This window comes from Tahibacter aquaticus (assembly GCF_004363655.1).
In the GTDB taxonomy this organism is placed as follows: domain Bacteria; phylum Pseudomonadota; class Gammaproteobacteria; order Xanthomonadales; family Rhodanobacteraceae; genus Tahibacter; species Tahibacter aquaticus.
This window is the reverse complement of the sequence record NZ_SNZH01000012.1, coordinates 172,171-254,657: the sequence shown is the minus strand read 5'-3', so window position 1 is coordinate 254,657 and position 82,487 is coordinate 172,171. Positions and strand designations below refer to the sequence as shown.

Below are 82,487 nucleotides of genomic sequence, written 5' to 3'. Positions count from 1 at the left end.
CGCTTCAACGTGACGGCGCCAGAAGGCTTCGGTCTTCGATGCTTGCACGCTTGGCGCTCCGAGAAGGTGAGCGACAAGCATTGCTCTGATGATCGGGTTCGAGAATGTGGCGGCGCCGGACGCTTACGAAATAGCTAGCAACGAGATGCGTACACGCATGAAGCGTTCTCCCTATGCCGACGATGATGTAAGTACTAGGCGGGAACGGGGTTGATTGACTTACACGACAAGTAAACTTAGGTCTTTGCGGCTATTCGAAGACAACCTTTAACTCGTAGCCTTTTCCAGTTGGCCAGTCGATTCTCAGAACTTCAACGGCCGCCGGCCCCACGGACTTAGTAATCATGGTTCCGTCCACGATTGCGCCACCGATCTCCTTCGGTAGCGGCATTCCGGTTGCTTTCGCGCTCAAGAGTTCTGCAGCCTTCAGAAGCTCGCGGTGAGCGAGGGCAGCGGAGTTTGAATCGTTGACATTGAGTACGAGCTTCGCTCGGCGTGCTGTGGTGGGCCCGCCGGCGACGTAGAAGGCAAGATTGTTTGCCAACGGAAAGCCGGTGCCGATTTCCTTGTAGGGAGACGAGCACCCGAACTCATTGTCGTACTGGTGCGTCCAGCCTCTTGTTGCCAGGCCGTGGCTGTTCAACAGGGAACAAGCGTTGGAGGGAGTGGTAACCAGAAGGGCCGCGTCGGCCGCCGCTGAAACCATCAAGATGACGAAAGCTGCAAGGTATGAGCGCACGATCACGACCTCCCGCATGGCTAGTGCCGGATTCGACCACCGCGCGACCGTCTACGTGTCGCTGGAAAACCCGGTTGCAGTTGATCCGAGTGGTTCATCGAAGTAACAGGAGGACTCTGCTTCGAGGAACGCACTCCTCTCACTTGTGCAGTTCGTCAGGGCCGCGGTGGGCTGTTGGCGCGCTTCTGCCCCTGCGCCTGCGGTGCGGGCGGAACGTCGCTAACCCCCCACGGCTTCCCATCCGCATCGAGATACAGCTTCTGCATCTCCTGCAAATTAAACGGCCGCGACCCGATGCGCCCGAAGATCGCAATCTGATTCCCGCTCTCATCCACGCCACGGTCGCGTTCAAGGCCACGCGACAGTGACAACGCCGCCTTGGCCGTCTCGCGCCAAGCAATCAACTGCGGCTTCGGATCCGGGCTGAACCCGTAGAACTTCGGCTGCGATTCCGGGCTGGTCAGCTGGATGACCTTCACGCCGTTCTTGCCGTCCGCCACGTAAGCAAACAGCGATGCGTTGGTGGTACCGACGATCACATCATTGGCGTCGTTGAGCTTGCCGCCGGCGTTGAACATTTCGTACAGCCTGGGCTGTTCGGGCTTGGTGATATCGACGATGGCCAGGCCCTCTGCACCGTTGGCGATGTAGGCGTAGGTGCGGGCGAGGTGCAGCTTTCTCGCGTCGCTCAGGCGCAGGAACGCGCTGGTGATTTCGCGCGCCTCGGCGGGCTTGGTGATGTCGATGACGTGCAGGCCGTCGGCGGCAGTGACGAAGGCGTAGCGGAACTGCACTTGCACGGCGCGGGCGTTGGCCATCGGCACGGTGGTGATGTGTCGCGGCTTGAGCGGGTCGGTCATGTCGAGCACGACGACGCCGGCGTCGGCGGTGACATAGAACGTAGTCCCGGCGATGGCGAGGTGTTTCGCACCGTTGAGTACGCCGCCGTCGTTCCACGTCGCGGCGCGGACGAGGTAGTTGTTGCGGAATTCGCCGTCGGCGAGCGTGTCGATGTCGGTGACGATGAGGCCTTCTTCGCTATCGGTGATGAACGCGTAGCGATAGAGCGGGTGCATCGCCTGTTCCTGGTTCGCGGCGATCTCTCTGGCTTTTTCGTTGCGTGCGAAGGACACGGGTTGCGTGGTGGCGAGCATCACGCAGGTGGCGTTCTTGCTCGCGATGCGGGTGTCCTGTCCGGCGGCGGAGGAGGGCGCGGTGATGATGCGTTGCGAGAAGCCTTTGTTGGCGATGCTGGCCACGTCGTAGACGCGCATGCCGGCCTTGCCTTCGGCGACGTAGAGGTATTCGCCGCGCAGTTGCAGGCAGCTGGCGGTGCCGGCGTTGTGTTCGTAGCTTTCCTGCAGGCGCTGGCCGGCTTTCTGGTGGTTGGCGAACCAGTCGGGGTAGGCGTAGCGCTGGAGATAACTGCCGATGACGGCTTGCGGTTCGTCCCACTCGGTGACGCGCACAGCGGCGATTTCGCCGTCGCCGCCGACCCAGGCGTTGAAGCCGACGAAGTCGACGAAGCGGGTGCCGAGCAATAGCGTCTGCGCGAGGATGGCGTTGTTGTCGTTGTCTTTGGACAGATGGCAGTCGGTGCAGGTCTTGGTTTCGGTCTTGCGCTCGGTATGCGGGTAGTGCGGCGCGAAGGCTTGCGAGGAATAACCCGCGGCGGAGACCGGCGGCTGCTGGATGTAGATGCGTTCGCGGTTGATGTTGGTCGACGACAGGATCAGCGCGGAGGACGAGCGCACCGGTGCCACTTTGTGGTCTTTGATGCCGCCGTGTATGCCGAGGAAGAACATGTCGTCGCGCGCGACCTGCGGGTTGTACGTGGCGAAGTTGCGGGTGAAGCCGCCTTCGTATTTGTGCCGCTCGGTCTGGGCGTTGGCCTGGATGGGCAGGTGGCAGCCGCCGCAGCTGGTCGTCCACGAGGTGTGGCAGGTGTAGCAGAGCATCTTGTCTTCGCCGTGGGCGCGCTGGTCCAGCGGTACGTCGGCGCCGAAGGCCTGCGTGGCGGTGTTGCGCGACATGGTGTGGGCGCGCGTCGCTTTCTCGTTGTAGTTCGGCGACAGCGGGTTGGACACGTCCTTGCCCAGGCTCATGGTCCATTCCAGGCCGGGCGTGACGGCGGAGCGCTGGATCAGGGCATCGCCGACCCATTCGAAGCGCTTCTTGCCGTCGGGGTTGCGGATCAGCAGCAGGTCGCGGCCATTTTTCGGCGCAGCGGGGCCAGAGGTTTTCAGCGTGGGCAGGCGGTCGGAAGTGCCGTGGCAGTCCTGGCACTGGATTTCCACCGCGCCGGCCACTTCGGCTTTGAGATAGCCGTTGCCGTGGTTGTCCTGGCCGAAGTGGCAGTCGACGCATTGCATGCCGACGTCGACGTGGATGGACGACATGTGGACGGCTTTCTTCCACTTCTGCGGATCGGTGTCGTCGATCTTCTGCTGCTTGTCGTCGAGCAGGTTGCCTTTGCGGTCGCGGGCGTAGATGCCGCGGAAGTTCCAGCCGTGGCCGTGGTAGTCGGCGAACTGGGTGTCTTTCAGCTGCGGGTTGAGCAGGGATACATCTTTGAGGAAATCCACATCGCGCCATTTGCCGCGGATGGCCGCTTCTTCCGGGTTGCGGTCGAGGGTCTTGAAGATTTCTTCGTCGTCGGGGTAGTGCTGTTTTTCCGGCCACATGAAGGGCGCGTCGGATTCGTAGTCCCACATGGTGTAGCCGAGCATGGAGTTGATGAACATGTTCGGCTGGTGCATGTGGCAGATCATGCATTGGCTGGTCGGTATCTGCCGGGTGAACTCGTGCTTGATCGGGTGGCCGGATTCGCCCTTGGGAATGGTCGGATCGATCTGCGCGCTCATGCCCATGTTGCCGTACTTGGCATGGATGGCCGAGTGGCGCGGATCGCGGTCGTTGGCGTAGACGACGTGGCAGGCGCTGCAGCCGGACGAGCGGAAATCGCCGGGGTTGTCGTTGGTGCCAAGGAACCAGGTGAACGGGTCGTTGAGGCGGGTCTTGTGGATGTTCAGTACCGGAATCGCCACGCGGCTGCCGGTGCCGGGGCCGCGGTTGGATTGCTTGAGGTCGGGCCGGCCGGGTTCTTCCAGGCGCTGGATGGCGCCGGTTTCGCTGGGTACGCCGATTTCCGGAAACAGGTTGCCGATGTTGCGGCCGCCGCGTTCGAACACGCGGAACACGTCGGCGGGCGGCACGGTTTCCCAGGCTGGCATGGGGCTGATCTTGGGCAGGATGCCGGCGGCGTCCATGGCGGCATCGTTGGGGATGCCGTTGTCGACGGACGAGGGCTTGCCGTCGCGGGTATAGGCTTCGCCGAGTATCGAATGCTTGTAGGGCAATATTCCGTTGTTATACGCGGCCGCGCCCCAGAACATGGCGGCGTTGGCCATCAGGCTTTTTTCGGCCTGCTGGATCAGCGGCAGGTGGCAGGCGCCGCAGGATTCGCGTGCGATGCGCAGGTCGCCGGGGTTGATGAAGCGGGCGAATTCGGGGGCTTCCTGGATCAGGTGCGTGTAGCTGCGCGGCGGGTTGGCGCTGTTGGGCCAGCGGTCCGGGTATTGCGGCAGGATGTGGGCCTTGTCCATCGCGGCGATGTAGCCGGCGCTGTAGTTGCGCGGGGCCGTGCCTGCGCTTTTGCCGCCGCCGGCGCTGGCGGCGTGGCCGATGTCGGCATGCTTGTCGCCGCGGGTTTCGCCGGGGTTGGCCGGTGGTGCGTTGCCGAAGACGGTGGCGTCGCCGCCGTGGCAGTCGGTGCAGCCCAGTACGACGGCTTCGCTGGCGTGCATGGTCTTGCGGTCGCTTGCCGTGTGGCAGGACACGCAGCCGGCGGATTTGGCGTCGGCCTGGGCCCAGGTCTGGAAGGCCGGGGCGGGTGGGGCGGTGGTGTAGGTGCGTTCGACTTTCTTGGCTTCGCCGGAGGCGCTGGCCGGGGTGATGGTGAACAGGCTGGCGACGAAGGCGCAGAGCAGCAGGGCAGCAACGCCGAAATAGACGCTACGGATGGCGGGCCGCGCAAAACCACGTGCTGGGCTTGGCGGAAATGCCTGCCCCCTCACGCAACCTTCTCCCCCACGCGGGGCTTGGGGGAGAGGGCTACGGCGGTCGAGCGCGTCTGGCTCAAAGCCCTCTCCTGCAGCGCAAGCGGGGGGAGAGGGTTGGGTGAGGGGGCGCTGCGCAGGATCGCCACAGGGTTTGCTTGTCGCCGCATCACCGCCCTGCACCTGCCCGCCGGTTGGCACGCTTGCCGCCACATCCACAGATCCCATCGCGCCGAACGGAGCGCCGGTAGCCATATCCACAACGCCTTTTTCAGCGCCTTCTTCACAACCTGTCCCGACCAGTTTCCCCATGACACGCCCCTCAATAGGTCAGGATCAGATTGCCCAGCACGCTGTAATAGGCCGACTTCTGGTCGCCATACAGATCCTTGAAGCCCGCGCCGGGCAGCAAGGCCGCGCCGGACAGGCGCCAGACGATGTTCTGGGTGGCATACGGCCGCCAGATCCACGCTACGGATACATCGGTGCCGATGCCGCGGCCGATGTCGGCCTGGTTGCGCGCGGCTTCTAGAATTTCGGTCTTGTCGAACCAGAGCTGGTTGATGTTGCCGGACAGGCGCGTCTGTGGCGTCAGGTCAAAGTCGGCGCCGATGCCGATCAGGCGCAGGCCGGGGTTGTCGAAGTTCGACTGGCCCTGTTCCTTCGACGGGCGCAGGTCGGGCAGCAGGCCGTTGCGCTGGGAAATGGCCACGCCGCCGCCGCCGATCAGCGGCACGTTCTGGCGTATCCAGTAGCTGGTGTCGGCGCCAGCGAAGATCGGGTTTTCGAACACGGCGTCGTAGCCGGTGGAGCGGTCGTCGAACGGGTCGTCGTCGCCGCTGGCATAGGCGGCTGAAAGGCGCGCGCGGATCCAGTCGAAATCCATCGACGCTTCGGCGGCGAGAAAGCCGGCGCGGATGTCGGTGCCGTCGGCGATGAACACGCCGGCCGACTGCTTGCCGATGGCGTAGTAGCCCGACACGGTCAGGTTGAGCCGGCCGATATGGCCGTCGCCGTTGTAGCCCAGGTAGGTGACGTCGTATTCGCGCGGCGCTTCGCGGCCGATGGCGGCGGGGCGCACGATGAAGCCGTTGGAGTCGTAGAACGAATCGGTCTCGCGGTTGCGGTTATGCAGCACCGTCGCCTGCGAGGTGAAGCCGGTGAAGGGGAAATCCTGCCGGTACAGGTTGGCGACGAAGATGTCGTCCTTGCGCGGGCTTTCGGTGATGTCGTTGAGGCCGGAATTGAGGTCTTTTTCCAGCCGGCGGAACCAGGCGAAGTTGTATTGCCAGCGGTTGGAATCGCGCGTGCCGAAGAAGCGGATGCCGGGCTGGTTGTCCTGGAACAGGAAGCCGCGGAAGTCGCTGGAGAACGGCTGTATGCCGATGCGGAAATCGTCGAAGTCGTAGCGCGGGCGTTCGCTGGAATAGTCCCAGGTGAAGAACAGTTCCTGCACGCCGACGAAGCCGTCGTCGCGGGTTTCGCCGAAGGTGGGGTCGATGGTCAGCGCACGGGTTTCTTCGGTGCGCACGCGGTTGTAGTTGAAGGCGAGCGTGGCCTTGAACTCGTAGGTCGGCGGCTTGAAGGTGGTGTCGCCCTTGTACAGCACGGCGCTGGCGATGAAGGTCTGTGCGGCGATGAGCTGGTCGACGTCGCCCAGGGTGTCGTTGGTGCCCGGCTCGCTCGGCGCCTGCGGCGCGGCGGGTGTGGGCAGGCTGCGCGGCTCGATCAGGGTGTCGGACACGGCCAGCAGGTTGAGGAACCAGTCCTTGCCGATGACGGGCTTGTCGGCCTTGAGCTGGTTCTGGTTGTACGGGTCGTACCAGGGGTGCTTGAAGCCCAGCGATTCCATGATGCGCCAGCGGTCGGGCACGGGCAGGAATTCGCCGACCTGGTCGACCGGTGCCGGATCGATGTTGTCCGGGTTCTGCGGCGGCGACGGCATCCAGCGTTCGTAGGGATGGCCGGGACGGCGGCGCGGGATTTCCGAGGCGAACGGATCGTAGGTCGGCGCCGGCAGCAGCTGGGTGAGTTCCAGCCAGTGCAGGCCGATGGACGAGGTATCCGCATGAACCAGGCCCGGCGCGGTGGCCGCGGCCAGGATCAGCGCGCTGAGCGGACGCAGGCGTGGCTGGCGCATGTCACTTGCCCTCGCAGACGAACTGCTCGGTGGAATTGAGGAACGGCGATTGCGGGCATTGCACGTACGAAAGCCGCGCGCCCGAGGGCACCAGCTTGTCGGCGCGCAGGTTCACGGGCGCGTTGCCGACGCCGGTGTTCAGCGCGACGCCGGCGTTGTGCAGGCCGAGGAAGGCGACCAGGTCGCTCTGGTCGGTGCCGTCGCCCGAGGCGGCGACGCCGCCGACGAGCACGTTGCCGCGGTAGATGGGGAAGCCGCCGCCGAACAGGGTGATGCCGTTGGGCAGGCGCGGGATGCCGGTGCAGTTGCGGCCGACATCGGGCACGGGAATCGGATCGGCCGGCGTCGGCGCGGGTGCGGCGGGTACGCCGTCCAGGGTCAGCGCGAGGCCTTTCTGGTTGAGGTAGAAGGCGACGTGGGCGGCGATCTGGTTGTAGACGAGGTCGAGTTCCAGGCCGTCCTGGAACGGGCTCCAGCGCGCGAACGCCAGGCTGAGCGGACCGGGCGGCGTGCCGGGCACGCCATCGGGATAGAACGGCCGCGACAGGTTGCCGATGGTGCGCAGGGAATAGGCGACCTGGCCGTCGCTCCAGGCCTGGGGCAGGCCGAGGAAGCCGCGCAGCAGCGGCACGTAGGCGGCCGGCGCGCTTTGCGCCACGGTGAACAGGTCGACGCGGCCGGCGCCGAGGTTGAGTGCGGCGCGCAGGTAGCGCGCGGTCGGCGACAGGGCGATGTCGCCGGCGGTATAGGTGCCGGAGAAGAACGCGGCGGTGCGCGCTTTCTGCGTGGTGACGTCGACCGCATCGACCAGCGCATCGCGCGAGCGCGCCAGCGCCAGCACGGCGCCGTTGGTATCGACCACGACGACGGTTTCGCCGGCGCGGGAACCCAGCGGCTTGCGCACCTGGGCGCGGGTGCGCGCGGCGACTTTCAGCGCTTCCTGCACGATGGTGCGCACTTCGGCCGCATTCAGCGCGGCGGCGCCGTCGGTACCGGCACGCGGCGGATAGCGGTTGGTGCCGCTGCCGTCGTCGAGGACGAAGGCGTCGAGGCCGGGGTAGTCGGTGGTATCCGGACGTATGCCCGATTCCACCGTGCCCAGGGCCAGGCCGCGCAGCACCACCGGGTCGGCATAGCCGGGTACGCGCAGCAGGGCGCCGTCGGCGGGCGTGAGGCTGGCGAAGGCCGGCGCGGTGGCCGGGTCGCGCGCCAGTTCGGAAAATTCCACATCGGTAAAACGCAGGGTCAGGCCGCCGGCGGTGATGCGGTCGGCGCGGCGGTCCTGCGGTGCGGCGAAGCCGTAGGTGGCGGCCAGCGCGGCGTATTCGTCGAGGTTGCGGTCGCGGTCGCCGGCGTTGTCGTCGAGGCCGTAGGTATCGTCGACGCCGGCCGCGGCGACGGCGCCGACGGGCACGCCGGCCTTGTACAGCGGAATGCCGCCGGGATCGGGCGACAGGCCGATGGGCGAGCGGTGCGGCCCGGCGCCGGTGCCACTGGTGAAGCGCGCGCTGATATCCGAGCAGGGCAGCTGCGAGAACTGCACGCCGAACAGCGGGCCGGAAGGCGCGGTGCGGTCGCCGGGGTTGAAGTGTTCCTGCGCGATCTGGCCGGCGGTGCGCGAGGTGAAGGCATTGCCTTCGGAAGAGAAGTAGACGGCGGTCAGCGCCTTGGCGATAGCGGCGAATTCGGCGGGTACGTCCAGCCCTTCCAGCCCGCCGACCACGCCGCGGCCGGAGCTGACCTTGACCGTCGGCGGTGCGCCGGCCATGGCATAGGCGGCGAGCACGTTGCCGACGCGGTCGACGACGACGAAGGTGGCCGGACGTCCCTGCGCGCGCGCCTCGGCCACGCCCTGGGCAATGACCTTGCGCACATCGTCTTCGCTGAGGAACGACTGGGCATTGCCGCACGACCCGCTACAGCCGGAGTCGGTAGAACCGGGGGGCGGATTGGTCGGCGGCGCGGTACCTACCGTGCTGCCGGAATTGCTGCCCCCACTACAGGCGGCCAGGGCCAGGCAGAAGCCGGCCAGCAGCCCGTGAAACGGCGATCTCCCCATCGCACCATCCTCCGAGTGGCGGGCGCCGGGGGCGCCTCGCTCAGGTCTCATCAGTGTTTCGTTGGGGGATCTTAGCCCAGGAATTGCGGGGTTTGGCGCGTTTTTCGGGTTTGTTGGCCAGGATGTCTGGTTTTGGCGGTGTTTTGCGTTATTGGGGGTGTAGGGGGATTCCGTGGGTTTTTGGCGGCGGGGCCGCTGGGGATTTTTTCGCGCGCGAAAAGGGCGTTTTTGAACGGAAGGCAAAAGCGGTTTCGTCCGCTTTTCGTTGTGTATCCAAAAGGCCAGGCAAAGGCGGTTTCGCCCGCCTGCGGCGCGCGACCTTCGTTTGTTTAGTGCCAAGGCCAGAGTGGTTTCGCCAGCCTTCGGCGACCTCTCTTTGTTGGGTATCCGAGGTCAAGCGAAGGCGATTTTGCCTGCCTCGGGCGGCTTCTTTTCGTTGGGTATCCGAGGGAAAGCAAAGGCGGTTTCGCCCGCCTGCGGCGCGCGACCTTCTTTCTCTAACGGCGACCGCAGCGACAGCTATGGCCGCAACTTCGTTATCAACCCGCGGATCTCCTGCGACTGGCGGCGGCCTGCTTTGCGCGGCTCTGCGTGGTCCGAGATGTCTTTGCAGACGGCGTGGCTTCTGATGTGGGTCCCTCTCGCCCAAGCTCGCTGGGGGGGGGGCGGTTAGGTGAGGGCGCAGGCGGTCAAGTGGGCCTCAGCGCAAGGTTTGTCGGCGGTAAGCCTGCGCGGCGATAACAGCGAGGCTCTGGCGCCGGGGTAGAGGCCAGGCCGACCAAAGCCCGGCCCAGCGAGCGCCGCAAGAGCGGCTCGCGTCGTGCCATTCCGGCCACGCGAGGCAAGGGTTTGTTGGCGAAGGCCTTGGCCCGCGCCCAGCGGGGGGCTGCGGTGCGGCGCTTTCGCCGTCGTGGCTTGCTGCGGGGAGGCCAGGCATTGGCATTCGACTGCGCCTTGCCGGAAGCTACTCCAGCGCTAGCTCGCGCGCTCCGCCACGAACCGCGCAATCTGCGCCAGTTCATCCACATCCGGCCCGAACGGCGCAATGGCGCCCAGCGCTTCGCCGGTGAGGTCGGCGAGCAGACGGCGTGAAGGTTCCAGGCCGTGGATGGCCGGGTAGGTGGGTTTGTCGTTGGCGACGTCTTTGCCGGCAGTCTTGCCGATGACGTGGCTTTCGCCTTCGATGTCGAGGATGTCGTCGCGGATCTGGAAGGCCAGGCCGATGCAGTGGCCGTAGCGTTCGAGGGCGTCCAGCCGGCCGGTGTCGCTGCAGCCGGCGGCCAGGGCGCCCAGGCGGACCGAGGCGCGGATCAGGGCGCCGGTCTTGTGGCTGTGCATGCGTTCGAGTTCGGCGGGGCTGAGCAGCTTGCCGACGGCGGCGAGGTCGAGTGCCTGGCCGCCGGCCATGCCGTGCGAGCCGCAGGCGGCGCCGAGTACGCGCAGCATTTCCACGCGCACGGCGGGCGTCACGCGCAGGGCGGCGTCGGCGGCGAGCAGTTCGAACGCGAGGGCTTGCAGGGCGTCGCCGGCGAGGATGGCCATGGCTTCGCCGAAGACGATGTGGCAGGTGGGACGGCCGCGGCGCAGGTCGTCGTCGTCCATGGCCGGCAGGTCGTCGTGGGCCAGTGAATATGCATGGATGATTTCAACGGCCGCGGCGGCGGCGTCGAGCTGGTCGAGGCTGGCGCCGAGGGCGCGGCCGGTGGCGTAGACCAGCAGCGGTCGCAGGCGCTTGCCGCCGCCGAGTACGGCGTAATGCATGGCGCGGTGCAGTTCGACCGGGGGCTGGTCTTGCGGTGGCAGCAGGCGTGCCAGGGCGGTTTCGGCGCGCTCGGAATAGGCGAGCAGGCTCGCCGCCAGGGTGGCCGGCGGCGTGGGTACGGCAGCGGAATTCATCAAGGTGTTTCGGGGTGGAACGGAACGGCGCTGTCCGGGTCGGTCGGATCGAGCAGCAGGCGTACGCGCAGTTCGGCCTGTTCCAGCGCGTTCTGGCAGTTGCGGTACAGGGCCACGCCGCGCTCGAACGAGGACAGCGAATCGTCGAGGCTGAGATCGCCGTGTTCCATGCGGGAGACGAGCTGTTCTAGCTCGTCCAGCGACTTTTCGAAGTCGACGATCTGGTTCGGAGTCTGGGTGGCGACATTGGACATGGCACGAAACCTAACGTAGTGATTGTGGGCGGTCAATCGCAACTGCAGACACTTTGGTACGGAAATCCAGTGACGTGGCCGGAAACGAGAGCGTGCTCACGTATCTGCCGGAATAAAGCGCAGTTGACCCGTGCCGAGGATCGCTTCGGCGCTGTCGCTGCGCCACAGGTCGGCTACGGCGATCAGCTCGCCGCCGGCATGGACCAGGGGCAGGCGTCCGCGCAGCCAGGGCGGAATGCCGCCTTGCTGCAGCAGGTCGCGCAGGTCGCGCGTATGCGCATCGCCGGCCGGGCGCAGGCGTTCGCCGCCGCGGCGCAGGCTGACGCTCAGGGCCAGTGCCTGCGGCGGTGGCGGCTGCAGTTGCAGGCAGCTGCCATCGGGCAGCACGGCGGGCGCCAGGCCGTCCCAGTCGGCCTGCCAGTCGGCCGGCAGCGGTGCCAGCGGCGCCAGTGCGTAGATCAGCTCGCGGTAGCGGCGCAGTTCGGCGCCGGGCCAGCCTACGCGGGGGTTGCGGTCGTCCTGGGCCTGGCTCAGCTGCCGCTGCAGTTGGTCAATATGCACATGTTCGGGAGTGGAAAGGTTCAGGCCGCGCAGCCACTGGCGCAGTACCAGCGTGCGCAGGGCGTCGCCCAGTTCCAGCCAGCGCTGCCAGTACAGGGTGGCCGGGTCCAGGCCCTGGCACTGCGCCAGGGCCTGTTGTGCGTCGGTGTCCAGTTGTTCGGCGGCGGCGGCCTGCCAGCGCGCGCTGTGGCCGATGGCGGTATCCAGCTGCGGCCAGCGCGTGCGCAGCAGCGGCAGCACGGCCTGGCGCAGGAAGTTGCGCGCGTGGCGGGTGTCGGCATTGCTCGGGTCGTCGATCCATTCCAGTGCCTGGACCTGGGCGTAGTCCTGCAGGCGGCTGCGCGGCATGGCCAGCAGCGGGCGCCACAGGCGGCCGTTGCCGAAGCGGCGCAGGGCGCGCATGCCGCGCAGGCCTTCGGGGCCGGCGCCGCGCAGCAGTTTCAGCAGCACGGTTTCGCTCTGGTCGTCGGCGTGGTGGGCGAGTACCAGCACGCCGGTGGCCGGCAGGTGCTGGCGGAAGGCGGCCATGCGCGCGGTGCGGGCGGCGGCTTCCAGGCCGTGTGCGCTGTCGCGCGGCACGGCGACGCGCACGATGCGCAGCGGCAGTTGCAATGCGGCGGCGGTGTGCTGGCAATGCAGGGCCCAGTCGCTGCTGTCGGCGTGCAGGCCGTGGTCGACATGGATGGCGCTGAGGCCGCGCGCGCGCGCCGCCGGCAGTTCGGCCAGTGCATGCAGCAGCGACGCTGAGTCGAGCCCGCCGCTGTAGCCGACGCAGAGCGGGCCGGGGGGCAGTTCGGCGAGGGCGGATTGCAGCAGCTGCGGCAGGGTCAGGGCGTTCATGCGGCGGCGTCCCGGGCCTGCATTCCTGGTCAGCCCTTGTAGGCGCCGTACTTGCGCAGACGTTGGTAGCGTTGTTCCAGCAGGGTCGGCGCGTCGAGGCGTTCGAGCAGGTCGAGCTGGCCGATCAGCACGGCCTTGAGTCTCTGCGCCATGCCGGCAGGATCGCGGTGCGCGCCGCCGAGGGGTTCGCTGACGATCTGGTCGATCAGGCCGTTTTCCAGCAGGCGCGGCGCGGTCAGGCCCATCACTTCGGCGGCATCTTTTGCCTTTTCCGCACTTTTCCACAGGATGGACGCGCAGCCTTCCGGCGTGATCACCGAGTAGGTGCTGTATTCGAGCATCAGGGTGCGGTCGCCGACGCCGATGGCCAGCGCGCCGCCGGAGCCGCCTTCGCCAGTCACGGTGCAGATGATGGGCACGCGCAGCTCGGACATTTCCAGCAGGTTGCGTGCAATCGCTTCGGACTGGCCGCGTTCTTCCGCGCCGACGCCGGGATAGGCGCCGGGTGTGTCGATGAAGGTGATGATGGGCAGGCGGAAGCGTTCCGCCAGTTTCATGAGGCGCAAGGCCTTGCGGTAGCCCTCGGGGCGGGGCATGCCGAAGTTGCGCCGGATCTTGGTCTTGGTGTCGCGGCCTTTCTGGTGGCCGATGATCAGCACACTGCGGCCGTCGATGCGGCCGATGCCGCCGACAATGGCGGCGTCGTCGGCATAGGCGCGGTCGCCGGCCAGTTCGACAAACTCTTCGCAGATCGCGCCGATGTAGTCGAGCGTATACGGCCGCGACGGATGCCGCGCCAGCTGCGATACCTGCCACGGCGTGAGGTTCTTGAAGATTTCCGCCGTCTTGATCTTGAGCTTGTCGCGCAGGCGCGCGATTTCCTCGTCGATGTTGAATGCCTGGCCGTGGCTGGCGTGACGCAGCTCCTGGATCTTACCTTCCAGTTCGGCGATAGGCTGTTCGAAGTCGAGGAAATTCGGGTTCATTCGTGCAACGGCGCCGGACAAAGGCGCGCAGTATAGCGGCTAGACCGGTCGCTGCGACGGGTTGGCCGAACAGCAGGCTGTTCCATCTCATTCACCGCCGCTGTTGCTGCTGGGGGCGGGCTTGGCCAGCAGCAGGTTGGCTGTCACCGTGCCGGGCACCTGGCGCAGCGCACGCAGCAGGGCCGGGCTGGCGCGCACGCGCCAGTCGGCGCCCAGGTCGAGCTTGCAGCCGCCCTTGATGCGGCGGTTGCTGTAGTCCAGCCGCACCGGCGTGCTGCCGCCGCGATAGCCCAGCAGTGCCGCCTTGAGCTGGTGTACATAGCCCGGACCGTCGGCGACGACGTCGATGTGCAGCGCGCGGGCGAAGCGCTCGCAGGCCTGCTCCAGCGTGACGACGCTGCGCGCGCGCAGCTGGTTGGCGTTGGAGAATTCGTCGTAGGACAGGCCGCCTTCGACGATCAGGATCGCGTCGCGGGCGAGCAGGTGGCCGTATTCGGTGAATGCGTCGCGGAAGAAGCTGGCTTCGATGCGGCCGCTCCAGTCTTCCAGCGTGACGAAGGCCATGGAGTCGCCTCGCTTGCGCAGCGCCACCACCTGGCCGGCGATGGTCCACGGCGTGTCGGGGCCGCGGCGGAAGCGGTTGTCGCCCTCGTCGCCGTCTTTCTTCTTGAACTTGGGCGGGGTGAACTTGCTGTCGATCTGGCCCAGCTCGCAAGTGCCCAATTGCACAAGTTGTGCTTTCCACGTGTCGGTGGGATGGCCCGACAGGTAGTGTCCCAGGGTTTCGCGTTCGCCGGCCAGCAATTGCTCCAGCGGCCATTCGTCCACTACCGGCAGTTCCAGCTTGGGCGATACCGGGCTGGTTGCGCCGAACATGTCGTTCTGGCCGGCATTGCGGTCGCGCAGCGCCTGTTCGGCGGCCTTGCTCACTTCCGGCAGCTGCGCCATCAGCGAGGCGCGCGTCGGTGCCAGGCCGTCCAGCGCACCGGAATTCACAAGCGCTTCGAGCACGCGCTTGTTGAGTTTTTGCCCATCCACGCGCAGGCAGAAATCGAGCAGGTCGGTATACGCGCCGCCGTTGCGCCGTTCCTGCACGATGCTGTCGCAGGCGCCGTGGCCGACGCCCTTGATGGCGCCCAGGCCGTAGTAGATGGCGCCGTCGTCCTGCGCCTCGAACATGTAGGCCGAGGCGTTCACGCTGGGCGGCAGCACGCGGATCTTCATCGCGCGGGCTTCGTCGAGGAAATTGACGACCTTGTCGGTGTTGTCCATGTCCGAGGACAGCACCGCCGCCATGAACTCGGCCTTGTAGTGCACCTTGAGCCAGGCGGTCTGGTAGGCAACCAGGGCGTAGGCGGCCGAATGCGACTTGTTGAAGCCGTATTCGGCGAATTTCTCCATCAGGTCGAAGATCGAGCTGGCCAGCTGCGGATCGACCTGGTTGTCGGCCGCGCCGGCTTCGAACTTGCTGCGCTCTTTCGCCATCTCCTCGGGCTTTTTCTTGCCCATGGCGCGGCGCAGCAGGTCGGCGCCGCCCAGCGAATAGCCGGCCAGGACCTGGGCGATCTGCATCACCTGTTCCTGGTAGACGATGACGCCGTAGGTCGGCGCCAGCACCGGTTCCAGCGAGGGGTGCGGATAGGTCACGGCGGCGTTGCCGTGCTTGCGGTCGACCCAGTCCTTGTCCATTCCCGAACCCAGCGGGCCGGGGCGGAACAGCGCGGCGAGGGCGATGATGTCTTCGAAGCGGTCGGGCCTGGCGCGCTTGAGCAGCTCGCGCATGCCGCGGGATTCGAACTGGAACACCGCGACCGTGTCGCCGCGCGCAAACAATTTGTACGACTCGACATCGTCCAGCGGCAGCGCGGCGATGTCGATGGGGGCCTCGCCCTTGCGCGCGCGCCGCGCGTTGATGGCTTTCAGCGCCCAGTCGATGATGGTCAGCGTGCGCAGGCCGAGGAAGTCGAACTTGACCAGGCCTACCGACTCGACGTCGTCCTTGTCGAACTGGGTGACCACGCCGGTACCGCCGGCTTCGCAGTACAGCGGCGCGAAATCGGTCAGCTGCGACGGCGCGATGACCACGCCGCCGGCGTGCTTGCCGGCATTGCGGGTGAGGTCTTCCAGCTCCAGCGCGAGGTCGAGCAGGGTCTTGACCTCTTCCTCGGCGTGATAGCGCTGGATCAGTTCGGCCGAGGCGAGCGAGGAATCTTTCTTCGCCGCGGGTGATTCGCCCAGGGCGTCGTCGAGACTGATGCCCAGCGTGTTCGGGATCAGCTTGGCGATGCTGTCGACGAAGCCGTAAGGGTGGCCGAGCACGCGGCCGCAGTCGCGCACGGCAGCCTTCGCCGCCATGGTGCCGTAGGTGATGATCTGGCTGACGTGGTCGCGGCCGTAGGCCTGGGCGACGTAGTCGATCACGCGGTCGCGCCCGTCCATGCAGAAGTCGACGTCGAAGTCGGGCATGGACACGCGTTCGGGATTGAGGAAGCGCTCGAACAGCAGGTCGTAGGGCAGCGGATCCAGATCGGTGATGCCCAGGCTGTAGGCGACCAGCGAACCGGCACCGGAACCGCGCCCCGGGCCTACCGGAATGTCGTTCTGCTTGGCCCAGTTGATGAAGTCGGCCACGATCAGGAAGTAGCCGGGAAAGCCCATCTTGACGATGACGCCGACTTCGATGTCCAGGCGCTCGGTGTAGTCGGCCACCGTGCGGCCGGGCGCCGGGCCGTGCTTGTCCAGGCGCGCGGCCAGGCCGATGCGGGCCTGTTCCAGGATGAAGCTGTCGAGCGTGTGCTGCGGCGGCACCGGGAATGCCGGCAGGTAGTAGGTGCCGAAGGAAAGTTCCAGATTGCAGCGTTTTGCAATTTCCACGCTGTTCTGCAGCGCTTCGGGCAGGTCGGCGAACAGCGCTTCCATCTCGGCCGGCGTCTTCAGGTATTGCTGTTCGGTGTAGTCGCGCGGGCGCTTGGGATCGGCCAGTACGCGGCCCTGGTGGATGCACACGCGCGCTTCGTGCGCCTGGAAATCGCTGCGTTCGAGAAAGCGCACGTCGTTGGTCGCCACGACCGGGCAGTCCAGCGAGGCGGCCAGCAGCAGTGCGGCATCGTTGAAGGTGGCTTCCAGCGGGTGGCCGATGCGGCAGATTTCCAGGTACAGGCGGTCGTCGAACAGGCCCAGCCACTGGCCGCAGCGTGCCGCGGCCTGGCCGGTATTGCCGGCCAGCAGCAGCTGGCCTACGTCGGATTCGCGGCCGAGCAGGGCGATCAGTCCGTCGCTCTGGCCCTGCATCCAGGCCGGCTCGATCTGGGCGAAATCGCCGTGCTGGCCTTCGGTATAGGCGCGGGAAATCAGCCGCGACAGGTTCAGATAGCCGGCCCGGCTCATGCACAGCAGGGTCAGCCGGGTCGGTTTGTTCTTGTCGGCCGCGTTGGCGATCCACAGGTCGGCGCCGGCAATCGGCTTGACGCCGGTTTTTTCCGCTTCCTTGTAGAACTTCACCAGGGCGAACAGGTTGACTTGGTCGGTCAGGGCCAGCGCCGGCACATCGGCTTTTGCGCTGGTGGAAACCAGCGAGCCGATGCGGATGGTGGAGTCGATCAGCGAATACTCGCTGTGGACGTGCAGGTGGACGAAGCGGGCGGTCATCGAGCTCTGGAATGGATTGCTGGCGGACGGCAACGACGGCGATGCGCGCGGATCTTGCGGCCTGCGGCACCGGCGTGTTGCTGCGCCGCGGGACCGGGCAGGTTAGTCGCCTGCGCTGTTGCGAACAAGGCTTGACGAGTGCTGCGGATGGCTGCAGCGAGACGCGGCGCGGCGGCGGCCTGGCTGCGGGCGGTCGCTTTTTCGCGACGACCGGCGCCGCGAAATGGCGGCTTTGCGCAATCGTGCACAGCACCATTCAAACGTTCGTGTTGCAGCGCCGAATGCCCAACCCGGCGCAGGCGTATACGCTCGGGGTTCGCCGCCGCGGCGATCGCGATGCGGCTTGCCAGGGAGAACACCGATCATGCTTCCATCCTCACTGCAGGGCGGCCGTTGCCGCCGTCTTCTTGCCTTGGCCGTCGGCCTGGCCCTGGCCGGCGCGGCCAGTGCCGAACCGATCAAGGTGGCCGAACTGCGCGCCGCCGCCAGCCTGTCGCTGGATGCCGAAGGCATTCCGCTGATCAAGGCGCAGAACGAACTCGACCTGGCCTTCCTGCAGGGTTATGCGCATGCGCGCGACCGTTTCTTCCAGATGGATTTCAGCCGCCGCGGCGCCAGCGGCACCGTTGCCGAGCTGGTCGGCCAGGCTGCGCTGGCCAACGATGTGCAGACGCGCACGCTCGGCCTGCGCCGTGCGGCCTGGGCCACCTGGCAGGCGGCCAGCGACGACACGCGCGGCTGGCTCAAGGCCTATGCCGACGGCGTGAATTACTGGCTGCGCACCACGCCCAGCCTGCCGCCGGAATACCAGGCGCTGGAAATCAGCCAGGTCGAGCCCTGGTCGCCGGTGGACAGCGTGGTGATCGGCAAGGCGCTGGCGTTCCAGCTGTCGTTCGACCTGGATATACAGACCACGCTGGAACTGGGCGGCTACCAGCAGGCCGGCCAGGCCGGCGGCTTCGACGGTGCCGCGCTGTACTTCGGCGATACGCATCGCTTCGCGCCGCCGGACAACCGCATCACCACGGCGCAGACGCCGGCCGCCAGCCTCGATCCCAAGTCGCTGCAGGAGCAGGCCAAGGCAGCCAGCGTGCCGCTGATCGACGCCCAGACCCTGGCCCTGGCCCAGGCTTACCGCGACAAGATTGCCGACCATCCGCTGATCGGTCCGCACCTCAAGCCGCGCGAAGGCCGCGCCGGTTCCAACGAATGGGTCGTCGCCGGCAGCATGACCCAGTCGGGCAAGGCCATCCTGGCGAATGACCCGCACCTGAGCCTGGCCCTGCCATCGACCTTCGTCGAGCAGCATCTGTCGGCGTCGACCACGCCGGCGCTGAACGTCACCGGCGTGACCGTGGCCGGCGCGCCCGGCGTGATCCAGGGCTGCAATGACCGCCTGTGCTGGGGCACCACGACCAATCCGCTCGATGTCACCGACGTATTCCAGGAAACCCTGGTGCTGAACAGCTACGGCCTGCCGTATGCGACCGTGCACGATGGCAAGGAAGAAGCGGTCGAGTGGGTGTTCCAGAATTTCTATGTGAACAAAGTCGGTGACGGCGTGCCGAACAACCTGAGCCGCGACAATTCCATCGGCTATACCAGCGGTGCGGTCACGGTGATCGTGCCGCGGCGCAACCGCGGCCCGATCGTGCAGATCTCGGGCAGTACCGGCCTGTCGGTGGCGTATACGGGCTGGGGTGCGACGTCAGAGCTGGAATCGTTCCGCCGCATCAACCGCGCCACCAACCTGGCTGAGTTCCAGACGGCGCTGAGTTATTTCGACGTGGGCTCGCAGAATTTCGCCTATGCCGATGTCGACGGCAATATCGCCTATTTCACCAGTGCCGAGGCCCCTCTGCGCACCGACCTGCAGGCCGGCGTGCCCGGCGGCGGACGTCCGCCCTGGCTGATCCGCGACGGTTCCGGTGCGCTCAAGCACGACTGGCTGCCGCTGCAGACCCGCCAGCCCAACCAGGCCACGCCGTTCGAGATCCTGCCGGTGGCGGAAATGCCGCAGGTGATCAATCCGGCTTCGGGTTACATCGCCAATGCGAACAACGACCCGGTCGGCACCACGCTGGACAACAACCCGCTGAACCAGGCGCGCCGCGGCGGCGGCATCTACTACCTCAACTTCAATTACTCGGCCTATCGCATGGGCCGCATCGACCGCGCGCTGGATGCCTACCGCCAGTCCGGCCAGAAAGTCACCGCCGCCGACATGCAGAAGCTGCAGGCCAACAACCAGCTGATGGACGCGGAACTGGTCTCGCCCTACCTGACCAATGCACTGGCGCGGGCCAAGGCCGCCGGTGCCTGGGAACCGCTCAAGGCGCTGGCCGCCGACGCCAAGGTCGATGAAGCGGTGACGCGCATCGGTGCCTGGAATTTCAGCACGCCAACCGGCGTGCCCGAAGGCTTCGATCCGGGCGACAACCCGGCAGCGCTGCCGCAGCCCGGCGCGGCGGAAATCGATGCCAGCGTCGCCGCGAGCCTGTTCGCGATCTGGCGCTCGTACGCCATCCGCAACACGGTCGATGCAACGCTGACCAAGGTCGGCCTGGCCGCGGCCCTGCCGGATAGTTCCGACAGCTATACCAGCCTCAAATTCCTGCTCGACAATTTCGCCCAGCTGCGCGGCAAGGGTCTTTCCGGCGTGAATTTCTTCGCCCTGCCCACCGGCGTGCCGGCGGCACCGACGCCGGAAGACGCACGCGACTACCTGCTGCTCAAGAGCATGCAGGACGGCCTGGCGCGGTTTGCCAGCGCCGATTTCGCACCCGCGTTCAACGGTTCCACCACGCTGGCCGACTATCGCTGGGGCAAGCTGCATCGCATCGTCTTCGCTCATCCGCTGGGCGGGCCGTTCAACCTGCCGGGAACGAATCCTTATGGATTTGTGAACTATTCCCCCGCGCTGCCCGGCGTGCCGCGCGCGGGCGGCTTCGATGCGGTGGATGCATCCAGCCACAACACCCGCGCCAATACGGTCAACCAGTTCATGTATTCCAGCGGGCCGGCGCGGCGCTTCGTCGGCGAAATGACACCGACGATTGCGGCGAGCGAAATCATCCCGGGCGGGCAGAGCGCGGTACTGGGCTCGCCGCTGTATGCGAGCCAGCTGGGACGCTGGCTGACCAACAACTACCACGCGCTGCCGGTGGGCGTGGCAGCGGCGACGGCAGCTGCTACCAGCACGCAGGAATTCGTGCCGTAGGAAAAACCGTGTGCAGCCTGTGGCCCAAGGCTCCTGTACTCGGCTGCTTGCCTCCACAACCCCGCCAAACCCCTGCGCAGCAGGGGTTTGGCCGCCCCCTCGACGCAAGGGGGCAGCACAAAGCCGAGCGGGTTCGGGGCAGTCCGGGTTTGCCTGGCGTGCTCAATTCGCACGAAAAATGGTCGGGCGGACACAGAATGTGTCCGCCGGGCAAAGAAAGGGGCGAATTCGCGACGCCCTGCGCTTGTGCCAGCGATTGCCGCGACGATAATGCGCGTTCGGGTCGCCCACATGCGGCCGTAGCAGCAGTCCATTCCGCATGAGTTTGAGTTCCGAACAGTATGCCGTCGCCATGGGGGATTTGCGGCGCGGCATCGCCCAGGGCCAGGTCGGGCCGGCCATACAGCAATTCCTCGGCCGCCTGGAAGTGGGCAAGGCGGGCATCCAGCAATGGATACAGAGCGCCGAAGACCTGCTGCGCAACGGTTCGGCCGTGCCGGCGGGGCTGGTGCTCGAAGCGGGCCTGAACCGCTGGGCGACGGCGACGACGCTGCGCTATCTGTATGGCATCTCGCTGCGTCTGTCGGGCCATGTGCGCGAAGCCGAGCAGATGTTCCGCGAAGTCATTGCGGCCGAACCCAGTCATGCGGATGCGCCGCTGGCGCTGGCCTTCATGCTGCGCGAGCAGGGCCGGCTGGATGCGGCCTGCGAGATCGTGCTGGCCTTGTGGAAGCGGCACCAGCGCACGCGCATGGGCGATATCCGCACCTTGCGTTTTCTGCAGGAATGCCAGCGCTATGCTGTGGCCGAGGAAATTTCCCAGGCCGTACTGGATGCCTATCCGCGCGATGCGGAACTGCTGGCCATGACCGGCGAAATCTCGCTGGTGCTCGGCCGTTTCGGCTCGGCGCGGCGGCGTCTGCGCCTGTCGGTGGAACTCAATCCCGCCATTGCCTCGGCCTGGCTGCGCCTGGCGCATACGCACAAATTCAGCCGCCCCGACGATCCGGACCTGCAATTGCTGCGCGAAGGGCAGCAGCGCACCGACCTGGGCGAGAACGCCCAGCTCTGCGCTGCGTTCGGCCTGGGCAAGGCGCTGGACGACCTGGGCGAGCGCGGCGAAGCGGCCAAGGTATTGCGCGCCGCCAACGCGCAAAGCCGTGCGCGCTTCCCCTGGGACGGGCGTGGCTGGCAGCGTTTCGTCGAGATGCAGATGCGCGCGCGCGTGCCGCTGCCGCTGCCGGTGGACGAACGCACGGTGCCGGTATTCGTGGTCGGCCTGCCGCGCTCGGGCACTACCCTGGTGGCGAGCCAGCTGGGCCGGCATCCCGACGTATGCAACCGCAGCGAGCTGAATTGGATTTCCGCGCTGGCCGCGCAACTGGGGCCGGCGCCGCCGCCCGGTGCGCTGGGCACTGCCGCGCATCTGTACCGCATGCAGCTGCGCCAGGACGACACGCCGGCGCGCTGCTACGTCGACAAGAACCCGCTGAATTTCCGCCATCTGGGCCACATTGCGGCGATGTTCCCCAACGCGCGCATCATCCATTGCCGGCGCGATCTGCGCGATACCGGCCTGTCGCTGTGGAGCCAGCACTTCGCCCACGACGACATGAACTGGGCCTACGACTTCGCCGATATCGCCGCCTACGCCCGTGGCTACCAGGCGCTGATGGAGCATTGGCGCAAGGTGCTGCCGCTGCGCATCCTGGAGCTGGACTACGAAAGCCTGGTCGCCAATACCGCGCCGAGCATGAGCCGCCTGTTCACTTTCCTCGGCCTGCAGGCACCGCCGGCTGTGGCTGCGGCGGAAAAGCCCGCCCGCGAAGCGCGCGACGGCATTGCCACCGCCAGCGTGTGGCAGGCGCGCCAGGGCGTCTATGCCACCTCGGTCGCGCGCTGGAAAGCGTATGCGCCGTTGCTGCCTGAGATTGAACAGCTGGCGCTTTAGCGGGGGCAGGCTGGTGCGGGCTGCGCGACTTGCCCCGCAAGGCCCTGCGACGCAGGTGAACTGGCGCGGCGTGCGGCGCCATTCGCTGTGCTCATCGCGGCCTACGGGGTGATCGTGGTGGCGCGGCGCTTTCGCGGCGAAGCACATTTGTAGGGTGCGATGAGCAACGCGAATTGCACCGTCGCGGTGCTGGCGCCCGCGGCTTGGCCCGGTCTGGTGCGTCAACCGCGCGCATGCCAGCACCAGTGCCACGGCTCGTAGGCGATGCCGTGTGCATTGTCGCGCGGGAACGACAGGCGAAAACCGAACTTTGCGGCGTTGTGAACAAGCCAGCGAAACGCCGGCGACTGCTCGAACTCTTCCTCCAGCGCAGCGAAGCCCGGCGTGGTCAGGTCCAGCGCGCGGCCGGAATGGTGTTCGCTATAGCCCGGCGCGGCGCTGACCCGGAGTATCTGCGTCATGTCCTGGCCGCGCTGCAGTTTGCGTTCGATCAGCCCGACCTGGTATTCGACCGAACGGAACGCCGACACGAGCTGTAATTCCACCTGGCCGGCGGCAGCCGCATGGCGCAAGCGCATCCAGGCCTGCGCCGCACCGCGCGCCAGCCATTGCGGACGCTGGTGAATATCGAATCCGACGAAATGCAGGCGGCGCGGTTCCTGCACTGCACGCAGGCCTCGGCAGCGGCCGTAGTCGGCGGGAATGCCCAGCGCGGCCGCGCGGGCCAGCAGCAGGCGGCGCTGCTCAGGCCCGGCCGTGGCCGGCGCGGCGATGTCGGCGGGCAGGGGCGGCAGCAGGCTTTTCATGCCTCGCCGCCGTCGTCGTCCGGGGCCGTCGCTTTCAGGCGTTTGTTCTTGCGCAATGCTTCGCGCAGCACGTATTCGATCTGCGCATTGAGCGAGCGCAGTTCGTCATCGGCCCAGGCCTGCATGGCCTGCAGAACAGCCGCGTTGATGCGTAGCGGATAGGCTTTTTTCTCGCTCACGACGTTGCCATCAATGGTGCAAGGTGCCGGTATTGACCACGGGCTGGGTACCGCGCTCGCCGCACAGCACGACCAGCAGGTTCGACACCATCGCCGCCTTGCGCTCTTCGTCGAGGTTGACCACGCCGCGCACGCTGAGCTGCTCCAGCGCCATTTCCACCATGCTGACTGCGCCTTCGACGATGCGCGCGCGCGCCGCGATGATGGCGCCGGCCTGCTGCCGCTGCAGCATGGCCTGGGCGATTTCCTGTGCATAGGCGAGGTGGCTGATACGCGATTCGACCACGTCGACGCCGGCCTTGCCCAGGCGCTCCTGAATTTCGTCGCGCAGGTGCTGGTTCACTTCCTTGCCGTGGCTGCGCAGGCTGGGCGCGCCGGTGTCGTGGGAATCGTAGGGATAGCTGGTCGCCATCTGGCGCACCGCGGCTTCGGTCTGGATATGCACGAAGTTCTCGTAGTCGTCCACCTGGAACACCGCTTCGGCCGTGTCGACCACCTGCCAGACCACGACGGCGGCGATTTCGATCGGATTGCCGTCGTTGTCGTTGACCTTGAGCTTGGACGATTCGAAATTGCGCACGCGCAGGGAGACGTTGCGCTTGGCATAGAAGGGGTTGGTCCAGCGCAGGCCGGCATCGCGCACCGTGCCGGAATAGCTGCCGAACAGTTGCATCACCTTGCCCTGGTTGGGCTGTACCTGGAAAAAGCCCTTGCTGAGAAAACCGAGCAGGCCGAACAGCACCATGCCGCCCACTGGCCCCAGCGGATTGCGCGAAGCGGCGCCGTTGAGAAACAGCACGAAGGCCAGTACGAAGGCGACGAAAAACAACAACAAGGTGGGAATTCCCGGCAATGACCAGGCGGTTTTCTCGTTCATGGGGCTTGCTCCTGAAAGTGGTGAAAAGATATCAATTTGATATCAGATTGCAAGTCGCGCCGCGGCAAAGACCGGGCGGTGCTCAGGCATAATCCGCGGCGTTCGCGACGGGAAACAGCGCATGCCGCAGCAAGCCAAGGACGAATCGATCTGGCGCGACGGGCGCAGGCTGGCCTTGCCTGCGCTGGTGGGCGAGGAGCGCGCCGAGGTCTGTGTGATCGGCCTGGGCGGTAGCGGCCTCAGTGCGATCGAGGCCTTGCGCGCGGCGAATGTCGACGTCGTCGGACTGGATGCGGGCGGCGTCGCCGCGGGGGCAGCCGGCGCCAACGGCGGTTTCCTGCTGGCCGGCCTGGCCCAGTTTCACCATCAGGCCGTCGTACGGTTCGGTCACGAGCGCGCGCTGGCGATCTATCGCCTGACTCGCAGCGAACTGGAATGCGTCTTCGCCACGGCAGACGGCAACTGCCGCCGCACCGGTTCGTTGCGAATTGCCGCCGATGCGGACGAACTGGCCGACTGCGCCGTCCAGATCGAGCAGATGCAGCGCGATGGCCTTGCCGCTGAAGCCTACGACGGCGTCGAAGGCCGCGGCGTGCTGATTGCCGACGACGGCGTATTCGACCCGGCGCGGCGCTGGGGCGAGCTGGCCGCGCGGCTGGCCGGCGGCGGCGCGCGTATGTACGGACGTGCATTGGTGCATAGTGCACAAGATGGCGTTGTGCAGACTGCGGCCGGGCGCGTGCGCGCCGAAGCGGTGCTGGTGGCGGTCGACGGCGGCCTGGAAACGCTGCTGCCGGATCTGCGCGCCGAGGTGCGGTCGGCGCGTCTGCAGATGCTGGCGACGGTGCCCGCGGCCGGTACGCGGCTGGCGCGGCCGGTGTATTACCGCGACGGTCATGACTACTGGCAGCAACGCGACGACGGCTGCCTGGTCGTCGGTGGCGGTCGCGATATCGGCGGCGAGGACGAATGGCTGGCGCGCGATGGCGTTTCGTCGCGGGTGCAGCAGCATTTGCAAGCGCTGCTGCGGCAACGACTGGGCAGTACCGCGCCGGTCACTCACCGCTGGTCGGCGCGCGTCGCCTTCACTCGCCGTGGCCTGCCGGTATTCGGCCGCATTGGGCCGCAGCTGTACGCGACCGGCGCGTACAACGGCACCGGCAATATCTTCGGCGCGCTATGCGGCCGCGCCCTGGCCGAGCTGATCCTGGGCCGCGACAACCCGCTGCACTCGCTCCTGCAGGGTGCGATGAGCACAGCAAATGGCGCCGCGCTATCGCCGGCTACCACTCGATACGGATCAACGGTGCCGGCCAGCGTTCCCCGGTGATCAGGCCGCTGCGGCCGTCGCCGGCGATGCTGACGGCTTCGGCCTGGCCGACCAGGCCGATCGGAAAGACGCGCGGCAGCCGTGCCAGTGCCTGGGGCCAGCTTTCGCCGTCATTGCGCTGGAACAGCCAGGCCGAGGCATAGGTCAGGACCAACGCGCTGTGACCATCGGCGGCAATCGCCATGCCGGTGGGCCGGCCCGGCTGCAGGCGGCGGTGGAAGTCGACGCTGGGTGTGTTTTCGTTCGGCACGGCCAGCGTGCCGGCCAGTTCGGCCACCTGTTCGCGGGTATCCGCGGGCTTCAGCGGCAGCGACCAGATCTGCGGCGGCGAGGTGCGCTTGGTCAGCAGCAGCACGCGCCCGGCCTGGGCATCGACGCCGACGGCCTCCACGTCGTGCGGTTCGTCGGCATAGCGAAAGGCGATGCGCCAGGCCGGCTGCGCCTGTAGCGACAGTTCCTGCTTGCCGGCGTCGAAAGCCGGTTCCTCCAGCACGATCAGTTCGCTGCGCCGGCGCACGCCGCCGTTGTCGCCGGTATCGGCAATCAGCAGGTACGCCTTGCCATCCAGGGTGAACGAGGCCAGGTCTTCCCAGTCCACTGGCTTGATGCCGGGCAAGGTCAGGCGCGCCTGCACGCGGCCGCTCGCATCGACGGCGAACAGCTCGGCGCGCGTGCCCGAATCGTTGTGCAGCCACAGGCGTCCGGGCGTGCGCTGGGAGCTGGCCATGCCGCTGACTTCGTCCAGGCGCGTATCGCGCAGCAGGCCGGCGATCTGCGGTACCGGTTCGGCAGCGGCCAGCGCCGCTGGCAGGCCGGCCAGGCACAGGCAGAGCGCCGGCAGCAGGCCGGCCAGAGGCAGGGCAGGGCGCGGGCGCGGCATCACTGCAGCGTAGCTGGCTCGACCTTGTCCAGCTGCAGATTGCCCAGCGTGCCGACGCCGTTGAAGAAGCGCCAGGGATCGCCGTCGCCCACACCCAGGGCGATATGGCCGCTGTCGAAGCGGCCCAGCGCCGCATCGAAACTCTGCCAGCGGCCGCCTACCCAGGCCTGTACCCAGGCATGCGGTACGAACACGCGCTCGGCACCGCCGAAGGATTCGGTAAATGCCAGCCCGGTGGCGACGCGGGTGGGAATGCCGCGGGCGCGGCCCAGCGCGGCCAGCAACAGGGCGTGTTCGGTGCAGTCGCCCTGGCGCGTCTGTGCGGTTTCCAGTGCCGAGGCATAGCCGACGGTCAGGCTCTTTTTGTCGATAAAGTTAAAAACGAACTTTTCCAGATCGCGCATGCGTTCGGCGTCGCTCTTGTCGCCCGGTGATGCCTGCCTGGCCAGGCGCTGGATTTCGCTGCTGCCCGACTGCAGCCAGGCATTCGGCTGGGTATCGGCGGGCAAGGGCTTGTCGCCGGCCCCGGGGCTGGCCTGCGGCTGCACCGTCACCACGACGCTGTCGCCGTCGCGGGCGACTTGTTGTTCGTCGGTGGCGGGAAGATCGAGCTTGCGTTCGCGGTCGCGCGGGCTCAGGCGATAGCGCAAGGGCTTGGCCAGGGCTTCTCGCTGCAGCGTGCGCGGTGCCTGCAGCAGCGCCTGCTGCAGACTGTCGCTGGCCTGGTTCGGTGCCAGCGCGCAGGCCTTGTCGCAGACCAGCAGTTCCAGGTTCAGGCCCAACTGCGCCATCTGCACTTTCTTCGCCTCGAACTTCGCATCGACCCAGTCGGTGCTGGGCAGCGGCAGGCCGGGCAGGTTGAGCACATGTTCCAGCCGCGTGAGCTGGCGGCGGCCGCCGGGCAGGTCGACTTCCTCGGCTGGCTTGACTGTGGTGCTCAGCACATAGGCTTCCAGATTGAGCGGCTGGAACGCCTGCTGCGTATACGTAGTGCCGGGCTTGAGGCCGCGTTTCTGCGCATCCAGGCGCAGGCCTTCGGTGAGCAGCGCGCCGTCGGGCCAGGCTACGGTCTTGCGCTGGCTGATGCCGCCGACGCTGCTGCTGACCTCGATGCTGCCATCGGCGATGCGCCCTTCGGAGGTGGATTCCACACCCGACATCTTCGACGTGGTGCGAAAGGCCAGCGGCTTGCCGTCCAGGCTTTCCTCGTGGGTTTCGCCGACTTCCAGCGCCACGCTGATGCCGGCGCGGTCGATGCTCATGGCCATGTTCTGGCTGTTCACGACGCGATCGCCCTTGACCTCGCGCTGGGTATGTAGATGACCGATCTTGCGGCCTTCCAGGGTCACGCTCATCCAGGTTTCTTCGGGCGCGGCGTGGGCGGCGGCGCTGAGGCAGAGCAGGCAGGCAAGCAAGAGACGGTGCATGGGCGGGGGCAATTCCTGTACGGAGCCGGCGGGCGAGTGCGCTGAGCCGGCGAAGCCATGGATTGTGCCAAAGCCAGTGCGACAAGTTCCCGTACAATCGCGCGTTTTGCGGCGCAGGAGCAGCAGCATGAACGCATTCGGCACCCCGGGAACCCATGGCGCCTTGCGCCTGATGCTGCTGGGCAGCGGCGAGCTCGGCAAGGAAGTCGCGATCGAGGCGCAACGCCTCGCGGTGGAAGTCATCGCCGTGGACCGCTACGCGAATGCGCCGGCGATGCAGGTGGCGCATCGCAGCCACGTGATCAACATGCTCGATGCGGACGAACTGCGCCGGGTGATTGCGCTGGAAAAGCCCGATCTCGTGGTGCCGGAAATCGAGGCGATCCACACGCCGACCCTGGTCGAGCTGGAGCAGCAAGGCCTGCGCGTGGTGCCGACGGCACGGGCGACGCGGCTGACCATGGACCGCGAAGGCATACGCCGGCTCGCGGCGGAAACCCTGGGCCTGCCGACCTCGTCGTACCGCTTCTGCGACAGCGAGGACGAATACCGCGCCGCCGTCGCCGCGCTGGGCATTCCCTGCGTGATCAAGCCGGTGATGAGTTCCTCGGGCAAGGGTCAGAGCGTGATCCGCTCCGAGGCGGACATTGCTGCTGCCTGGGACTACGCGCAAAGCGGCGGGCGCGCCGGCCAGGGCCGCGTCATCGTCGAAGGCTTTGTCGCCTTCGATTACGAAATTACCTTGCTCACCGTGCGTCATCGCGACGGCACGAGTTTCTGTGCGCCGATAGGCCATCTGCAGATCGACGGCGACTACCGCGAGTCGTGGCAGCCGCAGCCCATGCCGGCGCTGGCCTTGCAGCGTGCGCAGCAGATTGCCGCGGCGGTCACGGCCGACCTGGGCGGCTACGGCGTATTCGGCGTGGAACTGTTCGTGCGCGGCGAGGAGGTGATTTTTTCCGAAGTGAGCCCGCGCCCGCACGACACCGGCCTGGTCACGCTGATTGCGCAGGAACTGTCGCAGTTCGCCCTGCACGTGCGCGCGATTCTCGGTTTGCCGATTCCGAATATCCGCCAGCTCGGCGCGTCGGCCTCCTGCGCCGTGCTGGTCGACGGCGATGGTGCCGGCCCGACCTATCACGGCGTGGCCGAGGCCTTGCGCGAGCCGGATACGCAGCTGCGCCTGTTCGGCAAGCCGGAAGTGCGCGGACGCCGGCGCATGGCGGTCACGCTGGCCCGCGCCGACGATGTGGATGCAGCGCGGGCCAAGGCGCGCGCCGCCGCGGCGAACATTTCCGTGCGGCTGGGATAGCATCGCTGGGAGTAGATGGCGGAGCGGACCTATGCAAAGCAATCTGGCAGGCTGGGCGATCGATACCATCGAACTGATGGCGGCGCTGTTCCTGTTCGTCGTCGGTTCGGTGGTGCTGGCGACGCTGGTGTTCTTCGTCGTCGATCGCAACCAGACCCGCAGTGCGGTATTGCGCAACTACCCGGTGATCGGCCGCTTCCGCTACTGGTTCGAGCACCTGGGCGAATTCTTCCGCCAGTATTTCTTCGCCATGGACCGGGAAGAACTGCCGTTCAACCGTGCCCAGCGCACCTGGGTCTATCGCGCCGCCAAGAACATCGACAATACGCGCGCCTTTGGTTCCACCCGCGATCTGCGCCCGGAAGGCACGGTGTTTTTCGTCAACACCGCCTTCCCGACCCTGGACGAAGATGCCGTCGCGCCGCAGCCGCTGCTGCTGGGGCCGTATGCGCGCGAGCCGTATTCGCACGCGGCGTTCTTCAATGTCTCGGCCATGAGCTTCGGTGCGATCTCGGCGCCGGCGGTGCGCGCGCTGACCCGCGGCGCCAAGCAGGCCGGCATCTGGGTGGATACGGGCGAGGGCGGCCTGTCGCCGTATCACCTGGAAGGCAATTGCGCCATCGTGTTCGAGATAGGCACGGCCAAATACGGCGTGCGCGACGACAACGGCCGCCTCGACGACGACAAGCTGCGCGCCATCGCCGCGCATCCACAAGTGAAGATGTTCAATCTGAAACTCGGCCAGGGTGCCAAGCCGGGCAAGGGCGGCGTGCTGCCCGCGGCCAAGGTGACGCCGGAGATCGCCGCGATCCGCGGCATTCCGGTCGGTACCGATTCGATCAGTCCGAACCGTCATCCGGAAGTGAACAGCGTGGCCCAACTGCTCGACATGATCGGGCATATCCGCGAAGTGACCGGCAAGCCCACCGGCTTCAAGGCGCCGCTGGGCGACGTGGCGTGGATTGCCGAACTGTGCGACGAAGTGCACCGGCGTGGTCTGCCCAGCGCACCGGATTTCATCGTCGTCGACGGTTCCGAAGGCGGTACCGGGGCGGCACCGCAGTCGCTGATGGATGGTGTCGGCCTGCCGCTGCGCGAAGCGCTGCCGCTGCTCGTCGATACCCTGACCCGGGCCGGCCTGCGCGAGCGCATCCGTGTGATCTGTTCGGGCAAATGCATCACGCCCTACGAAGTGGCCTGGGCGCTGGCCATGGGCGCGGATTTCGTCAATTCCGCGCGCGGCTTCATGTTCGCCCTGGGCTGCATCCAGGCGCTGCAGTGCAATCGCAACACCTGTCCTACCGGCGTGACCACGCACGATGCACGCCTGCAGCGCGGCCTGGTGATCAGTGACAAATCCGAGCGCGTGGCGCATTACGCCAGCAATCTGATGTACGAAGTCGGCGTGATCGCCCATGCCTGCGGCGTGCGCGAGCCGCGCCAGCTGCGCCGCTGGCATGCGCGCGTGGTCGTCGATGACGGCCTGTCGCGCAGGCTCGACGAGCTTTATCCCTATGCAGAGCCCGAGCGGGCCTGACAGCAGGCTCCTGTACCCGGCTGCATACTTCCACAACCCTGCCAAGGCCTCGCTGCGCAAGGCTTTGGCCGCCCCCTTGACTCAGGGGGGCTCCAGCAGCGGAACGCAAATTTCGATGGCTTCCGCCTTCTCCACATCACTGCCCATGGAGCAAACCCGTGACGGAACGAACATCCTCTTACGCTGTATTCCTGTTTCCCCAGGCGCTGGAAGCGCTGGGCGAGCCGATCAAGCCGTATCTCATCGACGGCGCGGGCGGTGCGCATATCGTCTGCGCCGAAGTCGATACCTCGGGGCCGCTGTTCGGCATGACCCTGCAGGGCAAGGACCAGGAGGGGATGCCCAGCGAACTGGAAATCATGCTGCCGCACGCAATGGTGCGGCTGGTGATGTCGGTGCACAGCGAGCACGGCTTCGGCTTCAAGCCGACGCTCGCCTGACGCGCCCGGCACTTAGGTTTACATCGCCGCGCCGTCGATCCGCTCTGCCAGTACGACGATGCGGCTGTACTGCTGGCTGGTCAGCTCGATGCTGCCGTCGTCGTGGCAGGCCGCGACGATGCCGGACAGGCTCTGGCCGTTGATGAACAAGGTCACGCCGCGACGATTGGCGTGGCTGGCTTCGAGCAGCGCTTTGAACGGACCTTTGCAATTCACGGGAGCATCCTTGGCGGGCGTGGTCTGGGCATGGCCGGCCGAGGCGGCGAACAGCAGCGCGGCGGCACAGAACGGGGCAGCGAATTTGTACATGGCGGTTTCCGATGGGCTTGGCAGTGGGTTGCTGCGATGGAGAACGGCGCGGCACGCGCAAGCCGAACATCCGCTGCGGCGTGGCTGCCAGACTCTGCGGTGCGCGTGGTCGAGACCTGTGGCGCAATTCGCTGGGCTCATCGCGCCCTACATGACGGCGATGGTTCCGGCCCCCTAGGGTGCGACGAGCCCAGCGAATTGCACCGCCGCTGCGATCGAGCCGGCGAACGCACGCGTGTTTGCACTTCCGATCGCCGTTGACGACCCGCAGACATTCTTTACATAGTGGAATTTGTGCGCGCTATTCCGCTACCGTGTCGCCGCGAGGCTGCGCGAACCCCACCCAGCTGCCCTGGCGCAGCAGTTCCAGCGGCTGGAAGCGTCGCTTGTAGTCCATCTTGGGGTGGCCGTCGATCCAGTAGCCCAGGTACAGATGGGCCAGGTTTTCCCGCGCGGCCCAGTCGAGCTGGGCCTGGATAGCGAAGGTGCCCAGGCCGCGCGCGGTCTCGGCCGGGTCGTAGAAGGTATACACGGCCGACAGGCCCTGGCTGCAGACGTCGGTGACGGCCACGCCGAGCAGGCGGCCGTTGCGGCGGATTTCCAGGAACTGGGTCGGGCTCCAGTCGGTATAGAGAAATCGCGAGAAGTCTTCGTGCTGCGGCGAATCCATGCCGCCGCCGCGGTGGCGTCCAGCCAGGTAGCGCTGGTACAGCTCGAAATATTCCTCGCTGTAGCGCGCCGGCACGGCGCGGGTTTCCAGGTCGGCATTGCGCGCGCGGCAGCGGCGCTGGCTGCGGTCGGGACTGAAACCGGCGACCACGACACGGCAGGGCACGCAGGCGCGGCAGCTGCTGCAATGCGGGTGGTAGACGTGGCCGCCGGCGCGGCGGAAGCCGCGGCTGAGCGCGGTGCCGTAGACCGCGGCCAGGTGCGGCGCACTGGGATCGATGACCAGGTTCTGCGCGGTGCGGCCGGGGTAGTAGCCGCATTCGTGGGGCAAGGTCTGGAACAGGCGGACCACGTCGGACTTCATGCGCGCATCCTAGCGTCTGGCTGGTGCAGTTGCCCAACAGCGAAAACCATCAGGTGACCTGCTTCAGCCGTCGCTGCGCTTTTTTACCGAAATGCCGCCGTTGGTCTCCAGCACGGCGAAGGCCACGTCGGCGACGCTGAACACGCCCTGGCGGCGCAGTGCAGCCAGCAGGTCTTCCTGCGAAATCTGGTTGCGCTGGAGGATGTCGTCGAAAATCTTGCCGTTGTGGATCAGTACTTCGGGACGCCCTTCCAGCAGCCGTTCCAGGCGGCGGCTGCGGTTGCTGAGCCAGCCCAGCAGATGGCTCCAGCCGAGCAGTACCAGGGCTACCAGCAGGCCGCCGAGCAGCGAGCTGTCCTGGCCGATCATGGCGTTCTGCACGGCGTTGGAAATGATCAGCAGCAGCAGCAGGTCGAACGGCGTCATCTGCCCGGCCTGGCGCTTTCCGGAAAGGCGAAACAGCACGAACAGCACGAGGTAGACGACGCTGCCGCGTACGACCAGCTGCCACCAGGGTTCGCCCAGCTGCCACATGGCTGCCGGCTCAGTGCGTGGTGATGGGGATGACCTGGCGCTGCGGCGGCTCGGGCTGTTTTGCGCTGTTGCAGCTGCGCAGGGACAACAGCACGGCGGCGACGCCGACCAGGCTCAAGGCAACCATGCGCATGCGGCCGGCCACGGCGCGATGGCGCGACGGGCCGCTCAGCGGTTCGCGCGTGGCCGCGGCCAGCTCATCGGCATACCGCACCGGTGGTTCTATACCCACTTCGCGCAGCAGTTCGCGCGCGCGGGTCTGGTCGTTGGCATTCACCACCCAGACCTGCGGCCAGGTGCTGGCATCCGGGCGGTTGGTATAGCTGAAGCGCTTCCAGTCGCTGCCTTTGTAGTTGCTGCGATTGGTCACGCTGGTCTCGATGCCGTGTTCGTCCATCAGGGCGGTCACGCGTTCGATGTTTTCGATGCGAAGCGAGGTATAGATCTGTCTCATGGGGCCAGTGTAGCGGCGCCAAGCCGGACCTGGACGGGCCGGCGCGGCACGGCGTTATTGAGTCAAGCGGATCAGGCCTTCCTGGGCGGTGCTGGCGACCAGCACGCCCTGGCTGTTGTAGATCATGCCGCGGGCCAGGCCGCGGGCGTTCTGCGCGGTCGGGCTGTCGCAGCTGTACAGCAGCCAGTCGTCGACGCGGAAGGCGCGGTGGAACCACAGCGCATGGTCGAGGCTGGCCATCTGCACCTTGGGATGGAAATACGAAATGCCGTGCGGGAAGGTGGCCGTGCCGATCAGGTGGAAATCCGAGGCATAGGCGAGCAGGGCGCGATGCAGTTCCGGTGCGTCGGGCACACGGTCGACCAGGCGGAACCAGACCTGCTGGTAAGGCGGACGCTTGGGCGGATTGAATTCGTCACGCGGGTAGACGTGGCGGAACTCGAACGGCCCTTTCATGCCCAGCCAGCGTTGCAGCTTGACCGGTACTTTTTCCAGTTGTTCCGGCGGTATCGGCGCGGGCGGCAGCAGGTCGTCGGGCTTGGGCACTTCCGGCATCGACAGCTGGTGCTCCACGCCGCTTTCCTCGATCTGGAAGCTGACCGAACAGGTGAAGATGGGCTGGCCGTGCTGGATGGCGACCACGCGGCGCACGGAGAAGCTGCTGCCGTCGCGGGTGCGTTCCACCGAGTAGACGATGGGCGCGTCGATGTCGCCGGCGCGCAGGAAATACGCGTGCAGCGAATGCGCGTTGCGCGGGTCGTCCACGGTCTTCTGTGCCGCGGACAGGGCCTGGCCCAGCACCTGGCCGCCGAATACGTACTTGGTGCCGATGTCGCGGCTCTGGCCGCGGAACAGGTTGTCTTCCAGGCGTTCCAGCGCCAGCAGGTCGATGAGTTCGTGGACTACATGGGTCATGGGCGTGCAGTTATGAGGCAAAAGGGAAAAGGGGACGATGTGCCTGGCGGCACGTCACGGCGCACGCGCGGGCAGCTTGAGCGAGGGAAACGCCGATTCCGGCGCGACCGCGCCTACCGACAGTATGAAGGCCATGGCCTGGTCGACGCTCCAGTCGGTCGCGATCAGCTGGTCGGTCGGCACGATTTCCAGGTAGCCGCCGGTGGGGTTGGGCGTGGTCGGCACGTAGACCGAGGCGAGCTGGCGACCGTCGGCATCGTCGAACACGCGCGTGACGAAGCCGACCGACTTCAGCCCGGGCGAGGGAAAATCGATCAGCACCACGCGCTGCGTGCCGTTGGGCTTGCTCTGCAGCATGGCCATGAGTTTCTTGGTACCGCCGTAGATCGAGTGCACCAGCGGGATGCGCTCCATCAGCGCGTCGAACGCGGCGAACAGGCGCTGGCCGATGACGCGGTTGGCGATCCAGCCGATCAGATAGAGGATCAGCAGCGTGGCGACGAAGCCGATGATGTTGATCAGCCAGCGTTCGCCCAGCAGCGGCATCAGGCGCGGGAACTCGCTGCCGATCCAGCCGAACACGGTGCCGATCATCGGCGAGCCGAATTCCGCCAGCAGCGAGGCGATGAAGCGGAACACGATGAAGGTGATCCACAGCGGCACCACCGTGAGGATGCCGGTGATCAGATAGCGTTGCAGGTGCAAGGGGCGCATGGCCGTTCCGGTCGGGGCGCTCAATGCGCGGTACTGGCCGTACTGGCAGTGCTGTCGACCTCGCGCAGCAGGCGGAAGCCGACGGTGGTATAGCCCAGGTCGATTTCGCTGGAGCCGCGCCGGCTGGCGGCGTTGTCGTCGGGACCGTCGCGCCAGGAGGTGCCGCGGAAGACCCGTTCCTTGCAGGCATCGGATTGCAGCAGCCGGTCCCAGGCGGTGTTGGCGCTGCAGTTGAGCGTCCATTCGCTGGCATTGCCGACCAGGTCGTACAGGCCCAGCGAACTGGCCCGGTAGCGGCCTACCGGCGAGGTATGCGCGCGGCCGTCGGAACACTTGTGCCGGCTGGCCAGGGTCCAGCGCGACCCCATGCTGGCATCGGCCACATTGCCCTGCTCGCAGATGCCGCTGCGGTCGAGACTGGCGGCCGCATGCTGCCATTCCGCTTCGCTGGGCAGGCGGTAGCGCGCACCGGTCTGCTGGCTGAGCCAGCGCGCATAGGCATAGGCGTCCTGCCAGCTGACGCAGACCACGGGCTCGTCTTCGTCCTGGGGGAAATCCGGATCGCGCCATTGCAGGCTTTTCAGCCGCGACAGCGGCCGCAGCGGCTCGCGGCAGCGCGCCGCCGGGCGGTTGGTGGCGCGCACGAAGCGGGCGTACTCGGCCCGGGTGACCTCGGTGCGGCCCAGCTCGAAGGCGTGGTCGAAGCGGTTCGCGCCGATCTCGGCCGGTACCAGTACCAGGGCGGGTTCGAATTCGCGCGCCTTGCGCCGCTGCTCGGCCTGGACCAGCTGGCGCTCGGCGTCCTGCCATTTGCCCAGCAGGTCGGCCTGGTCCTGCGCCAGCACTTCGGCCGGGCGCTTGAGCGTAGCCAGTTGTGCGCTGGCGGCGGCAGCCACGTCGGCCTGCAGGCGCTGTTCGAACAGGCTGCGGCGCTGCGCCAGGAAATCCTTCCAGGCTGCGCTGTCGCGCAACTGGCCGCGGTCGGCCAGCATGCGTGCCTGCTCGTACTGGCTGGCGAAGGTGGCGTCGTCGCTGCCGACCAGGGCAGCATCGACCTGCCGGCCCAGCGCGGCCAGCACCTGGTTCAGGCCTTCGCGCGCGGCGCTGTTGTTCGGTTCCAGCGCCAGCACGGCGAGATAGCTTTCGGCGGCGTTGTCGCCGGCGGGCGTGACCAGCTTCTGCTCGCTCAGCTGGCCGGCGGCCAGAGCCAGCCTGGCGGCGCTGGCCGTGGTCGCGCCGGCGTCGGTTGCGGCGGTTTCGCCCGCGGGCACGGCGGCCTCGGCGGTTGCGGCCAGCGGCGTGGCCGTGACAAAACGGGTTTCCGGCGATTCGTCGCCCTTGGGCCAGAGCAGCATGGTCAGCAGCAGCAAGGTGCCGGCCACGGCGGTAACGCCGACCCACAGGCTGGCCGGCAGCTCGGCCAGGCGTGCGCGCCAGGCCTGCAGCGGGGGCTTGTCGCGGCGCTGGTCCAGCTCGGCCTCGACGGCATCCAGGCCGCTCAGCAGGTCGGCGGCATCCTGGAAGCGCTGGGCCGGGTCTTTAGCCAGGGCACGGTCCATGAAGCCCTGCCATTGCCGCCGCATCGGCGGCAGGCGCGGCACCGGCTGCTCCACATGGGCCAGGGCGACCGACAAGGCGTCCGGGCCGTGGAACGGCAGGTCGCCGGTCAGCAGCTCGTAGGCCATCACGCCCAGGCTGTACAGGTCGGAGCGGCCGTCCAGCGACAGGCCGCGGGCCTGTTCCGGGCTCATGTAGCCGGTAGAGCCCAGGGTGGCGCCTTCGCGTGTCACGCGCACATCGGAATGGCGCGCCAGGGCAATGCCGAAATCGGCCAGCTGCGGCCGGTCCAGCTTGTCGAACAGCACGTTCTCGGGCTTGACGTCGCGGTGCACGATGCCGTGCTGGTGGGCATAGCCCAGCGCTTCGGCCAGGCAGCGCAGGATGGCCAGCACGCGGCGCTGGTCCTGGCTGTCGTTGCGCGTGGACAGATCGCCGTTGGGCAGATAGGGCAGGGTGTAGTACAGATGCCCGCTGGAGGCCCGGCCCACCTCGTAGATGCTGACGATGTGCGGGTGGTCCAGCTTGGCGATGGTGCGGGCTTCGTTCTCGAAGCGCTTGATCAGGTCTTCGCTGGGGGCGCGGTCGGCGCCCAGCACCTTGACCGCCACTTCCCGGTCCAGGGTTTCCTGGTTGGCCAGATAAACGGTCGCCATGCCGCCCTGGCCCAGCGGGCGGATGATGCGGTAACCGGGAATTTCGAACGGAATGCCCGGATTGGCGGTCATCGGCTGCAACAGGGGAGGCGGGAGCGGCGGCTATTCTATCGGAAGCGATGTATAGGAAGGGTTGTGACAGATGCATAAGTCGTGGTTATGCCGCTATGGCAACCGTGGCAGGCGCGTGGCAGGCTAGCTGCGATGAACACGGCGCCCACTCCTGTCCCCTTGAATCGCCATGGCCCCACGCTCGCGCCACAGCGCCGGGGCAAACCCGTCGTCGTTGCGCTGATGGGGCTGCCCGGGGCCGGCAAAAGCCTGGTCGCCCGCGCCCTGGCCGACCAGCTCGACTATCGCCGGGTCGACCGCGACGCCATACGCCACGCTATGTTCCCGCGCTGCAGTTATAGCTTCGTGGAAAAGCGCGCATCGTTCCGCGGCGTGCTGCTGGCGCTGGAAGTGAACTGCATGCTGGGCGAATCCAGCGTCATCGATGGCTGTACCTTCTCGCGCCGGGCCGACCTGGCGCGAGTCGACCAGGTGGTGCGCCAGTACGGTCATGCGCCGGTCGTGCTGTTCCTGGATTGTCCCTCGGCGCTGGCGCGCGAACGCATCGCCCGCGACGTGGCCGAGAACCGCCATCTGGCCCGCGACCGCCATCCCGACATCGTCGGCGAAGTGCTGGCGCGCATGGAACCGCCGCCACCGGGGGCCTTGAGCATCGACGCGCGCCTGCCGGCCGCGGAAGTCTGCCGGCTCGCGGTCGAGGCGGTGGCGCGGGTGGCTGGCATCGAAAACCTCGCCGCGGCGAATCCCGGCGCATTGAAGCCAAGCACGTGGAAGCCCGGAGCGCTGCCGTTGCCGGCGCGCGCTCCTGCTGCAGTGGTGTTGTTCAGCGCGTGCGTTCCAGCGCGAGCTTTGTAGTGGCAAAAATAGGTTGCACGCGGTAGCTCAGCAGCGTGCTGCTGGCGCGCGGATCGCGCCAGGCCTGCACGTCGCCGCTGACCTCATCGCGTATCCACACATGGCCGAAGCCGAAATCCGCTTCGCTGGCCAGCGCCAGATGCGTGGAGCCCGGCGTCGACAGGTGCTTGCCCGGCAGGATTCTGAGTACCGAGTTACGCGCGCGGCCCGCATCCATCAGCGTGGCGATGACGTAACTGCTGCTGTCGTCGATCCAGATCAGGTCTTCGTAGCCATCGCCGTTGACGTCGGCCGCGGCGCTGAGCACGGCATTGGGCAGGCCCAGGCGCACGCGTTCTATGCCCAGCGGGCGGGCCGTGCCGTTCATCAGCCACAGTTCGATCTCGCCGCTCGACGGATTGCGCCAGGCCAGGTCGGCAAAGCCGTCGCCGTTGAAGTCGCCGCTGAACAGGTAGGTGAACTCGACATTCACGCTGAGCCGCTCGCTGCGCTCGCAGCTGTCGGGCACGAATGCGCAATGCACCAGCCGATAGCGGCCGTTGCTGTCGCGCACGATCGCGTCGGCGCGCACGTCGTCGTCCATCTGCAGCAGGTCCAGCAACGTGGCGCCGGCGTCGATTTCGCGGCTGGCCAGCGGCTGGCGGCGGCCGTTGGCATCAAGCAGGGCATAGGCGCCGCCGCTGTCGCGCAGCAGAACCTGATCGGTGCGTTCGCGGTTGAAGCGGTCGGCATCGACGTAGCTGTCGCTGACATCGGCGTTCAGGCGGCTCCAGCTGTTGCTACGGGCATCGAAGAATTCGCGCTTGTTGCTGCGGATATCGCGCCGTACCGGTGCCGAAAGGCCGATGTCGCGCAGCGCTATGGCGGGGCGGAAGATCACCAGCGTCTGGGTTGCCGCGGCGCTGGGGGCGTGGAACGCATCGCCACTGTATTCCGCGTTCAGCGTATAGCGCCCGCCGTTGACGAAGAAGCCCAGCGGCGGCGCGCGCAGCACGGCAGAGCCGCCGCCATTCACGCGGACGCGGCCGAGTTCGCGCCGGCCACTGGCCGTATCCGCGCTGAACACGACCTCGCCCGTCGGTGTGCGCATGCCGTTGCCGCCGACCCGGGCCTCGATCTTCAGCGTCGTATCCATGGCCGGGCGCGGCGATGACAGCACCGGCCAGTCGGTGCGCGTGGCGACTGGCGCTTCCACGCGTACACAATTGGAGAATTCGGAAGAATTGCCGGCGCTGTCTGTGGCAATTGCGCTGACGACATCGCCGACACGTAGGCCGCCCAGCGGCAGCTGGCTCAGGCGCGTGGCGATGGCCGCGCGGCCGCTGCCGTCGGTGACGACATCCAGCGCGCCGAGCAGGAATTCCGCACCGCCGCCGCCGGACGCATGACAGGCAGCGGCAAGAAAGAACTCGATCCGGTAGTTCGAATCCGGCACGGCATCGAGCACGCCTTCGAGGCCGCCGGCAGCGCTGGCGGCCGTGAGTACAGGCGTGTTCTGCAAGCCGTTGGGGCCGGAATCGGCATCGCCCGGATCATTCGCCAGCGGTGCGAAATGATGCGCCGCATCCAGCCCGACCAGCGGAAAGGCCACTTCGTAGAACAGATTGCCGCTCAGCCGGTTGCCACTGCCGGCCTCGGTCGGCGGCGTTTGCCGCGCATCGCCCAGCAGCACCCCGGCATTCACCCGGGCAACGATGTTGTCGCCGATGCGATTGTCGCTGGCGCCGTTGCTCAGGCGCACGGCAGTGTCCACATGTGCACTGCTGCCCAGCCACAGGTCGCGGCCAAACACATTGCGTTCGATGCGATTGCCCGAAGTGGGATTGTTGGTGCCCAGCAGATGGATCGCCGTGCCGGTCACGCTGCCGAAGCGGTTGTCGGCGATCAGCGCATCGCGCAGGCCGAAATAGCTCTGCTGCACAGCTGGCGGGTAGATGTTCTGCAGCGATGAGGATTGCAGCAGCAGGCCGATGCGCCCGCTGAGCAGGCCGTCGCCGAACACGCTGCTGGACAGCGATGCCGCGCCCATGCCGTCGATGCCGATCCAGTTGTGCTGTACCACATGGCCGCTGCCCGTCAGCAGGATCGCGTTGCCGTCGGCGCCGCCAATGACGTTGCCATCGGCCGGACTGCTGCCGCCGATCACCACGCGGTCGGCGCAGACCGCACCGATCGCCTGGTTCGCATAGCGCTGCAACGTGCCGTCGGCGCGCACGCCGATGAAGCTGGACGACACGCGCACATCGTCGGCCAGCAGCAACAGCGCCGCCGCCGATTTCGGCGCGCTGCCGCCAATGAACGAAAGTCCAGTCACCACGCTGGCCTCGGCGCCGCGCACGAACACCAGCGCACTGGTCGCACCGCCGTCGGTATCGATCTCGATCAGCGGCCGGCCGTTGCCCGTACTGGTCGGCTGCGTCGAACCGGGCTGGCTGTAGCCGCGCAGCAGCACCGGTGCCGTGAATGCCGGCAGGTTCGACGCAAGGCGTATCGTCCACGGGCCTGGCCCGAAGGCAGTGCTGTCGATGGCGAAATCGATGGTGCTGCGATCGGCATTGCCATTGGCGTTGACGACGGCCTCACGCAATGAGCCCGGGCCGCTGTCGGCGGGCGAGGTAACGACAAAGCGGCTTTGCGCCGCGGCTTCGAGACTCAACAACGACAAGGCGGCAAATGCCGCCAACAACAATTTCATGACGCCACTCCAGCGCCGTTTCAGGGGACGGCGACAGAGATGGATACGCGGTAGGGGGCGGTAAACCCGAAGCGGGGTAGCGGATCTCTTTGCGTGCGACGACGCCAAGACACGATGGCGTCGCCGCATCCATGTGGATGACGAGTACAGCTGCACCCGTACCGAGGCGTTCTGCGCGGTAGGTACGACACCGTCTTTTTGTTCCGATCATGCTTGCCATGGTTCAACGATAGAGAGTTGTTGCAGTGCTGCGGTGAGCAATGAATTACCTATTTTCGTTTCAACGGGCCGCCTGATGCCGAAGTAATCAGAAAAAAACGAGTATTTGGTTCGATACAATCTTCCGAACATTGTCGATACTACGCCGCTGCATTAGTTAAGAATGCATTTGTTAATATGTATGAGTTTCATGGTTGGTTAGCTCTCGCTGAATCATCCTCCGGAATCGACGAAGGAAATCTCGAAATGCGCGTGGAAAGGTTGCGCGAAGAGATGCTACGGTGGCTCGGAAATGAACCGATAGGATCGATTGTTCTACACAATGGCCGTTACACGCTTGTTTTGAATGGTTATACCAATCGAAGGCGTTCGGAAGCATCGAGCATAAAGCGGCTGCTTGAGAGAGTCGTGGAATTGCTGCCAGGTTCATACGGGTTGCTCTATGAGCATGATGAAGGAGTTGTATTGCCCACTGGTCGGGGCTTGTTCACCGTCACCACAATAAAAATGGGGCAGATTTTCGCAAACCTAGATCCATTTCTGTCGCCGACGATTCCTGTGATCGAAAGTCTGGAGTAGCGTTAATCTAAAGAGTGTTGCCGAAGAACTCGATCGAACGAAGAGAGAGAAGCGCCTCATCCGGCCTTAACCATCATGACCAATTGCGGCCTTTTCCTCCTTATAATGCGGTTCTCGAACGCCACTCACCTGTTATCGTCAGAAACCGCTTTGGATCAATACGTAAATTTTTATGATTTTTACGATGGGCGGCATCAGGAATATCCCGCGTCATGAGCAAAGCCGATTACCCGCAACTTCGTCAGTTCTTCGGTGCTTACTTTCACCAGGATTGGGACATCGACGCGGAGGATGCAGATGGTGTCGTGGCTCTTTACGTTAGTGACGACAGGCATACCGACGAACAGTTGCGGGCACTAGCGCGGCAGATTGACGAATACCTTAAAAATGAAGGGAGCCAGGAGAATATTTCCCAGGGACTCTTTGAGAAACTCGGATGCGAATACTTGCCAGCTAGTAGTGGATCTAATGCTGGCGAATGGCTAACTCATGTCGCGAATTTGCTTCGCCGGGCGATCGAGAGCCGTCGAAATAATTTGCTGCGTAGCTAGGAAACTCCGAGTAATCCCGAGAAGCATCGCACCAGAAGGCAGTTTCGTCGTGGATGCCATATCAGAAACTCTGAAAGCCACTGGGGTCCAAGCCGAACTGCTTGGCGAAGATCAACGGAATGCATTCGTTGCCAAGTTGCGGTCAGGCTTGGGTGTCGACGTGAGCAGTTGGGCTCCATGGAACGATGCCAATGCGCCTGATGGAATGCAGCGGGGGGACGGGTGGGAATTGATCCCCCAGTTTGTCGGGTCTTCGGCGTGCCTGATGTTCATTGCCGGCGCGCGAACGATCTGGAGGCTCAACAACGGGAGCGACTTGCTGGAAGTCTTGAATGAATGTTCACCGCTGGAGTTCTATGTTTGCGATGACGATGCCAGGTACCTGTTGTGCAGCAACCATCATGATTCTTTGATCGGCTGGGGCGAGACGCTGGATTGGGTGGACGGCCTTGTTCATATGCCAGGAATCTAGAGGAAACTGTCGATCGCGCCAGTCTCCGGGAGCAGTCCCGGGTTGCCGATGGAAACGTCGATAAAAAGGGCCTCGTCGAGTAGCAGGCGCCATTTCGGTTGCGGTTGACCTATTGGACGATGGAGCATTTGGTGAATCAATGCCGCCGATTTATGGCCAGAAATTGCGGGCTGATCGCGCTGCTGACGTTTTCGGCTCTGGCTATGGCAAGAAGTCTGGTTATCGATGGAGAAGCCCGTTTTGCGGATGGCAACCGATGCCGATTGGTACGGTTTATGTGCAGGAACTGCGGCAGCGTGCGGGAGCGATGCCGTCATCTAGAATTCTCAGGCTAGGCACTACAAGCCGGGACGGCAGATTCGAACTCAATGTCGATACCCGAAGGGGATCTGTTCATAGCGCTCATCGGCGACCATTGTAGTTGGCTCGATGCTCATAAGGTCATCAGGCAAAAGGAGCTTGAAAAGTTGAGCGAGGTTCATGTCTTGCTTTCCGCTGAGCGTGACGTTTGCGAGAATTACCCGTAGAGAAACCATGATCGCGACATGCATTTCCCGCATACGGGTTCGCGAAAAAAATCGGCCTGGACGTTCGCTGGTAGGAATTTACGCGTGAGCAGGAAAAATAGGTATTTTTGGTGTTCTTCTTTGCTCTTCCTGCGCGATAGCCGGATGTACCGCAATGGGTAAGTGTGGAAGGCCAATCGAGGCAATGCCGGGGCTTGAAGGTTGTTTCGAGACAGTCGGTGCGTCGAGAATTGAGCGGACCAGATTTGCGAATTGCATTGAGGTCTATGAGCGCGAGGTCCTCTGTGTCGTCGACGGCAAGGAAACGTGTGTGCCGATCAGGGACGAAATCCCAGTCTCATGCGATGTCTCGCCGAGTCGGCAGAAAGGCCAGTAGCTGGCTGCGGCTATGCCAGCGGCGCCGCTGCGTGCGTCAGATAGATCGCCAGCGTCGCGTCCGGAAGCACGGCGTGCGGCCGTCCAGCCGGACTAAAGTAAATGCAACGCCGCGCCTAAAAGCGCCGAGAGCGGTTTCGCGCTCTGCTGTGGTGCTGCACGGCACCGTTGCAGCGACGCGCGCTACCGCTCGCCGTGCTTCACGCAAATTTCCATAAGCAGGCAAACGGACGCCTCAGACGAACTCCGCCTCCTGCGATGCCTCCACCGGCAAGCTATGCGCCGCCGTGGCCAGCTCCGCCAGTGACGCCGCCGCCGTCTGCTGCGCCTGCCTTGCCTGTTCGCATTCGCGCCGCTTGTCCGGGCAGAGCATCTGCATGTAGTCGGCGTCGTAGTCGAAACGCTCGACCAGGAAATCGACGAAGGCACGCACCTTGGGCGATTGCACGCGGCCGCGCGGGAATACGGCGTTGAGTTCGTATTCGGGGCCGGTCCAGGCAGGCAGTACGCGGCGCAGGTAGCCGGCTTCGACGTAGGGCTTGACCATCACGTCGTTGGCCAGCATCAGGCCTTCGCCGCAGACCAGGGCGCCGCGCAGGCCGGCGGGATCGTTGGCGACGAAGACCGGATCGATGCGGTAATCGGCCAGGCCGTTGCCGTCGTCCAGCGGCCAGACGAAGCCGCCGTTGCGGCGCTGCTTGGTCATGGCCAGGGCGCGGTGGTGCTGCAGGTCGTCGGGGTGCAGCGGTTCGCCGTGCTTTTTCAAATATTCCACACTGGCAAAGATCTGCGTGCGCAGGGTGGCCAGCTTGCGCGCCACGAAGTTGGAATCGGGCAGCTGGCCTACGCGCAGGGCGATGTCGATTTCCTTGTCGATGATGTCTAGCGCTTCGTTAGTCAGCAGCATCTCCACCCGCACTTCCGGGTGACGAGCATGGAATTCGCCGAGCAGCGGCGCGATGCGCTCGATGCCGAAGGAATACGGGGCAGTGATGCGCAGCCAGCCGCGCGGGCCGCCCTGCAGCTGGCTGACGGCGCTTTCGGCCTCGGCCAGTTCGCGCGAGATGCGCTGGCAATGTTCGAAGTAGATGTTGCCGGCCTCGGTCAGGCCGAGCTTGCGTGTGGTGCGGTGCAGCAGCTGCGCGCCCAGGCGCGTTTCCAATTCCTGCACTTTGCGGCTGACTGTGGTCTTGGGCAGGCGCAGGGATTTGGAGGCGGAGATAAAGCTGCCGTGCTCGACCACCTTGACGAAGATCAGGGTGTCGTTGAGATCGCTGGACATGGCGGAGATTCCGATCGCTGTTAGGGAAACCCGGGAAGGCGCAACTAGCTGGGTGGTATGCCGCGCGCCCGAATCAAGGAGGCGCTCGGGTTTTCGACGGGTGGACAGGTTGACGGGCCTTGTGCAGCGGAACCCGGTTTCCGGCCGGTTCTAAGCCATTGGCCCGCATCGGGGACAATTATTCCCCGATTTGCCAGCTAATCAAGCGCCGCATACGCCATTAACTTGTCTCGCCACGAAACCAGCGAGACCTGCAATGCCTAGCGCCATTCGCCACCGTGTGTCGTTAGCGGCTTTTCTGCCGCTTCCGGCCGGGCCGTCCCGGGCACCGGCCGGGATTAGCTTTTCTGCCCGCTTTTCCGTGCCTTGGACACGTTTTCTGCACACCGCAGCGGACCTGTCTGGCCCGGTTTCCAGCCGCTTCACGCCGCTGGCCGATGCGGGCGCAACGCTGGCGCGGATACAGGGCATAGTCCCGACCGCGGGAGAAAAAATCCCATGATCGGGACAATGCTGGCGCCAGTCGTCGTGCTCGAAGCGACCAGTGCGGTCGGTGACGGCGTGGTCGCCGCGGCACTGGGCCTGCGCTGGCCGGTCATTGCGGTCGATCCCGACCCCGTCGCCTTGCGCAAGCTGGCGGCACGCCATGCCCATGCTGCGCTGACTGTATTGCCCGGTTCGGCGCGCGACGAAGCCACCGCCGCCGAACTCGCTGCGGCGCTGCGCGGGCTGGGCCGGCCGCTCAGTGGCGTGATCGCCGTGCACGACAGCGGCCTGCTGCGCGGGCGCCTGCTCGACCTGACCGCCGATGCCAGCTGCAGCCAGTTCGATGCGGCGCTGGCGCCCCAGCTTGCTGCAGCGCGGCATCTGCTGCCGCTGCTGGCCGAGGGCGGCCGCGGCGGCGGCTACGTGCTGATCGGCGGTCCCGGCGGCGTACATCCCTGGGCTGGTTATGGCCATTCCTCGGTCACCGAGGCGGCGCTGCGCATGCTGGCGCGGGTACTGCACTGCGAGGCGCGCCAGCTCGGCGTGCGCGTGCAGCTGCTGTCGCTGGATACGCCTGCCTGGGGCGTGCACGCCGGCCAGCCGCGGGCGCATTGGCCCAGTGCGCTGGAAATCGGCCGGCATGCGCTGGAGCTGCTGGTCCCCGGCGCGCCGGCCGATGCGGTCGTCGAGTTCGGCAGCCGGCGCGCGGCACCGGCCGGCAATACCGCCCCCTATTCCAACGGCAGCGCAGCGGGCAGCCCGCTCGCGCCGCCGGATTTCGCTTCGAACACGTCACCTCGCGAGGTTTCACCATGAAAACCGCACATTTCTCCAAATCCAGTAATACGGGCCACACGCCGCTGCAGCAGCTGCTGCTGGCGCTGGCCCTGGCGGCCAGCGCCGCGCTGGCCGGCTGCAGCAGCACGGCCGCGCCGTCGGCACCGCCGCCGCCGGAGGTCAGCGTCGCCACCGTGCTGAGCAAGCCCGTGCGCCAGTGGGACGATTTCACCGGCCGTATCAGCGCGGTGGAAAACGTCGAACTACGCGCCCGCGTCAGCGGTTATGTCGAGCGCGTCGCGTTTGCCGAAGGCCAGGAAGTGCGCAAGGGCGATCTGCTGTTCGTTATCGATCCGCGGCCTTACCGCGCCGCGCTGGACCGCGCCCAGGCCGAGCTGGACACGGCCCGCGCCGAAGCCCGCCTCGCCCAGGCACAGGACCAGCGCGCTCAGTCGCTGATCGAAGCCAAGGCGATCTCGCGCGAAGAGTTCGAGACGCGCCGCGCCGCAACCGCCCGCGGTGGCGCTGGGGTACGTGCCGCCGAGGCAGCCGTGGCCGCGTCCCAGCTCGACCTGCAGTTCACCGAAGTGCGTTCGCCCATCGACGGCCGTGCCGGCCGCGCCGCGATCACCGCCGGCAACCTGGCCCAGGCCGATGTCACCTTGCTGACCACGGTCGTGTCGCAGGACCCGGTGTTCGTCTATTTCGAAAGCGACGAACAGGCTTACCTGCGCTACATGGAACTGGCGCGCAAGGGCGAACGCAGCGGCAGCCGCAATCCGGTGCGCGTCGGCCTGGCCAATGAAACCGGCTATCCGCACGAAGGCACGGTCGATTTCACCGACAACCAGGTCGATGCGGCTACTGGCACCATCCGCGCCCGCGCCGTGCTGCACAACCCCGACCGCCGCTTCACGCCGGGACTGTTTGCCCGCGTGCAGCTGGAAGGCAGCGCCGAATTCCAGGCCCTGCTGATCGACGAAAAGGCCGTGCTGACCGACCAGGACCGCAAATACGTCTACGTGCTGGACGAGCACAACAAGGCCGTGCGCAAGGACGTGGTGCTGGGCCGCAACATCGATGGCCTGCGCGTGGTGCAGTCGGGCCTGGCGGCGCAGGACAAGGTCGTCGTGCACGGCGTGCAGAAGGTGTTCTTTCCGGGCATGCCGGTCACGCCCAGCCTGATCGAAATGGGTGCGCCGGCGCCGGCGCCGCAGATCGTCGCCGCAAAGTAAAAGAACCCGCTCCGCCGCGGCCGCGCCGGTAGTGCGCGGGCCCTGGCGGCAGCCGGCAGCGGTCCGCCTCACTACCAAGAACCATCCTGTCTGCGCGACCGGGCCGAGCCCGGCCGCGCCGATTTCCGGTTTGCAAGGATTCCACTCATGGATTTCTCCCGATTTTTCATCGACCGGCCGATTTTCGCGGCCGTGCTGTCGATCGTGATCTTCGCCGCCGGCCTGATCGCGATTCCGTTGTTGCCGATTGGCGAATACCCGGAAGTGGTGCCTCCATCGGTGATGGTGCGCACCGTCTATCCGGGCGCCAACCCCAAGGTCATTGCCGAAACCGTGGCCACGCCGCTGGAGGAGTCGATCCGCGGCGTCGAGGGCATGATGTACATGCGCTCGGTGGCCAGTTCCGATGGCGTGCTGCAGACCACGGTCACCTTCAAGCCCGAGGTCGATGCCGACGAAGCCGCGGTGCGCGTGCAGAACCGCGTCAACCAGGCGCTGGCACGCCTGCCCGAAGACGTGCGCCGGCAAGGTGTGACCACGCAGAAGCAGTCGCCGGTATTCCTCATGGTGGTGCACCTGGTCTCGCCCAGCGGCAAGTACGACACGCTGTACCTGCGCAACTACATGCGCATGCAGATCCGCGACCAGCTGGCGAGCATTCCCGGCGTCGGCGAAGCGCAGCCGTTCGGTGGCGGCGACTACGCCATGCGTCTGTGGCTTGACCCGGACAAGGTCGCTGCACGTGGACTCACTGCCGGCGACGTGGTGCGTGCCGTGCGCGAACAGAATGTGCAGGTATCCGCCGGCCAGCTCGGCGCTGAACCGATTCCGGGCGGCAGCGAGTTTCTCACCCTGATCAATGCCAAGGGCCGCCTGTCCACGATTGAAGAATTCGGCAATGTGGTGATCAAGGCCGGCGAGGGCGGCGAAATCGTGCGCCTTTCCGATGTGGCGCGGCTGGAGCTGGCGGCAGGCGACTACACCATGCGTGCGCGCCTCGACGGCATGAATGCCGCGGCCATCGGCGTGTTCCAGGCACCTGGGGCGAATGCGCTGGAAATCCGAGACGAAGTGATACGGCGCATGGACGAGGCAGCGAAGAGCTTCCCGCCCGGCGTCGAGTATCGCTCTGTCTACGACACCACTGTGTTCGTGCGCGAGTCGATCAGCGCCGTGGTGACCACCCTGCTCGAAGCGGTTGCGCTGGTGGTGCTTGTGGTGATCCTGTTCCTGCAGACTTGGCGTGCTTCGATCATTCCGCTGCTGGCCGTGCCGGTATCGGTGATCGGCACGTTTGCGGCGCTGTATCTGCTGGGCTTCTCCATCAACACCTTGACCCTGTTCGGCCTGGTGCTGGCCATCGGCATCGTGGTCGACGACGCCATCGTCGTGGTGGAAAACGTCGAGCGGCATATCGAGGAAGGCGCGACACCGTTGGAAGCGGCGCACCTGGCCATGAAAGAAGTGTCCGGCCCCATCATCGCGATTGCGCTGGTGCTGTGCGCCGTATTCGTGCCGATGGCTTTCCTGAGCGGCGTGACCGGCCAGTTCTACAAGCAGTTCGCCGTGACCATCGCCATTTCCACGGTGATTTCCGCAATCAACTCGCTGACCCTGTCGCCGGCGGTTGCTGCGCGCCTGCTCAAGCCGCATGGCGCGGCCAAGGACGCGCCGACGCGGCTGATCGACCGCCTGTTCGGCTGGATCTTCCGTCCGTTCAACCGTTTCTTCGGGACCAATGCCGAGCGCTATCAGCGCGGCGTGTCCAAGGTGCTGAGCCGGCGCGGTGCGGTGTTCGCGGTCTACGCCGGGCTGCTGATCGGTACGGCCGTCATGTTCAACGTAGTGCCGCGCGGCTTCATTCCGGTACAGGACAAGCTGTACCTGATTGCTGGCGTGAAGACGCCGGAAGGCTCGTCGATCGAGCGCACCGACGCGGCGCTGAAGAAGATCGCCGAGATCGCTCTCAATGTCGAAGGCGTGCAGAACGAAGTGGCTTTTCCGGGCCTGAACCCGCTGCTGTTCAGCAATACGCCGAATATCGGCGTGGTCTTCCTCAACCTGAAACCGTTCAACCAGCGCAAACGCAGCGCCGCTGAAATCAACGCCGAAATTTCACAGAAGATCGCCGGCATCCAGGAAGGCTTTGCCTTCTCGCTGCTGCCCCCGCCGATCATCGGCCTGGGCAACGGTTCTGGCTATTCGGCATTCATCGAAGACCGCGGCAGCCTGGGCTACGGCGCGCTGCAGAGCGCCGTCAGCGCCATGCAGGGCGCCATCGCGCAGACGCCGGGCATGGGCTTTCCCAACAGCAGCTACCAGTCCAACGTGCCGCAGCTCGATGCGGAAGTGGACCGGGTCAAGGCCAAGGCCCAGGGCGTGCCGCTGACCGAACTGTTCGATACCTTGCAGACCTACCTGGGCTCGACCTATGTCAACGACTTCAACCTGTTTGGCCGCACCTGGCAGGTGATCGCCCAGGCCGACGGCCAGTTCCGCGACAGCGTCGAGGACATCGCCAACCTGCGCACGCGCAACGTCAACGGCGAGATGGTGCCGATAGGTTCGATGGTGAAGATCAGCCAGACCTACGGCCCCGATCCGGTGGTGCGCTACAACGGCTTTCCGGCGGCCGACCTGCTCGGCGAGGCTGATGCGACCGTGCTGTCCTCGGGCGAGGCGATGGAGAAGATCGAAGAACTCGCCGCCAAGATGCTGCCCAACGGCATGAAGCTGGAATGGTCCGAGCTGAGCTATCAGCAGGCCACCCAGGGCAAGGCCGCGCTACTGATCTTCCCGCTCGCCGTGCTGCTGGCCTTCCTGGTGCTGGCGGCGCTGTACGAAAGCTGGACCCTGCCGCTGGCGGTGATCCTGATCGTGCCGATGTGCATGCTGTCGGCGTTGCTCGGCGTGTGGATGACCGGCGATAACAACGTCTTCGTCCAGGTCGGCCTGGTGGTGCTGATGGGCCTGGCCTGCAAGAACGCGATCCTGATCGTCGAATTCGCCCGCGAGCTGGAAATGCAGGGCAAGGGCATCGTCGAATCGGCACTGGAAGCCTGCCGCCTGCGCCTGCGCCCGATCGTGATGACCTCGCTGGCCTTTATCGCCGGCACGGTGCCGCTGGTGTTCTCCCACGGCGCCGGCGCCGAAGTGCGCTCGGCCACGGGCATCACCGTGTTTGCCGGCATGCTCGGCGTGACCCTGTTCGGCCTGTTCCTGACGCCGGTGTTCTACGTCGCGCTGCGCAAGCTGGCGCGGCGTCCGCTGGTCAATCATCGCAACGACCATCTGGAGGTCGTCCATGCATAAGTTTATTTTGCGACAAAGCCGCTGGCCCGTGCTGAGCCTGCTCGCGCTGGCCCTGAGCGCCTGTGCGGTCGGCCCGGATTTCGTGCGGCCCGATACGCCGGCCGCAGCGGCATTCGCCCGCGCCGAGACCACGGCGAGCGTCGCGGCAAGTTCTGCCGAACTGGCCGAGTTCTGGCGCAGCTTCGGCGATGCGCAGCTGAGCACTCTGGTCGACGAGGCGCTGGCCAACAACCACGATCTGAAGATCGCACTGGCGCGCTACGACCAGGCCAATGCCTTGCTGCGCGCGAGCAGGTTCGATCGCTTCCCCACGGTGACGGCCTCGGCCGACGCGCGCGACAGCCGGGCGAGTGCGGACCAGGCGCCGGGCCTGACGCGGTCCCAGCGCGATGCCGAGAGCTATAGCGCCGGTATCAACGCGAGCTGGGAGCTGGACCTGTTCGGCCGTGTCCGCCGCGGCAACGAATCCAGCCGTGCCGATGCCGCGGCCAGTGCCGCCGATCTGCAGGCCGTGCAGGTCAGCGTGGTCGGCGAGGTAGCCCGTACCTATGTGGAATTGCGCGGCCTGCAGCAGCGCTTGCGCGTGGCGCAGGAAAACGCCGACAACCAGCGCGAGACCTTGCGTCTGGTCGATGCGCGCCTGCACGCCGGCCGCGGCACCGAATTCGACAGCGCGCGAGTGCGCGCGCAACTGGAAGTGACCCAGTCGCGCGTGCCGGCATTGCAGGCCGAAGTGGCGGTGGCGATGCACCGGCTGGCGGTATTGAGCGGACGCACGCCGGATGCCCTGATCGCGGCACTGGAACCGGTGCGTGCGCTGCCGGCCCTGCCGGCGCCGCTGGACCCCGGCACGCCGGGCGACTTGCTGCGGCGGCGTCCCGATGTCGCCGCCGCCGAGCAGCGCCTGCACGCGGCGACGGCGCGCATCGGCGTGGCCGCGGCCGATCTGTTTCCGCGCTTCACCCTGGCCGGCCTGCTCGGTACCCAGGCCATTACCGGCGGCAACCTGTTCCAGCGCGACAGCGAAACCCGTGTCGTCGCGCTGGGCGTGGACTGGTCCTTCCTCGACCTGGGCCGGGTGAACGCCCGCATCGCCGCGGCCGATGCCGCGGCCGAAGGCGAACTGGCGCGCTACCGCCAGACCGTGCTGCTGGCGCTGGAGGAAACCGAGAACGCGCTGGTGCGCTACGGTCATGCGCGCAGCGAAGACGCGCATCTGGACCGCGCCGCTGCCGACAGCACCGAAGCCGCGCGTCTGGCCCGGGTGCGCTTCGATGCAGGCGCGGCCGACCTGCTCGATGTACTCGATGCGGAACGCACCCAGCTGCAGGCTCAGGATGCGTTCGCCGATGCACGCACGCGCAGCATTGTCGGCGCGATCGCGGTGTACAAGGCGCTGGCCGGCGGCTGGTCGGGGCAGTTGCCGCAGCGCGAGCCGGTGGCGGTGCGCTGACCGGCAGTTGCGCTGCGTCGAGCTGCCGTCGTCCCGGGCACTGCCGCCAAGAAGTGGATCAGAAGAAAAGTCCAGAAAGAAACAATGTGGCCGGCCTCGGGTGCCGGCCACATTGAAAAGCCTCGCGGATCAGCGGTCGCGCTTGCGCCGCACGTAGACCTGCTTGCGCACGCGGGCGATCAGTTCGCCCGATGCGGTCTTGATTTCCGTGTCGAACCAGCGCAGGCATTTTTCGCCGCTGGCGGTGGCGGCGCGCAATTCGTCCAGCACGCTTTCCTCGACCACGAATTCCGCATAGACGTCTTCGCGTCCGGGCTTGACGAATTCGATGCTGCCGGCCTGGTCCCAGACCTTGTAGTCGCGGCCCAGGCATTCCAGCAGCAGGATCATCCAGAACGGATCGGTCATGGAAAACAGGTTGCCGCCGAAGTGCGTGCCGACGTAGTTGCGGTTGAACCAGCCCAGCTTCAGGCGCACCCGCGCGCGCCGCCAGTCCGGGCTGATCGATTGCACGCGGATGCCGCTGAACAGGAACGGCAGCCACAGGTTCATGGTGCGGCGCAGGCCGCTGGGGGTGATCTTCACGTCGGCCTGCCTGACGGGGGGGGGTGAGCGGCTGTGCGGGCTGCGCGGATTTCAGAACAGCACGGCAGCCATCTTGCGCCGGTAGGTGCCGACCAGGTCGGCATCGTCCAGTACATGGAAGGCCGCGATCAGGCGCTTCTTGGCCTGGCCGTCCTGCCAGTCACGCTGGGTTTTCAGCACGTGCAGGAACTGATCCAGACCAGCCGCGGCCTCGCCGTCGAGCAGCAGGCGTATGCCGAGCAGGTCGCGCGCGGCATGGTCGGCGGCATCGTGCTCGACACGCTGCAGCAGTTCGGCCTTGGACGGCGCGCCTTCCAGGGCGCGGGCGAAATCCAGCTGGCCGCGCAGGCGTACCGCTTTGGCGTCGGTGGCGAACTTGGCCGGCAACGCGTCGAGTTCTGCCTCGGCGGCAGCGGCGTTGCCGCTTTGCATCAGGGCCAGTGCCAGGTCGAGCTTGAGTTCGGTCTTGTCCGGTTGCGCGGCAATTTCCTGCTGCAGGCGGTTCACGGTCTCGGCTGGGGTTTCGGCCAGATCGATCGTTTCGGCGGGTTCCGGCGCGCCGGGATGGATTGCGTGCTTGGCCAGGAATTCGCGCACGCCGGCTTCGGGCAAGGCGCCCATGAAGCCGTCGATCATCTGGCCGTCCTTGAGCAAGACCACGGTCGGCAGCGAGCGGATGCCGAAGATCGAGGCCAGCTGCATTTCTGCCTCGGTATCGACCTTGGCCAGGCGGAATGCGCCGGCATACTCGTCGGCGAGCTTTTCCAGCACCGGCTTGAGCTGGAGGCACGGGGCGCACCATTCGGCCCAGAAATCGACCAGCACCGGTGTCTGCAGCGAAGCCTTGATGACCTCGTTCTCGAAGTTTTCCTGGGTTGCGTCGAAGAAGTGGGCGGACTCGGCCATGGGGGGGCTCCTTGAAAGATCGTCGCGATGTGGATGCGGGAGGGTAGCGGATCAAGGGCCGCAAACGGTCGGGGACAGAGCCAATGGCTCTGTACGCCGTCTCCTCAACCCCCCAGGCAGCGCCTGGAGGAGAGGGCTAAAGACTTCCCGCCAGTAATGCGACAGCACTGCGCTTGCTTGCTGTCAGGCCCCTCACGGCCCGCGATAGACCACGCCGTCCTTCATCACGAAATTCACCTTCTTCATGACGCCGATGTCCTCCAGCGGATTGCCAGGTACGGCGACCACGTCGGCGAACTTGCCCGCGGCGATGCTGCCCAGGTCGTTGCTCTGGCCCAGCAGTTCGGCGGCATGTGTGGTTGCCGCCTGCAGGGTGAACATGGCCGGCATACCGGCTTCGACCATGAGTTCGAATTCGCGCGCGTTCTGCCCGTGCGGGAATACGCCGGCATCGGTGCCGAAGGCGATCTTGACGCCGGCCTTGTAGGCAGCGCCGGCGGTGCCCTTGATCTTGGGGCCGATGGCCAGGGCTTTCGGCCGCACGATTTCCGGGTAATAGCCCGGCTGGGCGGCTTTCTCGCTGACGAAGGCACCGGCGATGATGGTCGGTACGTACCAGGTGCCGTGCTGTTTCATCAGCGGGAACAGCTCGGCGTCCATCTGCGTGCCGTGCTCGATCGAGCTGACGCCGCCGAGGATGGCCCTGCGCATGCCTTCCTTGCCGTGTGCATGGGCGGCGACGGTAAAGCCGTAGTCCTTGGCCGTGTCGACGATGGCCTTGATCTCTTCCACGGTGAACTGCGGGTTGTCGCTGCTCTTGGCGTAGGACAGCACGCCGCCGGTGGCGGTGATCTTGATCAGGTCGGCGCTGTCCTTGTAGTGCTGGCGCACGGCCTTGCGTGCGTCGTCGACGCTGTTGATCACGCCTTCTTCGGGGCCGGGATCGGGCAGCAGGCCGCGCTTGGCGCCGTTGGTGGGGTCGGCATGGCCGCCGGTGCTGGCGATGGACTTGCCGGCGGTGAAGATGCGCGGGCCTTTGAGCATGCCCTGGTTGACCGCGTTGCGCAGCGATACCGACACGCCGTTGCCGCTCTCGCCCAGGTCGCGCACGGTGGTGAAGCCGGCCAGCAGGGTGCGTTCGGCGAATACGGCGCCCTTGAAGGCGATGTCGGCGTCGTTGAGGCGGAAGCCTTCGGAATAGGAGTCGCGGCTGGTTTCCGAGGTCAGGTGGGTATGCATGTCCATCAGGCCGGGCAGGCAGGTGCTGCCGGCGGGCAGGTCTATCGCCTTGGCGCCGTCGGGAGTGACCAGGCCGGGCCTGACCTCGCGCACGCGGTTGCCCTCGATCAGTACGGTACTGGCACCGAGCAGCTTGCCGGCGGCGGTGTCGACCAGGGCCGGGCAGTGCAGGGCGGTGACGCCGTCGGCGGCAACGGCGGGCAGGGCGGCCAGCAGGGCCAGGCCCAGGGCGCAGTACGGTAAGGCAGCTTTCATCGGTTTCCCCAGGCGGTACGAGAAGGGCTGGACAACAGAGGCAGGACGCGAAAGTCCCGATCATAGCCGCCGCGCCGGGCCTGGCCCGTGTCGTTCGGCAGGGGGCAGGCTTGGCGGGAGTTGCTGCGCTGCGGTAGTCTGCGGCGACTTTCCCTGACCCGGTCCGCACCCTACGGCTGCGCGACCCGCCATTGGCCTCCATGCACGAAACCTACGATCCCGCCGCAGTCGAACCCGCGGCGCAAAAATTCTGGAACGACACGCGCGCCTTCGAAGTGAAGGAAGACGCGGGCAAAGCCAAGTTCTACTGTCTGTCCATGCTGCCGTACCCCTCGGGGGCGCTGCATATGGGCCATGTGCGCAACTACACCATCGGCGACGTGATCAGCCGCTATCAGCGCATGCAGGGCAAGAACGTACTGCAGCCGATGGGCTGGGATGCCTTCGGCCTGCCGGCGGAAAACGCCGCGATCAAGAACAACACCGCGCCGGCGAAGTGGACCTACGCCAACATCGAGCACATGAAGGCGCAGCTCAACCGCATGGGCTTTGCCTATGACTGGTCGCGGGAAGTGGCCACCTGCAAGCCCGAGTACTACCGCTGGGAACAGCAGATGTTCACGCGGCTGTTCAGGCAGGGCCTGGTCTACCGCAAGATGAGCGTGGTCAACTGGGATCCGATCGACCAGACCGTGCTGGCCAACGAGCAAGTCATCGACGGCCGCGGCTGGCGTTCCGGCGCATTGGTGGAAAAGCGCGAAATTCCACAATGGTTCCTCAAGATCACGGCCTATGCTGAGGAACTGCTCAACGAGCTGGACAACCTGCCGGGCTGGCCGGATGCGGTCAAGACCATGCAGCGCAACTGGATCGGCCGCTCCGAGGGGCTGCAGATTCCGTTCGACCTGGAAGGCAGCGACGAAAAACTGTCGGTGTTCACCACGCGCCCGGATACCTTGATGGGCGTGACCTTCGTCTCGGTCGCGGCGGAGCATCCCATCGCGCTGGCGGCGGCACAGAACAATGCCGACCTGGCCGCGTTCATCGAGGAATGCCGCCACGGCGGCACCGCCGAAGCGGATCTGGAAAAGCAGGAAAAGAAGGGCGTCTTCACCGGCGTCTACGCGCTGCACCCGATCAGCGGCGAGCGCGTGCCGGTCTGGGCGGCGAATTTCGTGCTGATGGGCTACGGCACCGGCGCGGTCATGGCCGTGCCCGGGCATGACGAGCGCGACGGCGAATTTGCCCGCGCCTATCACCTGCCGATCAAGGTAGTCGTGGTCAACCAGGAAGTGCGCGACGCGATCCTGGAACTGCAGCACGACGTGGCCGTCGGCGGCGACGCCATGAATACGGCCCTGGGTGGCGGCGCCGCGCGCGACGTGTACGAACCCGGCGCCGCGGTGCAGCTGATCGAGGAATTCCAGCAGCGCGTGCTGCAGGGCGCGTTCACCGAGCGCGGCTACCTGATCAATTCCGGCGAATACGACGGCATGGACTACGACCAGGCCTTCGCCGCCCTGGCCGCCCGCTTCGGTGCCGATGCGCGCAAGGTCAACTACCGCCTGCGCGACTGGGGCGTAAGCCGCCAGCGTTACTGGGGCTGTCCGATTCCGATCATCTACTGCGCCACCTGCGACGCGGTACCGGTGCCGGACGAGCAACTGCCGGTGGTATTGCCCGAGGACGTGGCCTTCAGCGGCGTGCAGTCGCCGATCAAGGCCGATCCGGAATGGCGCAAGTGCATTTGTCCCCAATGCGGCGGGCCGGCCGAGCGCGAGACGGACACCTTCGATACCTTCATGGAATCGAGCTGGTACTACGCGCGCTATACCTCGCCCGGCGCCCAGGCCCAGGTGGACGAGCGCGCCAACTACTGGCTGCCGGTCGACCAGTACATCGGCGGTATCGAGCACGCCATCCTGCACCTGCTGTATTTCCGCTTCTATCACAAGCTGCTGCGTGACGCCGGCCTGTTCACGGCGAACGAGCCGGCAACCAACCTGCTGTGCCAGGGCATGGTCGTGGCCGAGACCTATTTCCGCGAGGAAGAGGGCGGTGCCAAGACCTGGTTCAACCCGGCTTCGGTGCAGATCCACCGCGACGCCAATGCGCGCGTGATCGGTGCGCTGGCCGAGGACGGCCTGCCGGTGTCGATCGGCGGCATCGAGAAGATGGCCAAGTCGAAGAACAACGGCGTCGATCCGCAGTCCATGGTCGATACTTTCGGCGCCGACACGGTGCGGCTGTTCTCCATGTTTGCCTCTCCGCCGGACATGTCGCTGGAATGGAACGAGGCCGGTGTCGAAGGCATGGCGCGTTTCCTGCGCCGCGTATGGAACCAGGTGCAGCGCCATGTGGCTTCCGCGCCAATGGTCGAATTGAAGGCCAATTCAATACTGTTGCGTAGGAGCGAACTGGCGCTGACGCCGGAGCAGAAAACCCTGCGGCGCAAGCTGCACGAGACCATCGCCAAGGTGTCCGACGACATCGGCCGCCGCCACGCCTTCAACACGGCGATTGCCGCGGTGATGGAATTGCTCAACGCGCTGGCCAAGTTCGACGACGATTCCGCCGCCGCGCGCGCCGTCCGCCACGAGGCCTGGGAAGCGATCACCCTGCTGCTCAACCCGATCACGCCGCATGTCTGCCATGCGCTGTGGCAGGCGCTGGGCCATGCGGAAAGCCTGATCGAAGACCTGCGCTGGCCGCAGGCCGACGCCAAGGCGCTGGAGAAGGACGCGCTGGTGCTGGCGGTGCAGGTCAACGGCCGTCTGCGCGGCCAGATCGAAGTGGCGGTCAGTGCGGACAAGGACGAATGCGAGCGCCTGGCCCTGGCCGAACCGGCCGTGGCGCGCTTCCTCGAGGGGCAGACGGTGAAGAAAGTCATCGTGGTGCCAGGCAAGATCGTCAACATCGTGGCGGGCTGATATGCGCATTCTGTTTCGCGTCATTGTTGTGGGTTCGGCGTTGCTGCTCGGCGCCTGCGGCTTTCACCTGCGCGAGCAGGCGCAATTGCCGCCGGGCCTGCAACGTATACACCTGGAAATTGCCGACCAGGGCAGCCTGCTCTACCGCGACCTGCCGGCGGCGCTGGAGCGTTCCGGCGCCACGGTGGAAGAGAACGCCGGCCCCGGCATTGCCAGCCTGCGCATTCCGGTCAGCACGCTGGCGCCGCAGCCGCTGTCGGTCGGTTCGACCGCCCGCGTGCGCGAATACAGCATGCGCTACCACGTCGAGATCGAAGCCGTGGACGCCAGCGGCACGACCGTACTGCCGCGCCAGGCGATCGACCTGAATCGCGAATACACCTTCGACGAAACCCAGGCGCTGGGCGTGGCGGCGCAGGAAGACGAGCTGCGCAAGCAGCTGCAGCGCGACATGGTGCAGGCGATCCTGCGCCGCATCGCTGCGCTGAGCCGTCCGGCCGGCTGAGGCAGCAGCGCCCGCATGAGTTTCAGTCTGTCGCAGCTGCGCCAGCACCTGGCCGGCGACACGATGAAGCCGGTGTATTTCCTTGCCGGTGAAGAACACCTGCTGCTGATCGAGGCGGCCGATGCGCTGCGCGCCCGTGCGCGCGAACTGGGCTACCTCGAACGCGACGTGCTGGATGCGGAGTCGGGCTTCGACTGGGACGACCTGGCCCGCGCGGCCAGCGGCATGTCGCTGTTCGCCACGCGCAAGCTGATCGACCTGCGCGTACCGACCGGCAAGCCGAACAAGGACGGTGCCGCGGCGATCATCGAATACTGCGAACGGCCGCCGCCGGACACGGTACTGCTGATTACTTCTACCCAGTGGAGCAAGCAGCACCACGCCGCCTGGGTCGACGCGATCGAGGCGATCGGCGTGTTCGTGCCGATACAACCGCTGCGGCCGGATGACCTGCCGGCCTGGATAGGCCAGCGCATGGCCAGCCGCGGCATCAAGGCCAATCGCGATGCGATCGACCTGCTGGCCGAGCGCATCGAAGGCAATCTGCTTGCCGCCGCGCAGGAAATCGACAAGCTGGCACTGCTGGCCGGCGACCGCCTGCTCGACGCGCCGACCCTGGAAGACCTGGTCGCCGACAGCGCGCGCTACGACGCCTTCAAGCTGACCGACGCCGCCCTGGGCGGCGACGCTACGCGCGCGCTGCGCATCGCTGCCGGGTTGCGTGCGGAGGGCGAGCAGGTGCCGGGTCTCATGGGCCTGCTGCTGTACCAGCTGCAGATCATGGTGCGGCTGGCGGCGGCGCCGAATCCGGCCCAGGCCTTCCGCGCCGAGCGCATCTATCCCGCCCGCGAGGCGGTCTACCGCAAGGCCTTGCAGCGCGGCAATCTTTCCCATTGGGAACAATGCCTGGCCCAGGGCGCGCGCATCGACCGCATCAGCAAGGGCCGCGGTGCTGGCGATGCCTGGGTCGAGCTGGAGCGCCTGCTCGCTGCCATGGCGCTACCGCGCAGCGCGCACCTGCTGGGCGGCGCGTGAGCACGCCGGCACCGGTGCTGGCCCTGCTGGGCGGCACTTTCGATCCGATCCACTACGGCCATCTGCGTGCAGCCTGGGAAGCCGCCGAGCAACTGGATGCGCAGGTTTGCCTGATGCCGGCCAATGTGCCGCCGCATCGTCCCCAGCCGCGCCTGAGTGCGGAACAACGCGTGCAGCTGCTGGAACTGGCCCTGGCCGGTCAGCAGCGGCTGGCGCTGGATACGCGCGAACTGCGCCGGGACGGTCCTTCGTATACGGTCGATACCTTGCGCGAACTGCGCGAGGAAATCGGCGCGGCGCGGCCGCTGGTGCTGTTGCTCGGCACCGACGCGTTCGCCGGCCTGCCCAGCTGGAGCCGCTGGCTGCAGCTGTTCGAGCTGGCGCATATCGGCGTGATGACCCGGCCCGGTGCTGCGCCGGCACTGTCGCCCGAACTGCACGCGCAGTTCCTGGCACGGGCCTGCGCCGTCGATGGCGATTGGCGTGGGCAGGGCGCTGGCCGCATCCTGTCGCTGGACATCACCGACCTGGATATTTCCGCCACGGGCATCCGCAACCTGCTTGCACGGGGGCAGGAGCCGCGCTTTCTGCTGCCGGAAGCGGTACTGGCGCAGATCCGCCAGCGGGGCTGGTATCGCTAGTGCGCTTTGCCTGCCGCGGCGCGGCAAAGCCGTCGCCGCTGCCGCCTCGCCTTGCCCCGGCCACCCCCTCCCTTATACTGCGCCCACTTATTCCGCTATCCAGAGGTAATGCTCGCTTGGCCACCACCAAAACGCCGAAGTCTTCAACTGCCACCGAAAGCAAGACCCGCTCCAGCGCCGCGCGGCCGGCCGCGAAGAAGGCAGCCATTGCGAAGAAGCCCTCGGCCAAGCCGGCGGCAGCGAAGCGAAGTGTCGCGAAAAGCTTTGCTGTTAAGAGCTTTCCGCCGAAGAAGCCCGTAGCGGAGAGCCCGGCCGAGAGCAGCTCCACCGCAAAGAAAGCGGCAACCAAGAAGACGCCGGCGAAGAAGTCTGCGGCAACGACGGCCAAGGCCCCGGCCGCCAGGCGTGCAAGCGCCAGCAGCGATGCCAAGCCCCAGCGCAAGGGCACGCCGGTTGCCTCGCCGCCGCAGCCCAAGCCGCGCAAACCGGGCAAGAAAGAGAGCATGCCGACGGATATCGTCGAGCGCCTGCGTCTGGAAGTCCGCCGCGCGCTGGAAGAGCTGAAGGCCAAGGATATCGTCGAACTCGACGTGCGCGGCCGCACCTCCATTGCCGACTACATCGTCGTCGCCGCCGGTACCTCGACCCGTCACGTCAAATCCATCGCTGACGAAGTGGTCAGGTACGCCAAGAAGGCGGGCATGATGCCGCTGGGCGTGGAAGGCCAGCGCGAAGCCGAATGGGTGCTGGTCGACCTCGGCGACATCATCGTCCACGTCATGCTGCCGCGCGTGCGCGAGTTCTATGGCCTGGAGCGGATGTGGGCGGTCGGCGGCGACACCGAGTCCGAAGCGGCCTACGCCTGAACCCGGCGCTGTTCCTTGATCAGGTTCCTGCATGCGCGCGCGCCTGATCTCGGTCGGCGAGCGCATGCCGGGCTGGGTCGCCGAGGGCTTTGCCGAGTACCACAAGCGGCTTTCGCGCGAGCTGCCGCTGGAACTGGTCGAGCTGAAGCTGGGCGAGCGCGGCAAGGGCCGCGATCTGCAGCGCGCGCTGGATGACGAGGGCGCGGCCATGCTGGCGGCGATTCCCCGCGGCAGCCAGGTGATTGCGCTGGACGGCCGCGGCAAGACCTGGTCCAGCGAAGAACTGGCTGCGCAGCTGGCGCAGTGGCGCATGGCCGGGCGCGACCTGGCCTTCCTGATTGGCGGGCCAGACGGCCTGGCCGCCAGCGCCCTGGCTCGCGCCGACCAGCGCTTTTCCCTGGGCGCCCTGACCCTGCCGCATATGCTGGTGCGCCTGATCCTGGCCGAGCAGCTCTACCGCGCCACCAGTCTGCTGTCCAACCACCCTTATCACCGCGCCTGACCGGAGCCGCCCATGTTGTATCTCGCCTCGCAGTCGCCGCGCCGGCGCCAGTTGCTGGAGCAACTCGGCCTGAGCTTCGCCGTGCTCGACGTCGACGTGCCCGAGCAGCGCGAACCGGGCGAAGCGGCGGCCGACTACGTCAACCGGGTAGCGCGGGAAAAGGCCGGTGCCGGTCTGTTGCAGGTGGCGGCTGTGCCCGGTGCGGTGGTGCTGGGTGCCGATACCGAAGTGGTGCTGGACGGCGACGTGTTCGGCAAGCCGGCCGATGCGGCGGCCGCGGTACAGATGCTGCAGCGCCTGCAAGGCCGCAGTCATCGCGTGATTTCGACGGTATGGCTGGTCAGTGCCGGGCGCGAAGAGCACGAATCCAGCGAATCCGAGGTGCGTTTCGCACCCATGGACGAGGCCGCCATTGCCGCCTATGTGGCCAGCGGCGAGCCCTACGGCCGCGCCGGTGCCTACGCGATCCAGGGCCTGGCCGCCGCGCATATCGCACATCTGAGCGGCAGCTTCACCGGCGTGATGGGCCTGCCACTGTACGAAACTTCGCAATTGCTGCGCCGCTTTGGCCTGCGCTGAGCGGTCGGAAACCGCGCCCGGCGCCATGATCGGCGAACAGCGAGCCGCTCCGGCAGGGCGGCCAGCAACGGATTTAGCACGCGCTTGAGGCGCAAGCTGTTAGCGTGGCAACGACGCCTGCCGGGCCGATAGCTTGCCTTGACGTGGGGCCGGCGCCCTTGCGGCATGCTGCCGCGAGCGTCAGATAGTCTTCACGAAACCGTAGCAGCGGCCTTTTCCAACAGTCAGTCAGATCGACAAGTTCACATGGCCGCAGCTATAACCCCGTACCCCAAGCACTGTGGCGCGGTTCAGCCGCCCGCTGACAAGGTAGTCCAGTGAGCGAAGAAATCCTGATCAACGTCACTCCGCGCGAAACCCGCGTTGCCGTGGTCGAAAACGGCATGCTGCAGGAAGTGCATATCGAACGCGCCCAGCGGCGCGGCTACGTCGGCAATATCTACAAGGGCAGGATCAGCCGGGTAATGCCCGGCATGCAGGCGGCCTTCGTCGAGATCGGCCTGGACCGCGCGGCGTTTCTGCATGCCTCCGACATCGTCCGTGCCGCGCCCTCGCTGGTCGGCGATGCGACCGAAGGCGCTGCAACCACCGGACCTACGCCGCCCATCCTCGACCTGGTGCGTGAAGGCCACGAACTGGTGGTACAGGTGGTGAAGGATCCGATCGGCAGCAAGGGCGCGCGCCTGACTACGCACCTGTCGATTCCTTCGCGCTACCTGGTGCTGCTGCCGTATTCGCGCATGGTCGGCGTGTCGGTGCGCATCGAGGACGAGGCCGAGCGCGGCCGCCTCAAGGAAAGCCTGCAGCAGCTCGGCCGCGAGGGCAACCTGGGTTTCATCGTGCGCACCAATGCCGAAGGACAGAGCTACGAGGCGCTGGCCGAAGATGTGGACTATCTGGGCCGCCTCTGGCTGGCGGTGCAGGAAGGCATTGCCACGGCCCGCGTCGGCACGCGCATCTATGAAGACCTGCCGCTGTCCCTGCGCGCGCTGCGCGACCTGATGCGGCGCGACATCGAGAAGGTGCGGGTGGATTCGCGCGAAACCTTCGAACGTATCCAGAGCTTCACTCATCAGTTCATGCCCGAACTGGTGGAGCGCATCGAACATTATCCCGGCGAACGGCCGATCTTCGACCTGTACGGCGTCGAAGACGAGATCCAGCGCGCCCTGCGCAAGGAAGTGCCGCTGAAGTCCGGCGGCTATCTGATCGTCGACCAGACCGAGGCGATGACCACGGTCGATGTGAACACCGGCGCGTTCCTCGGTCACCGCAATCTGGAAGAGACGGTCTACCGCACCAATCTGGAAGCGGCCCAGGCTGCCGCGCGCCAGCTGCGCCTGCGCAACCTGGGCGGCATCATCATCATCGACTTCATCGACATGACCGATGACGAGCACAAGCGCCAGGTGCTGCGCACGCTGGAAAAGGCGCTGGTGCGCGACCATGCCAAGACCACGGTCTACGACATGTCGCCGCTGGGCCTGGTGGAGATGACGCGCAAGCGCACCACCGAAAGCCTGGAACGGCAGCTGTGCGAGCCCTGTCCCGAATGCGGCGGCCGCGGCAGCCTGAAGACGGCCGAGACCGTCACCTACGAGATTTTCCGCGAGATCACCCGCGCCGTGCGCCAGTTCGACGCCGAGAAACTGCTGGTGCTGGCGGCGCCCAAGGTGGTCAACCGCATCCTGGAGGAAGAGTCCGCCGCCGTGGCCGAACTGGAAGAGTTCGTGCACAAGACCATTCGCTTCCAGCCCGAAGAGCACTACTCGCAGGAGCAGTTCGATGTGGTCCTGCTCTGAGCGGCATCGTGGTAAATTTCACAAGGTTGCATTGTCCATGACGTGCCGGCGGGCGCGTGCGGGATTGCACTTGTGACACCGTGGCACCGCCGCCTGCGCCGTCTGCGCATTGCGCTGACGGTCTGCGTCGCCTGCCTGATCATCCTGGCCGCGGTCGGCGTCGGCCTGCTGCGGCTGCTGCTGCCCCAGGTCGGGCTGCATTCGCAGCGCGTGGCGCGTTTCCTGTCGGAGCAACTGCAGCGGCCGGTCAGTGTCGACCAGGTCGAAGGTTACTGGAGCGACGGAGGGCCGCTGCTGCGCCTGGAAGGCGTGCACGTGGCCGCGTCCGACCCGGCTGCGCCGCCGCTGGTGATTCCCCAGGCCGAGCTGGCGCTGGACCTGGGCGCCTGGCTCAGCAGCAACCGGCGCTGGAGCGAATTCCGCATCGCCGGACTCGACCTGAGCCTGCAGCACCAGGGCAACGGCGACTGGCAGGTTTCCGGCCTGGTCGGCGGCAATAGCGGCGAAGGCGAAAACCCGCTGCTGATGCTGGGGGCGATTGCCCTGCGCGATACGCGGGTGCGCGTGATCGATGCCGCCAACGGCATCGACGTAGCCGTGCGCTTCAACGAACTGCGCCTGCTCAACGACGGCAGCCATCATCGCGTGCAGGCCTTGCTGCACCGCGACGGGGCCGAGTCGGGCCTGCTGCAGCTGGTGGCCGAATTCGATTCGCAGACGCGCTCGGGTAGCGCCTATCTCGGCGGCGAAGCGCTGGATCTGGCGGCGCTGACCCAGGGCCTGAGCTGGCGCGAGCGTCGCCTGGGCAGCGGCAAGGGACGCGTCCAGCTCTGGGCCGGTGCGCACCAGGGCCAGCTGGTGTCGGCGCATGCCGCGCTGGATCTGCATGGCATCGAGTTGCAACCGCTGCAGCCGGACGCGCCCGATGCGAGCCGCGCCACCGGCTTGGCCCAACTTCAGGGTGTGGCGCGCTGGCGCCGTGGCGAGCGCAGCTGGACCGTCGACGTGGCTGGGCTGCGGGCGGCGCGCGCGGGCACGAATGCGGTCGCGAGCGCATTCGAACTGCGCCACGAAGACGACACGGATGCCTATCTGCTGAGCTCACCGCGGCTGGACCTGGGCAGTGTCGCTGCGCTGTCGGTACTGCTGCCCGGACAGGAGCGCGCCTGGCCGGCGCGGGCTGGCCTGCAGGGCAACTTGCAAAATGTGGATTTGCGCTACGTGTCGCGCACCGATTTCCAGCTCAACGCCAGCGTGCGTGGCCTGGGCTTCATCGCGGTCGACAAGGCACCGGGCCTGTCCGCACTTGACGGTGAAATCAGCGCCGATGCGCAGGCACTGGCGCTGGAACTGCCGATGCAGGCGACGACAGTGAATTACGCGCGCAAATTTCGCCAGCCGCTGCGGTTCAATCATCTGGGCGGGCGCATCGTCGCGTTTCCGCTGGGCGAGGGCGTGGATTCCGGCTGGCGCGTAGAGACCGATGCGCTGGATGTGGACGCGGAAGGCGTTGGGCTGCAGCTGCGCGGCGGCGTGGAGCTGCTGCCCGACGCCGGCAAGCCGCTGCTGGAGCTGTATGCCGTGGTCCTGCCCAGCGAGGTGCCTGCCGCCAAGCAGTTCTGGCCCATCGGCGACATGTCGCCCAAGGCGATGGAATGGCTGGACCGCGCCCTGGTCGCCGGCCGCATCGACAGCGGCCGCGCCGCCATCCATTGCGACCTGGACGACTGGCCCATCACCAACTTTGCCGGCCAGTTCAAGGCCAGGGCCGAGATCAGCGGCCTGACCCTGGACTACAACCCGGCCTGGCCGCGCGCTGAAGGCGTGGCGGTGACGGCGGATTTCATCAATTCCAGCCTGCATGCAGAAACCAGCGGCGGCACGGTGCTGGGCACCAGCCTCAAGCGCGCGGTGGCGGATATTCCCAGCTTCAAGGACGCGGAACTGAACCTCGACGTGGAAGGCAGCGGCAAGGGCGGCGACCTGCTCGCTGTGCTGCGCGCCTCGCCGCTGGGCACGCGCTACCAGAAAGAGCTGACCGGACTGGACATCGGCGGCACGACGACGGTGCGTTTTCGCCTCGACCTGCCGTTCAAGCCCGAGCTGCCCAGCCGGGTCAAGGGCGAGATCGACCTGGCCGATTCCGCCATCGTGGCAAAAAAGTGGGATGTGGATTTTGCCCATTCCAGCGGAAATATCCGTTTCCACGACACGGGTTTTTCCGCCGGACCGCTGGCGATACAGAAAGACGGCTTTCCGGCCAAGTTTTTCCTCGCCATCGGCAGCGATGTGAAGGCGGCCGAAAACGCGGTCGAGGCGCGCCTGGAGGGCAATCTGTCGCTGCAACAGGTGTTTGCCGATGTCACTGCGCTGAAACCCTGGTGGCCGCGTTTCAGCGGCCGCTCCGACTGGATAGTGCAGATGGACGTGCCGCGCGCCGCGGCCGAGCCGACCCGGCTGCAAATGCGCTCGGAACTGCGCGGCACCGCCCTCGACCTGCCGGCGCCGCTGGACAAGCCGGCCGGCGATGCCTTGCCGATACAGCTGTCGCTGCACCTGCCGACGCAGGGCAGTCCGCTGACCGTGGAACTGGCCGATGTGCTGCGAATGCGCGCGCGCCTGCCCGACGGCCAGCGCGAATTCGCGGGTGCTGTGCTTTTGGGCGACCAGATGCCGGAGAGCGTGCCCGCCAGCGGCCTGACCGTCGGCGGCCGTGCCCGGCGCCTGGACATGTCCGGCTGGGCTGGCATCGGCGTGGGTTCCGACGCCGGCCCTGGCCTGCTTGGTGCGGTCGACGTGCGCGCGGACAAGGCCGTCGTCGGCAGCCGCGAATTCTCCGACCTGGGCCTGGTGCTGGCGCGCCAGCCCGACCAGGTCGGCATCAGCTTCAGCGGTGCGCAGCTGCAGGGTACCTTGCAGATTCCCACCAGCGACCTGCTCAAGCGCGGCATCACTGCGCAGTTCGAGCACCTGTACTGGCCCGATTCGCCCAAGCCGGCGCAGGCCGCCGACCCGTCCGCGGCGGACCCGCCCGATCCCTTCGATGGTGTGATTCCTTCCACCATTCCACCTCTGCACGTGTGGATAGGTGATTTCCGCCTCGGCTCGGCCAATTTCGGCGAAACCCGGCTGGAATCCCAGCCCGGCGGCGAGGGCATGCGCATCGAGCAGTTCGATTCCCAGTCCGCCGACATGGAAATGCATGCGCGCGGGCAGTGGAATGGCGACGGAAAAAGCCACCGTTCCGACATCGACATGGACCTCACCTCGGAAAACCTCGGCCGCATGCTGACTGCGCTCGGCGTGGCCGGCGTGTTCGAAGGCGGCCAGACCCTGGCCCATCTCAATGTGCACTGGAACGGCTCGCCGGCGGCGTTCGCGCTGGCGCGGCTGGAAGGACGGCTCAAGCTCAACGTCAACGCCGGGCGAATTCTCGACGTGGAGCCGGGCATGGGGCGCCTGTTCGGCCTGTTTTCGGTGCGCGAGATTCCGCGCCGGCTGGCGCTGGATTTCGGCGACTTCTTCCGCACCGGCATGAGCTTCACCGCGATCAGCGGCGACTTCGATCTGGCCGGCGGCGATGCGCGCACGACCAACCTGCTGATTGCCAGCCCCGCCGCAGACATCCGCATCCACGGCCGCACCGGCCTGAAGGCGCGCGACTACGACCAGCAGATGGTAGTGACGCCGCGTGTCGGCGGCGCCCTGACCATCGTCGGCGCGCTGGCCGGTGGCCCGGCCGGCGCCGCCGCCGGGCTGGCGGTGCAGACCTTGTTCAACAAGGCCATCAACCAGGTCACTACGGCGCGCTACCACGTCACCGGCAGCTGGGACAAACCCGAGATCACCCTGGTGTCGCGCGAAGGCGGCCGCAACCGCGACGAGCGGCGCGGCGAAGAGGCGCGCATCGATACGCCGCCGCCGCTGCCCGCCGAGCCGGCCGACAAGCCGCCGGCGCGCGACCCCGAAGGCAGCGACGGCGAGGCGGCACACAAATCGCGCCAGGATTAGCGCGCCGCTTCCGATTCGTCGGTTGAGCGGCCAGCAGGCTGCCGCGCTTGCCCTGGACTTGCCTTGTAGCCTACCGTTCCCGCCCTTATCTCCCCCGCACTGTCTCAGCTGGAATCCTGATGAATTCGATGATCGCGCAAGCGAGCGAACGCCTGTTGCGCCCGGGCGGTCTTTCCACCAGCGAGCTGGATCGCGTCTTCGCGCGCCTGCTCGGCCCCGGCATCGATGCGGCCGACCTGTATTTCCAGCACTCGCGTTCCGAGCACTGGCTGCTGGAAGACGGCATCGTCAAGGAAGGCAATCACTCCATCGAACAGGGCGTCGGCGTGCGTGCACTGTCGGGCGAGAAGACCGGCTTTGCCTATTCCGACGAAATCGTCTTGCCGCAGCTGCTGGAAGCCGCCGGAGCCGCGCGCGCCGTGGCCAAGGCTGGCAGCAACGGCGTCGGCGTGCCGCTGGCGCTGGGCAGCGGACGTAGCCTGTATCGCCCGGTCGATCCCATCGACAGCCTCGACAGCGCTGGCAAGATCGCCGTGCTGCGTGAGATCGACGCCTATGCGCGCGCGCTGGACCCGCGTGTGAACCAGGTCATCGTGAGCATTTCCGCTGGGCTCGATACCGTGCTGGTGGCCGCGGCCGACGGCACCCTGGCCGCCGATGTGCGGCCGCTCGTGCGCTTCAATGTGCAGGTGATCGCCGAGCAGAACGGCCGCCGCGAAAGCGGCAGTTCCGGCGGCGGCGGGCGCTACGACTACAGCGAACTGCTGTCCGGCGACCGTGCCCACGCCTGGGCGCGCGAAGCGGTGCGCCTGGCGCTGGTCAATCTGGAAGCGGTCGACGCGCCGGCCGGTTCGATGCCGGTGGTGCTGGGCCCGGGCTGGCCCGGCGTGCTGCTGCACGAGGCGGTAGGCCACGGCCTGGAAGGCGATTTCAACCGCAAGGGCACTTCGGCGTTTTCCGGCCGCATCGGCCAGCGCGTGGCTTCGCCGGGTGTCACGGTTGTGGACGATGGTACTTTGCACAATCGGCGCGGTTCGCTCAATGTGGATGATGAAGGTGTGCCGACCGAATGCACCGTGCTGATCGAGGACGGCATCCTGCGCGGCTACATGCAGGACAAGCTCAACGCACGCCTGATGGGCGTAAAGCCAACCGGCAACGGCCGGCGCGAATCCTTCGCCCACCTGCCGATGCCGCGCATGACCAATACCTACATGCGGGCTGGTAGTCACGACCCTGGCGAGATCATCGCCTCGGTCAAGCGCGGCCTGTACGCGGTGAATTTCGGCGGCGGCCAGGTCGACATCACCAACGGCCGCTTCACCTTTTCGGCCAGCGAGGCCTATCTGATCGAGGACGGCAAGATCACGCGCCCGGTCAAGGGCGCCACCCTGATCGGCTCCGGCCCCGAGGTGATGAACCGCATCAGCATGATCGGCAACGACCTGCGCCTGGACGAGGGCGTCGGCGTCTGTGGCAAGGAAGGCCAGAGCGTGCCGGTCGGCGTCGGCCAGCCCAGCCTGCGCATCGACGGCATCACTGTCGGCGGTACCGCGGCGTGATGCCATTGCTGGCGCAGGCCGCCCGCTTCGGCGCGGACTATTCGTCCTCGCCGTCGCCGCCTGGGTTGTCGAACAGTTCGCGCAGCACGCGGAACAGTTCGCGGAAGGCGTGCGGCGGGCGGTTGTCCTGCCGCTCCACCTTGGACTGGCGGGCGAGCTGGCGCAGGTGCTGGCGGTCGGCGGCGGGAAACAGCACGAGCAGCTCGCTGAGTGCTTCGTCGCCCTGTTCGATCAGGCGTTCGCGCCAGTCTTCCAGCCGGTGCAGTTCCGCGGTTTCGCGGCGCGATACCTGGCGGTCGTGCTCCAGTGCGGCGCGCAGCGGCGGCAGCTCGTCTTCGCGCCGGCGCAGCATCTTGGCCAGGAACTGGATCTGCCGCTTGCGCGCAATATGCTGCGGCACGCTGCGCGCTTTCTCCACTTCGTCGCGCAGGTCTTCGGCCAGCGGCAGCTGGTCGAGCTGCGGGTCGCTCAGGCCGACCAGGCGTTCGGCCAGCTCGAATACCGCCAGCGCGTCGCGCCGGCGCTGGCTGCGACTGGGCGAATCTTCGCCATCGACGGCGTCATCATCATCATCCAACGGTTCTTCGTGGCGCTTGCGCATGGCGGGGAGTACGGCTGGCAAAGAAGGAAAGGATAGGCTGTGACTGCACATATCGCCAACACGGATACCAGCCAGGCCGAACTGGACCGCCTCGCCGAGGTGGCCCATGACGTGCTGCGCCGCTGCAAGGCGGCCGGCGCCGACCAGGCCGAAGTGGCCGCCAGCGTCGACGTAGGCCTGAATGTCAGCGTGCGCCTGGGCGAAACCGAGACCATAGAACACACCCGCGACCGCTCGTTCGGCGTGACGGTCTACTTCAACCAGCGCAAGGGCTCGGCCAGTACCGCCGACCTGAACGCCGATTCCATCGCCAAGACGGTGGAACAGGCCTGTGCCATCGCCCGCTATACCGAGGCCGATCCGGCCGCCGGCCTGGGCGATGCGGCGCGCATGGCGACGGCGTTTCCCGAGTTCGATGTGTGGCATCCCTGGGACATCAGCGTCGAAGACGCGATTGTGCTGGGCCTGGAAATCGAGGACGCCGGCCGCGCCGTGGCCGGCATCAGCAATTCCGAAGGCGCTTCGGTACAGGCCGGCCGCGCGCTGGCCGTGTATGCCAATTCGCACGGCTTTACCGGGCGCGAACGCGGCACGCGGCATATGTTGTCGGTATCGCTGCTGGCCGAAGACGAGGCCGGCATGCAGAGCGCCTACTGGTACGACGGCGTGCGGGCTGCTGGCGATTTCATGCCTGCGGCCGAGATCGGCCGCAAGGCGGCCGAACGCGTGCTGTCGCGCCTGGGTGCGCAGGGCCTGTCCACGCGGCAATGTCCGGTGCTGTTCGCGGCGGAAGTCGCGCGCGGCCTGATCGGCCATCTGCTCGGCGCGGTCAGCGGCGGCTCGCTCTATCGCAAGGCCAGTTTTCTGCTCGATGCCAAGGGCAAGCGCGTGCTGCCGGAGTTCGTCGACCTGATCGAAGACCCGCATCTGCCCCGTGGCCATGCCTCGGCGGCGTTCGATGCGGAAGGCATAGCCACGACGCGCAGCGCCCTGGTCGAAGGCGGTGTGCTGCAGCGCTATCTGCTGTCCAGCTATTCGGCGCGCAAGCTCGGCCTGGAATCCACCGGCAATGCCGGCGGCGTGCACAACCTCATCGTGCGCAGCGGCGACGACGATTTCGCCGGCATGCTGAAAAAGCTCGGCACCGGCCTGCTCGTGACCGAGGTGATGGGGCAGGGCGTCAACACCATCACCGGCGACTATTCCCGCGGTGCCGCAGGCTTCTGGGTGGAAAACGGCGTGATCGCCTATCCGGTCGAGGAAATCACCATCGCGGCGAACCTGCGCGACATGTATGCGAACATCGTCGCCATCGGCAAGGACGTGGACCCGCGCTCGCACGTGCTGTGCGGCTCCATCCTGATCGAGCGCATGACCGTTGCCGGCGCCTGAACGGCCGGCCGTTTCCGCCACCGCATTCCTGGAGCCGGCCATGGGCGAACACCACGACCATCCCACGCACAAGCACGGCGAGCATCTGCATCGCCACGACGGCGACGCGTTCGTGCGCACCGTGGCCGACGCCTGCGAGCAGCGCGGCCTGCGCCTGACGCCGCTGCGCCTGCGCGTGCTGGAAATGATCGCCGCCAGCGGCAAGCCGGTGAAGGCCTATGACCTGCTCGACCAGCTGAAGGACGAACGCGCCGGCGCAGCGCCGCCGACGGTCTACCGCGCGCTCGATTTCCTGCTGGAAAATAGCTTTATCCACAAATTGGAATCGATCAACGCCTACGTCTCCTGCCATCACCCGGAAGAGGCGCACCAGGTACCGTTTCTGATCTGCGACAAATGTGCCAGCGCGGTGGAGATCTGCGACGAACGTGTTGCCACCCTGCTCAGCGAGCAGGCGCGCGAGCATGGCTTCCGGCCACGGGCACAGACGCTGGAAGTGCACGGTATCTGCTCGGCCTGCGCCGACGCCTGAGCCTGGCGATCCGCTGTTGTGCGTTCGCCGTTGGCGCGCAGGATCAAACGAAATAGCACCGCGGAAATGATCAGGTGGCGGCAATGAATAGTGGCCGGTGTGTCGGCGTGCACGATGGGGCGGCCGGCGGCGACAGCTGGCGGCGGAGGCTGGACGCTGTCGTATGGAGATAGGTCGATCCTGTGCGCCGTGCGCGGCGCAAGATCCCGGGAGCGCCGTTGCGCTCCCGGGGCCGGAGCCACTCGGAGGGTAGTGGTGCCGGAAAACGGACGAAGTTAAAAAGTTCGGTTGTTGCTATGTTTCAATGTTGCGATACCGTGGCGGTGCGGATCAGAAGAACGCGCGCACGCCGAAGGCGAGGGCGCGGCCCGGCAGCGGCGCCTTGTCCTTGATGTACGAAGTGGCCAGGCGCGCAGTCTGGTTGGTCAGGTTGGTGCCGTCGACGAAGAATTCCCAGCTGGTCGTGTCGCTGGATTCCAGCGTATAGCTGAGGTGTGCGCTGACCAGGGTGAAGCCGTCGGTCGGTGTCTCGAAGGCAGCCGTGCGGTCCTGCTTGAGGTAATGCGCGGCGCCCAGGCTGGCGCGCCAGGCATCGGCCGACCACTTCAGGTCGACACCGGCCCGCGCCGGTGCCATACGTGGCAGGTTGCCGCCGTTGTCGAGCGAGGCGCGCACCGTGTCGCCCCAGAGACGCAGGTCGTAGTGGCCGCCGGGGCCTTCGGACAATTTGAACAAGGCCTCGCCCTCGAAGCCGTGGAAGCGTGCGTCGGCCTGCGACCACTGGCGTACCGGCAGGTCGTCTTCGGTTTCGCCGGTGTCGGCGAGATAGATGTAGTCGTTAAAGCGGTTGGTGTACGCGGCGACCTTGGCATCGACGAAATCGCTGTGGTAATGCAGGCCCAGTTCGAACTGGTTGGAGGTTTCCTTAGTCGCCGTGGGCAGGCCGATCTCGAAGGATTCGGTCGCCACGTGCGGGCCATTGGCGAACAGTTCCTCTTCCGCCGGCGCACGCTGGGCGCGGTCGAGATTGAGGTTCAGGTGCCAGCCCTCGGCCAGCTTGAAACCCATGCCGGCGGAAAAGCTGGTCGGCGAGAAATCGCGCTTGATACCGCCGACCGGATCGCTGGCCTGGCGGTCGACGCGGGCGCCGAGGTCGAGCTTGAGGCGGTCCCATTCGCGCTGCTGCATGGCGAACAGGCCGTAGCCGCGGGTCAGGGTCTGTGGCACGAAGGCTTCCTCGCCGATGGCCTGGAATTCGCGGCGCAGGAACTGCAGGCCGAACGCGCCGCGCCAGCCGCCGATTTCACTTTGCACCAATTCCACTCTGCCCTCGTTGGACTGGCTGAGGAATACCGTGCCGATCTCGTCGCCTTCGAATTCGGTATGCGTGTAGTCGGTATGGCTGAGGTTGAAGCGCACGGCTTCCAGCGCACCGGCGTCGAGGTTGATGCCGCCTTTGAGGTCGTAGCGGGTCTGTGCCAGCTTCAGCGTGACGCCGCCTTCGCCCTCGGCCGGATTGCCCGGTTCGGCCGGGTTGCCGTAATGGTCGAGGAAGCGCGACACGGCCATGCCGACGAAGCCCGAGTCGCCGATCCAGGAACCGCCGAAGGAACCCGACTTGGTGGTCAGGAAGCTGTTGGCGATCTTGCCGTCGGGACCGTCGTAGTCGTTGGTATCGCGGTAGCTGCCGTCGGCGTGCAGGGCGAAATTGCCCGCGCCCAGGTCGATGCGCGCCATTCCGGTGCGTTCGTTGGAGGCGTCGTTGCCGCGCAGTTCCATGCGGCCGGAAAGCGGACGGTCGGGCAGTTTGTCGGGAATCCGTCCGTCGACGACATTGACCACGCCGCCGATGGCGCCGGAACCGTAGAGCAAGGTGGCCGGCCCCTTGAGCACTTCGATCTGGTCGGCCAGGAACGGCTCGATCGAGACAGCGTGATCCTGGCTGACCGTGGAAACGTCGCCGGAGCTGGCGCCGTTGGAGAGCACGCCGACGCGCGGGCCGTCCAGCCCGCGGATCACCGGGCGGCCGACACCCGGGCCGAAATACGTGGTCTGTACACCGGGCTGCTTGGCCACGGTTTCGCCCAGGGTGGCGGCCTTGGCGTCATCCAGCGCCGCACCGGTGAGCACGCTGACCGGGGCGATGACTTCGTCGGCGGTCTGCTTGATCGGCAGCGCGCTGACCTCCACTTCGTCCAGCCGGTGGGCCTGCTCGGGCGAATTGCGCTCAGCGCCGTCGGGCGCGGCCGCAGTGGTATCGGCGGCCTGGGCACCGCTGGCAAACAGGCCGGCAATGGCCAGCACGAGCACGGTTTTTTTCATGGAGAACTCCGGAGACAGAAATGGCCGTAGCGGCGATTCGATATGTTATACTGTATCAAAGTCGTCCGCAGCAACGCCTGTCGGAAGTCATGCTCTACACTTCTTGCCCCGGGGCGCAGTCGATGTTTCATGAGGCCGCACATTTGAGTTCTACCGATACTCCTGGCGCGGCCAGTCCGGCGGGTTCGCGCTTCGGCCGATTTGCGGCGCTGGCCGACCGTTTCGGCGCCACGGCCTCGTTTCTTTGCGCCATCCACTGCGCGCTGCTGCCGTTCGTGATTGCCGTGTTGCCGCTGGTGGGGCTGGGTTTCCTGGCCGACCATGCGATCGAGCGTGGCTTCGTGCTCTTCGCCTGCGTACTGGCGACGACTATGCTGTTGCTGGGCTATCGGCGTCATCGCCGCATCAATGCGCTGGTGCTGCTGCTGCCGGCGATGCTGTTGCTGCTGGCCGGTGTGGTGGTCGACGTCGACCAGGCGTCGGTCGCCCATGCCTGGCTGGTCGCCACCGGCGGCAGCCTGCTGGCGCTGGCGCATCTGGTGAACCTGCGTCTTTCGCATGTGCACGATGCGAATTGCCGCCACGACGGATAGTCGCCACGGCGGAGTGGTCGCAGTGATTGTGTAACCGCGGCCCGCATTCCTAGCATGACGCTCCCCGCCGCGCTGCCGCCGCCCATGACGCATTCGCCTTCTTCCCAGCATCACGATCACGATCACGCGGCAGACCACGGCCACGATCACGCGCATGGGCACGCCGCCGCTGCGCAAACGGGTCACAGTCACGCAGAACTCGACGACGAAGGCCGCAGCCACGTCGGTGGCTATGTCGGCGACAAGAAGCGCACGCGCAAGCTGATGCTCGCGTTCGCGCTGACGACGGTGACCCTGCTCGCCGAAGCGATCGGCGGCTGGCTGTCGGGTTCGCTGGCGCTGCTGGCCGATGCCGGGCATATGCTGGTGGATGCGCTGGCCCTGCTGTTTGCCTGGCTGGGGGCGCATTTCGCCCAGCGCCCGGCGGATGCGCGGCGCAGCTTCGGTTACGCTCGGCTGGAGGTGCTGGTCGGCTATACCAATGCATTGTCTCAATTTGTACTTGTGATATGGATCGTGGTCGAGGCCGTGCAGCGCTTCTTCGCGCCGGGGCCGATCCTGTCGGGCATGATGCTGTTCGTCGCGCTGATCGGCCTGTTGGTCAATCTGCTGGTGCTGAGCAGCCTGCATGGACACGATCACGACGATCTGAATACGGCCGGCGCCCGCCTGCACGTGATCGGCGACCTGCTCGGCTCGGTCGGCGCGGTCGGCGCGGCCTTGCTGGTGCGCTATTTCGACTGGCTCTGGGCCGATCCGGCCATTTCCGTCTTCGTTTCGGTGCTGATTCTCAACAGCGCCTGGCGCCTGTTGCGCCGTTCCGCCCATATCCTGCTGGAAGGCGTGCCCGAAGGCGTGGAAGTGGCGGCGATCGTCAGCGGCGTCGAGGCCGATGTGAGTGCGGTGCGCGAGGTGCACCACGTCCATGTCTGGCAGCTGGCCGGCGGCGTGCGCGTGGCGACATTGCATGCGCGGCTCAACGATGGCATTGCCCCTGACCAGGCCATCCTGGACGTAGGACGCAGCCTGCGCCGCCGCTTCGCCATCGAACATGTGACAGTGCAGCTGGACGGGGTGAACTGCCATGCGCCCGAGTGCGACCGGCCGCCGGCCGGTACGTCCGTGGCGGCGGCCGGCTGCGGTCACGGGCACGCCCACTGAGGCCGCGGTTTGCGCCCGGGCGCGGCGCTGGTAAGCTACGCGGCCATTGCAAGCAAATTTCTGGAGTGATTCGAGATGGGTAAGGGCGACAAGAAGACCCGCAAGGGCAAGACCTATTCGGGCAGCTACGGCAACGTCCGTCCGCACGTCATCAAGACGGATGCCGCGACCAAGACCGTCAGCAAGACTGCCGCCGTGAAGAAGGTTGCCCCGGCGGTGAAGAAGCCGGCAGCGAAGAAGCCGGCCGCCTGATCCGCCGATTCACCTGGCCTCACGGTTGAACAAAAAACCCCTGTTTTGCAGGGGTTTTTTGTTGCTTCACGATTCGCTGGCGCGGCGCTGACAACGGGTTTCAGCGCAGTCGCTTGCCGCCTGCATAGACTTGGCGCGGCCCGGCGCCGCCCAGCCAGTAGCACAGCTCCGCCGGGTGGGCGATGTCCCATACCGCCAGGTCGGCACGCAGGCCGACGGCCAGCCGGCCGCGGTCGCCCAGGCCCAGGGCGCGGGCGGCGTGCAAGGTGGTGCCGCGCAGGGCTTCCTCGGGAGTCAGGCGGAAATGGGTACAGGCCATGGCCATGGCCAGGCGCAGCGACAGCAGGGGCGAGGTGCCCGGGTTGAGGTCGGTGGCGACGGCCATGGCTACGCCGTGGGCGCGCAATTGCTCGATTGGGGGCAGGCGTGTCTCGCGCAACACATGAAACGCGCCGGGCAGCAGGACCGCAACGGTACCGGCCTGGGCCATGGCTTTGACGCCCTGGACGCTGGTGTACTCAATATGGTCGGCGGAAAGGCCGCCGAATTCGGCGACCAGGGCGGCGCCGTGCAGGTCGCTGAGCTGGTCAGCATGCAGTTTCACCGGCAGGCCCAGGGCCTGGGCGGTTTCCAGTACGCGACGGGTTTCGCTGGGGGTGAAGCCGATCTTTTCGCAGAACGCATCGACCGCATCGACCAGGCCGCTGCCGGCCAGCGCTGGCAGCATGTGGATGCAGACCTCGTCGACGTAGTCCGACTGGCGGCCGCTGAATTCCGGCGGCACGGCATGGGCGCCGAGGAAGGTCGTATGCACCGATACATCCAGCTCGCTGCCGATGCGCCGGGCGACTTCAAGCATCTTGCGTTCGCTGGTCAGATCCAGCCCGTAGCCGGATTTGATTTCCAGCGTCGTCACGCCGTCGGCCAGCAGTGCGCGGGCGCGCGGCAGCGACACGGCGAGCAGTTCGTCGGCCGAGGCGGCACGGGTCTGCCGCACGGTGGAGACGATGCCGCCGCCGGCGCGGGCGATGTCTTCGTAGCTCGCGCCGTTGAGACGCTGCTCGAATTCCTGCGCGCGATCGCCGGCGAAGACGAGATGGGTATGGCAATCGATCAGCCCAGGCGTGACCCAGGCGCCGCCCAGCGATTCGACCTGACGTGCCAGCGATTTGGCCGCAGCAGGCAATTCGGCCTGTGGCCCGGCGAAGACGAGGCTGCCGTCCTTCCAGGCCACGGCGGCGGAGTCGATGGTTCCGTACGGCCGGCCGTTGTCGTTGAGGCTGGCAAGGCGGCAATCCAGCAGCAGGCAATCCCAATTCGTATCCATCGGCCGATGGTAGCAGCGCCGTCCGTCGTCATCGTGCCAACGTGCCAATGCGCTGTGACAGTGATGGGACTTGGCGGCGTAACGGCAAAACCGCACCATGCGCGATTGCGCGCGGCCAGGACGGTTCGCGGCTTCAGCGGAGAAGTGCGATGACGACGTACCGGGGCGACGAGATCTGGCTGCCGCAGGGCTGGGAAAGCGAGCAGGTGCTGCAGATACGTGACGGTCATTTCGTCGCCGCGGCGCAGCAGCCCGCGCGGCACCTGGGCCGCTGGGTGTTACCGGGCATGCCGAACCTGCACTCGCACGCGTTCCAGCGCGCCATGGCCGGTCTGGCCGAACGCCAGACCAACCCCGAAGACAGTTTCTGGACCTGGCGCGAAACCATGTACGCCTTCGCCGGACGCATAGGCCCGGACCAGCTCAAGGCCATAGCCGCGCAGCTGTACGTGGAAATGCTCGAAGCCGGCTATACGCAAGTGTGCGAATTCCACTATTTGCATCACCAGCCGGATGCGCAGCCCTATGCCGATGCAGCAGCGATGTCGCTGGCCCTGGTCGAGGCGGCGCGGGAGACCGGCATCGGCCTGACCCTGCTGCCGACGCTGTACCAGACCGGCGGCTTCGACGGACGCCCGCTGGCCGAGCGCCAGCGGCGCTTCGGCCATGCCACCGAGGCCTATCTCGCCTTGGTGCAGCAGTTGCGCAGCCTGGAAGATTCCACCTTGCGTATCGGTGTGGCGCTGCATTCCTTGCGCGCGGTGCCGCAGGCGGCGCTGGCGGCGGTGCTGGATAGCGGCCTGGTGGACGCGGCACCCATCCATATCCACATCGCCGAGCAGATCGGCGAAGTGCAGGACTGCCTGGCCCTGCGCAATGCGCGGCCGGTGGAATGGCTGCTGGCGAATGCGCCGGTGGATGCCCGCTGGACCCTGGTACACGCCACCCACCTCAGCGATGAGGAAACCATCGCGCTGGCACATAGCGGTGCGGTGGCGGGCTTGTGCCCGACCACCGAGGCCAATCTTGGCGACGGCCTGTTTCCGCTCAAGGCCTATCTTGATGCGGGCGGCGTCATCGGCATCGGTTCGGACAGCCATATTTCGGTTTCGCCGATCGAGGAATTGCGCTGGCTGGAATACGGCCAGCGCCTGCTCACGCGGCATCGCAATATCGCCGTGTCGGAATCGTCCAACAGCGTCGGCGAAACGCTCTGGGGCGACTGCCTATTCGGCGGCGCACAGGCCAGCGGCGTGGACATCGGCAGCCTGGACGCCGGCGCTCGCGCCGATCTGGTCGTGCTCGACGACAGCGCGCCGCAACTGGCCGCGCGCGGGCGCGAGCACTTGCTCGACAGCTGGGTGTTCTCGGGCAACCGCAACCTGGTCAAGGACGTGATGGTCGCCGGCCAGTGGTGCGTGCGCGACGGCCAGCACCGCGACGGCGAACGTATTGCCGCACGCTATGCCCAGGTACTGCGCGCTCTCGCTGCCGACTGAGCCGGCCTAGGGTTTGCGCAGCATGCCGCGCATGGTCTGCGCATTGCCGTCGTTGCGCGCGGCGGGAATGCCGAGCAGGTGGGCGAGCAGCGGATACACGTCCACATTGTCGAATTCAGCAACCTTTGCGCCACGGCGGAAGGCCGGGCCGTGGGCGATGAACAGGGCGCGCATTTCCGGCAAGTCGTTGTCGTAGCCGTGCTCGCCCCGTGGCGTCCTGTCGCCGTGCTCGGCCAGCCAGGCGGAACTGCTCACGATCCAGCCCTTGTCGGCCAGGCAGATGATGGGCGGGATGCGCGCATTGCTGCCGTAGTGGAAGCGGGCGGGAATCTGGTCCTTGCGCCAGCACTGCATATGCTCGTGCGGGCGCAGCAGGCTGGTGTCGGCATAGCGCTGCTCGCCGGGCTGCGGTGCGAAGCCGGCCACTACGCCGAGATTCACTGCGCGCACACGCTCCAGGTCGACGATGCGGTCGACTTCGATCATCTGGCTGCGGCTGGCGCCGGTCTGGCCGTGATCGGAAACGACGACGAGATTGGTCGTCTCGTCCAGCCCGCGCGCGGCCAGACCCTGCATCAGGCGGCCCACGGCCGCGTCGACCAGTGGCAGCTGCGCGTCGACCTCAGCCGAGTCGGGGCCGTAGTCGTGTCCGGCGCGATCGGCGTGTTCGAAATACAGGGTGATGAAGCCCGGCCGCTGCGCCGGGGGCAGATCCAGCCAAGCCAGTACCGTGTCTACGCGCGTCTGCGGCGAAAGCTCACGGTTGAAGCTTTTCCAGTAGCTGGGCCGCACGCCAGCGATGGCCGCATTGGAGCCGGGCCAGAACATGGTGGCCGCGCGGATGCCGTGGCGTTCGGCACCGACCCAGATCGGCTCGCCGCCCCACCAGTGTGCGTCGGCGGTGCTTGTGGCGTCCTTGTGCACAAACAGTTCGTCGTTGTGCGGGCCTTCGATGCGGTTGTGCACGATGCCGTGGTGGTCGGGATACAGCCCGGTGACCAAGGTGTAGTGGTTGGGAAAGGTCAGGGTAGGAAAGGACGGCTTGAGCGCGTCGGCCTGTACGCCGTTGGCGGCGAGACGGGCCAGGTTCGGGGTCAGGCCGCGCTGCAGGAAGTCGTTGCGGAAGCCGTCGATGGAAACCAGGATCAACGTAGGCGGCGGTGCGGCCGTCTTTGCCGCAAGACGGCCCGGCGCCGCGGCAGCGAGGACAAGCAGCAGACAGGCAAGGGCGAGGCGGCGCACGACAGGCGCCAGCAGGGAAGGGTGGCTAGGCATGCCCGTCAGTATGCCAGCAGTGCATAAGCCTGGCCTCCTGACGACAGTCGGGCTTGCGCAGTGCCGCGACTGCTGCATCGTGCAGGCTGTACCAGCGCGCTAGCACATGGCCACCCGGTGCAGCGGAAGCGCGGCCTATAATCGCGGCCTCGCCAAACGGAGCCGGCCATGAACGCCCCCACTCGCATCGATACCACGCGCACGATCCGTGCCCCGCGCGGCACCGAGCTGTCCTGCAAGAGCTGGCTGTCCGAAGCGGCGTTCCGCATGCTGCAGAACAATCTGGACCCGGAAGTGGCCGAGAACCCGGCCGAACTGGTGGTCTACGGCGGCATCGGCCGCGCCGCACGCAACTGGGAATGCTTCGACGCGATCCTGCGTTCGCTGCGCGAGCTCAACGACGACGAAACCCTGCTGATCCAGTCGGGCAAGCCGGTCGGCATCTTCCCCACCCATGCCGACGCACCACGCGTACTGCTGGCCAATTCCAACCTGGTGCCGGCCTGGTCGACCTGGGAACACTTCAACGAGCTGGATCGCAAAGGGCTGATGATGTACGGCCAGATGACCGCCGGTTCGTGGATCTATATCGGCAGCCAGGGCATCGTCCAGGGTACTTACGAAACCTTCGTCGAACTGGGCCGGCAGCACTACGGCGGCAGTCTGCGGGGCAAGTGGATACTCACCGCCGGCCTGGGCGGCATGGGCGGCGCGCAGCCGCTGGCGGCGTCGCTGGCCGGCGCCTGCTCGCTGAATATCGAATGCCAGCAGAGCCGCATCGATTTCCGTCTCAAGACGCGTTATGTCGACGAACAGGCGCACGACCTCGACGACGCGCTCGCGCGCATCGCCAAGTACACCGCGGCGGGCGAAGCCAAGTCGATTGCGCTGCTGGGCAACGCAGCCGACGTGCTGCCCGAACTGGTACGCCGCGGCGTGCGCCCGGATGCGGTGACCGACCAGACCAGCGCGCACGATCCGGTCAACGGCTATCTTCCCAGCGGTTGGACGGTAGAGCAGTGGCTGCAGCGGCGCGTGTCCGATGCGCAAGGCACGCGCGATGCGGCCAAGCGTTCGATGAAGGTGCATGTGGAGGCGATGCTGGCGTTCCACGCTCAGGGCATTCCCACCTTCGACTACGGCAACAATATCCGCCAGATGGCCAAGGACGAAGGCTGCAGCAACGCCTTCGATTTCCCCGGTTTCGTGCCGGCTTTCGTACGGCCGCTGTTCTGCCGCGGCATTGGTCCGTTCCGCTGGGTGGCGCTATCGGGCGATCCGGAAGACATCTACAAGACCGACGCCAAGGTCAAGGAACTGATTCCCGACGACGCCCATCTGCACAACTGGCTGGACATGGCGCGCTCGCGCATCAGCTTCCAGGGCCTGCCGGCGCGCATCTGCTGGGTCGGCCTGGGTCTGCGCCACAAGCTTGGCCTGGCCTTCAACGAAATGGTGCGCAACGGCGAGCTGAAGGCGCCGGTGGTGATCGGCCGCGACCATCTGGACTCGGGTTCGGTCGCCAGTCCGAATCGCGAGACCGAAGCCATGCGCGACGGCAGCGACGCGGTGTCCGACTGGCCGCTGCTGAATGCGCTGCTCAACACCGCCGGTGGCGCGACCTGGGTGTCGCTGCACCACGGCGGCGGCGTTGGCATGGGCTACAGCCAGCATTCGGGTGTCGTCATTGTCTGCGATGGCAGCGAAGCCGCCGACCGGCGCCTGGCGCGCGTGCTGTGGAACGACCCTGGCACCGGCGTCATGCGCCACGCGGACGCGGGCTATGAAATTGCCCAGGATTGTGCGCGCGAACAAGGTCTCAAACTGCCGATGCTCTGAGCAATGCGTTGTCCGTAACGCTTCCCGTAGGGCGCGATGAGCGCAATGAAATGCGCCACCAGGAGGTGGCACAT

The 82,487-nt window shown here is 66.4% G+C and carries 63 protein-coding genes; 31 read left to right on the top strand and 32 right to left on the bottom strand.

The window, feature by feature from the left end; all coding sequences use genetic code 11:
- Positions 1–250 precede the first annotated feature (250 nt).
- The 10 genes from DFR29_RS19210 to DFR29_RS29305 all read right to left on the bottom strand — a co-directional run bounded on the left by DFR29_RS19210 (position 251) and on the right by DFR29_RS29305 (position 17,540).
- The gene (locus tag DFR29_RS19210) at positions 251–757 is read right to left on the bottom strand and encodes a hypothetical protein (RefSeq protein WP_133820245.1); all 507 of its coding nucleotides are present in this window, start codon (positions 755–757) and stop codon (positions 251–253) included.
- 137 nt (positions 758–894) lie between these two features.
- Positions 895–4,815, bottom strand: coding sequence for a hypothetical protein (locus tag DFR29_RS19205; RefSeq protein WP_208113653.1), 3,921 nt, complete (start codon positions 4,813–4,815; stop codon positions 895–897).
- A 304-nt stretch (positions 4,816–5,119) separates the two neighbouring features.
- A complete protein-coding gene (locus tag DFR29_RS19200) occupies positions 5,120–6,937 on the bottom strand; it encodes a hypothetical protein (RefSeq protein ID WP_133820244.1) in 1,818 nt (605 codons plus the stop codon).
- A gap of 1 nt (position 6,938) precedes the next feature.
- On the bottom strand, positions 6,939–8,996 hold the full coding sequence (locus DFR29_RS19195; protein WP_133820243.1) for a heme-binding protein: 2,058 nt from the start codon (positions 8,994–8,996) through the stop codon (positions 6,939–6,941).
- A gap of 975 nt (positions 8,997–9,971) precedes the next feature.
- Entirely contained in the window at positions 9,972–10,892 is a 921-nt protein-coding gene (locus tag DFR29_RS19190; RefSeq protein ID WP_133820242.1) for a polyprenyl synthetase family protein, read from the bottom strand.
- On the bottom strand, positions 10,892–11,146 hold the full coding sequence (locus DFR29_RS19185; RefSeq protein WP_133820241.1) for an exodeoxyribonuclease VII small subunit: 255 nt from the start codon (positions 11,144–11,146) through the stop codon (positions 10,892–10,894). Before DFR29_RS19185 ends, DFR29_RS19190 begins: the two co-directional genes overlap by 1 nt.
- 96 nt (positions 11,147–11,242) lie before the next feature.
- Complete coding sequence (gene tilS / locus DFR29_RS19180) at positions 11,243–12,547, bottom strand: tRNA lysidine(34) synthetase TilS (protein ID WP_243746112.1); 1,305 nt, start codon at positions 12,545–12,547, stop codon at positions 11,243–11,245.
- 29 nt (positions 12,548–12,576) lie between these two features.
- The gene (locus DFR29_RS19175) at positions 12,577–13,533 is read right to left on the bottom strand and encodes an acetyl-CoA carboxylase carboxyltransferase subunit alpha (protein ID WP_133820240.1); all 957 of its coding nucleotides are present in this window, start codon (positions 13,531–13,533) and stop codon (positions 12,577–12,579) included.
- A gap of 87 nt (positions 13,534–13,620) precedes the next feature.
- Positions 13,621–17,181, bottom strand: a complete 3,561-nt coding sequence (dnaE, locus tag DFR29_RS19170; RefSeq protein WP_133820239.1) for a DNA polymerase III subunit alpha — start codon at positions 17,179–17,181, stop codon at positions 13,621–13,623.
- Positions 17,178–17,540, bottom strand: coding sequence for a hypothetical protein (locus DFR29_RS29305; protein WP_166654204.1), 363 nt, complete (start codon positions 17,538–17,540; stop codon positions 17,178–17,180). The genes dnaE and DFR29_RS29305 overlap by 4 nt, the downstream gene beginning before the upstream one ends.
- 5 nt (positions 17,541–17,545) lie before the next feature.
- On the opposite strand from DFR29_RS29305, the gene DFR29_RS19165 reads away from it, so the two are divergent.
- A complete protein-coding gene (locus DFR29_RS19165) occupies positions 17,546–20,401 on the top strand; it encodes a penicillin acylase family protein (RefSeq protein ID WP_166654203.1) in 2,856 nt (951 codons plus the stop codon).
- A gap of 319 nt (positions 20,402–20,720) precedes the next feature.
- Entirely contained in the window at positions 20,721–22,352 is a 1,632-nt protein-coding gene (locus DFR29_RS19160; protein WP_133820237.1) for a tetratricopeptide repeat-containing sulfotransferase family protein, read from the top strand.
- 221 nt (positions 22,353–22,573) lie between these two features.
- Here DFR29_RS19160 and DFR29_RS19155 read toward each other — a convergent pair whose 3' ends face one another.
- The 3 genes from DFR29_RS19155 to DFR29_RS19145 are packed head-to-tail and all read right to left on the bottom strand — an operon-like array spanning position 22,574 to position 24,214.
- Complete coding sequence (locus DFR29_RS19155; RefSeq protein WP_133820236.1) at positions 22,574–23,158, bottom strand: M15 family metallopeptidase; 585 nt, start codon at positions 23,156–23,158, stop codon at positions 22,574–22,576.
- Entirely contained in the window at positions 23,155–23,337 is a 183-nt protein-coding gene (locus tag DFR29_RS19150) for a type II toxin-antitoxin system antitoxin (RefSeq protein WP_133820235.1), read from the bottom strand. The genes DFR29_RS19155 and DFR29_RS19150 overlap by 4 nt, the downstream gene beginning before the upstream one ends.
- Positions 23,338–23,347: 10 nt before the next feature.
- Entirely contained in the window at positions 23,348–24,214 is an 867-nt protein-coding gene (locus DFR29_RS19145) for an SPFH domain-containing protein (RefSeq protein ID WP_133820234.1), read from the bottom strand.
- A gap of 121 nt (positions 24,215–24,335) precedes the next feature.
- On the opposite strand from DFR29_RS19145, the gene DFR29_RS19140 reads away from it, so the two are divergent.
- Positions 24,336–25,544 carry an NAD(P)/FAD-dependent oxidoreductase gene (locus tag DFR29_RS19140; RefSeq protein ID WP_208113652.1) on the top strand — a complete coding sequence of 403 codons (1,209 nt, stop codon included), beginning with the start codon at positions 24,336–24,338 and terminating at the stop codon, positions 25,542–25,544.
- On the opposite strand, the gene DFR29_RS19135 is transcribed toward DFR29_RS19140, so the two are convergent.
- Together DFR29_RS19135 and DFR29_RS19130 are read right to left on the bottom strand one after the other, a co-directional pair.
- Positions 25,498–26,424 (bottom strand): SdiA-regulated/phytase-like domain-containing protein, encoded by a 927-nt coding sequence (locus DFR29_RS19135; protein WP_133820233.1) that lies wholly within the window; start codon positions 26,422–26,424, stop codon positions 25,498–25,500. The genes DFR29_RS19140 and DFR29_RS19135 overlap by 47 nt on opposite strands.
- Entirely contained in the window at positions 26,424–27,851 is a 1,428-nt protein-coding gene (locus DFR29_RS19130; RefSeq protein WP_166654202.1) for a transglutaminase-like domain-containing protein, read from the bottom strand. Before DFR29_RS19130 ends, DFR29_RS19135 begins: the two co-directional genes overlap by 1 nt.
- Positions 27,852–27,978: 127 nt before the next feature.
- Here DFR29_RS19130 and purT point away from each other — a divergent pair, with 127 nt between their 5' ends.
- The 3 genes from purT (at position 27,979) to DFR29_RS19115 (ending at position 31,140) form a co-directional block, all read left to right on the top strand.
- Complete coding sequence (gene purT, locus DFR29_RS19125; protein ID WP_133820231.1) at positions 27,979–29,163, top strand: formate-dependent phosphoribosylglycinamide formyltransferase; 1,185 nt, start codon at positions 27,979–27,981, stop codon at positions 29,161–29,163.
- A 31-nt stretch (positions 29,164–29,194) separates the two neighbouring features.
- On the top strand, positions 29,195–30,700 hold the full coding sequence (locus DFR29_RS19120) for an FMN-binding glutamate synthase family protein (protein WP_133820230.1): 1,506 nt from the start codon (positions 29,195–29,197) through the stop codon (positions 30,698–30,700).
- Positions 30,701–30,858: 158 nt separating this feature from the next.
- Positions 30,859–31,140, top strand: a complete 282-nt coding sequence (locus DFR29_RS19115) for a hypothetical protein (RefSeq protein WP_133820229.1) — start codon at positions 30,859–30,861, stop codon at positions 31,138–31,140.
- An 18-nt stretch (positions 31,141–31,158) separates the two neighbouring features.
- Here DFR29_RS19115 and DFR29_RS19110 read toward each other — a convergent pair whose 3' ends face one another.
- The 7 genes from DFR29_RS19110 to DFR29_RS19080 form a co-directional block, all read right to left on the bottom strand.
- Entirely contained in the window at positions 31,159–31,449 is a 291-nt protein-coding gene (locus DFR29_RS19110; RefSeq protein WP_133820228.1) for a hypothetical protein, read from the bottom strand.
- 301 nt (positions 31,450–31,750) lie between these two features.
- A complete protein-coding gene (locus DFR29_RS19105) occupies positions 31,751–32,482 on the bottom strand; it encodes an arginyltransferase (RefSeq protein WP_133820227.1) in 732 nt (243 codons plus the stop codon).
- Positions 32,483–32,545: 63 nt separating this feature from the next.
- Complete coding sequence (locus tag DFR29_RS19100) at positions 32,546–33,016, bottom strand: DUF421 domain-containing protein (protein WP_133820226.1); 471 nt, start codon at positions 33,014–33,016, stop codon at positions 32,546–32,548.
- A 10-nt stretch (positions 33,017–33,026) separates the two neighbouring features.
- The gene (locus DFR29_RS19095) at positions 33,027–33,470 is read right to left on the bottom strand and encodes a DUF2007 domain-containing protein (protein WP_133820225.1); all 444 of its coding nucleotides are present in this window, start codon (positions 33,468–33,470) and stop codon (positions 33,027–33,029) included.
- A 54-nt stretch (positions 33,471–33,524) separates the two neighbouring features.
- A complete protein-coding gene (gene tesB, locus DFR29_RS19090; RefSeq protein WP_133820224.1) occupies positions 33,525–34,385 on the bottom strand; it encodes an acyl-CoA thioesterase II in 861 nt (286 codons plus the stop codon).
- 54 nt (positions 34,386–34,439) lie between these two features.
- Positions 34,440–35,099, bottom strand: a complete 660-nt coding sequence (locus DFR29_RS19085; protein WP_133820223.1) for a DUF502 domain-containing protein — start codon at positions 35,097–35,099, stop codon at positions 34,440–34,442.
- A 20-nt stretch (positions 35,100–35,119) separates the two neighbouring features.
- Positions 35,120–37,384 (bottom strand): bifunctional serine/threonine-protein kinase/formylglycine-generating enzyme family protein, encoded by a 2,265-nt coding sequence (locus tag DFR29_RS19080; protein WP_133820222.1) that lies wholly within the window; start codon positions 37,382–37,384, stop codon positions 35,120–35,122.
- 132 nt (positions 37,385–37,516) lie between these two features.
- On the opposite strand from DFR29_RS19080, the gene DFR29_RS19075 reads away from it, so the two are divergent.
- Positions 37,517–38,239, top strand: a complete 723-nt coding sequence (locus tag DFR29_RS19075; RefSeq protein WP_166654201.1) for a P-loop nucleotide/nucleoside kinase family protein — start codon at positions 37,517–37,519, stop codon at positions 38,237–38,239.
- Here DFR29_RS19075 and DFR29_RS19070 read toward each other — a convergent pair.
- Positions 38,208–40,934, bottom strand: a complete 2,727-nt coding sequence (locus tag DFR29_RS19070) for an Ig-like domain repeat protein (RefSeq protein ID WP_133820220.1) — start codon at positions 40,932–40,934, stop codon at positions 38,208–38,210. The two genes, DFR29_RS19075 and DFR29_RS19070, sit on opposite strands and share 32 nt — an antisense overlap.
- 396 nt (positions 40,935–41,330) lie before the next feature.
- Between DFR29_RS19070 and DFR29_RS19065 the strand changes: the two genes are divergently transcribed.
- The 3 genes from DFR29_RS19065 to DFR29_RS19055 all read left to right on the top strand — a co-directional run bounded on the left by DFR29_RS19065 (position 41,331) and on the right by DFR29_RS19055 (position 42,755).
- Positions 41,331–41,732, top strand: a complete 402-nt coding sequence (locus DFR29_RS19065) for an Imm7 family immunity protein (protein ID WP_133820219.1) — start codon at positions 41,331–41,333, stop codon at positions 41,730–41,732.
- A 212-nt stretch (positions 41,733–41,944) separates the two neighbouring features.
- The gene (locus DFR29_RS19060; RefSeq protein WP_133820218.1) at positions 41,945–42,283 is read left to right on the top strand and encodes a contact-dependent growth inhibition system immunity protein; all 339 of its coding nucleotides are present in this window, start codon (positions 41,945–41,947) and stop codon (positions 42,281–42,283) included.
- Positions 42,284–42,332: 49 nt separating this feature from the next.
- Positions 42,333–42,755: a hypothetical protein gene (locus DFR29_RS19055; RefSeq protein ID WP_133820217.1), complete on the top strand. Its 423-nt coding sequence runs from the start codon at positions 42,333–42,335 to the stop codon at positions 42,753–42,755.
- Here DFR29_RS19055 and DFR29_RS19050 read toward each other — a convergent pair.
- Complete coding sequence (locus DFR29_RS19050; RefSeq protein ID WP_133820216.1) at positions 42,752–43,072, bottom strand: hypothetical protein; 321 nt, start codon at positions 43,070–43,072, stop codon at positions 42,752–42,754. The genes DFR29_RS19055 and DFR29_RS19050 overlap by 4 nt on opposite strands.
- A gap of 820 nt (positions 43,073–43,892) precedes the next feature.
- Entirely contained in the window at positions 43,893–44,939 is a 1,047-nt protein-coding gene (locus DFR29_RS19045) for a LysR family transcriptional regulator (protein ID WP_133820215.1), read from the bottom strand.
- 498 nt (positions 44,940–45,437) lie between these two features.
- Between DFR29_RS19045 and DFR29_RS19040 the strand changes: the two genes are divergently transcribed.
- From DFR29_RS19040 to DFR29_RS19025, 4 genes are all read left to right on the top strand, one after another.
- On the top strand, positions 45,438–46,241 hold the full coding sequence (locus tag DFR29_RS19040; protein ID WP_133820214.1) for an SDR family oxidoreductase: 804 nt from the start codon (positions 45,438–45,440) through the stop codon (positions 46,239–46,241).
- Positions 46,238–47,437 carry an efflux RND transporter periplasmic adaptor subunit gene (locus tag DFR29_RS19035; RefSeq protein ID WP_133820213.1) on the top strand — a complete coding sequence of 400 codons (1,200 nt, stop codon included), beginning with the start codon at positions 46,238–46,240 and terminating at the stop codon, positions 47,435–47,437. Before DFR29_RS19040 ends, DFR29_RS19035 begins: the two co-directional genes overlap by 4 nt.
- Positions 47,438–47,584: 147 nt before the next feature.
- Positions 47,585–50,749 carry an efflux RND transporter permease subunit gene (locus DFR29_RS19030; protein ID WP_133820212.1) on the top strand — a complete coding sequence of 1,055 codons (3,165 nt, stop codon included), beginning with the start codon at positions 47,585–47,587 and terminating at the stop codon, positions 50,747–50,749.
- Positions 50,742–52,202: an efflux transporter outer membrane subunit gene (locus DFR29_RS19025; RefSeq protein ID WP_133820211.1), complete on the top strand. Its 1,461-nt coding sequence runs from the start codon at positions 50,742–50,744 to the stop codon at positions 52,200–52,202. The genes DFR29_RS19030 and DFR29_RS19025 overlap by 8 nt, the downstream gene beginning before the upstream one ends.
- Before the next feature lie 129 nt (positions 52,203–52,331).
- On the opposite strand, the gene DFR29_RS19020 is transcribed toward DFR29_RS19025, so the two are convergent.
- The 3 genes from DFR29_RS19020 to DFR29_RS19010 form a co-directional block, all read right to left on the bottom strand.
- On the bottom strand, positions 52,332–52,781 hold the full coding sequence (locus DFR29_RS19020) for a DUF4442 domain-containing protein (protein WP_425598853.1): 450 nt from the start codon (positions 52,779–52,781) through the stop codon (positions 52,332–52,334).
- Between the two features lie 57 nt (positions 52,782–52,838).
- A complete protein-coding gene (trxA, locus tag DFR29_RS19015) occupies positions 52,839–53,693 on the bottom strand; it encodes a thioredoxin (RefSeq protein ID WP_133820210.1) in 855 nt (284 codons plus the stop codon).
- A 192-nt stretch (positions 53,694–53,885) separates the two neighbouring features.
- Complete coding sequence (locus DFR29_RS19010) at positions 53,886–55,187, bottom strand: metal-dependent hydrolase family protein (RefSeq protein ID WP_133820209.1); 1,302 nt, start codon at positions 55,185–55,187, stop codon at positions 53,886–53,888.
- 200 nt (positions 55,188–55,387) lie between these two features.
- Between DFR29_RS19010 and leuS the strand changes: the two genes are divergently transcribed.
- The 10 genes from leuS (at position 55,388) to tldD (ending at position 69,620) form a co-directional block, all read left to right on the top strand.
- On the top strand, positions 55,388–58,117 hold the full coding sequence (leuS, locus tag DFR29_RS19005) for a leucine--tRNA ligase (protein ID WP_133820208.1): 2,730 nt from the start codon (positions 55,388–55,390) through the stop codon (positions 58,115–58,117).
- 1 nt (position 58,118) lies between these two features.
- Complete coding sequence (locus DFR29_RS19000; RefSeq protein ID WP_133820207.1) at positions 58,119–58,622, top strand: LPS-assembly lipoprotein LptE; 504 nt, start codon at positions 58,119–58,121, stop codon at positions 58,620–58,622.
- 15 nt (positions 58,623–58,637) lie between these two features.
- The gene (gene holA, locus DFR29_RS18995; protein WP_133820206.1) at positions 58,638–59,657 is read left to right on the top strand and encodes a DNA polymerase III subunit delta; all 1,020 of its coding nucleotides are present in this window, start codon (positions 58,638–58,640) and stop codon (positions 59,655–59,657) included.
- Entirely contained in the window at positions 59,654–60,298 is a 645-nt protein-coding gene (gene nadD / locus DFR29_RS18990; RefSeq protein ID WP_166654188.1) for a nicotinate-nucleotide adenylyltransferase, read from the top strand. The genes holA and nadD overlap by 4 nt, the downstream gene beginning before the upstream one ends.
- Positions 60,299–60,801: 503 nt before the next feature.
- A complete protein-coding gene (rsfS, locus tag DFR29_RS18985; protein ID WP_133820258.1) occupies positions 60,802–61,164 on the top strand; it encodes a ribosome silencing factor in 363 nt (120 codons plus the stop codon).
- Between the two features lie 31 nt (positions 61,165–61,195).
- Positions 61,196–61,666, top strand: a complete 471-nt coding sequence (gene rlmH, locus DFR29_RS18980; RefSeq protein ID WP_133820204.1) for a 23S rRNA (pseudouridine(1915)-N(3))-methyltransferase RlmH — start codon at positions 61,196–61,198, stop codon at positions 61,664–61,666.
- Between the two features lie 12 nt (positions 61,667–61,678).
- Positions 61,679–62,245: a Maf family protein gene (locus tag DFR29_RS18975; protein ID WP_133820203.1), complete on the top strand. Its 567-nt coding sequence runs from the start codon at positions 61,679–61,681 to the stop codon at positions 62,243–62,245.
- A gap of 317 nt (positions 62,246–62,562) precedes the next feature.
- Positions 62,563–64,047: a ribonuclease G gene (rng, locus tag DFR29_RS18970; protein ID WP_133820202.1), complete on the top strand. Its 1,485-nt coding sequence runs from the start codon at positions 62,563–62,565 to the stop codon at positions 64,045–64,047.
- A 72-nt stretch (positions 64,048–64,119) separates the two neighbouring features.
- A complete protein-coding gene (locus tag DFR29_RS18965) occupies positions 64,120–68,058 on the top strand; it encodes a YhdP family protein (RefSeq protein WP_166654200.1) in 3,939 nt (1,312 codons plus the stop codon).
- 119 nt (positions 68,059–68,177) lie between these two features.
- Positions 68,178–69,620: a metalloprotease TldD gene (gene tldD, locus DFR29_RS18960; protein WP_133820200.1), complete on the top strand. Its 1,443-nt coding sequence runs from the start codon at positions 68,178–68,180 to the stop codon at positions 69,618–69,620.
- Between the two features lie 37 nt (positions 69,621–69,657).
- Here tldD and yjgA read toward each other — a convergent pair whose 3' ends face one another.
- Entirely contained in the window at positions 69,658–70,197 is a 540-nt protein-coding gene (gene yjgA, locus DFR29_RS18955; protein WP_243746111.1) for a ribosome biogenesis factor YjgA, read from the bottom strand.
- Positions 70,198–70,260: 63 nt separating this feature from the next.
- Between yjgA and pmbA the strand changes: the two genes are divergently transcribed.
- Together pmbA and DFR29_RS18945 are read left to right on the top strand one after the other, a co-directional pair.
- On the top strand, positions 70,261–71,613 hold the full coding sequence (gene pmbA / locus DFR29_RS18950) for a metalloprotease PmbA (RefSeq protein WP_133820198.1): 1,353 nt from the start codon (positions 70,261–70,263) through the stop codon (positions 71,611–71,613).
- Positions 71,614–71,653: 40 nt separating this feature from the next.
- The gene (locus tag DFR29_RS18945; protein ID WP_133820197.1) at positions 71,654–72,145 is read left to right on the top strand and encodes a transcriptional repressor; all 492 of its coding nucleotides are present in this window, start codon (positions 71,654–71,656) and stop codon (positions 72,143–72,145) included.
- Between the two features lie 330 nt (positions 72,146–72,475).
- Here DFR29_RS18945 and DFR29_RS18940 read toward each other — a convergent pair whose 3' ends face one another.
- Positions 72,476–74,467: a TonB-dependent receptor gene (locus DFR29_RS18940; protein ID WP_133820196.1), complete on the bottom strand. Its 1,992-nt coding sequence runs from the start codon at positions 74,465–74,467 to the stop codon at positions 72,476–72,478.
- Between the two features lie 143 nt (positions 74,468–74,610).
- On the opposite strand from DFR29_RS18940, the gene DFR29_RS18935 reads away from it, so the two are divergent.
- From DFR29_RS18935 to DFR29_RS18925, 3 genes are all read left to right on the top strand, one after another.
- Positions 74,611–75,060, top strand: a complete 450-nt coding sequence (locus DFR29_RS18935) for a MerC domain-containing protein (protein ID WP_425598852.1) — start codon at positions 74,611–74,613, stop codon at positions 75,058–75,060.
- A gap of 54 nt (positions 75,061–75,114) precedes the next feature.
- Entirely contained in the window at positions 75,115–76,221 is a 1,107-nt protein-coding gene (locus DFR29_RS18930) for a cation diffusion facilitator family transporter (RefSeq protein WP_243746110.1), read from the top strand.
- 75 nt (positions 76,222–76,296) lie between these two features.
- The gene (locus DFR29_RS18925) at positions 76,297–76,473 is read left to right on the top strand and encodes a 30S ribosomal protein THX (RefSeq protein ID WP_133820194.1); all 177 of its coding nucleotides are present in this window, start codon (positions 76,297–76,299) and stop codon (positions 76,471–76,473) included.
- Between the two features lie 100 nt (positions 76,474–76,573).
- Here the strand turns inward: DFR29_RS18925 and hutI are convergent, their stop codons facing one another.
- Positions 76,574–77,800 (bottom strand): imidazolonepropionase, encoded by a 1,227-nt coding sequence (hutI, locus tag DFR29_RS18920; protein WP_133820193.1) that lies wholly within the window; start codon positions 77,798–77,800, stop codon positions 76,574–76,576.
- A gap of 149 nt (positions 77,801–77,949) precedes the next feature.
- On the opposite strand from hutI, the gene DFR29_RS18915 reads away from it, so the two are divergent.
- The gene (locus tag DFR29_RS18915; RefSeq protein WP_133820192.1) at positions 77,950–79,299 is read left to right on the top strand and encodes a formimidoylglutamate deiminase; all 1,350 of its coding nucleotides are present in this window, start codon (positions 77,950–77,952) and stop codon (positions 79,297–79,299) included.
- 6 nt (positions 79,300–79,305) lie between these two features.
- Here DFR29_RS18915 and DFR29_RS18910 read toward each other — a convergent pair whose 3' ends face one another.
- The gene (locus tag DFR29_RS18910; RefSeq protein WP_133820191.1) at positions 79,306–80,574 is read right to left on the bottom strand and encodes an alkaline phosphatase family protein; all 1,269 of its coding nucleotides are present in this window, start codon (positions 80,572–80,574) and stop codon (positions 79,306–79,308) included.
- Between the two features lie 168 nt (positions 80,575–80,742).
- Between DFR29_RS18910 and hutU the strand changes: the two genes are divergently transcribed.
- A complete protein-coding gene (hutU, locus tag DFR29_RS18905; protein ID WP_133820190.1) occupies positions 80,743–82,413 on the top strand; it encodes a urocanate hydratase in 1,671 nt (556 codons plus the stop codon).
- Positions 82,414–82,487 lie beyond the last annotated feature (74 nt).

Excerpts from the sequence above, each read along its gene's own strand:
- DFR29_RS18945 (WP_133820197.1), top strand. The coding sequence starts at position 71,654 with ATGGGCGAACACCACGACCATCCCACGCACAAGCACGGCGAGCATCTG.
- DFR29_RS19030 (WP_133820212.1), top strand. The coding sequence starts at position 47,585 with ATGGATTTCTCCCGATTTTTCATCGACCGGCCGATTTTCGCGGCCGTG.
- DFR29_RS19050 (WP_133820216.1), bottom strand. The coding sequence starts at position 43,072 with ATGACGGCATCGCTCCCGCACGCTGCCGCAGTTCCTGCACATAAACCG.
- DFR29_RS19175 (WP_133820240.1), bottom strand. The coding sequence starts at position 13,533 with ATGAACCCGAATTTCCTCGACTTCGAACAGCCTATCGCCGAACTGGAA.
- DFR29_RS19045 (WP_133820215.1), bottom strand. The coding sequence starts at position 44,939 with ATGTCCAGCGATCTCAACGACACCCTGATCTTCGTCAAGGTGGTCGAG.
- DFR29_RS19130 (WP_166654202.1), bottom strand. The coding sequence starts at position 27,851 with ATGCACCGTCTCTTGCTTGCCTGCCTGCTCTGCCTCAGCGCCGCCGCC.
- DFR29_RS19060 (WP_133820218.1), top strand. The coding sequence starts at position 41,945 with ATGAGCAAAGCCGATTACCCGCAACTTCGTCAGTTCTTCGGTGCTTAC.
- DFR29_RS19135 (WP_133820233.1), bottom strand. The coding sequence starts at position 26,424 with ATGCCGCGCCCGCGCCCTGCCCTGCCTCTGGCCGGCCTGCTGCCGGCG.
- DFR29_RS19200 (WP_133820244.1), bottom strand. The coding sequence starts at position 6,937 with ATGCGCCAGCCACGCCTGCGTCCGCTCAGCGCGCTGATCCTGGCCGCG.
- DFR29_RS18975 (WP_133820203.1), top strand. The coding sequence starts at position 61,679 with ATGTTGTATCTCGCCTCGCAGTCGCCGCGCCGGCGCCAGTTGCTGGAG.
- DFR29_RS19155 (WP_133820236.1), bottom strand. The coding sequence starts at position 23,158 with ATGAAAAGCCTGCTGCCGCCCCTGCCCGCCGACATCGCCGCGCCGGCC.
- DFR29_RS19040 (WP_133820214.1), top strand. The coding sequence starts at position 45,438 with ATGATCGGGACAATGCTGGCGCCAGTCGTCGTGCTCGAAGCGACCAGT.
- leuS (WP_133820208.1), top strand. The coding sequence starts at position 55,388 with ATGCACGAAACCTACGATCCCGCCGCAGTCGAACCCGCGGCGCAAAAA.
- DFR29_RS19105 (WP_133820227.1), bottom strand. The coding sequence starts at position 32,482 with ATGAAGTCCGACGTGGTCCGCCTGTTCCAGACCTTGCCCCACGAATGC.
- DFR29_RS18930 (WP_243746110.1), top strand. The coding sequence starts at position 75,115 with ATGACGCTCCCCGCCGCGCTGCCGCCGCCCATGACGCATTCGCCTTCT.
- tesB (WP_133820224.1), bottom strand. The coding sequence starts at position 34,385 with ATGACCCATGTAGTCCACGAACTCATCGACCTGCTGGCGCTGGAACGC.
- DFR29_RS19140 (WP_208113652.1), top strand. The coding sequence starts at position 24,336 with ATGCCGCAGCAAGCCAAGGACGAATCGATCTGGCGCGACGGGCGCAGG.
- DFR29_RS19095 (WP_133820225.1), bottom strand. The coding sequence starts at position 33,470 with ATGAGACAGATCTATACCTCGCTTCGCATCGAAAACATCGAACGCGTG.
- DFR29_RS19160 (WP_133820237.1), top strand. The coding sequence starts at position 20,721 with ATGAGTTTGAGTTCCGAACAGTATGCCGTCGCCATGGGGGATTTGCGG.
- DFR29_RS18925 (WP_133820194.1), top strand. The coding sequence starts at position 76,297 with ATGGGTAAGGGCGACAAGAAGACCCGCAAGGGCAAGACCTATTCGGGC.
- DFR29_RS19025 (WP_133820211.1), top strand. The coding sequence starts at position 50,742 with ATGCATAAGTTTATTTTGCGACAAAGCCGCTGGCCCGTGCTGAGCCTG.
- DFR29_RS19120 (WP_133820230.1), top strand. The coding sequence starts at position 29,195 with ATGCAAAGCAATCTGGCAGGCTGGGCGATCGATACCATCGAACTGATG.
- rlmH (WP_133820204.1), top strand. The coding sequence starts at position 61,196 with ATGCGCGCGCGCCTGATCTCGGTCGGCGAGCGCATGCCGGGCTGGGTC.
- DFR29_RS18910 (WP_133820191.1), bottom strand. The coding sequence starts at position 80,574 with ATGCCTAGCCACCCTTCCCTGCTGGCGCCTGTCGTGCGCCGCCTCGCC.
- DFR29_RS19075 (WP_166654201.1), top strand. The coding sequence starts at position 37,517 with ATGAACACGGCGCCCACTCCTGTCCCCTTGAATCGCCATGGCCCCACG.
- trxA (WP_133820210.1), bottom strand. The coding sequence starts at position 53,693 with ATGGCCGAGTCCGCCCACTTCTTCGACGCAACCCAGGAAAACTTCGAG.
- DFR29_RS19035 (WP_133820213.1), top strand. The coding sequence starts at position 46,238 with ATGAAAACCGCACATTTCTCCAAATCCAGTAATACGGGCCACACGCCG.
- DFR29_RS19110 (WP_133820228.1), bottom strand. The coding sequence starts at position 31,449 with ATGTACAAATTCGCTGCCCCGTTCTGTGCCGCCGCGCTGCTGTTCGCC.
- DFR29_RS19185 (WP_133820241.1), bottom strand. The coding sequence starts at position 11,146 with ATGTCCAATGTCGCCACCCAGACTCCGAACCAGATCGTCGACTTCGAA.
- tilS (WP_243746112.1), bottom strand. The coding sequence starts at position 12,547 with ATGAACGCCCTGACCCTGCCGCAGCTGCTGCAATCCGCCCTCGCCGAA.
- DFR29_RS19085 (WP_133820223.1), bottom strand. The coding sequence starts at position 35,099 with ATGCGCCCCTTGCACCTGCAACGCTATCTGATCACCGGCATCCTCACG.
- DFR29_RS19210 (WP_133820245.1), bottom strand. The coding sequence starts at position 757 with ATGCGGGAGGTCGTGATCGTGCGCTCATACCTTGCAGCTTTCGTCATC.
- tldD (WP_133820200.1), top strand. The coding sequence starts at position 68,178 with ATGAATTCGATGATCGCGCAAGCGAGCGAACGCCTGTTGCGCCCGGGC.
- DFR29_RS19195 (WP_133820243.1), bottom strand. The coding sequence starts at position 8,996 with ATGGGGAGATCGCCGTTTCACGGGCTGCTGGCCGGCTTCTGCCTGGCC.
- DFR29_RS19100 (WP_133820226.1), bottom strand. The coding sequence starts at position 33,016 with ATGTGGCAGCTGGGCGAACCCTGGTGGCAGCTGGTCGTACGCGGCAGC.
- rsfS (WP_133820258.1), top strand. The coding sequence starts at position 60,802 with ATGCCGACGGATATCGTCGAGCGCCTGCGTCTGGAAGTCCGCCGCGCG.
- DFR29_RS18915 (WP_133820192.1), top strand. The coding sequence starts at position 77,950 with ATGACGACGTACCGGGGCGACGAGATCTGGCTGCCGCAGGGCTGGGAA.
- dnaE (WP_133820239.1), bottom strand. The coding sequence starts at position 17,181 with ATGACCGCCCGCTTCGTCCACCTGCACGTCCACAGCGAGTATTCGCTG.
- DFR29_RS19000 (WP_133820207.1), top strand. The coding sequence starts at position 58,119 with ATGCGCATTCTGTTTCGCGTCATTGTTGTGGGTTCGGCGTTGCTGCTC.
- DFR29_RS19010 (WP_133820209.1), bottom strand. The coding sequence starts at position 55,187 with ATGAAAGCTGCCTTACCGTACTGCGCCCTGGGCCTGGCCCTGCTGGCC.
- DFR29_RS19065 (WP_133820219.1), top strand. The coding sequence starts at position 41,331 with ATGTATGAGTTTCATGGTTGGTTAGCTCTCGCTGAATCATCCTCCGGA.
- DFR29_RS19080 (WP_133820222.1), bottom strand. The coding sequence starts at position 37,384 with ATGACCGCCAATCCGGGCATTCCGTTCGAAATTCCCGGTTACCGCATC.
- hutU (WP_133820190.1), top strand. The coding sequence starts at position 80,743 with ATGAACGCCCCCACTCGCATCGATACCACGCGCACGATCCGTGCCCCG.
- DFR29_RS19190 (WP_133820242.1), bottom strand. The coding sequence starts at position 10,892 with ATGAATTCCGCTGCCGTACCCACGCCGCCGGCCACCCTGGCGGCGAGC.
- DFR29_RS19165 (WP_166654203.1), top strand. The coding sequence starts at position 17,546 with ATGCTTCCATCCTCACTGCAGGGCGGCCGTTGCCGCCGTCTTCTTGCC.
- DFR29_RS19070 (WP_133820220.1), bottom strand. The coding sequence starts at position 40,934 with ATGAAATTGTTGTTGGCGGCATTTGCCGCCTTGTCGTTGTTGAGTCTC.
- DFR29_RS19145 (WP_133820234.1), bottom strand. The coding sequence starts at position 24,214 with ATGAACGAGAAAACCGCCTGGTCATTGCCGGGAATTCCCACCTTGTTG.
- hutI (WP_133820193.1), bottom strand. The coding sequence starts at position 77,800 with ATGGATACGAATTGGGATTGCCTGCTGCTGGATTGCCGCCTTGCCAGC.
- holA (WP_133820206.1), top strand. The coding sequence starts at position 58,638 with ATGAGTTTCAGTCTGTCGCAGCTGCGCCAGCACCTGGCCGGCGACACG.
- purT (WP_133820231.1), top strand. The coding sequence starts at position 27,979 with ATGAACGCATTCGGCACCCCGGGAACCCATGGCGCCTTGCGCCTGATG.
- DFR29_RS18940 (WP_133820196.1), bottom strand. The coding sequence starts at position 74,467 with ATGAAAAAAACCGTGCTCGTGCTGGCCATTGCCGGCCTGTTTGCCAGC.